We start from the raw sequence: 98,647 nt of genomic DNA on the forward strand, positions 1-98,647 counted from the left end.
GCGCCTCCGGTGCCCACCGCCCGGGCGGCCGCACCCACCGCTGCGACCGCCGTCATGGCACCCGTCGTGGACGTCCCCGCACCGCCCGCCGCCGTCGAGGTCGACGAGGTGCCCGAGCTCGCCGCCGTCGAGCACGGCACCGTACGCCGCCACAGCCGCCGCCCGACGCGGGCGGCCGCACGCCTGAGCGTGCTGGGTGTCCTGGCCGGCATCACCGTCGTGATCCCCGTGAGCCAGGGCGTCGTGGCCGGACCGGTGGCCTTCGGCTCGGACGCGCTCGCGGACTCCACGCTCCCCACCACTGTCTCCGCGCTCGCCGGCGCGTCGCAGGCCGCCCTGCCTCCCACGTCGCTCGCGTCGACCGATGGTGCCCTGCAGGCGCGCGGGCTCGCCGCCGCCAGCCGCACCGAGGAGCGGTCCGCGCTGCCCGGCTGCGACGGATCGGTCCGTGCCGCCGGCCAGAACGGGCTCCTCAAGACCGCCGACCTGTGCACCCTCTGGGACAACCACACGCAGCTGCGCGCGGACGCCGCCGTCTCGATCGCCGAGTTCAACCAGGCGTTCGCCGCCCGGTTCGGTGCCGACCTCTGCCTGAGCTCCGGCTACCGGACCCTCGCGTCGCAGCGGGCCGTCAAGGCGCAGAAGGGTGGCCTCGCGGCCGCCCCGGGCAAGAGCAACCACGGCTGGGGCCTCGCGATCGACCTCTGCCAGGACCAGACCTCGGGCACGAAGTGGCGCTGGATCTCGGAGAACGCCCCGACCTACGGGTGGGTGAACCCGGCGTGGGCGCAGCCGGGCGGCAGCGGGCCGTTCGAGCGCTGGCACTGGGAGTTCGAGAAGGGCGTGCAGGACGACGGGGAGTACTACGACGGCTGACGCCGCCGTCCGGCCCTCAGAGCAGGGCCAGACCCCAGGTGATCGTGTGGCTGGCGCCCGGTGCCAGGTGCACCAGGTCGTCGCCCGTGCGGAAGGCGTCCGCGATGCAGGTCATCGGTTCCGCCGCCACCCCGCGCCGCGCGATGTGCGCGACCGTGTCGCCGGTGCACACCTGCCACGCCTGCGTCGCCGCATCCCCCCACAGCGCCACCGTCCGGCCGTCGGGGCAGCCCAGGCGGATCCACGACAGCCCGTCCGCGTCCCGCAGCACGTCGATCCAGGCGTCGTCGAGGTCGAGGCCCTTGAGCGAGCGCGCGACCCGCAGGTCGTAGTCGCCCTCGACCCGCTCCGTCCCGGTCGGCAGCAGCCGCTGGTCGATCGTGACGTGCCGCGCGGCGTCGATCTGCAGCGTGCAGTCGTCCACCTGCGCGTCCCCGGGTGACAGCCACGGGTGGAAGCCGATCCCGTACGGCGCGGTCGTCGTGCCGAGGTTGGTGCCCTCGGCCGTGACGTGCAGACCGGCGTCGGAGAGCGCGTAGGTCAGGCGGACCCGCACGGGCCACGGGTACCCGTACGTCGGCACGACGACGCTCTGCAGCGTCACCGAGGTCGCGTCGGCCGCCACCGTGTCGAACGGCGTGTGCGCCAGCAGGCCGTGCAGGGCGGTCTGCCGGACGTGCTCGGTCAGCGGGACCTCGTACGTCACGCCCTCGTAGCCGTACTCGCCGTCGCGCAGCCGGTTGGGCCACGGGGCCAGGACCGCCCCCGAGAACGCCGGCGGGATCTCGGTCTCGTCGAACGGCAGGACGACGTCCCGGCCGTCCACGGTGTACGTGCGCAGGCTGGCGCCGACCGCGGCGACGACCGCGTGCTGGCCGCCGAGCTCGAGGACGTGCTGGCGGCCGGTCGGCAGGGGAGTGGTGAGGGTCGTGGACACGCTCACACGCTAGCGGGCCGGACCGACGAGCCTCGGCAGGGCGTCGTGTGTCCGTCACTTCTGTGACAACGCGGGTGGCCCGGCCGTTCGCGGCGCTGACGGTCGGCAACCCTCGCTGGCACCGTGGAGCGAGCACGGCGACCGGCCCGGTGAGCCGCCCGGCGGTTCCCTCTCGCGAGTGAACGGCCGTCCTGTCTGTGGACAGCGTGGTGTGCCATCCCGGTGTCGTCCCCTAGGGTTCCGGCCAGTGCGACCGGACATGACGGATGAACCGGGCACCCGTGACACGGGGAGGGGACGCCGGTGGACGGTGTGGCGATCCTCGAGACGGAGGTCCGTGAGCTCATCCGGCGCCGCGGCCTCGACCCCGTGCGGGACCGACCTGGTGTCGTCGCCCTCGTCACCGACGCGATCGCCGACTACGACGAGCGGTCCGTCATGGGTGCGGTCCCGCCCCTGGTCGACACGGTCGCTGCGCACAAGGCGGTGGTCGACGCCGTCGCCGGCCTCGGTCCGCTGCAGAAGTACCTCGACGACCCGGAGGTCGAGGAGATCTGGATCAACTCGCCGACGCAGGTGTTCGTCGCCCGCCGCGGGGAGGCAGAGCTGACGACGACCATCCTCACGGACGGTCAGGTCCGCGACCTCGTCGAGAAGATGCTCAAGGTCTCCGGCCGGCGGCTCGACCTGTCCAGCCCGTTCGTCGACGCCAGCCTGCCGGGGGGCGAGCGGCTGCACGCGGTGATCCCGGACGTCACGCGGCGGCACTGGTCGGTGAACATCCGCAAGTACGTGGTGCGGGCCACGTCGCTGGACGACCTGGTCGGCCTGGGCACCCTGACCCCGCACGCCGCGGCGTTCCTGCAGGCGGCCGTCCGGGCAGGCCTCAACGTGCTGGTCTCCGGCGGCACCCAGGCAGGCAAGACGACGATGCTCAACGCGCTGGCGGGGGCCATCCCGGCGCGTGAGCGGGTCATCACCTGCGAGGAGGTGTTCGAGCTCCGGCTGACCGCCCGGGACTGGGTGGCGATGCAGTGCCGGCAGCCGAGCCTGGAGGGCACGGGGGAGATCCCGCTGCGCCGCCTGGTCAAGGAGGCGCTGCGCATGCGGCCCAGCCGTCTGTTGGTCGGCGAGGTGCGGGAGGCGGAGGCGCTCGACCTGCTCATCGCGCTGAACGCCGGCGTTCCGGCCATGTGCACGATCCACGCGAACTCTGCCCGGGAGGCGCTGACCAAGCTCTGCACGCTCCCTCTGCTGGCGGGCGAGAACGTGTCGGACCGGTTCGTGGTGCCGACGGTCGCGTCGGCGGTGGACCTCGTCGTGCACCTTGACCTGGACGGGCAGGGGCGGCGGACGGTGCGGGAGGTGGTGGCCGTGCCCGGCCGGGTCGAGCAGGGCGTCGTCGAGACCGCGGACGTCTTCCACACCCGGGACGGCCACCTGGTCCGGGCCGACGGGTACCCGCCGCACCCTGAGCGGTTCGCCCGCACGGGGACCGACCTGGCGGCGCTGCTGCGGGGCCGGGTCTGATGGGGGTGGTGGTCGGTCTCCTGCTCGGGGCCGGTCTCGCGTGCGTCTGGTGGTCGTTCTGGGCGGAGCCGCGAGCCGCGGCCCCTCGCACGGCGGGCTGGCACGCTCGGACGCTGGACGCGCTCGTCCAGGCGGGCGTGACCGGCGTGACCCCCGGAGGCCTCGTGCTGGTCAGCGCGCTGCTCGGCGTGGTGGTCCTGCTCCTCGGCACCGCGCTCACCCGGATCCCGTCGATCGCGCTGTGCTTCGCGGTGTTCGCGGCGATGGCGCCGTGGGCGGTCGTGCGGGGACGGGCGCGGCGCCGGCGGGCGCGGTTGCGGCAGCTGTGGCCCGAGGTGGTCGACCACCTCGGTTCGGGGATCCGGGCCGGTCTCGCGCTGCCGGAGGCGGTCGCGCAGATCGGCGAGCGCGGACCGGTCGAGCTGCGGGAGGCGTTCACCGCCTTCGCGGAGGACTACCGGGCGACCGGGCGGTTCGGCGACTGCCTGGACGCGCTCAAGGCCCGGCTCGCCGACCCCGTGGCCGACCGGATCATCGAGGCGCTGCGCCTCACCCGCGACGTCGGCGGCACCGATCTCGGGCGGCTGCTGCGAACCCTGTCCGCGTTCCTTCGCGAGGACGTGCGCACGCGCGGCGAGCTGGAGGCCCGGCAGAGCTGGACGGTGTACGCGGCGCGGCTCGCCGTCGCCGCTCCGTGGATCGTCCTCGCCCTCCTGGCCACCCGCCCGGAGGCCGCGAGCGCCTACGACACCCCGGCCGGGTTCGCGGTGCTCGTCGTCGGCGGTGCCTGCACGGTGGTCGCCTACCTGGTCATGCTGCGCATCGCCCGCCTGCCCGACGACCCGCGGGTGCTGCGGTGAGCCCGGCGGTCGTGGGTGCGCTGGTCGGACTGCTCGGTGGTCTCGGGCTCGTGGTCGTCACCGTCCGGCTGCGCTCGCGGCGCATCACCCTCGACCAGCGGCTCGCGCCGTACCTGCGGCCGCAGCCGACCTCGTCGGGCCTCCTGCGCGCGCCCACCGTCCGCGGGCCCTTCGCCACGGTCGAGCGGCTCGTCGCTCCCGTCATGGCCGACTCCGTGCGGCTGGTGACGCGGCTCGGGTCGCCCGCCGCCGACCTGCGGCGACGGCTGAGCCGGGCGGGCCGGACCGAGACGGTCGAGCAGTTCCGGGCCGGCCAGGTGGTCTGGGGCGTCCTCGGCCTGGCCGCCGGTCTCGCGCTGGCCCTGCTGCTCGCCGCGACGCGGGGCGCCGGGGTGGTCCCGCTCGCCGTCCTCGTCGCGATCTGTGGCCTGCTCGGCGTCCTCGCCCGCGACTGGGCGCTGACCCACGAGGTGCAGGCGCGGGAGTCCCGGATGCTCACCGAGCTGCCGACGATCGCGGAGCTGCTCGCGCTCGCGGTCGGCGCCGGGGAGGGCGCCGTCGGCGCGCTGGAGCGGGTGGTGCGGACGACGCACGGGGAGCTGACCTCGGAGCTGGCGCGGACGCTCGCGGACGCCCGGGCGGGTGCGCCGCTCACGGTCGCGCTCGACGCGCTGGCGGACCGGACCGGGCTCCCGGCGCTGGCGCGGTTCGCGGAGGGGGTCGCCGTGGCGGTGGAGCGCGGGACGCCGCTGGCCGACGTGCTGCGGGCGCAGGCGCAGGACGTCCGCGAGGAGGGGCGTCGCGCGCTGATGGAGACGGGTGGGCGCAAGGAGGTGCTGATGATGGTCCCGGTGGTCTTCCTGATCCTCCCGGTGACCGTCGTCTTCGCCGTCTTCCCCTCGATGGTGGTCCTGCGGGTCGGACTGTGACGCACGCGGGGAACGGGCACGGCGCCGTGGAGGCGCCCGACGAAGGGAGATCCTATGACGAGCGGTATCGACAGGCAGGTCCTGCGCACGGCGGCCCTGCTGTGGGGTTCGCTGGCGTGGGGCGCGACCGCGTGGAGCGGGGTGCGTCGTCGCGTGCACGGCGGCGACCGCGAGCGTGGGGACGTCCCCGGCTGGGTGCTGGTGACCCTGATGACCGCGGGCCTGGTCACGGCGCTGTGGGTGCTGGCCGGGGACGCGCTGGGCCGGGTCTTCGAGGAGGCGATCGCGAGCGTGACCGGTCCCTGAGCGGGGACGCCGGGTCGGCGATCGTCGACTTCGCGCTGGTCGGGGCCCTGGTCACCGTCCTGTTCGTGGGGGTGCTCCAGCTGACGATCGTGCTGCACGTGCGGAACACGCTGGTCGACTCGGCGGCGGAGGGAGCCCGCTACGGCGCACTGGCGGGACACGAGCCGGCGGACGGCGCGGGTCGGTCGCGCGACCTGATCGCCCAGTCGCTGTCGTCGGCGTACGCGCAGGGCGTGACCGCCGGGCGGACGACTCTCGACGGCCTGGAGGTGGTGGAGGTCCGGGTCGACGCGCCGCTGCCGCTGGTCGGTCTCGTGGGGTCGGCCGGCACGCTGACCGTGCGCGGCCACGCACTGGTCGAGCAGCCGTGAGAGCACCGCAGACGCAGGGCGACGACGGCAGCGCGGTCCTGGAGTTCCTGGCGCTCGCGCTCGTCCTGCTCATCCCGCTGGTCTACCTGGTGCTCACCCTGGCGCGCCTGGAGGCCGCGACGTTCGCCGTCGAGGGAGCGGCCCGCGAGGCTGCGCGCACGTACGTCGTCGCCGACGGGGCGGACGAGGGCGCCGAGCGGGCGATCGCGGCGGTCGGGATCGCGCTGCGGGACCAGGGTTTCGACGACGACCCCGCGCAGGCGCTGACCCTGACCTGCTCGACGTCGCCGTGCCTGGCGCCGGGCAGCGACGTGGCGGCCCGGATCGACGTGCGGGTGCCGCTGCCGTTCGTGCCGATGTTCGTCCGCGACGTCGTCCCGCTCGAGATCCTGGTCAGTGCTGAGCGGGTCGCCCCGGTGGACACCTACCGGACCACCCGATGAGCCGGGACCCGATGGGCCGGGACCCGATGGCCCGCGACCACCGGTGGAGACGGCGCCGGCGGCCGACGGGCGACGACGGGCAGGTGATGATCCTGACCCTCGGGTTCGTCGTCGTCGCGCTGCTGCTGATCACGGTCGTGGTGTCCGCCGCCGGCGTGCACCTGGAGCGCAAACGGCTGCTCGCGCTCGCCGACCTGCTGGCGCTCGAGGCGGCCGACGCGGTCGGCGACGACCGGTACTTCGCCCCGGGCGCCGGCCAGGGTGACCCGGACACGGAGGGGTTGCCGCTCACCGACGCGTCGGTCCGTGCGGCTGTCGACCGTTACCTGCGGGACAACCGCGGCGCGGCCACGGAGTGGGAGGACGTCGCGGTGCTGTCGGCCACCACACCCGACGGCCGATCGGCGCACGTGCACCTCGGCGCGGTGGTGAGGCCCGCGCTGGTCAGCTGGGTGCTGGCGCCGTGGTCCGACGGCATCCCGCTCGAGGCGGAGTCGGTCGCCCGCGGCTCATGAGGAGGCCCGGATCCCGAGCATGAACTCCCCTCCGACCGCGACGGTCGTCCAGTCGGCGGCGGTGCCGACCTGGACCGGGGACCACCGGTCGACGGTCGTGCCGTCCCCGAGCTGACCGGCCCGGTTGCCGCCCCAGGTCCACAGCGTGCCTTCCCCGGAGATCGCCGCGGTGCTCACCCCGCCGAGCTGCACCGCGGTCCACGTCCGGTCGGTCGCGACGCGCTGCGGAACGGACCTGTCGGTCGTCGTGCCGTCCCCGAGCGCGCCGTGGGTGTTGCGCCCCCACGTCCACAGCCCGCCGTCGGCGGTGAGCGCCGCGCTGTGGTCGCCGCCTGCGGCGATTGCGGTGAACACGGTGCCGGGCACGAGCGGGACGGGCGTCGGACGCGTCATGGTCGTGCCGTCACCGACCTCCCCGAACGCGTTCCTGCCCCACGCCCACAGCGATCCGTCGGTGCGCAGGGCCAGCGTGTGGTCGCCCCCGGTCGCGATCGCGGCCCAGTCGCCCTCGCCGACCTGGGTCGGCACGCTGACGTGCTCCTCGGGCGAGCCGGTACCCAGCTGACCGCTGTCGTTGCGGCCCCAGGCCCACACCGTGCCGTCGCTGCGCAGCGCCACGACGTGGTCCGAGCCGAGCGCGACGTCGACCCAACCGGCGCCCGGGACCCGGACCGGTCCGGAGCTGTCCGCGACCGCGCCCCAGAGCCACAGAGTGCCGTTGGCCATGACGCCGGCAGAGGAGACGGCACCGGCCTCGATCTCGGTCCACGTGCGGAGCGACCCGACCTGGCCCGGGTCCACGCCCGGTTCCTCGCTGATCCGGCCGAGCTGGCCGAAGTCCGTCGAGCCCCACGACCACAGGGTCCCGTCGCCGGCCAGGGCGAGGCTGTGCGCACCCCCGGCGGCCACGTCCGTCCACGTGCGCACGGTGGAGGTCACCACGGGTGCGAGGCGGTCGGAGGTCGTCCCGTCGCCGAGCTGGCCGCGCTCGTTGTAGCCCCAGCCGTTGAGACCGGCGCCGGTGGCCCGTGGTTCGGGCAGCACCACCTGCGCGCTGCCGCTGAGGGTGGGCCGGCGGACGTCCGTCGCGCTCACCGTGTGCTGGCCGGGGGTGATCAGGGTCAGACCGTGCGGCAGGGTCAGCGCGACCCGTCCGGCGTGCGTGCGGGTGAAGCGGACTCGGGTGGGCGCCACGCCCGCGCCGGCGGCAGGGTCGGTCGTGCTCAGCGCGACGGTGCCGCGGTAAGAGGTGGCGATGTTGCCCCACGAGTCCCACGCGATGATCTCGATCGGCACAGTCACTCCCGCCACCAGTGGCTCCGGTGGGATCGCCACCGCGAGCTGCGCCGCACGCGCCGGTCGGACGATGACGCCGCGCCCCGTCCCGGTGACGGACGGGTTGCCGAGAACGCTCGTGCTGAAGGTCCAGCTGCCCGCGGCGACGACGGTGACCGTGAAGGTGTGCCGGCCACGGTCGGCGGTGGTGAAGGTGTACGTCTCCGGGAGCCCGGTGTGGCTGGGGGAGCCCTGGCCGACGCTGATCGTGCCGCGGTACGAGGGGACCACCCGGCCCACCGCGTCCCGAGCGGTGACCGTCAGGCGGAACGGCACACCCGCGACCGCGCACGACGGCGTCGTGATCGTAAAGGACGTCACCGGTCCGGCGCTCCGCCCCGGATGGACGGCGGCACCGGCCGTCGCGGCGGTGACGCCGAGGACGAGCAGGACGCCGGCGAGGAGCCGCACCAGTCGGGCGGACGGACGTCGGTCGGGCCGGGGGGATGTCATCGCGCACCTCGATCGCGCGCCGGCCGCGGGACCGTCTCGGGCCGTCCGCTTCGCCCCACGTTGTCCCGGTTCCGTCCTGCGGTCCAGGGCCCAAGGTCCTCGGCGGAGTGCGGACCACGTCCCAGGAGGGCGGCGCCCCAGTGACCCGGTAACCTGGTCGGTTGTGGCCACCACCGACTTTCCCCTCGCTATCCGTGATCTGCGCACCACCCTGGGCACCATCCAGGCGGTGAGCGACCCGAGTGCGCTCGAGGCTAAGGTGGCGCGGCTGTCGGAGCAGGCGTCGGCCCCCGACCTGTGGGACGACCCGGACGCCGCCCAGAAGATCACCAGCGCGCTCTCGGCCACGCAGTCGGAGCTGGACCGGATGAGCAAGCTCGAGGGGCGGATCGACGACCTCGAGACGCTGGTCGAGATGGCCGCCGAGGAGGACGACGAGGACACCCTCGCCGAGGCCGAGGCCGACCTGCTGAAGATCAAGAAGGACCTGGGCGAGCTCGAGGTCCGCACGCTCCTGGCGGGGGAGTACGACCAGCGCGAGGCCGTCGTGACCATCCGGGCGGGCGCCGGGGGCGTCGACGCCGCCGACTTCGCCGAGATGCTGCTGCGCATGTACCTGCGCTGGGCGGAGCGGCACGGCTACCCGACCTCCGTGCTCGACACGTCCTACGCGGAGGAGGCCGGTCTGAAGTCGGCGACCTTCGAGGTGAAGGTGCCGTACGCCTACGGGAACCTGTCGGTCGAGGCCGGCACGCACCGGCTGGTCCGGATCTCGCCGTTCGACAACCAGGGCCGACGCCAGACCAGCTTCGCGGCCGTCGAGGTGATCCCGCTCATCGAGTCGAACGACTCGATCGACATCCCCGAGTCGGAGATCAAGGTCGACGTCTTCCGCTCGTCGGGCCCGGGTGGCCAGTCGGTCAACACCACCGACTCCGCCGTCCGGATGACGCACATCCCGACCGGCATCGTCGTGTCGATGCAGAACGAGAAGTCCCAGATCCAGAACCGCGCCGCCGCGCTGCGCGTGCTGCAGTCCCGCCTGCTCCTGGTCCGCAAGGCCGAGGAGGACGCCAAGAAGAAGGCGATGGCCGGGGACGTCAAGGCCAGCTGGGGCGACCAGATGCGCTCGTACGTGCTGCAGCCGTACCAGATGGTCAAGGACCTGCGCACGGAGCACGAGGTGGGCAACCCTTCGGCGGTGTTCGACGGCGACATCGACGACTTCATCGAGGCCGGGATCCGCTGGCGCCGATCGCTGGACAACGCCTCCGCCTGATTCGCCTGTCTTCGGAGGCCGAAGTGATAGGTCTTAGGTCCTCCGGAAAACGCTCTCAAACCCCCGCAGGACACGGCTTGGTAACGGCGCTTGCGCTTTCCTAGTCTTCAGGTCTTGAATGCAACCGACATGACCGGCAGTACGGACCGGTGAGACCACGTTGTCTCACCCGGGCCGCCGGGGCGCAGACGCCCACGGCGCCGTAGGGCCGGACGGTGCAACGAGAGAGCGGACAACGATGTCATTTGCATGGAAGAAGGCAGCCGTCGGCATCGCCACGGCCGGTCTGGTGATCGGCCTGTCGGCCTGCAGCCAGGAGCGCGACGCGGCCGACGAGCCCACGGGCGCGGCGGCAGCCGAGGACACCCTGATCGGCATCGCGATGCCGACCAAGAGCCTCGAGCGGTGGAACCGTGACGGTGCGCACCTCGAGGAGCTCCTCAAGGAGGCCGGCTACGAGACCACCCTGCAGTACGCCGACAACAAGGTCGACCAGCAGATCACGCAGCTGGAGAACATGATCAACCAGGGCGCCAAGGTCCTCGTGGTCGCCTCGATCGACGGCACGGCGCTCGCGCCGGTCCTGGAGCAGGCCGCGACGAACGACGTCAAGGTCATCGCGTACGACCGCCTGATCAACGACACCGACAACGTCGACTACTACGCGACGTTCGACAACGAGAAGGTCGGCACGCTCCAGGGCGAGTTCATCGTCGAGGCGCTCGACCTCGAGAACGCCGCGGGCCCGTTCAACCTCGAGCCCTTCGCCGGCTCGCCGGACGACAACAACGCGAAGTTCTTCTTCTCGGGCGCGTGGGACATCCTCCTGCCGTACGTCGAGGCCGGGAAGCTCGTCGTCCCCTCGGGCAAGTCGCCCGCGAGCAACGACGACTGGGCCAGCATCGGCATCCAGGGCTGGGGCTCCGACACCGCCCAGGCCGAGATGGAGAACCGCCTGAACTCGTTCTACGGCGGCGGCCAGAAGGTCAACGTCGTCCTCTCCCCGAACGACTCGCTCGCGCTGGGCATCGCCCAGGCGCTCGAGGGTGCGGGCTACGCGCCGGGCGCTGACTACCCGGTGCTGACCGGCCAGGACGCCGACCAGGCGAACGTGCTCAACATGCTGGCCGGCAAGCAGTCCATGTCGGTCTGGAAGGACACCCGCGCGCTGGGTGACCAGGTCGCCAAGATGGTCCAGCAGATCATCGACGGTGACACGGTCGACGTGAACGACGAGGAGACGTACGACAACGGCAACAAGGTCGTCCCGACGTACCTCCTCGACCCGAAGGTCGTCACGCCGGACACCGTGGAGTCGGTGCTCGTCGAGTCCGGCTTCTATGAGGCCGCCGACCTGGGTCTCTGACCCACTCGGAGTGCTGCTGACCGCCGGCCCGTGCCACGCGCACGGGCCGGCGCTCGGCGGCGTCGCCTGACGACAACTTGTGAGGAAGCATGAGTACTGACCACATCCTCGAGATGCGGGACATCACGAAGCGGTTCCCCGGCGTCATCGCGCTGCAGGACGTCAACCTGTCCGTCCGCAGCGGCGAGATCCACGCGATCTGCGGAGAGAACGGCGCCGGCAAGTCCACCCTCATGAAGATCCTGTCGGGCGTCTACCCGCACGGGACGTACGAGGGGGAGATCGTCCTCGCGGGCGAGCCGGTCGAGTTCCGCGGCATCCGCGACTCGGAGCACCACGGTGTCGTCATCATCCACCAGGAGCTCGCACTGAGCCCGTTCCTGTCGATCGCCGAGAACATCTTCCTCGGCAACGAGCAGGCGGGGCGGGGTGTCATCGACTGGAACAAGACCAACTCGGAGGCCGCCAAGCTCCTCGCCCGCGTGGGCCTGGACGAGCGCCCGGACACCAAGATCGTCGACCTCGGCGTCGGCAAGCAGCAGCTCGTGGAGATCGCCAAGGCGCTCTCCAAGGAGGTGCGCCTGCTCATCCTCGACGAGCCCACAGCGGCCCTGAACGACGAGGACAGCGCACACCTGCTCGGCCTGATCCGCAGCCTCAAGGGCCACGGGATCACGTCGATCATCATCAGCCACAAGCTCAACGAGATCGAGGCGATCGCCGACACGACGACGATCATCCGTGACGGCAAGACGATCGAGACCCTCGACATGCACGGGGACGACGCCGTCAGCGAGGAGCGGATCATCCGCGGGATGGTCGGCCGCTCGCTCGACAACCGGTTCCCGGACCACGTCCCCACGATCGGCGAGGAGGTGCTCCGGATCGAGGAATGGACGGTGCACCACCCGATCGACCAGGCGCGCAAGGTGGTCGACAACGCGTCGCTCGACGTGCGCCGCGGGGAGATCGTCGGCATCGCCGGTCTCATGGGCGCAGGCCGGACGGAGCTCGCCATGAGCCTGTTCGGACGCAGCTACGGCGCACGGATCAGCGGTCGGGTCTTCAAGGACGGCAAGCAGGTCGAGCTCCGCAACGTCGGTGCGGCCATCCGGCACGGCATCGCGTACGCGACGGAGGACCGCAAGCGGTTCGGTCTGAACCTCATCGACACCATCCAGCACAACGTGTCGGCGTCCGCGCTCGGCAAGCTGGCGCGCTGGGGCGTCGTCGACCGGACCGCCGAGGAGAAGGTCGCCGAGCAGTACCGACGCGACCTCAACATCAAGACGCCGACGGTCGCCGCCCTGGTGGGCAAGCTGTCCGGCGGCAACCAGCAGAAGGTCGTGCTGAGCAAGTGGATCTACGCCGATCCTGACGTGCTCATCCTCGACGAACCCACCCGCGGCATCGACGTGGGCGCCAAGTACGAGATCTACACGATCATCAACCGGCTGGCGGATGCGGGGAAGGGCGTCATCGTCATCTCCTCCGAGCTGCCGGAGCTGATCGGGATCTGCGACCGCATCTACGCGCTCAGCCAGGGCCGCGTGACGGGCCAGGTCGCCCGCGCCGACGCCACGCAGGAGCGCCTCATGCAGTACATGACCATGGAGAAGGACGTGACCCCCCGATGACTACCGACCTCAACCCCGCCCCGGCGGCTCCCCCCGGAGCGTCGGCCCGCGTCTCGCTCTCCCAGCGGATGGCAGGCCTCGGCGGCAACGCGCGCCAGTACGGCATCTTCGGTGCCCTCGTCGTGATCGTGCTGCTGTTCCAGGTGCTGACCGACGGCAAGCTCCTGCTCGCCAACAACGTCGCGGCCCTGTTCCAGCAGAACGCCTACGTGATGATCCTGGCCATCGGCATGGTCATGGTGATCGTCGCCGGGCACATCGACCTGTCGGTCGGCTCGGTCGTCGCGTTCGTCGGTGGCATCGTCGCCGTGAGCATGCGCGACCTGGGGCTGCCCTGGATCGTGGCAATCCTGCTCGGCCTCGCGGTCGGCGCCGTCGTCGGTGCGTGGCAGGGCTTCTGGGTCGCGTACGTCGGGATCCCGGCGTTCATCGTGACGCTGGCCGGCATGCTCATCTTCCGCGGCCTCGCGCTCGTCATCGTCGGCGAGACCGTCGCTGGCCTGCCGTCCCAGTTCATCGCGATCTCCAAGGGCTCGCTGCCGAACTTCCTCGGCTACTCGAGCAACATGGACGTCGTCACGCTGCTCATCGGTGCGCTCGCCATCGCGGCGATCGCGATCTCGCAGATCCGTGCGCGCACCTCGCTGCGCAAGCACGAGCTGTACGTCGAGCCGATGGGCCTGTTCATCACCAAGCTCGCGCTCGTCGCCATCGGGGTCGGCATCCTCACGGTGATCCTGTCGTTCTCCGCGGGCGGCACGCCGATCGTGCTCGTCGTCATCGGCGTGCTCGTCGTGGCGTACACGTTCCTCATGGGCCGCACGGTCTTCGGCCGGCACATCTACGCCATCGGTGGCAACCGCCTGGCGGCGAGCCTGTCGGGCGTGAACACCCGCAAGGTCGACTTCTGGATCTTCGTCAACATGGGCGTGCTCGCCGGTGCGGCCGCGGTCGTCACCACGGCCCGTGCGGGCGCCGCCATCGCGTCTGCTGGGTCCAACTTCGAGCTGGACGCCATCGCCGCGTGCTTCATCGGCGGCGCGGCGGTCACGGGCGGCATCGGCCGGATCTCGGGCGCCATCGTCGGTGCGCTCATCATGGGCGTGCTCAACATGGGCCTGTCGATCCTGTCGGTCGACCCGTCGTGGCAGATGGCGATCAAGGGCCTCGTGCTCCTCTTCGCCGTGGCGTTCGACCTGATCAACAAGCGCCGGGCAGGGACGCACTAGCAAGGCGATGACCTCATGGATGACGAGTTGCACTAGGTTCGCACGGTGAGCAGGCGAGCACCCGCAGCCGGCTCACAGTCGTCCCTGCGCGACGCGAACCGCAACCTCGTCGTCGAGACGGTCAAGCGGTACGGCGGGCTCACCCAGGTCGAGCTCGCCGAGGCGACAGGTCTGTCGCAGGCGACGGTGTCGACGATCGTCCGGGAGCTCCTGGCTGCCGGCGTCGTCGACACCGCCACCACCACCCGCAGCGGGCGGCGTGCCCAGATGGTCACGCTCGCCCGCCGCGTGGGTCTGGCGGCCGGCGTGCAGATCGGGCACCGGCACCTGCGCCTGGTGCTCGGCGACTTCAGCCACCAGGTCATCGCGGAGCAGACCCTCCCGCTGCCGGCCGACCACCGGGTCGACACGAGCCTGGACCGGGTGGCGCTGCTGGTGGTGGACCTGGTCGAGCGGGTGGGGGCCTCGCTCGACGACGTCGTCGGCCTCGGTGTCGGGCTCCCCGCACCGGTCGACGCCTCCACGGGCATGGTCTCGGTCAGCGGCATCATGCCCGGCTGGGACACCGTGCACATCGGCCAGGTCCTCTCCAAGCGGCTCGGCCGGCCGGTCTACGTGGACAACGACGCCAACCTCGGCGCGATCGCGGAGAGCACGCTCGGTGCGGCGCGGCAGTACAGCGACAGCGTGTTCGTGCGCGCGTCCTACGGCACGGGCGCCGGCATCGTCATCAACGGCTCGGTCCACCGCGGTGTCGCCGGCACCGCGGGCGAGATCGGCCACGTGCAGGTCGCGTTCCCCGGCGAGCTGTGCCGCTGCGGCAACCACGGTTGCCTCGACACGGTCGTCGGCGCCTCCGCCCTCATCGACCGGCTCCGCGTGAGCGCCGGGCCGTTGGCCCTGCGCGACGTGGTGCAGCGTGCGATCGACGGCGACCAGCGCTGCGCCGACGTGGTGGCGGAGGCCGGCGCGATGATCGGGATGGTCGTCGCTGGGCTGGGCGTCGCGGTCAACCCGCAGCTGGTCGTCGTGGGCGGCGAGCTCGCGGAGACCGGGGACCTCCTGCTGCGCCCGTTGCGCGAGGCGGTCCGCCGGCGCGTGCTGCTCAACCAGATCGCCCCGCTCGAGGTCGTCCCGGCCTCGCTGGGCTCCCGGGCCGAGGTCATCGGCGCCCTCGTGCTCGCCCTGCAGTCCACCGCGCTGCCGCTGCGGGTCGAGGACGACGCCGCGCCGGTCGTGATCGGGGCGACGCCATGACGCTCTCTTGGCTGGACATGGTGGAAGATTCACTGCACGAGTCACGTGCCCAACGGGGAGCAGGTGAGTGGCGATGAGCACGGCCCACGACATGCCACTGCTGTCGCTCAGGGGTCTGGGCAAGCGCTTCGGTGCCGTGGAGGCGTTGGTCGACGTCGACCTCGACGTCTACGCGCACGAGGTCGTGGCGCTCGTCGGGGACAACGGCGCCGGGAAGTCGACGGTCGCCAAGATGATCTCGGGCGTGCTCACCCCGGACACGGGGCTCATCGAGATCGCCGGGGAGACCGTCACCATCCCGTCGCCGATCGCGGCGCACGCGCTCGGCATCGCGACGGTGTTCCAGGAGCTCGCGCTGGCCGACAACCTCGACGTCACCTCGAACCTGTTCCTGGGGCGCGAGCTGCACCGCGGTCGGGTCCGCGACGACGAGACGATGGAGCAGATCGCCCGCAAGGTGCTGCGCGACCTGAACAGCCGCATCCCGTCGGTGAAGTCGCCGCTGTCCACCCTGTCCAAGGGTCAGCGCCAGTCCGTCGCCATCGCGCGCACCCTCATCGGCAATCCCCGGCTCGTCGTGCTGGACGAGCCGACGGCCGCGCTGTCCGTGTCGCAGACGGCCGAGGTGCTCACCCACATCGAGCGGCTGCGCGACCTCGGGCTCGGCGTGGTGCTCATCAGCCACAACATGAACGACGTCCGCGCGGTGTCGGACCGGATCATCGTGCTCCGGCACGGGCGCAACAACGGGGAGTTCGACGCGGCCACGGTCAGCCACGAGGCGATCCTGGCCGCGATCACGGGCGCACCGCCCACCCGGGAGCCGGACCCGCGGGCGTTCCTGCCGACCCCGCACTGACGGGCGTTTCGTCCGACCTGTCCGCTCAGGGGGAGGGTTCACAGGTTCCGCGCGGCGTGTCACCGCGCGGGTAAGGGTGCGCGGCTGCTTAGTCTCGACGAGGCCAGCAGCAGTTCCCGCCTGTCCCCGAGCCCTGGCCGGCGATATGTCGTGATTCGTTTCGAGAACGTCACCAAGGTCTACGCGCGCGGCGCCCGACCGGCGCTGGACCGCGTGTCCCTGGATGTCGAACGGGGAGAGTTCGTCTTCCTCGTCGGCGCCTCCGGCTCCGGCAAGTCCACGTTCCTGCGCCTCGTGCTGCGCGAGGAGCGGGCATCTGCCGGCCGCGTCTTCGTCGCGGGCAAGGAGCTGGGCACGCTGTCGTCGTGGAAGGTGCCGACGCTGCGCCGCCAGATCGGCGCCGTGTTCCAGGACTTCCGCCTGCTGCCCAACAAGACGGTGTTCGAGAACGTGGCGTTCGCGCTGCAGGTCATCGGCAAGCCGCGCCACCACATCCTCACCACCGTGCCGGACACGCTCGAGATGGTCGGCCTGGCCGGCAAGGAGAAGCGTCGCCCGCACGAGCTGTCCGGTGGCGAGCAGCAGCGCGTGGCCATCGCGCGCGCGTTCGTCAACCGCCCGAACATCCTGCTGTGCGACGAGCCCACGGGAAACCTGGACCCGACGACGTCCCTGGGGATCATGCGCCTGCTCGACCGCATCAACCGCACCGGCACCACGGTGGTCATGGCCACGCACGACGACGAGATCGTGGACCAGATGCGCAAGCGCGTCATCGAGCTGTCGACCGGTGAGATGGTGCGCGACCAGTCGCGCGGCGTCTACGGATCGGACCGCTGATGCGCCTCCAGTTCATCCTGTCCGAGATCGGCCTAGGTCTTCGTCGCAACCTGTCGATGACGATCTCCGTCATCCTGGTCACGTTCGTGTCGCTGACGTTCGTCGGCGCCGCCGCCCTCCTGCAGACGCAGATCGGCAAGATGAAGGACGACTGGTACGACAAGGTCGAGGTCTCCGTCTTCCTGTGCCCGCAGAACTCCAGCGCCCCCACGTGTGCCAGCGGCGAGGTCACCGACGACCAGAAGGCGGACATCCAGGCGGCGCTCGCGTCGCCGGAGGTCAAGCCGTTCGTCGAGAAGATCTACACGGAGACCAAGCAGGAGGCGTTCGCGGCGTTCCAGAAGCAGTTCAAGGACCAGTTCTGGGCGTCGGCGGCCACCGAGAACGACATGAACTCCTCCTACCGGATCAAGCTCACCGACCCTGAGCAGTACTCGGTGGTCGCGGAGGTGATCTCCGGCCGGCCCGGCGTCGAGGAGGTCAAGGACCAGCAGCGGCTGTTCGACCGGCTCTTCGAGGTGCTCAACAACGCCACGCTGCTGGCCAGCGGGCTCGCGGCGGTGATGCTGCTGGCGGCCATCCTGCTCATCACCACGACCATCCGGCTGTCCGCGCTGAGCCGCCGCCGGGAGACCGGGATCATGCGGCTGGTCGGGGCGTCGACCCTGTTCATCCAGCTGCCGTTCATGCTCGAGGGCGCCATCGCGGCGACCATCGGTGCGCTGCTGGCGGTCGGCGCGCTCTACCTGGGCGTCGGCCACCTCATCGACGACTGGCTGGGGGAGACCGCCAGCTGGATCCCGTACGTCAGCACCTCGGACGTCATCACCATCGCCCCGGTGCTCATCGGCGTCGCGATCCTGCTGGCCGCCATCTCCTCGCTGGTCACCTTGAGCCGCTACACGAAGGTGTGACGATGGTGCGCCTGCGGATGCCCGCGTTCCTCGCCGTGCTGGTCCTGGTGATGACCGCGCTGCTCAGCGCGCCCGCCCACGCCGACGAGATCGACGACCGGCGCCGGGCGGCGGAGGCACGCGAGGCGGCGGTCGCCAAGGCGCGCGACGACACCGAGGCCGCGATGGAGGGCGTCGACGCCAACCTCCAGGCGATCGCGCTGCAGCTGGCGGACACGCAGGGCAAGATCCCCGCGGCGCAGGCCCAGCTCGACGCGGCCAAGGCTGCGCTGGACAAGGCGCAGCGCGAGGCCGCCATCATCGCGGCGCGGCTGGTGGACGCGCAGGACCAGCAGGCGCAGATCACGACGACCATCACGCAGGACGCCGAGCACGCCCGGCTGATGCGCGCCGCGATCGGGCAGATGGCCCGCGAGGCGTACAAGGGCGGCGGGGGTGTCACCAGCGTCGACGTCATCCTGGACTCGCAGAGCACCGACGACTTCGTGCAGCGCTACGGCCTGCTGGCCACCGCGCTGCGCACCCAGGCGCAGATCCTCGACCAGCTCCGGGCCGCCGAGTCGGCCAACCGCAACGCCGAGGTGCGCCTGGCGGCGGTGAAGGACAAGATCACCGAGCTCAAGGCCGAGGCCGACCAGAAGGTGGTCGAGGCGGACGCCGCGAAGGCCGCCGCCGCGGCTGCCAAGGCGGCGCTGGACGACCTGCTCGCGCAGCAGGTCCAGCAGCAGGCGTCGCTCGACGCCCAGCGAGCCGCGCTCGCCGCGCAGCTGGCCCAGGCGGAGGCGGAGGCCGCGGCGATCCAGGCGGAGCTCCAGGCGGCCATCGCCGCCCAGCGGGCACGGGACGCCGCCGCGGGGAAGAAGCCCACGGCGCCCGGGGCGATCGGCAACGGGCTGTTCGGGAACCCGACCAGCGTGGACCCGATGTACGTCACCTCCGAGTTCGGCATGCGGTTCCACCCGACGCTGCACTACACGCGCCTGCACGCCGGCATCGACCTGCGGACGTTCTGCAACACCCCGATCTACGCCGGCCGCGCCGGCACGGTCACGTGGGCCAAGTCGCGGTTCGGCTTCGGCAACCAGGTGATGATCGACAGCGGGACCGTCAACGGCAACGCCCTGTCGGCGTCCTACAACCACCTCACCAGCTTCGCGGTCAGCTCCGGGCAGTCCGTCGAGCGGGGCCAGCTGATCGGGTGGTCGGGCAACACCGGGACGTCGGCGGCCTGCCACCTGCACTTCGAGGTCTACGTGAACGGCGAGACGACGAACCCCCGCCCGCTCCTCGGTCTCTGAAAGCGCTGGCTGTGGGCGGGTAGTCTCGTCCCGCACCATCCGCACACCAGCAGGAACGAGGTTCGACCCACCGTGGCCAAGGAGATCGGGCGCAAGGTCGTCGCCTCGAACCGCAAGGCCCGGCACGACTACGTCATCGAGGACGTGTTCGAGGCCGGCCTGGTGCTCAACGGCACCGAGGTCAAGGCGCTGCGCATGGGCCGGGCGTCGCTGGTCGACGGCTGGTGCGAGGTGACCAACGGCGAGCTGTGGCTCGAGGGCGTGCACATCCCCGAGTACTCCCAGGGCACCTGGACCAACCACGCCCCCCGCCGCAAGCGCAAGCTGCTGCTGCACCGCACGGAGATCGACCGGCTGGAGTCCCGCACGCGAGAGAAGGGTCAGACGATCATCCCGCTGTCCCTGTACTTCCTGGACGGGCGCGCCAAGGTGGAGATCGCGCTGGCGCGCGGCAAGCGCGAGTGGGACAAGCGCCAGGCGCTGCGTGAGCGTCAGGACAACCTCGAGGCCACCCGGGCCATCCGCCAGAAGCGCGACCTGTGAGGGCCCTGCGCGCTGTGCTGCTGGCGCTGGGCCTCGTCGTCGCCCTCACCGCGGCTGCTCCGGACCAGACCAGCGGCCGCGAGATCACGCGCTACGACGTCACCGCGGTCCTGGCCGCCGACGGCACCATGCGGGTGACCCTGGACTTCGACTTCGACTTCGGTGACGACCCCGGCCACGGGCCGTACCTCACGCTGCCGACGCGGGTCTCCTACGACGAGACGCTGGACCGCGCGTTCCGGTACACGGACATCTCGGCGTCGTCGTCGACCGATGCTCCCGACGACGTGAACCAGGAGTCCACGACCGACGCCCTGATCCTGCGCATCGGCGACGAGGACATCGACGACGTCTCCGGCGTGCACAGGTACCGGATCGACTACACGGCCGACGGGCTGCTCAACCCCGCCAACGCCCAGCACTCGGGCGACGAGCTGTACTGGAACGTCATCGGCTCCGGCTGGGAGATCCCGCTGGGCGACCTGTCCGTGAGCGTGGAGGGACCGGCCGCCGTCGAGGGCGCCGCCTGCTTCGCCGGGCCGCACAGGTCCACGTCGCCGTGCACGTCCTCGACGTTCTCGGGTGCGACCTCGACCTTCACGCAGGACCTGGTGCCGGTGGACGACGAGTTCTCCACGGTCACCGGCTGGCCCGCCGGGACGTTCCCCGGGGTCGAGCCGATCCTCGTCGAGAAGCCCGACCCGCTGGCGCCCGTCCGGCCGACGTCGGTGTTCGGCGGCGTCGCGCTCCTGGTGCTCGTCGGCGGCGCGGTGCTGGCCGCGGTGCGCGTGCGGCGCGTGGGCCGGGACAGGGCGTACCTCGGGCTCACCCCGGGGCTGCGGCCGGCCGACAACCAGCCCGGCGCGGCGACCGGCTTCCGCGACCGCCGGCAGGTGGTCTCCGTGCAGTTCCAGCCGCCCGCGGACGTGCGGCCGGGGGAGATGGGCACGCTCGTCGACGAGAAGGCCGACCCCGTCGACGTCACCGCCACCCTGGTCGACCTCGCCGTGCGGGGGTACCTGCGCATCGAGGAGGTTCCCCGGTCCAACCCGAAGAAGAAGGCCAAGGACTGGACCCTCGTGCAGGTCAGGGACGCCGACTCCGCGCTCCTGCCGTACGAGTCGACCCTGCTCAAGGCGGTCTTCACCTCGTCGTCCTCCGTGAAGCTCTCGGACCTGAAGACCACCTTCGCGGCGTCGATGGCCGAGGTGCAGAACGGCCTGTACGACCACGTCACCGAGAAGGGCTGGTTCCGGGGCAACCCCAAGTCGGTGCGCTCGGCGTGGCTCGGCGCCGGGATCGTGCTCGCCGTCCTCGGGGTCATCCTCACGTTCGTGGCGTTCGCCGCCGGGGCGTCCGTGGACGGCGTCGCGCTGGTGCCCATGGCGCTGGTGCTCGTCGGCATCCTCGTGGCGATCCTCGGCAACGCCGCACCCGCCCGCACCGAGGACGGCACCGCGGTGCTGGCCCAGTCCCTCGGGTTCCGCCGCTACCTGGCCACTGCGGAGGCCAACCAGCTGCGGTTCGAGGAGGGGCAGGACATCTTCAGCCGGTACCTGCCCTACGCGATCGTGTTCGGGCTGGCCGACCGCTGGGCGCGCGTGTTCTCCGAGCTCGCCGCGCAGGGCCGCGCCCTCGAGCAGCCCGGCTGGTACGTCGGCGGCTACTACCCGGGCGCCAACATCTTCTGGGCTACCGCGTTCGCGTCCTCCATGGACCGGTTCACCTCCGTGGCCACCGAGTCGATCTCCGCACCCACGCCCGGGACCTCCGGCGGGTCGGGGTTCAGCGGCGGCGGGTTCTCCGGCGGTGGCGTCGGCGGCGGTGGTGGCGGGGGCTGGTAAGACTGGTGTCCATGACGCTGCCGGTGGTGCCGCCCGTGGACCCCATGCTCTCCAAGTCGGCCGCCTCGATCCCGCCGGGCAAGCTGTACGAGCCCAAGTGGGACGGGTTCCGGGCCATCGTGTTCCGCGACGGCGACTCCGTGGAGATCGGCTCGCGGAACACCAAGCCGATGCAGCGGTACTTCCCGGAGATCGTCGAGGCCGTCCTGGAGTACCTGCCTTCGCGATGCGTCGTGGACGGGGAGATCATCGTGCCGTCGTCGGTCCACTCCGGGCTGGACTTCGAGGCGCTGCTGCAGCGGGTGCACCCCGCGGAGTCCCGAGTGCGGCTGCTGTCGGTGGAGACGCCGGCGCTGCTGGTCCTGTTCGACGTGCTCGCTCTGGGCGACGACGACCTGACGGGCCTGCCGTTCTCGGAGCGCCGGTCGGTGCTGTCGTCACTCGTGAAGCCGGGTGGACCGATCTCGATCACCGCGCAGACCGACGCGCTCGACGTGGCGACGCAGTGGTTCTCCCAGTTCGAGGGTGCCGGGCTGGACGGGGTCGTCGCCAAGGACCCTGCGGGGGTGTACGAGCCCGGCAAGCGGACGATGCTGAAGATCAAGCACGAGCGCACCGTCGACTGCGTGGTGGCGGGCTATCGGCCGCACAAGTCGGGTCCGGATGCCGTGGGGTCGCTGCTGCTCGGCCTGTACAACGACTCCGGTGTCTTGGCCTCCGTCGGGGTGGCCGCGTCGTTCCCGATGGCGCGGCGTCGCGAGCTGGTCACCGAGCTCGCGCCCCTGGTGGTGCCGCTGGAGGGGCACCCGTGGGACTACTCGGCCTCCGGTCGCACGCCACGGGAGGCGGAGGGCAGCCGCTGGTCTGCCGGCAAGGACCTGTCGTTCGTGCCGCTGGAGCCGTCGCTGGTGGTGGAGGTCGCGTACGACCACATGGAGGGCGACCGGTTCCGGCACACCGCGCAGTTCCGCCGCTGGCGCCCGGACCGGGACCCGTCGTCGTGCACGTACGAGCAGCTGGAGGAGCCGGTGTCCTACTCGCTCAAGGACGTGCTCGAGACCCGCTGACGGTCCACAGGCTGCGCACGGGTGGGCTCCAGCGCACTCCCGGGTGCGGGGCGTTCTCTGTTCCTTGTCGACGCCCCACCCTGGGGCCGGCAGGGAGGTCAGAGTCATGGACGAGCAGCAGGTTGCCGATTCCGCCGTCGAGTCCCCGTCGGGTGGTGTGGCCGTCGCGACGAAGCCGGTCGTCCGCCGTCGCCTGGCGGTCGGGGCGGCGGGCGGTGCGCTCGCCCTCGGGCTGCTGGCCGGCGGGGTGAGCGGCGGACTGATCACGGCGGCGCGGGCGTCGGCGGAGACGGACACCGCAGCGGCGTCGACGGCCTTCACGCCGCCGACCAACGAAGAGCAAGTGCCGTCGTTCGTCCCGCCGTCGTGGGGCTCCGGTCAGCAGCAGCAGCCGTCGACCTCGACCCAGTCCACCGCCACCGCGGCGAGCGCGGACCAGCAGGTCGGCGTCGTGACGATCACCACGACGCTCGGCTACCAGGACGCCTCGGCGGCCGGGACCGGGATGGTCCTGACGTCCGACGGGCTGGTGCTCACCAACAACCACGTGATCGAGGGCTCCACCGCGATCGAGGTGACCATCGAGTCGACCGGGGCGGTGTACCAGGCCGTCGTCGTGGGCACCGACGCCTCCTCGGACGTGGCCCTGCTCCAGCTGCAGGACGCGTCGGGCCTCGCGACGGTCAGTCTCGACGACGACGGCGGTGTGGGGGCCGGCGACGCCGTCACGGCGGTCGGCAACGCGGAGGGCGGGGGAGACCTGCTGGCCGCGGTCGGCTCGGTCACGGCACTCGAGCAGACCATGACCGCGTCCACCGAGACGCTGTCCGGGCTCATCGAGTTCTCCGCAGCCGTGGTGCCGGGCGACTCCGGCGGCCCCGTGCTCGACGACGAGGGCGAGGTGATCGGCATGACGACCGCCGCATCGAGCGGGACGGTCGACACGGTGGCGTACGCGATCGACATCGAGGACGCCCTGGTCATCGCGAACCAGATCCAGTCCGGGATCGCCTCCGACACCGTGACCATCGGGTACCCGGCGTTCCTCGGGATCGTGCTGGGATCCGGCTCGTCGATCACCGGTGTGCTGGAGGGGACACCCGCGGCAGCGGTCGGTCTCGTGGCCGGTGACGTGATCACCGCAGTGGACGGGGTCTCCGTGTCGTCGCTCGCCGACCTGCTGGACAGCTACTCGCCCGGAGACACCGTGACCCTGACCTGGACAGTCGCCGCCACCGGGGAGTCCACCTCCGCCCCGGTCACGCTGATCGCCGGGCCGGCGGAATGAGGACGACCAGCGTGCCGTTGAGAGGTACGCTGGGCGCGCTAGCTTCGGCTGGTGCTTGAAAACTGAACATGGGGGTGATCGGTTTCGACGGTGATCGTCGAACCAGGAGAAGCGGGTCGAGGACGCACGGTTATCTCGTCAACGCTCCGTGCAAACCAATAGGTGCCAATACAAACCGCACCGACTTCGCCCTCGCCGCCTGAGCGAGTCCCGAAGTCCGTTGGCCTGAGTACGCTCTCGACTCAGTAACCAGCGTCATCTAGAGAGCCACTGCTGGTAATCCTCGTCAGTGGGGTTGCCGGGACTCTTAGCTGACTGGGCCCGTCCACGGCTTGCCTGTGTGACCGTGGGGGCCGAGAAAATCACAGCGGGCTGCACCCGGAGAATCCCTGGTACTGCGTCACCGGACGCGGGTTCGATTCCCGCCACCTCCACCCATCTGACCTGCGGAAACGCTGGCCTTGTTGACCAGAAGTAGCCGTCCGTTGACACGGATGGCTATTTTTGTGTCTGTGGCGAGCATCCGTGAGCGCCGGCGCAGCGATGGCACGAGGGCCTTCGCCGTATTGTGGCGCGACCCGGATACCGGACGCCAGACCTCGCTCACCTATGACGACCTCCGTGACGCGACCGTGGCCCGCCAGCTGATCGAGGCGGCCGGCGGACATGCAGCCGAGGCGGCTCGAATCGCCGAAGGAATTCGCAAGACCGGACCGTCGGTCGATGACGTGATCTCCGAGCACATCGACCTGCTGACGTCGGTCGGGCCGGACACGCGCAAGCACTATCGAGGGCAGCTCGAGGCGCACATCAGCCCAACGCTCGGGCCGTACCCGGTCGCCGCGCTCACCTACCGGCATATCGCCGGTTGGGTGCGCGAGATGGAGGAGAAGGGGCTCGCACCCAAGACGATCGCCAACGTGCACGGACTGTTCTCCGCGGCGATGTCGACGGCCGTGCGACTCGGGTACCGCGAGGACAACCCGTGCGCCGGTGTCGAGCTGCCCAAGTCACAGGCGACTCACGACGAGATGACCGTGCTAACGCGCGACGAGTTCGCGTTGCTGTTGTCGAAGGTGTCACCGTTCTATCGGCCGCTGGTCATCACGCTCGTGGCGACAGGGCTGCGGTGGGGCGAGGCGACTGCGCTTACTGTCAGCGACCTCGACCTGACCGCAACTCCACCGACCTTGCGCGTGACGAAGGCGTGGAAGCGAGATGCCAATCGGCGCTGGTACGTCGGCCCGCCGAAGACTCGACGCGCACGACGGACCGTGGCCTTGCCCGACGACCTCGTGGCCGTTCTCGCGCCACAGGTGGCCGATAAGGCGCCAGGTGCGCTCGTGTTCACCAACACCGTCGGGTCGCAGCTGTCGTCGTCGCGGTTCTGGACCCAGACGTGGACGCCCGCGCTCGACGCCGCCGCCAACCCGCTGCTCGCCGACGGGACGCCCGACCTCGAGGCGCCATGCCTGACGAAGCGGCCGCGCGTGCACGACCTGCGGCACACGCACGCGTCCTGGATGATCGCAGCCGGCGTCGACCTGTTCGTGCTGCAGCGGCGCCTCGGGCACGAGTCGATCCACACGACGACCGAGACCTACGCGCATCTGATGCCAGACCAGCAAGCCGCAGCCGCGGCCGCGGCGGGCAGGGCTATGGCGGGACTGATGGGATCGATGACGGGGGAGTGATGGGCGGTGATATTTGCGCGAAGTGTAGTCCTTGAGGCTACACTTTGAGCAGAATCGCGGAGGAGGCTGAGCGTGATGAACGACAGGCGAGTGGTTGAGACGCGCCTCGCCGTGCGCCCGATGCGGACCGTGAGACCGGCCGATCTCGAACAGCACTTCGTCAATCCGCGGGCCGTCCTGCGAGACCGCGCCGCGAAGGGCGAGGTGCACAAGGTTGCGTACGGAACGTACGTCGCCGTGCCGGACGACGCGCACGACCAGGTGCGGTGGAGGCCAGGGCTAGAGGCGGCCGCTGCCGCCGTGGCCACGGCAATCTTCGGTGACCGCGCCGCAGCACTGATGGGCATGACCGCCGCCCGGCTGCTCGGGGCAGCCCCTCGTGCCCGCGGTCACGCCACGGTGGCCGCCCCGCGACGCCATCGCGACGTGCCGTTGACCGACCGTCGCGATGCGGTGATCCACTTTGTCCAGCGCGACCTCGATGCTCTCGACCTCCAGCCGATAGCGACAGAGCTCGGAGTCGCCATGGTGACGACGCCCGAGCAGACCCTCGTCGACCTTGCCCGTGATCGCACCATCAACGACGCCGATCGGCACGCCACGATGCTGACGCTTGGGCGGGCCGCCGATTGGGACCGGATCGAGGAGCTTGCGGCCGCGCAACGCGGTCGAACTGTGACCGAGCCGGTCCTGGGGCGTGTCAGGCGTGAGGTCGAACGGTGACCGAAGCGGCCATCTACGACGTTGCTGAGCGATTCGGCGTCGACCTGGACCAGGTGCGGCGGGACCACGTCATCTCGCACATCCTCGCGTCCATCTCGCGGCGAGCCCAGGATCGCTTCATCTTCTACGGCGGGACTGCGCTCTCGCGCACATGGTTGCCTGACGCGCGGTTGAGCGAGGACGTCGACCTGATGGTGATTGGCCGACGGCGGGACGGTGCCGACGCGCTCGCTCGAGCGATCGACGCTGACATCGCACGGCCATTCCTGGGTGCGAGCTGGTCGAAGGACCCACGTGACGCGCGGGACGCCGAAGACGTCACCTTGACCACCGGCACGGGTGCGGTGATCAAGTTCCAACTCGTTGACACGGCGGGTCGTCCTCCCTGGCCGACCGTGCGGCAGCCGATCCTGCAGCGCTACCCGGACGCTCAGCCGGCCACGCTGGTGGTGCCCACTCCGGATGCAGCCGTCGCGATGAAGATGTCCGCCTGGTTCGATCGGCGTGCGGAGCGCGACCTCTTCGATCTCTGGGCGATGGCCACCCGCGGTCTCATCACGCCTGGCGCCCTCGCGCTCTATCGCCAGTACGGCCCGTCGTCGCGGCCGCCGTCGCCCTCCGTATTCCAGCCAGCACCGAGCGAGACCGCGTGGCGCGCGTCGCTCGGCCACCAGACACTGCTCGACGTGACTGCGGCTGATGCCGCCGAGGTCGTTGCGGCGGCCTGGACATCGCTCGGCGCGGACCTATAGCGGGACGTCTCTGCGCTACACGGTGGCGACCATTGTCCCGACGTCACTAGACAGAACGATCACACCTCCCGATCGGCAACAGTGCTCGGGCCACGTGCCCACGCTGACTTGGTCAGGCGACGGGGAACGCCGCAGCGAGAGCGCCGTGGATCGCGCCGACGCGGGCTCCGTCGATCGGCCCTGGGCTGACTAGCCGCTCGGCGGCCTTCTTGGGCCAGAGGACGTCTACGCCCTCGATGACGAACGAGCCACCGAACAGCGGCCAGTCCGCCTCGACGAAGCAGAGCAAGCCGTGAACGGGAGTGTCGTCGAAACCGGCGTTGTCGAGCGCGGCGCGCACGAGACCGACCTGCTTGTGAACGCCGTCGACGAGCTTGGTGCAGTCGCGCGATCCGACCGTGAGCTTCGACGTGCGAGGGCGAAGGATGCCACCCTCGACCCGCAAGGTCGGGCGCCCCTTGTACCGCTTGGCGTCGATCACGAACACGCCCGACGGGCCGATCGCGATGTGATCGATGTTCGCCTTGGTCCGCGGAATGCGACGGTCGTGCAGCGTGAGGACGCCGTGCTCGACGAGGGTGTTCAGACGCCCGCCGAGCAGTTCCTCGCCTCGAGCGCCGCGCGCCCACGCGGCCGTGCTCTGAGGCTCGTCGGACAGCGCGAGGATCAGGCCGCCCATGCGGGGGTGAGCCTCGCGGATCCGTGTCTCGCGCTTGGACTTGCGTCGCTCGTACTCGCGCTGGGCGGAGCTTCCGGCGGCGCCGATCGCGACCTCGGCGGGCGGCTCGGGAGTCTCCAGGTTGGTGACTACCACCGTCTCCGACCCAGCGGGCTGGCCCGCGCTCGCACACGTCACGCAGGCGACAGTCTTCGTGGCGCGGTCGTAGACGGCTGTCACCCCCGCTGCGAGAGCCGCGCCGCAGACACGGCACGTTCCGGCGTACCGCAGGCGCATCGTCTTCGTCGCGCCGGCGGTCGCGTCGATGGGTGTCGCCATGCTCAGTTCATCGGCTCGGGGCTCGCTCGGCTGGAGCCGCGCTCTCAGTACAGCTGCGCGTCCCCCTGGACGTGTGGCCGACGCTGGTGAGCGCGGATGGACTTCACGGTCGCTCCGAGCGCTCCGAGGTCGACCGATGCCTCCACCGACGGCTCGTCGTCGGGCTGCCGGCCCTCCACCGTCACTAGCCGCACGAGGGCGTCGACGTGCTCCGGCAAGAAACGGATCTTGCCGCGGCCGAAGAGCAGGTGCGGGATGCGCCCCCGCCGCGCCTGCTCGCGGACCCACCAGGGGGACGCTCCAAGGGCCTCCGCAACCTCCTCGGGCGTCAGGGTCGTGTACTGGGTAGCCATGGCGCTGCCCCTCTCGTCGGGTTCCTCAAGGCATGCTCTCCGTGCGGTCCGTTTGGTGGGCTGGCGGCCGAATCTGTGGACGAGGCGGTCGGCTCACCGGTGATGTGGACGCTGTGCTCGGCATAGCGCTGGCGTGCGCCCTGCCGAGTGATCCCGAGATGGCGACCGATCTCGTCCCAGCTCGCGCCACACTCGCGAGCTCGCTCGACTTCGTGCTCGATGGCGACGTCGATGCGGCGAAGGATCTTTCGGGCGCGCCGGCGCCGTGCAACGAGTTGGAGGATCTCGGTCGGGTCGTAATGCGGGGGCTCGATGTACGGACGGGTGGGCGGGTCGGAAGGCAGCGGTCGGAAGTCTGCCGGCGAGGTTTGGACGGAATACTGCACGCCGACGGCGGGCCGCGCGACGGCTGGGCGGGCGTCGGCGACGGCTTCCTCGACGAGCCGGATACGGTCGGCGATGTCGGGCGGCAGCACGTAATCAGGCTCGTGACCGACGATCCCGAACGCGGCTCCGGGCTCGTCGATCGGCACCCCATCGGCGCGGGCTGTCCTGCGCACGCGTCGGGCTCGGCGCTGACTTCCCATCTCGCCTCCCCGATCTCGAAAGCAGGTATGCGCTGTCGGCCTCAAGATGCGTCGTCGGCAGTCGGCAGCGGCGTGTCTCGACCTATCCCGGGGGCGGTGATCAACCGCCTCCCGCAAGTAGGTGCGCCAATGGCCGCGTAACACGCGACCCATGTCGCCAAGCTCTTGGCCGGCTCCACCGCCTGAGGTCCAGGCCGCGCGCCTCTGAGGAGCCGTGCGCCGGTGTCCGATCGAGAGTCCGGCAGGCGAGGGCGACCCGACTCTTCTTTCACTGCGTGACAACTGCAGTAGTCAGCTCGCTTTGGTGCCGGTGCGGTTGTCGAGATGCGCGGTCGAACTCGCAAGGCCGTCGTCCTGGCGAGCGGGTAGCCCGGGGCCGGGGTTCGCAGCGCTGATGATTGCCCGGTGGTCGAGCAGCTCATCGAGGATCGGGTACGAAGCCGCACGCTGAGGTGGCGTGGGCGATCGATCACAGAGGTTGGAGCCGGACCTCTAGGACGTCATCGTCGCGACCGGCGCGTGTGCTCAGCGAAGGCAAGAAGGGGCCATGACACCTCTGGCACCTCTGAAAAGGTGATCGTGTCCCGGAGGGCTTCCGGGACCCGCGGCGCCGTCGGGATGGCCCGACTTCTGGCTGCCCACCGAGGGTGTGGCTCACTTAGGGTGGATGCCTCCCAGCGGCGTTCCTCGGGGTGGTGGTGACGCTCGATAGAGGGCTGGGACTTGTCCCAAGAGGTGCTTGCGCTCCACCATCCCCACGCGGATGACCAAGACGTGGAGGTGCGTCATGTTCATGGGGATCGACACTCACAAGGACACGCTGGCGGTCGCGGTGTGTGACGGCCGCGGGCAGCTGGTCGAGTGGCTCGAGGTGGTCAACGACAACCGAGGTTTCGTCCGGCTGACTGCTCTGCTTGCTCGCCGGCCGGTGGTGCGCGTTGGGATCGAAGGATCGGGCCACTTCGGGCGTGCTGTCGCAGCGCATCTATCGACGGCAGGAGTAGACGTGCGTGAGGTGCCGACCACCATGACCTCACGCGAACGCGGTGCCCGCCCGGGGCAGGGCAAGACCGACGAGGTCGACGCCTTGGCGATCGCCCGGATCACCGCACGAGATCCCGGGCTGCCCGAAGTTCGGCTCAAGGTGGGCGTCGCAGCCGACCTGCGAGCACTGCTCGACTATCGCGAAGACCTGATCGTCGAGCACTACAGCCTCGCCAACCAGGTGCATTCCGAGCTCGTCGGACTGATCCCCGGCTATCACCTGACCCACCCGCATCTCAAGACGACAGCGCAGGTCAACGCGATGCTCACGCTCATCGGCGACGACGAACGCATCCGATCCGGACTGACCCGCAGGCGACTGGTGCGGGTGCTAGCGCTGATCGCCGAGACACGCGCCGTGACCACCCAGATCGCTGCCCTGGTCGCCGGGCACGCCGACGCGGTCAACGCGATCTACGGCGTCGGCCCGGTCGTCGCGGCCCGGTTCCTGGCCGAGATCGTCGACATCCACCGCTACCCCAACCGCGACACGTTCGCCTCGGCCAACGGGACCGCGCCCTTACCTGCCTCCTCGGGGCGCACAGTGCGGCATCGGCTCAACCGGGGCGGCAATCGTCAGCTCAACCGCGCGCTCTACACGATCGCGTTGACTCAGATCCGCGCCGATACCGAAGGCCGGACCTACTACGACCGCAAACGCGCCGAGGGCAAGACCAGCCGCGAGGCCATCCGTTGCCTCAAGCGCCGGCTCTCGGACCAGGTCTTCAAAGCAATGCGCGTCGATGCGGCCGTTGAGATGCGGTCCGCTGACGCGGCCTAGGCGTAGCTCGGCGGGGCAGGGACCTCGACCATGTGGTCCAAAGTCGTCGAAGCGGCTCCGGCCAGCATTCCCATCGTGTGCTGGAGGAGATGCCACAGCGGCTCCATCCCGCCGTTGGCCAGCAGATCGCGCACGGATTCCACGTCGTCGGTCAGTTGCCCCGCGGTCGGCGAAGGCGGTTCGGTGGAGAGATCGAACTGCTCGCGAACGAACAAGGTCCAGTAGAAGTCCGCGTCAACGATCACCGTCGGTCCGTGAACCTCCTCGAGCGCACCGATCACTGTCGCAAGAGCCGACTTCAGCTCGTCCACTGAGATCTCGAGCCTGCTGCTCGCTGACTGGTCGGCGTCCATCCTCCGATGATGGCCCACAAGCGGCCTGAAGCCCTGCAGCGATGGACATAGAGGCCCACCAAGCGCAACCTGAGTTGTCGAGACACTCCGATGCCACAGGCATCACAGCCGCCCGCTGCCAGCGGTGACACGGACACGAGGGCGGAGGCCGGATCACCGGCGCCGTCAATACACGGCGTCGGCCCGGAGCTGCAAGATGTGAACGGCTACATGATCGAGCGCAGGGAGCGATGCTCGTCCCAGTGTTTGGAAAGCCAGTCAATTTGCGGATCCTTGAGACTCAAGGTGAGCGTTTCGTCGTGGAGCCGTGCGTATTGGGGATATCGCGCCAGACTAGGTGCTACGTCGATGCGGAGGGTGGACGGCTGCACTGCAAGCAGCCCATCGTCGAACAGTCGGTGGATGTCGCGCCGCAGCATCAGGCCGCCGTGCTCAAAATGAGTACCCAGCTGGGCGTAGCTGTACAAGTGTCCTGCCTCGAGTACGCGCGTGGGAGCGCCCCCCGTGAAGGCGCACGTGCTTCCCTGGGTTGCTAAGAGGTGGTCGCGAAACTGCTGTTGTCCTCGACGCACCCGGACGAGCGCTTGACCGAACCCTTGGGGTAGCTCCACGATCGGGCTGGTGCCCAGCGGCCAGCTGAGGTCTAGGCGTGCGGACACGCGGCCGACTGCATGACCAGCGCCCTTCGTTAAGAGCGCGTCGCAAAAGGCGCCCCAGTCGAGCGGCCGCATCGCATTGAATTCGCCCGCATTTACCGCCAGAGATCGGATCTCAGTCTGGTCGAGCGTCCCGTCGAGCGACGTCCACGCCGCGTCGTACCGCGCTCTGTACTGCATCACATCAACGACGTCGGAGCGTGGCATCTCGAACTTGTGGTGGCATTTCATGCACCGGTACCGCGGCGAGGCCGTCTTCCGCGAACTGATGCGGGTCGTGCCACAGCTCGGGCAACGCTTGAGCAGCTTCGGGCCATGCGAGGCCTCGATCTCCTCAATGACCGATACGCCCAGCAGGCGCTGCTTGTTCCACACAGCGACGGCATCGCCGACGCCGAGGTTCTTGTGGTTCGGTACGTTGCTATCCCAGGAGTAGTACGCGTCGACCTGATCGTCGTAACCGGAGTTGCCGCCATGCCCACGGTCATCGCCTGCGGCCATGAGTAGCCATGCTCGCAACGCTCCACTCTGCATACGCAGCAGCTTTGCACGTCGATCGGCTAGGTTCCCGGTGCTGTTGCGGTTGCAGGTGTACGCGCCGGATCCAGTGAAGGCTCGGTTCGCTGAACTGATCGTCTCCCGACGGGGTTGCGACGGGATTGGTCTGCTCGTACTGGGCGGCTGGGATGTGGCCGAGTCCGCAGGTGCAGGTGCCAGTCGACATGCTCCTGGGTCGCGATCTCGAACGGGTCTACGACTCTCCGGGCCTCTGCGGCGGATCTACTCGGTGTTGAACGGCCCGATCGAGAACACGGCCCTCGCAATGTCGTAGGCGTCTCCGATCGCGACAGCGCCCTAACGAAGGCCGGTCGCGCTCAGCGCTCTGCATCGGCAATGGTGCGACCGATGGCGGCGGCAAGCGGAATCGGCACGGCGTTGCCGATCTGTCGAGCGATAGCGACCTTCGACCCGACCCACCGATACGAGCGAGGGAACCCCTGCAGAAGAGCAGCCTCGTAGTGGGTGATTGCCCGGTTCGCCACGGGATGGATGTATCGCCCCTTCTCGGGCTTAAAGAACTCCGTCCTCACGGTCACTGACGGCCGGTCCCAGTGCATGCGTCCCATGACGTCCGCGGAACCACTGGTGTGCTTGCGCCAGCAGTCTGCGAGCAACTCGTTGGGCAAGGAAAAGCGATTGCCTCCGGGCGGGATGGACCGGAAGCGCTGGATCGACTCAGACGTATATCTGCGTCCCAGATGAAGTTCGGTCGTTCGGAAGACTCCGGGGAGGTCACGCCCGGCGAATCGCACTGAACGCTCAGGCAGGTCGATCGCGTCCCACTCCTGAGCGACCCCTCGGAATGCCTGTCGCACCGTGCGATGGGCTCCCTCGTGGTCCGCCGTCGGGAAGCCCGGAGACGCCAGGTCCCTGTGGTGGCCGATCAGCACCGCACGCTTCCGGGCCTGGAACGCCCCGTAGTCGGCGGCGTTCAGGACTCGTGCCTCGAACGCGTAGTCCGCCAAAATGCCACCCGGTTCGACGGCTTCGACGAAACGGCCGTATTGCGGTGACCGGGCGAAGGCCGCCACGTTCTCGACGACGAAGTAGCGAGGCCGGGCACGCACGATCGTCTTGGCGTACTCCTCCCACAGGGAGTTCCGGTCGTCCTCAACGTCCTGCTTGCCGAGAGTCGAAAAGCCCTGGCAGGGAGGGCCGCCGACCACGACGTCGACCTGAGGGACCTCGGCGGTCCGCAACCATTCCTGGATCGGCCCGACGTAGACGTTGGTGCTCCGGTGATTCTGCTTGTACGTCGCGGCAGCCGCCACGTCCATCTCGACCGCCTGTACCGACCTGAAGACTCCGAGCGTGTCCAACCCGGCCGTCAACCCACCGGCGCCCGCGAAGAGATCCAACACCCGGAGGATCGGTGCGTTGCGTGCAGGCGCTTGATCCAAGATGGTCACGAGGAAGACGCTAGCCGGCAGCGCCCACATTGATGTGCTGGCGCGCCGGCGGGAGTTGGCCGGACCCAGGGTGAGGCGGGTGACCCGTAGTGCGGAAGGCCCAGGCGGTCGTCACCCGTTCGCCGGTGCCACTGGACGAAGCCGTGTCGCGTCGGATGGCGCGACAGGCTCGTCGTGACACCGCCCCGGAGATGCACCTGCGCCAGGCTCTCCACGCCGCGGGGCTACGGTTCCGAGTCGATCATCCGCTCCCCGGGATGCCGCGCCGCCGGGCCGATGTGTTGCTGCCCAAGGCACGGATCGCCGTGTTCGTCGACGGATGCTTCTGGCATGCATGCCCGCTACACGCAACTAGCCCGACGACGAACGGCGACTGGTGGCGGGCGAAGCTCGAGCGGAACGTCGAGCGTGATCGCGAGACGGATGCGTACCTCGTCGACTCGGGGTGGACTGTTCTGCGGTACTGGGAGCACGCCGATATGAACGCTGCTGCGCAGGAGGTGGTCGGGGAATGGCGAAAGGCGCGTTCGCCAGCACCCAGTAGGCAGCGGCCGCGGTCTCCAGAATGAGCAGAGGACAATTCGCCCACCTCGCATGCGGCGACGCATCGCGACGGTTGTGTGGGACAAGCGAGCACCGTCCCGACGCTAGTCTCGGATCGTGACCGCCAGCGACGTGAGCATCTCGAATCATCCGATGTATGTGGTCTTCGCCGAGTGGGCGAAGAAGCACGGCCTCGACGCAGCGGTCACCCGATTCGGTTCGTCGATGGCCGAGGTCGACCAATTCGCTGGGCAGTGGCAGAGCGACCTGAAGAAGGTCGAGCAGGGTGGCCCGCCGATCATCACGGCCGGCAAGAACGAGTGGTACTCGGGGCCGACGGAAGCCAGTCGGTTCTGGAGTCCGCTCCGGGCCTACTTCGAAGCAGAGAACTGGCCCGCGGCTCGCGTGGACGGTGTCGATCGTGCTTCGACCATGGTGGTCGCTCACACGCCACCGCCATCGAAGGTCAGGTTCGACGGTAAGGGTCTCGTCGTCGGTTACGTCCAGAGTGGGAAGACCACCAACTTCACATCGGTCATTGCGAAGATGGCCGACGAGGAGTACTCGATGGTCATCGTGCTCTCGGGCATTCACAACGGCCTGCGCAAGCAGACACAGGAGCGCTTGAACCAGCAGCTGCGCGACCTCAACCTGGACCACTGGCTGCCTTTGACGGACGAGGACAAGGATTTCCAGATCCCGACAGTCCCTCCCTCGGCGTATCTCACGGCAGAGGGCAAGGTCGTGCTCGCCGTGGTCAAGAAGAATCCGGTCGTGCTCCGCCGGCTCAAGAAGTGGTTGGAGAGCGAACACGCCGGTCACGCACTGCAGTCCGCCCGCGTGTTGATCATCGACGACGAAGCAGACCAAGCATCGGTCGCAACCGCCCGCATCAATCCCCTGATCCGCGGGCTCTTGGCGCTCATGCCGCGCTCGATCTACATCGGCTACACCGCGACGCCGTTTGCGAACGTGTTCATCAATCCGGCAGATGGCGACCTGTACCCCAAGGACTTCATCCTGAATCTGCCCTTGCCGGAGGGCTACTTCGGGCCCGAATTGGTGTTCGGAAGGGACGACGTCGACGGAGATGACGTCGACGGCCTGGACATGGTTCGCCGTATTCCGGACCAGGCCGTCGGCCTGCTCCGACCGCTGAAGCAGGCAGATGCCGACTCTTTCGTTCCCACGTTCACCCCCGAGGTGGTCGACGCGGTGCGCTGGTTCTGGCTTGCGACCGCGGCGCGCCGGGTTCGGGGAGACGCCGGACACTCGACGATGTTGATCCACACCTCGGTGAAGACGCAGGTTCACCGCTCATTCCTCGCACCTCTGGGTGAGATCCGGGATGACACACTGCGTCGGCTGAAGTCCGGGGATCCGGTCCTGCTGGACGAACTCAAGAGACAGTGGGAGATGGAGTCGGCTCGCGTGCCCGCCTCACAGTGGCAACGGGCGACCGATTCGTTCGAGGACGTCGCAGGCCAGTTGAGCGCGGTCGTCGCATCCACCGAGGTCCTCATGGACAACTTCCGGAGCGAGAGGCGCCTGGACTACAGCGGCGCACCTGTGGTCGCCATCGCAGTCGGTGGCAACACGCTGTCTCGCGGGCTCACGCTCGAGGGTCTCGTCGTGAGCCTGTTCGTGAGGGGTGCAACGGCGTACGACACCCTCCTGCAGATGGGCAGATGGTTCGGATACCGCACGGGCTACGAAGACCTCCCGCGGATCTGGACGACGTTGGAGTTGGAGCTGGGCTTCCGCCACCTGGCTCAGGTCGAGCACGAGATGCGCGCGGACATCGACCTCTACCAGTCGCAGAACGCGACCCCGAGCGACGTCGCCGTGCGTATCAGGACCCACCCGTCACTCCGGATCACGGCGAAGATGGGGGCGGCCGAACCTGCAGAGGTCTCCTACGCGGGTCGTCGGGTTCAGACCCGATTCTTCGCCCACCTGGACGAGGATTGGCTGCAGGGCAACCTCGACGCTGCGGGGCGACTGCTCACAGCGGCCAAGCGAGCCGGCGGAAACGATGACCGCCTCTTCCGAGGTGTTCCGGTCGCTGCGGTCCAAGCGTTCCTCGCCGAGTACCAGGTCCACGAGGACTCGCCCGACATGGACCCGAAGATGATCCACAAGTACATCGCCCAACAGCTCAGCGCAGACCCTCCCCAGCTGACCGAATGGAACATCGCCGTGGTCGAGGGCACGGGCGCTGGGGTTCAGGTGGGCCCGGTCCAGGTCAAGGCGTCAATTCGTTCACGCCTGAAGAGTGGCAGAGCCGACCGCGCCGACATCAAGACTCTGATGAGCAAGTCGGACATCGCTCTCGATATGGATCTCAGCACCAAAGAGGCGAGAGGTCTCACGGAGTTGCAGCTCAAGCAGCGTCGCAGGGACGACCCTTTGGTTTCTGACAAGGGCCTACTCGTGCTCTACGCAATCGACCCGCTTAGTGAGCCCGAAAGCACGCACGCGAAGCTGTCCCGCGAAAACCTCGGGGCCGTCGGTCCGGTCATCGGCGTCGGCGTCATGTTTCCTGGTACGCCCGACGGCGCCTCGAAGATCAAGGCATCCCACGTCGCGGTGCCGGAGTACCTGCTCGGGGAGGTCGAGGTCGAGAATCTCGACGAAGCTCTCGAGCAGGACCACGAGGGCGAAGATTCATGAGTACCACACTCGCCCGCCTCAATTCCGCGTGGGGCGTCCTGGAGCGACCCACCGGCACGAGCTTCAACACGTTCCCGCTCTCGGTCGACGGGGGTCCGGACATCCGCGCCGCGATCGATCAGGACGGATTCCGTCACCTGTTGATCGCCGGGAGTGAGCAGAGTGAGATCGAACGTTCGTTCGGGGTGCTGTCCGTTGATTACGGCCCGCTGATCTTCAGCGGCGTCACGCGGTCCTACCTCGACATCTGCTGCACCGAGCCGACGCTGAACGTCGAGTTTCAGGAGGTCGCCAGCGACATCCTCGACGCCGTGGACGGCAACGTGGAGCCCATGACCGAGGCCCTTGTGGTGATCGATCGCTGGCGCCGGCTGCTTCGAGCCAGCGGACTCGGGAGCATGCGGGAGAACGAGCGAATCGGACTGTTCGCCGAACTCCGCACGCTGATCGCTCTCAACTCTCGGGGGAACGCCGTGCCAGCTTCGGCGTGGACCGGGCCGCTTCGCCAGCCTCACGACTTCGAGCTGGCCGACCGGTGTCTGGAGGTCAAGGCACTTGGTGCCGATTCGGCGTCCATCCGCGTCCATGGAATTGAGCAGCTGGACCGGCACGACGGCAGGCCACTCGATCTCCTCCTGGCCACGGTGGTGCCCGACCCCGAGGGCGAGACGATCCCGGACCTGGTCACGAAGCTCGGAGGCCTGGTCGAGAAGAACGAACTCTTCGAGCGCCTCAATCGCGCCCGGGTCAATCTCGCCGACCCGGTACTCACATCGAGTCCGTACACGATGGTTTCCCTCTTCATCGTCCACGTCACGAGCGGCACCCCGCGCCTCGTTGCAGAGACCCTCGTCGGCAGTGCTCTGCCCGTCGGCGTGGGCCGCGTCAACTACGAGGTGGAGGTCGGCGAACTTCTTGCCGCCGCGCGTCCCGTATCCCTGGGCGACCCGCTCTCGTGGTGGACCGAATGAGCAACCCACAGTGGTGGTCCCAGCAGTTCGCGGCCGAGGGTGGCGCCGCCGCCGAGGGCATCTCCAAGCAACTCGGACGACCACCGATCGACCCTCTCACCATCCTGGTCCGCGAATCCGCGCAGAACAGTTGGGATGCTCGGCTGCCGGGATCGGTCGTGGACTACACCGTCACGATTAGGACCCTCGGCGACGACGCTTCGATCTGGGCCGAGCATCTCTTGCCCGGGCCGAAGGGCGGTCAGCGCGACACAGGATTGCGCGACGCTTTGGCGCGCGGTTCACAGCTCTTGATCATCAGCGACCGCGGGACCCGAGGCCTGGGTGGCCCTCTGCGCGCGAATCAACGGGCACCGGAGGGGGTTGTCCCCAACTTCGTGCAGTTTCTCCGCAATGTGGGTGAGCCCAGTGACCAGGAGTACGGCGGCGGAACGTATGGGTTCGGCAAAGGCATCCTGTATGGCGTCTCGAACGCACACGCCATCGTCGTCGACACGCACTGTGACGACAGCGGCGCCGACGATCGGCGATTGATGGGGGCGTCGCTCGCCCACAGCTTCTACGAGGGCGACACGCGCTACACCGGACGGCACTGGTGGGGCGACTGCACTGACGACATCCCCGACCCTGTGGTCGGCACTGACGCGGCGGAGTTGTCCCGCATGCTCGGGTTACCGGGATTCGATGACGGACGTACCGGGACGGACATCGTCATACTTGGCGCGGATCTCGGGGCCGAGGGCGACGAGGCTGGCGACGACACGCCGCGCACGCCTCTGGAGGCGGGCGAGTTCCTTGCATCGTCCATTTTGTGGCACCTCTGGCCCAAGGCCGGCTCGTCAACACGTCCCGAGGGGATGCGGTTTCGAGTTGCGGTCAACGGACAAGACGTGCCTGTGCCGAGCCCCTCGTCCGTTCCAGAACTGCAGAGTTTCGTCCGCGCCCTGGACCGGATCCACGAAGGTGACTCTCGTCCGTACGCGCGGAAGACGGCTCCGTTGTTGGCTGGTCACATCAACATCCAGCCCTGCCCGGCGGTCCCTTCTTTCGCCCGTGACCCTGGTCGTGTCGTCCGATCGGCTGCGTCGATCAGGGAGTCGTATCGGCACGTCGCACGAATGCGGACCGCCGAACTGGTCGTGGACTACTTCGAGGGGCCCGAACACCCCGACCCGCTGCTCGGATATGCCGGCGTGTTCCTTGCTTCACATGAGGCGGACTCGGACTTTGCCGCGAGTGAGCCCCCCACTCATGATGACTGGGTCGAGCGGGGCCTGGTGGGGCGCCAACGCGGTGTCGTCCGCGACAGTAGGGCGTTCATCAGGAGTGCTGTCGGCGCCTACCTGCCCGACTCGGTAGGCCCGGGCGTCGCTCTCGCGGGCTTGGGCCAGTTCTCTGCACAACTCGCCGGTCTGTCCACGACCTCCGGACTGGGTGTCGGCGGAGTCGCGCGAGTTGGCCCGGCCGATCCGGCTGTCCCGGGCAAGGCGGAGGGCAGCGGAGAGGGGACTGCATCGGGCGCGACTAGCCGCCCAGCTTCCGGTCGCCGCCAGTCTCGCCGAGCTTCAATCATCGAAGGGCCTGCGGTCAGGCTGCAGGGGGATCGGCCGATGGTCGTCGCCCATGTCTCCGTGCCGCCTGCGCCGGGCGCCCGTCGCCTCACGATCACGCCCCAAGTCGTTCTAGAAGGTGGAGGACGCGAGTCGGATCCCCCCTCCGGCGCCTCCGCACTCCAGATCGTTGGGTGGTGGCAGCTCGATCACGACGTCTGGGCATCGACCGGTTCCTCGCTGACGGTCGCCCCGTCGACGTCGGAACGTGTGTTCGGCTTCGCCATGCACTACGCGCCCGACGTCACTGTCCGCTTCGACCTGGCTTCGGAGGATCTGTGAGACGCGAGGCGAAGCCGTATCTAGTGCCGGCTGTCGACGCGATGACTCTCGGCCAATGGGAGCGGTACGACGGCGACTCCTGGGTGTTGTTGGGTGAACACGTCGAGGGCTGGGACCCCGAGACCAGCCTCGTAGTCCGTCGAGTGATCGACGCCGATTGGAACGGCGCCCGGCAACAAGCCGGCCTCCCGGCCGACTTCCCTCTGGCGATCACAGCGGGGTGGTCGAGTTCGACCTCCCAGATGAGGGTCCAGATCTCAGCCGCGCCCGTTCCGGCGGCCGGTCGACTCATTGTGGAAGGGACGATCCCTGGAAACCGCGCCGGCGGTGCGCTCGAACTGACGACGACGCTCACAACTGCCGCCGACTGGCCGACTGCACCGATCGGAGTCGCGCGGCGCGTCGGGTCGATGTTCTTCACGGATTCTGTGCGAGTCACTCTGGAAGGGTCCGGAAGCCTCTTTCCGGTCGCCGTCGTCGACTTTGCGCACACGCGCTTCGACCCGGACTCGAGCTGGCATCTCACAGCTCCGCTCGACCTCGGTGCGCCCTTCTCGGGCACGTTTCTCCTGTCCATCAACAAGCGGGACACGGAGCTTGTGGACGCGATCACGGCCCCGAAGCCGACGGCAACTCAAAGGTTGCTCGCGCAGGAAATCCACCATCAGGTCGCCATGATGATGCTCGAACTAGCGCTCGAGGCCGAGCAGCACGACGAGCTGCTGAGCGTGGACTGGCCTGCGGAGTCAGCCGGTGATGTTCTCAAGTACCTGCGCCAGAGTGCCGGCGATGCACCGCCGAGAGAGCCCTCCGAGCGACGCGCGTGGCTCTCCGGAGCAGCACGTCGTGGAGCGAACGGGAGGGCATTCAGATGACCGTCCTCTGGCCGAGGCTCAGGATCCAGGACGCACGCGACCTCTTTGACGAACTCGAGGCCGGAAGCCTTCCGACGCCGAGCGCCCATCACCCCCAGCAGACCTACGCTCAAATCGGTGGGCGGGTGAACGAGTCCACCATCGTTGCGCTGCACGGCAAGTTGGCGGCGGCAGCATCCCCATTCGGGTTTCCCTCGCAACCACCCTCCGACGGGGTGGAGTTTGACCGGGCAGTGACACCGATTCTTCATGGGGCGATAGACATCAGTTGGGCGGAAGCCGCGAGCCGCGAGGTGTGGCATTTCGTCGCTCTCGTCGCACTCGCAGATCTGACCGAGTGGCGTTGGAGCGACCAACGCAGTCGCAACGTCGAGCGGTGGATCGCTAGCGACATGACTCGGCATACCTGGGGGCGTCTATGGTGGCGCACGGCCGCCTTCGAACAGGCGCCAGAGTTGCTCGGTGCGCTCTCAGAGAGCGATCTCAACCAACTGCTCGAGCGCAGGGTCATCGGCGGCAATCCCCTACTTCTGGCAGCGATGGCTAAGTCCGTTCTTGCTGCGCCGGATCGCGGAGTGCCTCATCGCGAGGTTATTCGCGACAGCACCAAGCGCCTGCGCCGGGCGTTGTCGTTTATCGACGACCTCGCTCTGACGCCCGCTCAGGTCCAAGCGTTGACCGATCGTCTAGTCTACGAAGCACTCGAAGGCCTCACGGCAAACGGCTGACGAACCGTCGGACGTCGCTCGCACCACCTGGGCCTCGTCGTTGACCACGTCAACGGATCGACTCAAGAATCGCTGATGGCGTCGAGATCGGGTCCGCGAACCTGCAGATCACGAGTCCGTCGGTGTACGCCGAGGCGCACCGAAGCGCCTTCGATTCCCGCCACCTCTCGCAGAGCCAAGGCTTTGACCGATAAGCTCTCTCGCCATCGTGCAGCGGCAACCACGGAGCCACGGGCGCGGAGCGCATTCCCTGCCCCAAAGCGACGGCGAAGGTGCCCGCACAAGCAGGTCGGAAGGGAAGCCGGGCCCCATGAACCTCACCAGCAGCAGTCCCGCGGCACCGCCGTCAGCGGCGACGTCCGCAGGATCCGCACCTGCCCGAGGTCCCCGCCGAGCGGGTCGTCGAACGAGCCGTTCGGCTCGGGCAGCACCTCGACGGCGAGCGCGCTGATCGGCAGGTCGAGCGGCAGACCGGCGGCGTCCAGGGCGTCCTTGACCTCGGCGCCGGACCAGGCCGTCTCGCCCTCGACCATCAGCGGTGAGCTCGCCACGCGGGGCCGGCGGCGGGGTGTGCGCAGGCGGCGCAGGTCGAGCTGGACGTTGCGGCGGGTGCTGGCGTCGGCCTGGACCACCCGGGCGTACAGGACCACCCACAGCTCGGTGTTCGGCTGGACCGGTTGGACGCGGCGCAGCCCGAGGTAGGGCGTCGCGAAGGGTGCCCTGGCGCGGATGGCGCCGTCGGGGGTGGCAGCCACGGAGCAGGGCAGCTCGGGGGCGGGGTGCTGGACGCCCTCGAGCACGAGGGACTCGCCGAACCGGCCTTGGGCAGTGGACCAGAGGGGGTTGGTGGCGGGGCCGCGGTCGTGCCCGACGCGGATCTCGTAGGTGAAGAACGCGAAGAGCTCGGGGGAGCCGGGGTCGGTGTCCGGGGGGAGCGGCACGAGGAAGTGCCGGTCGCTGGTCGGGCTCGGCTCGAGGCGCTGCATGGTGGACAGGCCGGCGAGGTCCTGCACCTGGCCGGGGGTGATGACCCGGGCGAGCTCCGGGTCGAGCGGAGTGGCAGGGAGCACGACGGGGTCGGCGACCGGCTCGGCGCCGGGCAGCAGCATCGGGTCGGGGGTGCTGGTCATGGCGCGGACGAAGTAGGCGTCGCGGGGGTCGCGCAGTGGCTCGGCGAGCTCGAGCCACAGGCGCTTGGTGCGTGAGTCGGTGCTCGCGTAGTCGGCGTCGTGGCCGTACGCCGTGAGTGCGATGCCGGCGGCCACGACCCGCGGCGCCTGGGCGGGCGGGGTGACGATGGGCAGGCGCGAGTCGGTGACCTGCTCGACCGTCGAGCCGCCCTCCAGGTGCAGGGTGGCGCGGTAGGTGACGGCGAGCTCGTACGGGAGGCCGTCCGGGCCGAGCCGCGGGGGGAGGGCGTCGAGGAACACGAAGCGGGTGTGCGAGCGGTCCGGGCGGATGATCGCCTGCCGGTTCACCGACGTCATGAGCTCGATGCTGCCGACGACGGCCTGCTCGACGGGTGCGCCGACGGCGTCGGGCAGCGCGACCGTGCGCGTCACGACCAGGGTGGGCGAGCCGGTGCCGCGCCACGTCCAGTCGCGGTCGAGCACCACCTGCACGGCGTTGACCCACTGCCCGGCGAGCTCGGCCGGGTCCGCCAGCTCTACGCTGGACGCGTCCGGGGCGGCGTGGTGCGTGAGGCCGGCGCAGCCGAACGCGACGCGCTCGCCCGCCTGGCCGACCAGCATGGGTCCCTCGGCGACGAGGTCGAGGGCGGAGGCGAGCCGCGCCAGCAGGATCGGCGAGGGGTCGTTCTGCGCGACCAGGGTCCGCACCGCTGCGGACCTGCCGTCAGGGTCGGGCTGCAGGAAGACCGAGCGCAGGGCGTCCGACGGGGGCAGGGGGCGCAGGGCGTCGAGCTCGGCGGCCGCGGTGGCGACGGCGTGCAGGTCGATGGTCTCGAGCATCCCGACCCGGGCCTCGTCGCTGCCGAAGTAGGTGAGGTCGGCGCGGCCGAGCGCGCGGATCTCGAGGCGCACGTCGCGGGCCGTGGGGACCAGCACGGGTCCGGTCACGGTGCCCTCGGCGCCCAGCTGCGCGGTGAGGTCGACGTCGCGGTAGTCCGGGGTGTCCCGCCACTCGAGCGCGAGGTCCAGGGGCGCGGTGGGGTCGGCGGGGAACGGGCGCGTGGTGCGGTACCACTCGACCATGCCGTCCTCGTCGCCCTGCGGGTCGAACCGCGGTGGGCGCACGAGCACGCGGATCTCGAGGGCGGCGGTGTCGGGGTCGTGGATCGTCGGCGCCTGCGCGGTGGCGGGTGCGGCGTCGTTCAGCGCGATCTGCGCGAGCAGTGCCACGCGGGCCGGTTCGCCGGCGGCCAGCACGGCCTCGGGGAAGCCGATCCGCGGGCGGCGGACCGTGACGGTGGGTGTGCGACCGGCCGGGGCTGCGCCGACGGCGTCGACCTCGACGCGGCCGGGCGCGCGGTGCCGGCGCACGTGCAGGAGCGTGGTGGGCGCCTCGCCGGTGCGCACCGGGTCGTCGGCCGCGGCCGGTCCGCCTCCCGTGGTGTCGGCCAGGCGCACGCGGAACTCGTACCGGCGGCCGTAGCGCAGCGGGACGGCGTCGGCGCCGATCGGGACCGCCGACTCCGGGCGGGCGACGGGGACGTCCATGAGCCGCTGGTCGTCCACGGTCTCGACGACGAGCGAGCCACCGCGCCACGCCGCGAACCAGGCCGGGAGCCACAGCTGCCCGCTGTGCGCGGTGGGGGCGACCTCCGTCCAGCGCTCCTCGACGTCCACGCCGAGGTCCACGCCGAGGTCAAGCGGCGCGCTGACCTGCGACAGCGAGGTCCACGCCGCGCCGCCCTCGAGGCGCACGTCCACCCGGTACCCGAGGATGCCGCGCGGTGCGAGCACCGGGTCCTCGCCGTCCGGGGGTGCGCCGAGCGCGCGGTTCTGGCCCTCGAGGATGTCCTCGTCGTCCCAGCCCAGCTGCACGCCGGTGTCCCGGGCGATGCGCGCGCCCGTGCCGTCCTCGTCGAGGACGTCCGCGGAGACGGGCTGCCGCGCGTGCACGACCTTGGAGAACCCGTCGTCGAAGCGGACCGCCTCGACGAACACCTTGTCGAAGCTGCCCAGCGCGGCGGCCGCCGTCGCGTCGTCCGAGACGGGGAACACCACCGGCGTGAACACGGGGCGGTCGGCGGCCACGGGCAGCTCGGGGATCCTCGTCGCGAAGGAACGCACGAAGCCGGGCGTCGCGGCCTGCGCGGCGAAGTCGCTCGCGGGCGCGAGGTCCACCCACAGCCAGCCGCCGTTCTCCAGCCGGGGCGAGGCGTCGAGCGTGACGGTCAGCGGGACCACCAGCCCCAGTGCCTCGGCCAGCCGCGGGCGGCGCATGGCGAACGCGAGCGCCTCGCCCCAGCCGATCACGGTGGCGGGGGCCGGCGGCTCCGGGTCAGGCGGGCAGCTCATCAGGCAGTGGTAGCTGTCGTCGATCACGGCGAGCGCCGTGCGGGGCCGCACGAACGGCAGCGCGTGGCGGTAGCTGCGCGGCAGGTACTTGCGCACCTGCGTCGTCAGGTCGCGCTCCTGCGGCGCGAACGTGTCGGCGGCGGGGGAGTCGGGGATCTCGAGTGCCGCCTGCAGCGCGACGAGGATCGCGCGCGCGTCCGGGTGGTGCAGCGTCGCGGGTCCGCCGGCCGGGTCGGGGAGCGTCGCGACCTGGTCGACGAGGGTGCGCTGCGGCAGGGCGTCGACCGTGTCGGAGATCGACACGGCGAACGCGAGCCCGGCGTCGGCGAACGCGGGCACGCCCGGCGGGGCGGGGACGATCGGCTCCAGCGGGTTGCCCGTCGGCACCACGAGCACCCGGAGCGACAGGGTGCGCGCGGCGGGGTCCCAGCGCTGCAGGTACGGGACCAGCGTGAGCTTGTTCGGCGTGGCCATGACGTGCTCCCTAGAGAGTCGCTGTGTCCGTGACCTGGTAGGTCGCGTTGATGGAGAAGATGAGGAACAGGTCGACCTGGACCTTGACCGAGCCGCCGTAGTCGCACTTGGTGGTGCCCGCGTCGTCGTAGACGAGGCCCTTGAGCTCCGCGCGGATCTTGACCTTGACGATCACCAGGTCGACGCCGGCCTCGAACGCGACGAGCCCGCCGTACTTGGTCTGGTTGGCGATGGCGTCGTACTCGAGGACGAACCCGATGCCGAGGAACGCGTACGCGCTGAACGGGCCGATCTTCCCCTCGACGCCGATCCCGACGAACGCCAGGAGCGCGAGCTTCTCCGCGGTGACGGTCCCGGAGACCGACGTGATGCTGAAGGTGATCTTCCCCGTGATGGTCAGGTAGGCCGCGGCCGCGCCGACGGAGAACAGCGGGACCTTGCCCTCGAGCTCCGCGCCGAACGCCGCCGACGCCTTGACGCCCCCGCTCGCCAGGTCGATGCCGGTGCTCTGCGTGACCGACAGGGTGAGCTTGACGCCGCTGCCCGCCGGGAACACCGCCGTCGTCGGGGGCACCGTCGTCTTGGCGGAGATCTCGACCTTGAGCTCGTGCTTGGCGTTGGTGGCGCCCAGGTCGATCGGTCCCTGCGACCCGCGTGCCCCGAAGATCGGGATGTAGCGCAGGATCTCCTCGATCTCGGGGAGCAGCAGCGACGTCATCTCGGCGATCTGCGGGCGCTGGTCGGTCGAGCCGACGACGCGCATCTCGGAGCCGGTGATCTGCTCGAGCCCGGCGATGTCCGACCACAGGCGCAGGCCGGTGAACTCGGCCTCCCACCGGTCTGCCTGCAGGTCCAGGCGCAGCGTCGCGGTGTCGTAGAACAGCGTGGTCCCGTGCCCGGTCGCCCCGCCGAGGCGCAGCGGGGTGGGGTGGGCGACGACGGTCACCGGCGACGAGAGCGCGAGCCCCCCGCCCGGGACGACGTCGAGATGCCGTGATCCCGGTGCGATCTCGATCGTGTTCTGCGGCGGCGGGTAGGCGCCCTTGGACGTCGACCGGGCGAAGACGTCGGCGAGGGCCGGACTGGCTCCGCTCTCCACCTTGGGTCCGGCACCGGTGGCGACGAACGGCCGGGGGAAGAGGAACGCGTGCGTCGGGGTGCTCTGCAGCAGCGCGTAGTCGTGCGCGGGAGCCGTCGGGGTGAGCAGGTCGGCGGCGTCGGCGAGCCGGTAGTCGCCGGGCGTGCCCGCGAGCGGCGGCACGGTGTAGACGGTCCGGTCGCCCGGCAGGTACTCCACGGGGTACCGCCGGACCAGCGGCGTGCCGCGGCTCTCGGCGACGGGTTCGGCCTCGCCACCGCCGGGCGGCACGTTGGCCACCGGGCGGACGACGACGGACCACGCCCCCGTGGTCGGCAGGGACGGTGCGCCACGTACCGTCGCGACGAAGAGCGGGTCGGCCCCGTCCATGGCGAGACCCACCTCGAGCCGCTGCACCCGGAACGGCAGGCCGCTGCCGCCGAGGTCGAGCGCCACGTCGACCGGGCCGCCGACCGGTCCCTGCGTCTCCAGGAGACCCTGCAGGGCCGCCGGCGGAGCGGGTTCGCCGTTGGGCGTCGTCTGCAGGTAGCCGAGGATGCCGGTGGCGCCGGTGCGGCCGGGCACGCCCTCCAGCGCGACGGACGCGTCGAAGTAGTACGGGACCAGCGTCGCGCCCGCGTGCGTCACCACCGAGCCGGGTGCCGGGCGGATGGTGCGGACGTCGAACAGGCCGCGGAAGACGCCGGCGTCGAAGCGGTAGGGCGCGACGACGATGTCGTTGACCGTCTCGTCGAAGTACCGGTAGTCGAACAGCCCGGGCGTGAAGGCCTGCCAGCCGCTGTCCCGCCGGATCACCCCGCCACCCGGCCGGCGCTCGATCGTCACCGAGCGGGTCACGCGGATGCCCCACGGGTGCAGGACGCTGTTGACCTTGATGACCTCGAGCGCGGTGCGTCCGACCATGAACCGGAACTGCACCTTGGCGGCCTCGGCGAACGCGGCGAAGGGGTTGTTCCAGTCGCTGAAGCTGGACCCGCCGTAGCCGGAGATGTCGATGCGCGTCACGGGGACGCGAGGGTTGGCGTCCATGTCGTTGTTGAACACGGTCTCGACGCTGCCGGCGGGCTGCAGGGTCTCGCCCAGCACCGACAGGCCCAGCGGCGTGCCGGTCGCCAGGTCGACGCCGTTGAGCAGCTGACGCGTGCGGCCGTCGAACATCGGCGAGATCCCGCCGTCGTCGTCGCGCCCGCCCTCGGCACGTGCCGTGATCTGCAGGCCGCCCGTCGACGCGTGCTCGGGGAACTGCGGGCGGGTCAGGTCGTACAGGTCGGCCTTGCGGTCCGGCGCGTCCCACGGCTGCACCTGGACGGCGGCGACCAGCCCGAACGGGAACGTGGTCCGCATGCCGACGGCCACCCCGTCCCGGAACGCGGCGAGCGTCCCCCGGACGGCATCGCCGGGGATGACGGGGGCCAGCCGCTGCGACCGGGCGCCGAGCACCGTGGCGCCGCCGTCGTGCGCCGACGCCAGCGGGGTGGGGAACCAGCCCATCGTCATGATGTCCTGGTCGGCGTCCAGGGTCCGAACCGGCTCCCACTGGACCTGGGGCAGCGCCACCACGCGCATCTGGCCGACCTCGGCCTGGACGTCCAGCCCCGAGACCGGGAAGTCCGGGGCCGCCGCGGCGCGCCCGCCCCCGCCGGGCACCGCGACCCCCAGCAGGTCCTGGTGCGTGGAGACGTCGAGCAGCAGGACGCCGGGGGTGGGCCCGACGATCTCCCGCAGGTAGCCGTCGACGACGGCCAGGCTCTTCTTGTTGGCGGCCTGGGCCTCCTCGACCCTCTGGCCGCGGGTCTCCTGCTCCGCCGCCTGCGCCGCCCGCCACACCGCGCCCTCGCGCTTGCCGAACGTGAGCGCGTCCTGCTCGGCCTGGGTCGGTCCCACGTCGGGGTCGCGGTCGTCGGTCCGCACGGGGCGCGGCTCCCCGTCCGAGGCCTCGCGGGGGCCGAGCCCGAGCCCGGCGCCGAGCCGTCCCTCGAACGACACGACCGCGTTCGAGGGGTCGGTCCACGTCACCACGGCGACGAGCACCGAGTGAGGCGCCCCGTCGGTCGGGCGGGGGCGCAGGGTCGTGTTGCTCACGTACGGGTCCGGCAGGATCGGCGCCCACGCGCGCACCCCGAGGGCGACCTGGGCGGACCCGGCGTCGAGGCGGTGGGGGTCCAGGTCCGGACCCGGCACGGGACCGGCGAGCGTTCCGCGCGCGACGACGAACGACGGCGGGGCGACCCACACGAGCGCGTTGCGCAGCGCCAGCTGCTCGGTGCCCTGACCGGGCGCCGGCGGAATGACGGCGAGCGCCGCGGTGACAGGGCCGCCGTCGGCGGGGCGCTGCAGGAGCACGGCTCCGGCGCCCGGCGGCGTCTCGATCGGCTCGCCGCGCGTGGTCACGGGACGGTCGAGCGCGACGTCGGCGTCGCCGCGGACCAGCAGCAGGTCGCCGTCGACCACGTCACAGCGGTGCACGAAGGTGAACGTCTGGGCGTTCGTCTGCCGCCACGGCAGGCGCTTGGTGCTCCCGCCGGCGATGGTCCACAGGTCGTAGGTGTGCGTCACGGGCGGGTCGAGCGGCGCGACGGCGTCGGCGGACACGGTGACCCCGCGTTCGGTCACGATCACCCATGCCGGGTCGAGCAGGTGCGGTCGCGGGTCGGGGACGTACCAGCGCGCGGTCATGCCGGTGACGCGCAGTGCCCAGTGGGCACCGTGGGCGGCGTCGCCGAGGACGGTGGGGTCGGAGGTCGCGACGACCGGCAGAGCGAGGCCGGCGGCCTGGATGTGTGCGGGACCGCCGAGCTCCACCACGCCGTCGCCCTGGGGATCGAGTCCCGTGGGTGCGACGGCGTATCCGAGCACGACCGTCCACGACGCGGGGATGAACGTCCATGTCCCGTCGGAGGGACCGAGGTCGAACGCCTGGCCCCAGAGCTCCACCCGGCCCGGGGCGCCCTCCGCCGAGGCAGGTCCGAACGTCAGGGCGAGGGTCTCCGGCACGTCGACGACAGCACCCGGGTCATGCGCACCGGCCGGTGCCGCGGTCTCCGCGAGCTCGAGCGTGACCGACCCCTCGAGCGGCCCGCCCAGCTGCACCACGCCCTCGGTCAAGGTGGTCGGCACCGCGATCCGCAGGGTCCCGCCCGTGACGACGACGCCCACGAACGACTGGCCAGGAAGGGAGCCGTCCACCAGGTCGCCGCGCACCCACACCGTGCCGGCCCCGAGAGCGACCGTCGTGATCGCGCCGCGCGTCCGGGGCGGTTTCGCCTGCGTCAGGACGAGCGCCGGAAGCGGCTGCCCGGCCTCGCGGACCTCCGTGCGGCGCACGAGCGCGAAGACGTCGATCCACACGTCGAGCCCGCCGTGGGCCGGGAACGGACCGAGGCGCTCGGACGCGGCCAGGCCGCTCAGCTTGCTGGTGAGCCGACCGGTGAACAGCGCCTCGCGGTCGTCGCGCCGCTCGAGCACGGCGTGCTCGGCACCGTCGGAGGGTCGAACCAGGTCACGCAGCCGCTGTGCGTGCGGAGCGGCCGCCGCTCCGGGGGCCAGGTCCCCCGTAAGCGGGCCGAGGTCCGTGAGGTCGACGAGCGGCCTGGCGCTGGGGCGGAAGGGACCGGCGGGATCCGACATGGTGGCCTCCTGGGCCGGGCACGGTCAGCACGTGGCGTTCAGAGCGGCGGGTCTAGCCCCGGGGGGCAGGCGCCGCGACCGACGCGTGCCGTGCTCGAGGAGCAGCGGCTGTGCGTCGCGCATGTCAGGAAAGAGCGGCCAGCCGGGACTGAGATACGCCGCAGGCCCGGAGGTCGTCCACAGATGTGGCCGATACGCGACCATCCGGCGCCCGGTTTCGGTAGGTTTCCCGCCATGCATCCGGGCGACGACACCTTCCAGAAGCGCGCGATCACGCGGGCCGCCGTCGTCGCCGTAGCGGTGCTGCTGTGGCTGACCGCCTGCACCGGGTCGACCCCGACGACGCCGACCGCCACCGGGGCCGGCACCGAGTCGGGCGTGCCGACGCCCACGCCGAGCCCGACGCAGACGGTCGACCTGACCGTGCCGCCGGTGCGGCCGGAGGCGATGGCGACGCCCAGCGCGGACGGGGCGGCTGCGGCGGCGACGTACTTCACGAAACTGCATGCCTACGCGTATGCGACCACGGACTTGGCAGCGTGGAAGGCCATGTCCGAGCCGGACTGCCAGTTCTGCACGAATGTCATCGATGGCGTCAATGCGATGGTCGTCGCGGATGAGTCGGACAGGACCGCCGAAATGATCGTGTCCAGCGCCTTCGGGACTGAGATCGACCCCGGCGTGTCCTACTCCGCCACGCTGCTCGTGAGCCAGGCGGCTTCGCAGCGACTGGACCGGGACGGCAATGTCATCAGAACTGATGAGGGTGGCGATTTCGAGCTGTACTTCGCCCTTGCGTGGCGCGATGGCTGGTTCGTGCGAGAGGTCGACACCGAGCAACTTAACGCTGGTCCGACACCGTGAAGTGGGCGGCGGTGGTGGTCGCTGGATTGCTTCTGCTTGACCCGACGGCGCCGCCGCTAACGCCGCCCCTCACCTCTGGCTTGGCCTCCAGCGCCAGGGTGACGGACGACGACTCGGCGGTTCTCGTTAATCTGACGGAGTCCGAAGCGCGAGCTGCCGCGGCGACTGCCGTCGCTGCCGAAGAGCGGTTGATCGAGTACCAGCGTGCGCCGATGTGCAACACCTCCTCTGCCACTCCCACGACCCCGCTCAACGGTCCGTGCCCGGAGGCGCAAGGGGACGCGGGGGTGAACGACTGCGGCGGCGACGTGCCCCTGCAACCGATGTGGGCGCACCAGCGGGCGAGTCTCGACACGGACGTCTGGGGCCCCTGGTACCAGGTCGACGCCGGCGGCTGCCCCGCCGACGTCCTCCCGGTCTTCACCGCGGAGGACTTCCGCCGCCTCCCGCTCGCGCCACCGACCCTGCACGTGCAGCCCGACCGCGGCTGGGTGCTGGTCAACAAGGAGACGATCGTCACCACGGAACGCACGGAGCAGACGTTCCGCACCGAGCTGCTCGGCCACGGGATCGACGTCGTCGCCACCCCGGACACGTTCACGTACGACTTCGGCGACGGCTCCCAGGACCTGGTCACTCAGAGCCCCGGGCACTCGTACCCCGACCACGACACGTTCCACGTCTACGACGAGCTCGGCGCCGTCCAGATCGCCCTCACGACCACGTGGAAGGGCCGGTACCGGATCGACGGCACCACCCAGTGGCGCGACGTCGTCGGCACCGCCGAGACCTCGGCCACCAGCGCACCGTTCACCGTCGAGGAACGCCGCTCGCATCTCGTCTCTGGGCTGTGCACCGACATCCCCACCCCTGAGGACTGCGACGGCCAAGACGGCGGTTAGCCTCGGGGGCGTGGACGCGGCGGCAGGGCTGGACGAGATCGACGTGCTCGCCGACCTGCGGCGCTACCCCGACCTCGAGGCGCCGAACCTGCACGCGGTCGACGCGAGCGACCGGCTGATCCTCGACGAGGCCGCGTCGGCACTGGCGGGAGCGACGGACGTCGTCGTGGTCGGCGACCACCACGGCGCGCTCACGCTCGGGGCCATCACGAGGCACAACCTGTCCGGTGTCCGCACGCACCAGGACCGCCTGCTCGGCGAACGGGCGCTCCAGGCCAACGCCGAGCGGCTCGGCGTGAGCGGGTTCACGCAGCTCGGACAAGGACGGGAACTCGTCACGGGCGCCCGGGTGGTGCTCCTCCAGCTGCCGCGGTCGCTCGACGCTCTCGACGAGATCGCAGGACTGATCGCCGCCCACGCCGACCCGGCGGTGCTCGTCGTCGCGGGCGGCCGGCTCAAGCACATGACGACCGCGATGAACGACGTCCTGGGTCGCCACTTCGTCAGCGTCCAGGCGCACCTGGCGCGGCAGAAGTCGCGGGTGCTCGTGGCGTCCCAGCCGCGTCGAGGAACGCATGAGGCGCGCTGGCCGGAACGACGGGAGCACCCGGACCTCGGCCTCACGGTCTGCGCGCACGGCGGCGCCTTCGCCGGCACGGGGATCGACATCGGCACCCGCGCCCTTCTCGCACACCTCGACGCGATGCCGCGGGACGCCGCCACGGCGGTCGACCTCGGCTGCGGCACCGGCGTGCTGGCCGTCGCGCTCGCACGGGCGAGGCCGGGGCTGACCGTCACGGCGACCGACGAGTCGGCCGCCGCGGTGGCCTCCGCCCGAGCAACGGTCGAGGCGAACGGAGTGGAGGGCCGCGTGGTCGTCGTGCGCGCGGACGGTGCCGGCCCGGTCGACGAGGCGAGCGTCGATCTCGTGGTGCTCAATCCGCCCTTCCACGTCGGCGCGGCCGTGCATGCCGGGGTGGCGCAGACGCTCTTCGCCGAGGCCGCGCGCGTGCTCAAGGACGGCGGCGAGCTGTGGGCGGTGTGGAACTCGCACCTGCGGTACCGGTCGACACTGGAGCGCGTCGTGGGGCCGACGCGGCAGGTCAGCCGCGACCCGAAGTTCACGGTCACGGTGTCCACCCGCGGGTAGCGATCCAGAAAACAGCGCGCGGCAGAAACCGGACGTACTGTCGACCGAATGAACCGCCCCACCACGGTCGGCGAGCTCCGCGCCTCCGGGCACGTGTACCGGCCGATCCGCGACGAGCTCCGCACCAATCTCCTGGCCGCCCTGAAGGACGGACGCGACCCCTGGCCCGGCATCCACGGGTTCGACGACACCGTCGTCCCCCAGCTCGAGCGCGCCCTCATCGCCGGCCACGACATCGTCCTGCTGGGCGAGCGCGGCCAGGGCAAGACGCGGCTCCTGCGCACCCTGGCCGGACTGCTCGACGAGTGGTCCCCGGTGATCGAGGGGTCGGAGATCGGCGAGCACCCGTTCGAGCCGATCACGGTCGCGAGCAGGCGCAGGGCAGCCGAACAGGGCGACGATCTCCCGATCACCTGGCGGCACCGCGACGAGCGGTACGTGGAGAAGCTGGCCACCCCGGACACGAGCGTCGCGGACCTCATCGGCGACGTCGACCCCATGAAGGTGGCCGAGGGACGCGCGCTCGGTGACCCGGAGACCATCCACTTCGGGCTCGTCCCGCGCGGGCACCGGGGGATCGTCGCCATCAACGAGCTGCCCGACCTGGCCGAGCGCATCCAGGTCGCGATGCTCAACGTGATGGAGGAGCGGGACATCCAGATCCGCGGCTACGTGCTGCGGCTGCCGCTGGACGTCCTGGTGGTGGCCACCGCCAACCCGGAGGACTACACCAACCGCGGGCGGATCATCACACCGCTGAAGGACCGGTTCGGGGCCGAGATCCGGACGCACTACCCGACCGAGCTCGCCGACGAGGTCGCGGTCATCCGGCAGGAGGCTCTGCTCCACGCGGACGTGCCGGACCACCTGATCGAGATCCTCGCGCGGTTCACGCGGGCGCTGCGGGGGTCGAGCGCGGTGGACCAGCGCAGCGGGGTGAGCGCCCGGTTCGCCATCGCGGGCGCGGAGACCGTCGCCGCGTCGGCCCTGCACCGTGCCGCGCGGCAGGGCGAGGACCACGCGGTCGCCCGGCCCGTCGACCTGGAGACCGCGGTCGACGTGCTCGCGGGGAAGATCGAGTTCGAGTCGGGGGAGGAGGGGCGTGAGGACGAGATCCTCGACCACCTGCTGCGCACCGCCACGGCGGAGACCGTCCGTGCGCACCTGCGGGGCATCGACCTCGGCCTTCTGGTCGACGCGATCCAGGGTGGCGCCATGGTGACCACGGGTGAGCAGGTCACCGCGCGGGACGTGCTGGCAGGGCTGCCGGCGCTCGGCGAGTCCGAGCTGTACGACGACATCTGCGCGCGGCTCCACGCCACGAACGACGGGGAGCGGGCTGCCGCCATCGAGCTCGCCCTGGAGGGTCTGTACCTGTCCCGCCGGATCAGCAAGGAGTCCGGAGGCGGCGAGACGATCTATGGCTAGACCCCACCGCCGCCTCGCGAGGTACACGACCTACACGGACGGGCCGGACCCGCTCGCGCCCCCGGTCGACCTGGCCGAGGCGCTGGACGCCATCGGCCAGGACGTCATGGCGGGCTACTCGCCCGAGCGCGCGCTGCGCGAGTTCCTGCGGCGTGGCGGTCGGAGCCAGACAGGTCTGGACGAGCTGGCGCGGCGGGTCGCCGAGCGGCGCAGGGCGCTGACGCGGGAGAACAACCTCGACGGCACGCTGCAGCAGGTCAAGGAGCTGCTCGATCGGGCCGTGCTGGCCGAGCGCAAGCAGCTGGCGCGCGACGTCGACCTGGACGAGGGCGACCGCGCGCTGGCGCAGCTGCAGCTGGACAACCTCCCGTCCTCGCCCGCGGCCGCCGTGGACGAGCTCAACGGGTACGACTGGCAGAGCAGCGAGGCGCGGGCGGAGTTCGAGAAGATCAAGGATCTGCTCGGCCGGGAGGTGCTGGACCAGCGCTTCGCGGGGATGAAGCAGGCGCTCCAGAACGCGACGGACGCCGACCGGGCCGCCCTGAACGAGATGCTCGCGGACCTCAACGGCCTGCTCGAGGCGCGCAAGCAGAACGCGGACACCCAGGAGCAGTTCGACGACTTCATGGCCAAGCACGGGGAGTACTTCCCGGAGGATCCCCAGAACCTCGACGAGCTCCTCGACGCCCTCGCCCAGCGGGCCGCCGCGGCGCAGCGGATGCGGAACTCGATGACGCAGGAGCAGCGCGACGAGCTCGACGCGCTCGCGCAGCAGGCGTTCGGCTCGTCCGAGGTGGTCGACCAGCTGAGCCAGCTCGACCAGAGCCTGCGCGCCCTGCGGCCCGGTGAGGACTGGGGCGGCTCCGAGCGGATGGGCGGCGAGAACGGGCTTGGGCTCGGCGACGGTACGGGCGTGTTCCAGGACCTCGCCGACCTGGACGCCCTGGCCGACCAGCTCGCGCAGTCCTACGAGGGCTCCCGGCTGGACGACGTCGACCTCGACAAGCTCGCGCGCCAGCTCGGCAACGACGCGGTCGTCGACGCCCGCACCCTGCAGCGGCTGGAGAAGGCGCTGAGCGAGGGCACCCTGCGGCGCGGCTCGGACGGCCAGCTCGCGTTGACGCCGAAGGCCATGCGGCAGCTGGGGAAGTCGGTCCTCAAGGCCGTGGCCGACACCATGTCCGGCCGCACCGGTGGCCACGAGGTCCGTCGGTCCGGTGCCGCCGGGGAGCCGTCGGGATCCACCCGCCCGTGGGTGTTCGGCGACACCGAGCCGTGGGACGTGAGCCGCACCCTGACCAACGCGCTGGCCCGCGGGTCCCGGACGATCCAGGTCGACGACGTGGAGATCCAGGAGACCGAGGCGCGGACCCAGGCGTGCGTGGCGCTGCTCGTCGACACCTCGTTCTCGATGGCGATGGAGGGCCGGTGGGTGCCGATGAAGCGCACGGCGCTGGCGCTCCACACCCTGGTCACCAGCCGGTTCCGCGGGGACGACCTGCAGCTCATCGGCTTCGGCCGGACCGCGGGCGTCATGCAGGTCGAGGAGCTGGTCGGCCTCGAGGAGAAGTGGGAGAAGGGCACCAACCTGCACCACGCGCTCCTGCTGGCCAACCGCCACTTCCGCAAGCACCCGAGCGCCCAGCCCGTGCTCCTGATCGTCACGGACGGTGAGCCGACGTCCCACCTGGAGTCCAGCGGCGAGGTGTTCTTCGCCTACCCGCCGAACCCGGTCACGATCGCGCTGGCGGTGCGCGAGCTCGACGGCTCGGCACGCCTGGGCGCGCGCACGACGTTCTTCCGCCTCGGCGACGACCCGGGGCTGGCGCGCTTCGTGGACGCGATGGCGAAGCGGGCGGGCGGCACGGTCGTCGCACCCGAGACGGACGACCTGGGCGCCGCGGTCCTCGGGTCCTACCTGAGCTCGCGCCGCAACGGCGCCTTCGGCGGCTGGGGCCGCGACGAGGAGTGGTGAGCGCCCCTCAGCCGACCGAGGCGGCAAGCTCCTCCAGGTATCGAACGAGTGAATCTGCCTCGTCGATCACGGTCTCGCACGAGGAGGCGGCACCGGAGCCGTCGTCGGAGGTCCAGGCGTAACGCACCGAGGTGCCGTCCGAGTCGGCCGCGCACCCCGTGGCCGTGGCGCTCTCGGTGCCGATCCCCGTGCTCGCGACGGCGTCGCGCAAGGCCTCGAGCTCCGCGTCGGACAGCGTGCCGGAGGCGTCGTCGGACTCGGACGACGAGTACGTCCAGTCGCCGTCCTCCTCGACGACGAGGTCCGACGCGCACGGCCCGCTCGCGCACAGCCCGCCCCACGTGTGTCGTTCTGCGTGGATTAGGCCGATTGGGGCAGAGGGTTGCGCGGGGGTGGTGGCGCAGGCACTCTGTGCCGCGACCATCGCGGCAAGTCCCAGACCTGCGAGAACGCGACGCGTGTACCCGGTAAGGATGCCCACGATGCCATTAGCTCCTGTCGTCTCACGTCCACGCGCCCTCGCGGGCCTCATCCTGGCACCACTGACGGCTGCGGTGACGGTGTTGACCGCACTGCCCGCGAGCGCGGTGGTGCTGGGGGAGATCGAGTCGCCGGGACCGCTGGAGCGCATCGCCGTCTCCGCCGACCTCAACTGCGACGTGCGGTACGTCGGGGACACGTCCCCGGAGTTCTACGCCGGCATCGCCTGCGGCACGTTCGTCGCGGTCGGCGGGGAGCTGTACGGGCCCGCGAACGTCCCGGCCGGCGGAGGCGCGTCGCCTCGGACCAGCTTCACCACGCTCTCGCAGGTCGGTCCGGTGGGGGCCGGCACCGTGGCGGACCCGTTCCGGGTCACCACCAGCGTCGAGCTCGGCTCGTCGGGCATCCGGCTGACCGAGGTCGACAGCTACGTGGCCGGCAAGCAGAGCTACACCACCCGGATCACCCTGGTGAACGGGTCGGGCTCGGACACCGAGGCGATCGTCTACCGCGCCGGTGACTGCTACGTGGAGAACTCCGACAACGGCTACGGCGCGGTCGACGAGGGCGCCGTGTCCTGCGTCTCGCAGAGCGGCCGCGTCGCCAAGTGGATCCCCGTCACCGGGGGCTCGGCCTTCTACGAGGCGGGCTACAACGAGGTCTGGGCCGGGATCGGCGCGCAGACCATGTTCCCGAACACGGTGCGCGCGACCGAGTTCATCGACAACGGCGCGGGCCTGAGCTGGAGCGTCCCCTTGCCCGACTCGGAGTCCGCCGACGTCGTGCACCTGACCGCCTTCTCCGACGACGAGACGGAGGACGACGCGGACGGCGACGGCCTGCTCGACGAGTGGGAGCGGAGCGGGATCGACGTCGACGGCGACGGCTCTCCGGAGGTCGACCTGCCCGCGATGGGGGCGTCGCCCGACCACAAGGACCTGTTCGTCGAGGCCGACTGGATGGCGCGGGACCGCAGCTGCTTCCTGTGGTGGTGCTCCGGTGGTGAGTCGTTCGCCCCGCAGCAGGGGGCGATCGACGACGTCGTCGCCTCGATGGGGCGCGCATCCGTCGACAACCCCGACGGCACCACCGGGATCCGGCTGCACGTCGACGCCGGTCCGGACTCGATCATGAACCCGGTGACGGGGACGACGTGGGGGAGCCGCTCCCGGGCGGGGTCCGTCGGGCTCGTCGAGAGCCTCGGCTCCAACGGGGCCAGCGGCTACGACTGGAGCGCGTTCAACGACCTCAAGGCCGACCACTTCGAGCCGGCCCGCGCCGACGCGTTCCACTACGCGATCTTCGCGGACACGTACGCCGGCTCGGGCAGCTCCGGCATCGCCCAGGTGTCGAACGACCCGTGGGAGGGCGACTCGTTCCTCGTCACCGACGGTGACCCGAGCTGGGGCGGTGGCTTCAGCCGCCGGCAGGAGGCCGGCACGCTGATGCACGAGTTCGGGCACACGCTCGGGCTGCGCCACGGCGGCGGCGACCACGTCAACTTCAAGCCGAACTACCTGAGCATCATGAGCTACCAGTGGCAGATGGGCCGTCGCACCCTCGACTACTCCCGCTCGCAGCTGCTGGCTCTCGACGAGGCGGCGCTGGACGAGACGGTGGGCATGCCCGGGGCCGTCGGGCGGTACGCGTGGACGTGCGCGACGGGCGGCAACCAGGAGGCCTTCGGCGCCGTCGAGACCGACTGGAACTGCGACGGTGTCATCGCCGAGGAGCCCGTCTCCAGCAGCATCGACCCCGATCCCGCGCTCGACCTGCTGACCGGGTACGACGACTGGGAGAACCTGGTCTACGACGGCGGTGCGGTCGGTGCGTTCGGCATCGGTGACCTGCGCGACCAGGACCCGCCGCTGCAGTTCACGGACCTGTACGAGCCGACCTACGACGAGCTGCGGGCGATCGACGCCGTCGCGGCGCCCGGCGACGGGACCCTGGCAGTCCATGGTCCGTACGTGCTGCTGCCCGGCGTGGTGGGGCAGGCCCTGCGGCTCGACGTGACCAACGTCGGCGCGGTCGCGGCGCCGTACGCGGTGGCGACGACGGGGGTGGCCGGACTGCCGGCACGCACCGACGTCGACGCCGTCCCCGCCTACTCGACCGCGTCGGTCGAGGTGCCGGTCGACGGGAGCCGTCTGCTCCCCGGCAGCTACCGGCTGACGGTGCGGCTCAGCCCCGCCGCCGCCGAGGACGACCTGGCGACCACCGTCGTCGACGTCCTGGTGCCCGACCTGACCGACCCGGCGGTGCTCGCGGAGGCGGAGCAGATCCGTGCCGCGTTCGCGACCCCGCAGCCCGGGATCGACGAGGTGGACCGGCTGGCGGCCCTGCAGAGCCTGGGTGCCGCGCTGCACGTGCCGGCGACGGTGACCGTCCGCTCGGGCGACGGTCAGTCGGCCGCCGCGGGCACGGCGTTCGACGCACCGTCGGTGCTCGTGCTCGACGCGACCGGGATGCCGGTGGTCAACGAGCAGGTGCAGTTCGCCGTGACGTCCGGGTCGGCCTCGTTCGCCACCGGTGCCACGTCGACGGTCGTGACCGACGCCGACGGTGTCGCGGTGTCCGGTGCCCTGACGGCCGGTGCGGTGCCGGGGACCGTGCAGGTGACTGCCACCGCACGGGCGGTCTCCGCGGCGCTGACCCTGCAGGTGACGGCCGCACAGGCCTCTCCGGCGGAGGTCGCCGTCCGGATCCAGGCGCCCGCGTCGGCGGCCCGGGGTGTCACGTTCCCCGTCCGGGTGACGGTCACCAACTCGGGCGGCACCGCCGCCACGAACGCCGTCACCCGCGTCACGATCCCGCGCAGCGCCGACGTCGTCGGCCCGCTTGGGGCACGGGCGACGGGGGCGAACTGGGTGATCACGACGGGCTCCCTCGCAGCGGGTCAGTCCGTGACCTACACGTTCCAGGTGACCAAGGGCTCGAACGGGACCCTGCCGATCCAGGCGACGTTCTCCCACCTGCTCGCAGGCGAGACGATCGAGGCGAGCGACTCCGTGCAGGTGGAGAAGTAGGCGGCGGCGCTCAGAAGAACGGCCACGGGAACGCCGGCATCGCGCCGGCGGGCCCGGGGAAGACGCCTCGTCGCAGGAGCCGGTCGCAGCGGGCGGCGATCGCGGTCAGCTCGTCGTCGGTCAGCAGCTCGGCCAGATCCTGACCGAGGTCGCCGTCGAGCTGCCCGCGCACGCGCTGCACGCCCGCCGCCTCGTCGGGACGCAGCGGCTCGCCCTGCCACCCCCACAGGACCGTGCGCAGCTTGTGCTCGACGTGGAAGCTCACCCCGTGGTCCACGCCGTAGCGGTGGCCCTGGGGCGTCGGGAGGATGTGGCCGCCCTTGCGGTCGGCGTTGTTGACGACGACGTCGAGGACGGCCATCCGGCGCAGCGCGGCGGAGTCCTCGTGGATCAGGGTCAACGGCCGGCCGTCGTCGTCGATCCCGTCGAAGACCTCCCGCCACCCCTGCGGTGGGACCGCCCGCGCCGGGACGACGTCGACGGGGTCCTGCGCGGGATCCGGCTCCTGCCACAGCTGCACCATCCCCGGACCCAGCGGACCCTCGCGCAGCCAGGTGACCGGGACGACGTCCCAGCCGAACGCCTCCGAGACCAGGTAGGCCGCCACCTCGCGGTTCGCCAGGGTGCCGTCCGGGAAGTCCCACAGCGGCTTCTCCCCGGCGACGGGCTTGTACACGACCTGGACCTCGCCGATCGACCCGAGGAACGTGGCGTTCGAGGCGACCGTGATGCGCCCGACGAGCTCGAGCTCGCCGCCGAGAAGCTCGGTCACAACGTGTCGGTCGCGCCGCACACGTGGCCGTCGTCGTCGATCGGCTGACCGCACAGCGGGCACAGCGGCCGGCCTGACCGCACCACCTGGCGGGTGCGCTGGACGAACGCCCGCGCGGTGCCGACGGGCATCCGGACCAGGAGCATCTCGTCGGCGTCGGGCTCGGCGTCCTGCTCGCCGTCGGGCGCATCGTCCGGGAACGCCTCGACGACCACCTGTGCGGTCGCGGGGTCCCAGCCCAGGCGCATCAGGCCGGCGCGGAACTGCTCCTCGACGGGCTGGTCCAGGGGGTCGTTGTCGACGAGCTCCGCGGGCGTCTCGGCCGGGACGCTGAACCGGTTGCCCTCGTCGGCCATCAGGGCGTCCAGGATCTCGTCGATCTTGTCGGCGAGCAGGGCCGACTGCTGCTTCTCCAGCGCGACGCTCGTGCTCCGGGCGCCGTCGCGGACCTGCAGGTAGAAGGTGCGGGAGCCGGGGCTGCCGACGGTGCCGACGATGACGCGGTCGGGCCAGTCGAACTGGTGCACAAGGGCGGGCATGGGGCCCAGTTTAGGAGTGCGGAGCCGATCCCGGCCCGGCGCCGCCACCCACCGGGGCGTCGCCGGCCGGGCCGGCGGCGCGCAGCCAGGAGAGGTCACCCGAGTCGGTGTTGGTGGCCACCACGTCGGGTCGCGCGCTCCCGTACCGCACGATCGACACCGATCCGGGGCCGGCGCTGAGGCGCTGGAAGAGGTCGAGGTGCATGCCGAGGGCGTCGGCGAGGACGGACTTCACGATGTCGCCGTGCGTGACCGCCACCCACACCGCACCGGCGCCGTGCTCCCCCTCGAGCGCCGCGTCGTGCCGCCGGATCGCCGCCACCGACCGGGCCTGCATCGCCGACAGCGACTCGCCGCCCGGGAACACCGCGGCGGACGGCTGCGTCTGCACCACCGACCACAGCGACTCCTGCGCGAGCTCCTTGAGCGGTCGCCCCTGCCACTGGCCGTAGTCGCACTCGGTGAGGGCGGACTCGAGCTCCGGACGCAGCGCGTGGTGCTCCGCGATGATCTCCGCCGTCTGGCGGCACCGCACCAGGGGGCTGGACACGATCGCGACCAGCGGCACGACGGCGAGGCGTTGCGCGGTCCGTGCGGCCTGGCTGCGACCGACGTCGTCGAGCCGGACCCCCGCGGTGCGGCCGGCCAAGATCCCCTCGGCGTTCGCGGTGGTACGACCGTGCCGGACGAGGATGACGGTGGCCATGCCCTGGAGCCTAGGCAGGAACGCACATCACCGGGCCGGACCCGCCACGTGACAGGATCGATATCGTTATCGACCCCGCCCCGTGGAGGAGACGCCGATGTCGCCCGACCAGCTCACGTTCGACAACCCCGTGGAGCGCCACGCGCACATCAAGCCCCACGCCTCGTGGCAGCCGCTGCCCGGCCTGGACGCAGAGCTCGACCCGAAGGCGGACCACGGCGAGACCAGCTATCGCGGGACCGGTCGCCTGCCGGGCCGCAGGGCGCTGATCACCGGCGGTGACTCGGGCATCGGCGCGGCGGTCGCCATCGCGTTCGCGCGCGAGGGTGCGGACGTGGCGCTCAGCTACCTGCCGGAGGAGCAGGTGGATGCCGAGGCCATCGCGTCTCTCGTGCGGGCGGAGGGACGGAAGGTGGTCCTGCTGCCCGGCGACATCCGCGACCGGGAGTTCTGCCGGACGATGGTCGCCGACGCCGTCGAGGGGCTGGGCGGGCTGGACGTCCTGGTGAACAACGCGGCGCACCAGGTGTACCACCAGAGCTTCGACGAGCTGGACGAGGCCGACCTGGACCGCACCATCCAGACCAACCTGTATGCGATGTTCTGGATCACCCGCGACGCGCTGCCGCACCTGGGCCCGGGCGCGACGATCATCAACAGCACCTCGGTCCAGGGCTACAACCCGTCGCCGATGATCATCAACTACGCGTCGACCAAGTTCGCCATCATCGGGTTCACCAAGGCGCTCGCCGCCGACCTGGCGCCCCGCGGCATCCGGGTCAACGCCGTCGCCCCGGGACCGGTGTGGACGCCGCTGCAGGTCTCCGACGGGCAGCCGACCGAGAAGCTGGACGGGTTCGGGGAGTCGTCCTGGCTCGGCCGGACCAGCCAGCCGGTCGAGCAGGCGCCGGCGTACGTGTTCCTCGCGTCGCCGGAGTCCAGCTTCGTGGTGGGCGAGGTCATCAACGTCAACGGCGGGGCGAACGTGCCCTGACGCGCGCGGCTCCGTCCGGCGTTCTGCCGCGGAGTAGCCTTGCCGGACGTCGACAACTCATCCGCCGGCTGCCGGTGCGGGCGCCCGGACGGATGGCGAACAGGGGTCCGCCGTGAGGCTTGGCGCGGGCATGAACGAGCGCGACCGGTCCCAGCTGCAGGCCGGGACTGCGCCTGTGCTCCTTCTGGGCGAGGTCGTCGAGTACGCGACGAAGGTGGGCAGGAACCGCGTCGTCGTGGTGACGCAGTGGCGTCTCCTGCAGCTGACGGTCGCGGGCTCCGTCGTGCACGACCGTGACAGCGCAGACTGCCGCCACGTCCGCTGGGCCGGCGCCCGCCTGTTCGTCTGGGACCCGGCAGGCGAGGTCGACCTCGGGTTCCTGGCCGACCCGAGCGACGGCCCGGACCTGCATGCCGCCCTCGTCTGGCTCGGCCAGCAGCCTGCACCCCACGACGCCCGCGCTGCGTTCGCCAGGGCACGGGCGGAGGAGGCCGCCGCTGCGCAGGACCGGCTCGACGCGGCCGCGGGAGCGGCGACGGAGGCCGCAGCCGCGACGATGGCGGCTAAGGACGCGAGGCGTGCCGACGACGATGCGGAGAAGCAGGCGTCGATCGTGGCGAAGGACGCGAAGCGCGCCGACAAGGTTGCGGAGAAGCAGGCTCGTGCTGCTGCGACGCCGGTCACCGTCCCGGGCCGCGACGGCGCGGAGTTCCCGCCGAGGTCCGCCGAGCTCCAGGCAGACGTGATCGACTACCTCGATCGCGCTCGACGCAGCGCGCGCACGGACATCCTCGCCGAGGAGAACGCGATCTGGAACGCGTACAACGTGGCGAGCAGCGCGGGCCTCGTGCGCGGCCGCGGGATCCGCGTGGATCGATGCCGAGGTGGCCGCGCTCGAGCGCGCTCAGGAGATCCGCATCGGCTCCGACCTCGTCGGCGTGGTCTCCCGGTGGCCCATGCCCGACAAGCTGTACGTCTTCACCGACCGGGTCCGGATCGGCAAGAAGGTGCACGTCCTCGACCAGCACGTCCAGGCGATGGTGGAGATCGACGGCCAGGTGTTCGAGCGCAGCCGCCCGACCATGACGCGCATGGCTCTCCTGTCGCCCCTGCCCGGATCCGCTCTCCTGCCCGGCCTGGCGATGCAGAAGACCACCACGAGCGACAAGCGCAGCGCCAGCTTCATCCTCGTGCACCCCGAGTGGACCGAGACGGTCGCGCTCGACCCGGCGAAGGCGGACAAGGCCAGACCCGTCGCCCACCGGATCAATGCGATCGCCGCCGGGCTGGCCAGTGCGGGGTCGCCCGAGAAGGCGGACGTCGCAGCACCGCAGTCGCCGAGCACGATGGGCACGCTGCACGCCGAGCTGGAGCGCGTCGCCCAGATGAAGGAGGCCGGCCTGATCTCTGACGAGGAGGCCTCGGCCTTGCGATCCCGCCTGCTCGGCCAGGACTAGCTCCTCGAGGCAGCCGGAAACGGGGTACACCTGCCTCCGGAGTGCGCGCGGATCGCACCCGCCGGGCTCAGCTGACAGCCGCGCGTCCGTGAGCGGGATCGAGCACCTCGGCGGCGCGCCTCATGACGGCCGCGACCTGCAGTCGCACCACCGGCCGACGCACCCGGCGGGGCGGCTCGAGCAGCTCCGGGGCATCGGGCATCGCCGAGTGCTGCAGGTTCCAGGTGGCCCGTGCTCCGATGAACGCCAGTCCTTCGATCATGATGACCTCCGCTACCGGTGAACGGTGTTATACCGGTAGCCTACGTCTGCGCTACCATCAAAACAAGATATGACGGAAGCGGAGGTGGAGGACGTGGAGAAGCTGCCCGAGCTGGTCGGCGGGGCCGTGTGCCTGGACGTCGCGAACTCGGTCGACGGGCGGGTGCTCGAGGTCCCGGTCGACTACCTCGGCACCTACGCCGACCTGGTCGACTGGCTCGAGCGTGCGGGCGGTCTGTCCTCGGTGGAGTCGGCGGCACTCCTTGCCGTCGCGGGCGCCGAGCCCGAGGCGGCCGCCGACGAGCTCGCGCGCGCCCGTGCTCTTCGCGAGGCCGTCTTTGACCTCTTCCACGGGCGAGCGGTGGGTGGCGCACCCGACGCGACGGCAGTCCAGCGGGCGTACACCGACGCGCTGCGGCACGCCCGGCTCGAGCCGGGTGACGGGGGGCTGGGGTGGGCGTGGGAGCTCGACCTGCGCCTTCCGCGCTGGCGGATCGCGCAGTCGGCGATCGAGCTCGCGACCAGTCCCTCGCTCGGCCGGGTCAAGGCGTGCGCGTCGCAGGACGGCTGCCAGTACCTGTTCGTCGACACCTCGAAGAACGGCAGCCGCCGGTGGTGCAGCATGACGGACTGCGGCAACCAGGCGAAGTCGCGGCGACTGACGGAACGCCGGCGTGCGGGACGGGTCTGAGCCTGGACCGGCAACTTCCCGACGCAGTGTTGGTAAGATACCGACACCGTGTCGATAAGGACCGGGCACCTGTCCGAAAGGTCTGTCGTGTTTCTTGCCCTACGTGAGCTCGCGTTCGCGCGCGTCCGGTTCGGCCTGATGGCCGCCGTCGTCGCGCTCATCTCGGTGCTGATGGTCATGCTGTCCGGCCTGTCGTCCGGTCTCGTCGTCGACGGCGTCTCCGGCCTCCTGCGCAGCCCCCTGGAGTCCGTGGCATTCGCCGACGGCGTCAAGACCGACTCCGCGTTCACCCGCTCCGAGGTGACGACCGCGCAGCGCGACGCGTGGGCGGCCCAGGACGAGGTCGCGGACGCGGAGCTGCTCGGCACGTCGATCGTCAACGCCAAGAACGAGGACGGCAGCGCGATCGACCTCACCCTGTTCGGCGTCGAGCCGGGCGGGTTCGTCGCCCCGGTCGCGGGGCAGGGCCGCGAGATCGCCGGGGACGGGGAGATCGTCGTGAGCGTCTCGGCGCAGGACGAGGGCGTCGAGCTGGGTGACGTCATCACGCTCGACCGCCTGGGCACCGCGCTCGAGGTCGTCGGCTTCACCGTGGACCAGCGGACGTTCGGGCACGTCGACATCGCGTTCCTGTCGCTGCGCACCTGGCAGGAGGTGCACGCCGGGGTCATGCCGGGCGAGGTGCCCGAGCCCGAGGCCTACGACGTCGCGAGCGTCGTCGCGCTGCGCGGCGTCGACGGCGCACCGGCGGAGACCTCCGTCGCGGGGACGTCGGCGCGCTCGATCGAGGAGGCGTTCGACTCCTCGCCCGGCTACACCGCCGAGCTGATGACCATGCAGCTCATCCAGGTGTTCCTGTACGCCATCGCGGCACTGGTCGTCGGTGCGTTCTTCACCCTGTGGACCGTGCAGCGCACCCGTGAGCTCGCCGTGATGCGGGCCATCGGCGCCTCGACGCGGTTCCTGCTCACCGACGGTGTCCTGCAGGCCGCGATCATGCTCGTGGGCTCCGTGACCGCGGGCGTGGGCATCGGTCTCGGCTTCGGGGCGCTGCTCGACGGCACCGGCATGCCGTTCGCCCTGGAGCTCGGCCCGATCCTCGGCGGAGCAGGGCTGCTGCTCGGGCTCGGCCTGATCGGTGCCGCCGTCGCCACCGCCCGTATCGCCTCCGTCGACCCCGTGACCGCGCTGGGAGAGAACCGATGACCACGACCACCACCACCCGGGTCGGCACGGGCCTGAGCCTGACCGGCGTCACCCTGACCTTCGGCGACGGCGACGAGCAGGTCGCCGCCCTGGACGGCGTCGACCTGGCCGTCGCGCCGGGCGAGCTCGTCGCGATCGTGGGCCCCTCCGGCGCCGGGAAGTCGAGCCTGCTCGCCGTGGCGGGCGGACTCGCGCAGCCCACCACCGGATCGGTCGTCGTCGACGGGATCGAGCTGACCGGGCTCTCGTCGCGCGCTCTGGCGACGTTCCGCCGCGACCATGTCGGCTTCGTGTTCCAGTCGGGCAACCTCGTCCCCGCGCTCACCGCGATCGACCAGCTGCGCCTCGTCGAGAAGATCACGGGCCGGCGGGCCGCCACGCCCCCGGAGGCCCTGCTCGACGCGGTCGGCATGGCCGGGCACGCCCACCGGCGCCCGGGGCGGCTGTCCGGCGGAGAGCGCCAGCGCGTCGGCCTCGCGCGGGCCCTCGTGGCGTCGCCGTCGGTGCTGCTGGTGGACGAGCCCACCGCGGCGCTCGACCGGCGGCGCAGCCACGAGATCGTCGAGCTGCTGGCTCGTCAGACGCACGAGTTCTCCGTCGCCACCGTGATGGTCACGCACGACCACGACGTGCTCGAGCACTGCGACCGCGTGCTGGAGATGGTGGACGGGACGCTCCGCGCGCTCTGAGCCGTGCGTAGCTGCGGGGGTGTCGAAATAGGGTGACCACGGGTCGCGGCAGGTGTCGTCGCCCGTGACCGAGGAAGGACTCCATGCCCCGGATCGACGCCCCCACCGTCGCCGAGCACCGCGCCGAGCGCGAGCGCGCGCTGATCTCCGCCGCCCACACCCTGCTGAGGGCGGAGCCCGACCGCATCCCCACGCTCGCGGAGGTCGGCGAGCTGACCGGCCTGTCCCGGTCCAGCGTCTACCAGTACTACACGTCGCGCGAGGACCTCCTGTCCGCCGTCGTCCGGGAAGCGTTCCCGCGCTGGCAGGAGCGCCTGGACACCGCGATCGACGCGGCGGCCGACCCGCGCGGCCGCATCCTCGCGTTCGTCCGGGCCAACCTCGAGCTGGTGGCGGACGGCGAGCACGCGCTCGCGCGCACGCTCGCGATGGTCGCCCCGTCCGAGGACCTGGCGCGCAGGTCGCGCGAGTTCCACGACCGGCTGCTGGTGCCCCTCGTGGACGCCCTCACCGAGCTCGGCGTCCCCGACCCGGAGACCACGAGCGAGCTGGTCAACGCGCTGGTGCACGCCGCCTCGCGTCGGGTCGAGCAGAGCGGGGACCTCGAGCGCGCCTACGCCGCCACGGAGGCGCTGCTCGAGCCGTACCTGCGCGGATAGGTCGTCAGGCGGGGTCCCGCCAGAGCAGCAGGGCCTCGCCCTGCCCACCACCGCCGCACAGGGCGACGGCGGCCCGGCCGGACCCGCGACGCGCCAGCTCGGCCGCCGCATGACCGGCCAACCGCGCCCCGGACGCCCCGATCGGGTGCCCCAGCGCGATCGCCCCGCCGTGGAGGTTCGTCTGCTCCAGCGGGTAGGCCAGGTCGCCGAGCGACTGCACCACGACCGACCCGAAGGCCTCGTTGATCTCGAGGAAGTCGACGGTGGACAGGTCCCAGCCGCCGCGTGCGAGTGCCGCGACGATCGCCGCCGACGGCTGCGAGTGCAGGGAGCTGTCCGGCCCGGCCACCTGGCCCGACGCCCCCACGCGGGCCAGCCACGAGTCGGCCACCTCCCGCGCCGCGACAACCACGGCTGCTGCCCCGTCGGTCAGCGGTGACGCGTTGCCCGCCGTGATGGTCCCGTCCGCCGAGAAGGCCGGGCGCAGGGCACCCAGAGACTCCAGCGACGTGTCCGGCCGGATGCCCTCGTCGGTCGAGACGACCACGGGGTCGCCACGCCGCTGGGGGACCTCGACCGGCACGATCTCTTCGGCGAACACGCCGGTCGACGCCGCCTCGTACGCCCGCCGGTGGCTCTCGACCGCGACCGCGTCCTGCGCCTCGCGCGGGATGGACAGGGCCTTGTTCCCGCGCTCGGTCGAGGCCCCCATGGACTCCCGGTCGAACGCGTCGGTCAGCCCGTCGAACGCGAGGGAGTCCACGGCCTGGATGTCCCCGTACGTCCACCCGCGGCGTGAGCCGGGCAGCAGGTGCGGCGCCTGGCTCATCGACTCCTGACCGCCGGCCACCACCACGTCGGCCTCGCCCAGCCGGATCATCCGGGCGGCGTCGATGATCGCGGTCAGCCCGCTGAGGCAGACCTTGTTGATCGTGGTCGCGGGCACGGTCCACGGGATGCCTGCCTTGACGGCGGCCTGCCGGGCGGGGTTCTGGCCGGCGCCGGCCTGGACGACCTGGCCCATGAGGACCGCGTCCACGGACGACGGGTCAAGCCCGGCCCGCGACAGCGCGCCCCCGATGGCCACCGCACCCAGGGACGCGGCGGACAGGGACGACAGAGCGCCGTTCAGCCGGGCCATCGGCGTCCGCGCGAACGACACGATCACGACCTCACGCTCGGTCATGAGAGCACCACCTCCAGCGTGACCTGCGGCGTCGCCGCGAGGACCTCGTCGACGGAGACGCCCGGCGCGCACTCGCGCAGCACCAGGCCCTCCGGTGTCACATCGATGACCGCCAGGTCGGTGATGATCCGGTCCACCACGCCGACCCCGGTCAGCGGCAGCGTGCACTCCGGGAGGATCTTCGCCGTCCCGTCCCGTGCCACGTGCTCCATCAGCACCACGATCCGGCGCGCCCCGTGCACCAGGTCCATCGCGCCGCCCATGCCCTTGACCATCTTCGCGGGGATCATCCAGTTGGCGATGTCCCCGTTCACCGAGACCTGCATCGCGCCGAGGATGGCGACGTCGACCTTCCCGCCGCGGATCATCGCGAAGCTCGTGGCCGAGTCGAAGTACGACGCCCCCGGGGCGATCGTGATCGTCTCCTTGCCGGCGTTGATGAGGTCGGGGTCGACGGCGTCGTCGGACGGGTACGGGCCCACGCCGAGCACCCCGTTCTCCGACTGCAGGACCACCTCGACGCCGGGTGGGACGAACCCCGGCACCAGCGTCGGCAGCCCGATCCCGAGGTTCACGTACGACCCGTCGGTCAGCTCCAGGGCCGCCCGTGCGGCCATCTGCTCGCGCGTGAGGCTCATGAGACCGTCCTCCGCTCGATCCGCTTGTCGGCGGCCTCGGCGGGTGACAGCGGCACCACGCGGTCGACGAAGATGCCCGGCAGGTGGATCGCGTCCGGGTCCAGGGAGCCGACCGGGACGAGCTCCTCGACCTCCGCGATCGTCACCGCGCCGGCGGCGGCACACAGCGGGTTGAAGTTCCGGGCCGACGCGTGGAAGACCAGGTTCCCGTGCCGGTCGCCGCGCAGGGCGCGCACGAGGGCGAAGTCCGCGGTGATCGCCTCCTCGCGCACGAACTCGTGCTCGACCCCGCGGACCGTGAACGTCTCGACGGGCTTCGGCGGTGACTCGACGAGCACCGAACCGTCGGGGGAGTACCGCCACGGCAGCCCTCCGGAGGCCACCAGCGTGCCCACCCCGGTCCGCGTGTAGAACGCGGCGATCCCGCTCCCACCAGCACGAAGACGCTCCGCCAGGGTGCCCTGCGGGGTGAGCTCCACCTCGAGCTCGCCGGCCAGGTACTGCCGCGCGAACTCCTTGTTCTCGCCCACGTACGAGGCGACGATCCGCCGGATTCGACCGGCCTGGAGCAGCAGGCCGAGGCCCCAGTCGTCGACGCCGCAGTTGTTGCTGACCACCTCCAGGTCCTGGACGCCGGAGTCGAGCAGAGCGTGGATCAGCACGCTCGGGATACCGCACAAGCCGAACCCACCGACCGCGAGGGTCGCCCCGTCGGGGATGTCGGCTACCGCCTCGACGGCGGACTGGACGACCTTGTCCATCGTTGCCTCCTGTCGACGAGGTCATTGTGCGCCGACTCCTCGACACTCGCGCCAGCCCTGGGCACAACGTCCCTTGCGGACCTACCCTGGCGGGACATCAGGCAATGGGGCCTAGCTTCACAAGAGCGACGGCTCCGCCACCAGACGGAGCGAAACATGTTGCGTGCAGATGTGTCCCCCAGCCGTGCCCTGCCCACCCATCAGCAGGCCGAGGCTCTCCAGCTCGTCACGCCCGAGGGCGTCCGTCGCGCAGACCCGGTCTATGACCCGTGGATCGCCGACGTCGACGACGAGCAGCTGGTCGCCCTGTACGAGGACATGGTCGTCGTGCGCCGGTTCGACACCGAGGCCGTGGCTCTGCAGCGGCAGGGGCAGCTGGGGCTGTGGCCGCCGCTGCTCGGCCAGGAGGCCGCGCAGATCGGCTCCGCCCGCGCCCTGCGCACCGACGACTTCGTGTTCACCAGCTACCGCGAGAACGGCGTCGCGTACTGCCGGGGCGCCCAGCCGACGGACCTCGTGCGCGTCTGGCGGGGCACCGCCCTGGCCGGCTGGGACCCGCGGTCGATCGGCATGGCCACGCCGCAGGTGATGATCGGCTCGCAGACCCTGCACGCCACCGGGTACGCGCTCGGGTGCGTCAAGGACGGCGTGGACTCGGCCGTCGTCGCGTACTTCGGGGACGGCGCCACCAGCAAGGGGGACCTGCACGAGGCGATGGTGTTCGCCGCGTCGTTCCACGCCCCCGTGGTGTTCCTCTGCCAGAACAACCAGTGGGCCATCTCCGAGCCGGTCGGCCTGCAGGCGCAGCGCCCGATCGCCGACCGGGCGGCGGGCTACGGCATCCCGGCGATCCGGGTCGACGGCAACGACGTGCTCGCCGTCCTCGCCGCGACGCGCGTCGCCCTGGACCGGGCGCGCCGCGACGGGGGGCCGACGTTCCTCGAGGCTGTGACCTACCGGATGGGCCCGCACACCACGTCCGACGACCCCACCCGGTACGTGGACCCCGACGACAGGGCGCGCTGGGCGGCCAAGGACCCGATCGCCCGGCTCGAGCGGCTGCTGCACGCGCGCGACGCGCTGTCCGAGGAGCGCACCGCCGAGATCAAGGAGAAGGCCGAGGCGTTCGCCGCGGCGATGCGCAGCGGCTGCTACGGCCTGGACGTCCCCGAGCCGTTGAGCGTGTTCGACCACGTCTACGTCGACCCCACGCCCGAGCTCGCACGCCAGCGCAGCCAGCACGCGGCCTACCTCGCCATGTACGACGGGGAGGCGTGATGTCGACGATGACCCTCGCCGCCGCGCTGAACAGCGGACTGCGGCACGCGCTCGACGACGACCCGACGGTGGTGCTGCTCGGCGAGGACATCGGCACGCTCGGCGGCGTGTTCCGCGTGACCGACGGGCTGCAGCGCGACTTCGGCGCCGACCGTGTCATGGACACCCCGCTGGCCGAGGCCGGGATCATGGGCGTCGCCGTCGGGCTCGCCTACCGGGGGTACCGGCCGGTGGTGGAGATCCAGTTCGACGGGTTCGTGTACCCCGCCGTCGACCAGCTGGTCACCCAGGTGGCCCGCATCCACTACCGGACCGCGGGAGCGGTCCGCATGCCCATCACCGTGCGGATCCCGTACGGCGGTGGCATCGGTGCGGTCGAGCACCACTCCGAGTCGCCCGAGGCCTACTTCACGCACACCCCGGGCCTGCGCGTGGTCACCTGCGCCAGCCCGCAGGACGCCCACACGATGCTCCGCCAGGCGGTCGCGTGCGACGACCCGGTCGTGTTCTTCGAGCCGAAGCGCCGGTACTGGGTCAAGGGCGAGGTCGAGGAGTCGATGGCCGACGCCCCGCCGTTCGACCGCGCCCGCGTCGTCGTCGAGGGCGCTGACGTCACGCTGGCCACCTACGGCCCGCTGGTCATGACCGCCCGGGACGCCGCGCTCGCCGCCCACGACGAGGGGCTCTCGATCGAGGTGGTCGACCTGCGGTCCCTGTCGCCGCTCGACCTCGACACGCTCGAGGCGTCGGTGCGCAGGACCGGCCGGCTCGTGGTCAGCCACGAGGCCCAGGGCAGCGGTGGTCTCGGTGCCGAGATCGTCGCGAGCATCACCGACCGCTGCTTCGACGCCCTCAAGGCCGCACCCGTGCGGGTGACCGGCTTCGACACCCCGTACCCGGCCGCGAAGGTCGAGGAGCACTTCCTGCCGGACCTGGACCGGATGCTCGACGCCGTCGACCGCGTGCTGGGCAGAGCGCACTCCCTGACCGGATGGAGGGCGTCATGACCACGATCCAGACCGTGACGCTCCCGGACCTGGGGGAGGGGCTCACCGAGTCGGACCTGGTGGAGTGGACCGTCGCGGTGGGTGACACCGTGGAGCTCAACCAGGTGGTGGCCGAGGTGGAGACCGCCAAGGCGCTGGTCCAGCTCCCGTCGCCGTACGCGGGCGTGGTGGCGGAGCTGCTGGTCGAGCCCGGGGCGACCGTGCCCGTGGGGGCGGCGCTGCTGACGATCGCGGTGGAGCAGCCGGCGACGGCCGACGCAGATGCCTCGCCGGGGCCGACGACGGAGGCACCGAGCACTGCCGCGGCCGACGCCGCGACACCGACCGGGGCGCAACCCGCCGCGCCCGAGCGGACCGCGGTGCTCGTCGGGTACGGCCCGCTGGTGGGCTCGTCGGACCGGCCGAAGCGGCGCGCGAGGTCGGCCGGCTGGGTAGCAGCGCACGCCGCCGCCGACGAGGCGGGGCTCGCGCTCGCGGGCCGTCGCATCGGGCCGAAGGTGCTCCCGCCGGTGCGCAAGCTGGCGCACGACCTCGGGGTGGACCTCAACAAGATGGAGGGCTCCGGCGCCGACGGCATGATCACGCGCGAGGACGTCCTGCGGGCGGTCTCGGCCGCCGAGGTCAGGCCGGACGCGCGGCGACCCTCCGCGCTGTCCGCGGCCCACCGGCCCGGTCGCGTGACGCCCGCGGCGCCCCAGGAGCACGAGCCGTCGCGCGAGACGAGGACCCCGATCGCCGGCGTGCGCAAGCAGACCGCGGCGGCCATGGTGGCCAGCGCGTTCACCGCCCCGCACGCGTCGACCTCGCTGACCGTCGACGTCACCCCGACCCTGGACCTGCTGGTCGACCTGCAGCAGGACCGCGCGTTCGAGGGCCACCGCCTCACCATCCTCACGCTGGTGGCCAAGGCGGTGACCCTGGCGCTCGGTCGCAACCCGTCGCTCAACGCCCACTGGGACGAGGCGGCCGCGGAGATCGTCCAGTACGGCTACGTCAACCTGGGCATCGCCGCGGCGACCCCGCGCGGTCTGCTGGTGCCGAGCATCAAGGACGCCGACCGGCTGCGGCTGCCCGAGCTGGCCGACGCGATCGGTGCCCTGACCGAGGCCGCCCGAGCCGGCACGACGACCCCCGCCGACCTGGCCGGCGGGACGATCACGATCACCAACATCGGGGTGTTCGGCGTCGACACCGGCACGCCGATCCTGGTGCCGGGGCAGGCGGCGATCCTGGCGACGGGCGCGATCCGGCGCCGGCCGTGGGAGCACCAGGACCAGCTGGCGCTGCGCAGCGTCATGACCCTGTGCCTGTCGTTCGACCACCGGCTGGTGGACGGCGCAGAGGCCGCGAGGTTCCTGGCGGACGTGGGCGCGGTCCTGGCACGCCCTGCCTCGGTGCTGGCGCTGGTGTAGCGAGCGGTCAGCTCGTCACTTCGCGCCGAGCTCGTCTGTTGCAGCTGACGAGCTCGACGCGGAGTGACGAGCTCGGCCGCGCCCGGCGGTCAGGCGTCGAGGCGGCGGTAGAAGGACAGGAGCGCCTCGGCCAGGGCGTCCGGGGCTTCCAGGGCGACGAGGTGGCCGACGCCGGTCACGGTCGCCGTGGTGACGTCCGCGGCGACCTGCCGCATCGTCGCGCTGGTGACGGGCCCGCTGCCCCCGTCGACGGCGAGCACCGGCACCGTCAGGTGGTGCTCGCCTGCGAGCCGACGGATCTCGTCGCCCTCCGCGAGCATCGAGCCGTAGATGCCCGTCGTGCCACGCAGTCCGTCGGGCCGGGCGTAGACGCGGGTGAGCTCGTCCACGTCCCGGTCGTCGATCGCCCCCGGGGTGCCGTTCATGGCGGGGAACGCGAAGCCGGTGAGGAACTCGCGCTCGCGCCCGGCGAGCAGCATCTCGGGGATGCCGGGTGCCCCGAGGAACCCGACGTGCCACGCGCCGCCGTGCGCCACGTCGGCGAGCGCCTCCAGCCCGAAGCCCGGCAGGGCGGTCTCGATCGCGGTGTAGCTGCGCAGCACCTCGGGGTGCTCGGCGGCGAGGCGGAAGGTGGTGGTCCCGCTGATGTCCTGGCCGGTCAGGTGGACGGGCCCGAGGCCGAGGTGGGCGAGCAGCCGGCGCAGGGTCTCGGCGAACGACGTGCTGGTGTACTCGCCGGGACCCGTGCCGGAGTCGCCGAACCCGGGCAGGTCGACGGCGACGACGCGGTGCTCCGCGGCGAGCAGGGGGATGAGCTTGTGGAACGCCCACCACGACTCGGGAAAGCCGTGCACGAGCAGGAGCGGCGTGCCCGCGTCGCCGGCGGTGACGTAGTGGAGCTCGACGCCGTCGAGGGTGGCGCGGTGGTGGGTCACCTCGGGGATGGTGGCGATGGCGGTCATGGGGGTCGCTCCTCTGATTTCAGACAACCTGGTTGCGACAACTGTAGAAACCTGGTTGTCGATTAGTCAACCAGGTTGTCCTATCCTGGGGTGATGTCCCGCTCCGGTGCCGACCTCGCCCTGCTGCTCCTCGAGGGGTTCCGGTCGCTCGCCGACGCCGGTAGCGCCGAGCTGGCCGAGCGCGGGTACCCGAGGATCCGGCCGATCCACGACTTCACCCTTCGCTCGATCGTCGCCGGCGCCGACACGACGGCGGAGCTGGCGCGGGAGCTCGGCATCTCGAAGCAGGCCGTGTCGAAGACGGTCGCCGTCCTGGAGTCCGAGGGCTACGTCGCCACCGGGACCGACGCGCGCGACGGTCGCCGCCGGGTCTACTCCGTGACCGACCGCGGTCACGCGCTGCTGCGCACGGGGTTGCAGGTGTTCGACGAGCTCCGCGGCCGGTGGGCGGAGCGCATCGGCGCCGAGCAGCTGGAGCGCCTGGAGGATGCGCTCGCGGACCTGGGTATCCGCACGCCGACCCACCACGACGCGCCGGGCTGGCTCAGCGGGTCGGCGCTCGAGTAGCGGGTCCGGTCAGCGCCGCCAGGGCCATCTCCTCCAGCAGGGCGCGGGTCCGGGTGGGGGTGACCGAGCGGGCGCTGTGCGGGGTCGAGTTGAGCAGGCCGAACGTCGCCTGGGCGCGCAGGCGCAGCTCCGCGCGGTCGGTGGCCGGGCTGAGGCGGGCGAGCACATCGACCCACAGCTCGACGTAGCGGCGCTGCAGGTCACGGACCGCCTCGCGGTCCTGCGGCGCGAGGGCCGCCAGGCTGCGGTCCTGCACGCGGATGACGTCCGGGTCCCGCAGGGCGAAGTCGACGTGGAACCGGATCAGGCGCCGCAGCGCGGTCGCGGCGTCGGCGGAGGTCTCCACGACTGCCCGACCGCCGTCGAGCAGCCCCTCGCTGACCCCGACCAGCAGCGCGGCCAGCACGGCCTGCTTGCTGGGGAAGTGCCGGTAGACCGCCGGTCCGCTGACGCCGACCGAGGAGCCCAGGTCCTCGATGGACACCCCGTCGAACCCGTGGCCGGCGAAGAGCCGCGCCGCCTCGGACAGCAGCGCGTCGCGGCGCTCCGCCTTCGCGCGGACGCGGGCGGTGGTCGGGGCGTCGGGCATCGGCGCGCACTCCTGTCGTGGACAACGGCGTGATCGCAGACTAGCCTCATTTCAGTTAGCGATCACTAACTCAAGTGTTCTCCCACCACCCCCGCGGAGACAGCGTCGATGGAGATGCTCAGCACGGCGGCCGACCCCGCCGCGGACTCGTTCGCGGCGAACGACGCGGCTCAGCGCGCCCTCGTCGGCGACCTGCGGGACGCCCTGCGGACTGCGGCGCTCGGCGGACCGGAGCGGTCGAGGGAGCGGCACGTCGCGCGCGGGAAGCTGCTGCCCCGGGAGCGGATCGACGTGCTGCTCGACGACGGCAGCCCGTTCCTCGAGGTCGCACCCCTGGCCGCCCACGAGCTCTACGACGGGGACGCCCCGGGCGCCGGGGTGATCGCGGGGATCGGCCTGGTGCACGGCCGGCACGTCATGGTCCTGTCCAACGACGCGACCGTGAAGGGCGGCACCTACTACCCGCTCACGGTGAAGAAGCACCTGCGCGCGCAGGAGATCGCGCGGGAGAACCGGCTGCCCTGCCTCTACCTGGTCGACTCCGGCGGCGCCTTCCTGCCGATGCAGGACGAGGTCTTCCCGGACCGCGACCACTTCGGTCGGATCTTCTTCAACCAGGCGCGGATGTCCGCCGCGGGCATCCCGCAGGTCGCCTGCGTGATGGGCTCGTGCACCGCGGGGGGCGCCTACGTGCCGGCCATGAGCGACGAGACCGTGATCGTGCGCGGGCAGGGGACGATCTTCCTGGGCGGCCCGCCGCTGGTGAGGGCGGCCACCGGTGAGGTGGTCAGCGCGGAGGACCTCGGCGGCGGGGAGCTCCACTCGCGGACCTCCGGGGTCACCGACCACCTGGCGGAGAACGACGCGCACGCGCTGCAGATCGTGCGGGACATCGTCGCGACCCTGCCCGTGCCGCGGCAGACCGCGTGGGAGGTGCACGAGAGCCGACCGCCGAAGGTCGACGAGGGCCAGCTGTACGGCGTCGTCCCCACCGACCTGCAGACCGCGTACGACGTGCACGAGGTGATCGCGCGCCTGGTCGACGGCAGCGAGCTGCACGAGTTCAAGCGGGAGTACGGCACCACGCTGGTCACCGGGTTCGCGCGGCTGCACGGGCACCCGGTGGGGATCGTCGCCAACAACGGGGTGCTGTTCAGCGAGTCGGCGGTCAAGGGCGCGCACTTCGTCGAGCTGTGCGACCAGCGCGGGATCCCCCTGGTGTTCCTGCAGAACATCTCGGGGTTCATGGTCGGCAGGGACTACGAGGCCGGGGGCATCGCGAAGCACGGCGCCAAGATGGTGACCGCGGTGGCGACCACCCGCGTGCCCAAGCTGACCGTGGTGATCGGCGGCTCGTTCGGGGCCGGCAACTACTCCATGTGCGGGCGGGCGTACGGCCCGCGGTTCCTGTGGATGTGGCCCGCGAGCCGGATCTCGGTGATGGGCGGCGCGCAGGCGTCGTCCGTGCTGGCCACCGTGCGTCGCGAGCAGCTGGGCGACGAGTGGTCCACCGCGGACGAGGAGGCGTTCAAGGCCCCGCTGCGCGCGCAGTACGAGACGCAGGGCAGCCCGTACTACTCGACCGCGCGGCTGTGGGACGACGGGATCATCGACCCCGCGGACACGCGCCGGATCCTCGGCATGGCCCTCGACGTGTGCGCAGGCGTCCCCCTCGGCGAGCCCCGCTTCGGGCTCTTCCGGATGTGAGCGCCGTGTTCGGGACCGTGCTGGTGGCCAACCGGGGGGAGATCGCCTGCCGGATCATCGGCACGCTGCAGCGCCTCGGGATCCGCTCGGTCGCGGTGTTCACCGACGCCGACCGCTCCGCGCTGCACGTGCAGCGAGCCGATCTGGCCGTCCGCCTCGAGTCCTACCTGTCGGTCGAGGCGATGGTCGCGGCGGCGAGGGCCACGGGGTCCGAGGCCCTCCACCCCGGCTACGGGTTCCTCTCGGAGAACGCAGACCTGGCGCGGGCGTGCGAGGCGGCCGGCGTGGTGTTCGTCGGCCCCGGGGTCAAGGCCCTGGAGCTCATGGGCGACAAGATCCGCGCGAAGGAGCACGTCTCGGCGGCCGGCGTGCCGGTCATCCCCGGCTCGTCGTCGACCAGCGCGGACGACGCCGAGCGCGTCGGCTACCCGCTGCTGGTGAAGCCGTCCGCGGGCGGGGGCGGCAAGGGGATGACGGTCGTCGAGCGTCCGCAGGACCTGGCCGATGCCCTCGTCGGCGCCCGCCGGGTGGCCGCGGCGGCCTTCGGGGACGACACGCTGCTGCTCGAGCGCCTCGTCCGGGTCCCGCGGCACATCGAGGTGCAGCTGCTCGCCGACACCGCGGGGAACGTCGTCCACCTGGGCGAGCGCGAGTGCTCCCTGCAGCGTCGGCACCAGAAGGTGGTCGAGGAGGCGCCGTCGCCGCTCCTGGACGCCGCGACCCGGGAGAGGATCGGTGCCGCCGCCTGCGAGGTCGCCCGCAGCGTGGGCTACGTCGGGGCCGGGACGGTGGAGTTCCTGGTGTCCGACGAGGCGCCGACGGAGTTCTTCTTCATGGAGATGAACACCCGGCTGCAGGTGGAGCACCCCGTGACCGAGCTGGTCACCGGGCTGGACCTGGTGGAGTGGCAGCTGCGGGTCGCCGCGGGGGAGCCGTTGGCCGTGCGGCAGGCCGAGGTGCGCCTGACCGGTCACGCCATCGAGGCGCGCGTGTACGCCGAGGACCCGGTGCGCGAGTTCCTGCCCAGCACCGGGACCGTGCGGGTGCTCGACGAGCCGGCTGGCGAGGGGATCCGCGTCGACAGCTCCCTGTACGCCGGGCTGGAGATCGGGTCCGCGTACGACCCGATGCTCGCCAAGGTGATCGCCTGGGGGCCGGACCGCGCCACGGCGGTCGTGCGGCTGGACCGTGCGCTGGCGGGCACGACGATCCTCGGTGTCCGCACGAACCTCACGTTCCTGCGGCAGGTGCTGGCCGATCCCGACGTGCGCGCGGGCCGCCTGGACACCGGTCTGCTCGGCCGCCTGACGCCCCGGGCGGACGTCGCCCCGGTCATCGCCGCGGTCCTCGCCCGGCACCCCGCACCGAGCGGCCCCTGGGGGTCGGACGGCTGGCGGCTGGGAGAGGCGCGCCCGGTGCGCTACGAGGTCGGCGACGTCGAGGTGGCGGTACTCGGTCCGCCGGGCGACGCGACCGTGACCGTCGGCGACGACGAGCCCGTCCACGCCTCTCTGGAGTGGACCGGGCCCGACGCGGTGGAGCTCGAGGTCGCGGGCGTGGTGCACCCGCTGCGCCTCGTCGCGGACGGCCCGGTCACCTGGGCCGGCACCTCGGAGCTGCGCTTCCGCAGCCGGGTCGAACGGCTCGCCGACGAGCTCGCGGCGCTCACCCGCGGCACCGGGCCCGCCGACCCGGAGGTGCGGTCGCCGATGCCCGGCATCGTCGTCTCGGTCGACGTGCGCACCGGCGACCGGGTGGTCGCGCGGCAGAACCTCCTCACCATCGAGGCGATGAAGATGGAGCACCGGGTTGTCGCGCCGAGCGACGGCATCGTCACCCTCACGGTCCGACCGACCGACCGGGTGGCACTCGACCACGTGGTGGCCACCATCACCGGCCACCCCGACGAAGGGATCCCGGCATGACCTACGACCTCACCCCCGAGCAGCAGAAGCTCCGCGACGAGGTGCGGGATTTCGCCGACACCGTCGTCGCGCCCGCCGCCTACGAGTACGACACGAAGCGGGAGCTGCCCTACCAGATCCTCGCCCAGATGGGGGAGATGGGGCTGTTCGGTCTGCCGTTCCCCGTCGAGTACGGCGGGCAGGGGCGCGACTACGTGGACCTGTGCCTGGCGGTCGAGCAGCTGGCGCGCGTGGACCAGTCGATCGCGGTGACGCTCGAGGCCGGGGTGGGTCTGGGCGCGATGCCGGTGTGGCGCAGCGGGACCGAGGCGCAGAAGCGGGAGTGGATCCCGACGCTCGCGCGGGGCGAGGCGCTCGCGGCCTTCGGGCTGACGGAGGCCGACGCCGGCTCCGACGCCGCCGGCACCAAGACGTCCGCGCGCGTCGAGGACGGCGAGTGGGTGATCGACGGGACCAAGCAGTTCATCACCAACTCCGGCTCGAAGATCACGCGGCTCGTCACGATCACCTCGGTGACGGGCGAGAGCGTGCGCGCGGACGGCTCGGTGAAGAAGGAGCTCACCGCGATCCTGGTGCCCAGCGACACCCCCGGCCTCACCGTGCTGCCCGCGTACGACAAGGTCGGCTGGCATACCTCCGACACCCACCCGCTGCGGTTCGAGGACGTCCGCGTGCCGGAGGCCAACCTGCTGGGCGAGCGGGGGCGCGGGTTCGCGCAGTTCATCCAGACGCTCGACGAGGGCCGGGTCGCGTTCGCCGCCCTGTGCACCGGGGCGGCGCAGGGGTGCCTGGAGGAGGCCATGCGGTATGCCAAGAGCCGCAACGTGTTCGGCCACCCGATCGGCGACAACCAGCACATCGCGTTCACCATCGCCCGCATGGAGGCCCGGGTGCACTCGGCACGGCTCGCCTGGCTCGACGCCGCCCACCGGCTGGTGGCCGGGCAGCCGTTCAAGCTGGAGGCCAGCCTGGCCAAGCTCATCGGCAGCGAGGCGGCGATGGACAACGCGCGCGACGCCACGCAGATCTTCGGCGGGTACGGCGTGATGAACGAGAACCCCGTCGCCCGGCACTACCGCGACTCGAAGATCCTGGAGATCGGGGAGGGGACGACGCAGGTGCAGCTGATGGTGATCGCGCGGGAGCTGGGTTTCTCCGGGGCGCCGCGGTGACGCGGGAGGTGGAGCAGCGCGGGCTGTTCTACGAGGAGCTCGAGCTGGACGTGCGGTACGTGCACCGGCCCGGACGCACGATGACCGAGGCGGACAACGTCCTGTTCTCCACGCTGACCATGAACCCGCAGGCGCTGCACCTCGATGCGGCCTGGTCCGCGGAGCAGCCGTTCGGGCAGCGGCTGGTGAACTCGATGATGACGCTGGCCGTGCTCGTGGGCAGCTCGGTGGCGCAGCTGACCCAGGGGACCATCGTGGCCAACCTCGGGTTCACCGACGTCCGGTTCCCGCACCCGCTGTTCCACGGGGACACGCTCTACTCGTCGACCCTGGTCACGGACAAGCGACTCTCGGCGTCGCGCCCCGGAGAGGGTGTGGTCACGCTGGAGCACACGGGCCGCAACCAGGACGACGTCGTCGTCGCCGTCGCCACGCGCACGGTCCTGTTCCGGTGCACGCCATGAGGGGCCCCGCGCTCCTGTTCTGCCCGGCCGACCGGCCCGAGCGGTACGAGAAGGCGGCGGCCCGGGCGGACTCCGTGGTCCTCGACCTGGAGGACGCCGTCGCTCCCCGCGCCAAGGTGGCAGCCCGGTCGATGCTGGCGGCCAGCGCGCTGGACCCCGACCGGACCATCGTCCGGGTGAACCCCGCACCCGACCTCGACGACGACCTGCACGCCCTGGCGCAGACGGCCTACCGCACGGTGATGCTGGCCAAGACGTCGTCCCCGCAGGACGTCCGCGCGCTCGCGGGCTACGAGGTGATCGCCCTGATCGAGACGGCGGCCGGGGTGGTGAACGTGGCGTCGATCGCCGCCGAGCCGAACGTCGTCGGGCTCATGTGGGGGGCCGAGGACCTGGTCGCGTCCCTGGGCGGCACGTCCAGCCGAGGGCCGAACGGCGCCTACCGGGACGTCGCCGTGCACGCGCGGTCGGCGGTGCTGCTGGCGGCAGGCGCCTTCGGGAAGGCCGCGATCGACGCGGTGCACCTGGACATCGCCGACGTCGACGGGCTGGCGGCGGAGGCGGTCGATGCCGCCGCCCTCGGCTTCGCCGCGACCGCGTGCATCCACCCGTCGCAGGTGCCCGTGGTCCGCGACGCGTACCGGCCGTCGGAGGCGGAGGTCGAGCGCGCGCGCGCTCTGCTGGCGGCGGCCGCGGGGGAGCGTGGGGCCTTTCGGTGGGAGGGGAAGCAGGTCGACGGTCCGGTGCTCAAGCACGCGGAGGAGCTGCTGCGCCGGGCACGGCTCTAGGCGGGATTCCCACGGCCAGAGGCACGGTGGTACGTTCGTCCCATGAGTGGGACGTACTCCACGGTGATGGGAGATCGAGGCCGGCTGGTGGTGCCCGCCGAGCTGCGCATGCACCTAGGCCTGGAGGAGGGCGCGGCCGTGATCCTGGTCGAGGCCCCCGGCGGCGTCGTCCTGATGACGCGTGACCAGGCTCGCGCATCGATCGCACGGCAGCTGGCGGGCGTCGACCTGGTGACGCAGCTGATGCTGGACCGCAGGCAGGACGCCGCACGGGAGGACCGCGGGTGACGGCCGTCCTCGACGCGTCGGCCCTGCTCGCGTTCCTGCAGGGGGAGGCCGGCTCCGCGGTCGTGGAGGCGCAGCTCGAGGCTGGCGCGCAGTGCTCTGCCGTCAACTGGTCGGAGGTCATCCAGAAGCTGCGCGCGCACGGCGTCGACTGGGGTGTCGCTCACGCGGTGCTCAGCAGCTACGGCCTGAAGGTCGTGGACGCGACCGCGCAGGACGCCGAGTGGGCAGCGCAGCGCTGGCGGTCGGGAGAGGGGCTGTCGATCGCGGACCGCTTCTGCCTCGCGCTCGGTGCGCGCAGCGGCGACGTGGTGCTCACGGCTGACGCGGCGTGGGGCACGTCGGACGGCGTCCTGCAGATCCGCTGACGTGCCGCCGGCCGAGGACGAGGCGGGCGTCCTCAGGTCCAGAAGCCTCGAGGCATCGGGGCGAGCCGCACGGAGCCCAGCGGCCTCGTGGTCCACCGCACACGGGTGGCGACGATGCCCTCGTCCGGGTCGAGGAGGCACACCCGGGTGGTGGCGCCCCGGCAGACAGCGACGAGGAGCCGGTGCTCGTCGGCCCAGCCGAGTGCACGGGGCCGGCCGCTGGAGTTGACCTCGGCGACGCGAGAGCCCAGCGCCGGGACCGGCCGCGACGCCCCGGAGCGAACGTCGAGGATGCGCGGCACGTCGTCGTCGCCGACGACGAGCAGCTGGAGACCCTCCGGATCCCAGGACACCGATCCGAGCAGCACGGCGGGCACCTGGGTGTGCGCACCGGTGGACACGTCGACGACCAGTGCCGCTCGCTCGAGGGTGCCGCGGGCGGTGAAGATCAAGATGGACAAGGCCACCGTGGTGCCGTCCGGTGACCACTGGACCACCGAGCTCTCACCGATCGGCTGCAGAGCCCCGCGCAGCTCGAGCATCGTGCGAGGGGGGTCGACCGAGAAGCCCGCGATCGTCAGCGAGACGCGGAACTCGCTCACGACAGGCCGCACCCCGGGTCGCCAGGTCGGCCACCAGCTCTGCACGACCGCGACGGATGCTCCGTCCGGAGAGGGCGCGTAGTACACCGACGCATCGTTGCCCTGGACCGCGTCGAAGCTCGCCCGTTCCTCCCGCCCTGTCGCACAGTCGTACCGGTAGACGCCGAGGATCCAGCGTCGCTGGATCAGCGGCAGGTCCGCCGAGCCGCCGTCGTAGCGTGCGCGCTCGAACACCATCGAGGTGCCACCGGGCGCCAGGACGGGCAGGAACGGACCGGTCGAGTCGTCGAGCACGGCGAACGGCGAGAGTCGCCCCGACTCCGGGAGCCAACCGCACGCCAGCTGGTACGGATCCGTCAGCAACGGAACGGGACCGTCCACCGGACCGGCCAGGGGATCGTCCACGAATGTCGCGGCCCACCGCGGCGTCGGGCTGGGTCGTGTCCTCATCGTCCGGCGACTCTACCGATCGCTGCGCGACCACCCGGCGGCCCGTGGAAGAGGATCCGGGACCAAGGGACCTGGTGCCATCCTCGTCCGTGAGCAGGCTGGAGGTGGGCAGGCCAGGGCGTCGTCCAGGTCACCAGGCTCGCAGGCGCGCTGCCCGGCCCACGGAGGCAGCCATGGTGGGCAGCATCAACCCCGTCCGGGTCGAGGACGACTCCACGCGGCACACCCCGCACCGGCGTCTGCGGACGCGTCTGCGCCCCTGGCTCCCCCTGGCCGGGGTCCTCGCGCTGGCAGCCGGGTCGGGTCTGGTCACCGGTCAGATCGCCCCGCTGGGGCCGGTGACCACGGTCGGCGCCCTGGCGGTGATGGCGACCGGCGCGTTGCTCGGTCTGGTCGGAGGTCGGGTGGCGCGCTCCGCCTGGGTGGTGATCGCGGTCGCGGTGGTGCACGTGGGTGCGATCGAGATCGCCCGCAGCGACGTGCTGCTGCCGACCGTGCACGACGTACGGATCGACTCGATGTGGGGGTGGCTCGCCCTGGTCCTCGGACGCGGCGTGCACGCGGCGCTGCTGGTCCTGCCGATGATCCTCGGAGCCCGGGTGGGCGCCGGCGTGCGAGGTCGTGCGGGCACGGCTGTCGCCGGCGTGCTCACCCTCGGCCTCGCGGTGGTGGTCGCGCTGCCCGCCTCCACCCCGCCGGTGCGCGACGCCGACGGCGACGTGGTCCCCGGAAGCGTCGCCACGCTCGACACGGTGCCCCTCGGGGGTGACCCGCACACCGTCATGGTGCGGGCGGCCGACCCGGACGCCCCGGTGCTGCTCTACCTCTCGGGGGGTCCGGGACAGTCGGACCTCGCGCTGAGCCGTGTGCTGTCGGAGCCCTGGGTCGACGACGTCGTCTTCGCCACGTACGACCAGCGCGGCAACGGGACCTCCTACGCCGCGCTCCTGCCGACCGAGGAGGCCACGCTCGACCGCGCGGTCACCGACGTCATCGAGCTCACCGACTACCTCCGGACCCGGTTCGGCGAGGACCGGGTCATCCTCATGGGCGAGTCGTGGGGCACCATCCTCGGCGTGCTGGCGGTGCAGCAGCGCCCGGACCTCTTCCACGCCTACCTCGGCAGCGGGCAGATGGTCGACGTGACGGAGACCGACCGGCGGATCTACCGAGACCTCGTCGACTACGCGGACCGGACCGGCGACGGCTCGGTGGCTGCGCTGACCGAGCGGATCGGCCCGCCGCCCTACGCCGACATCCCCTGGGCCAACGCCGACGTCATGCTGGCGTACGAGTACCTCTACGGTCCGTACACGCCGTCCGCGGGCTACCTCGAGCGAGGCCGCGCCTCAGGGCTGGACCAGTTCGGCGTGCGGGGCGTCGAGTACACATGGGTCGACAAGGTCGACGTGCTCCGCGGGCTCATGGACACGTTCGCGGTGATGTACCCGCAGATCCAGGGCCTCGACCTGCGCCGGGACGTCCCGCGTCTGGAGGTCCCCGTGTTCGTGCTGGACGGCGCGGCGGAGCTGGACGGTCGCCGCGAGCTCGCCCTGCAGTGGTACGCCGCGCTGGAGGCGCCGACCAAGCAGCTCGTCACGTTCGACGGCGCCGCGCACGCCGTCGCCTTCGAGCAGGCCGACGCCGTCGAGCGACTGCTGGTCGAGGAGGTCCTGCCGCTCGTCGGCGACCGGTGAGATCGTCGTCCGATGGCGACGCACGAGCCGCTCCCGCCCTTCGCCGCATGGAGGTTCGTCGACGCGGTCGACGGGTTCGAGGTGGCCTACCTCGAACCCGGCCGGCTGCGCGGGCACACGACCGCGGTCGAGGACGGGCGTCCCCACGCGGTGTCCTACGAGATCACCCTCGACGACCGGTGGCGCACCCGCACGGTCCAGGTCACGTCCGACACCGTGGCCGGCCTGCGCAGCACCGTCCTGCGCTCGGACGGGGACGGCGGCTGGACGGTGGACGGCGTCCGCGCGCCGCACCTCGACGGGCTCGTCGACGTCGACCTCGAGGCGTCCGCGTGCACCAACACGCTGCCCGTCCACCGGCTGGCGATGCCGGTGGGCGAGGTGGTCACCGCCGCGGCCGTCTACGTGCAGGCGTCGGACCTCGTGGTGCGCCGCCTGGACCAGACGTACCGACGGCTCGACGGGCACCGCTTCGGGTACACCTCCGAGGGCGGGTTCGCGGCCGTGCTGGCCTACGACGACGCCGGGCTGGTGGTCGACTACCCGGGGATCGCCGTCCGGTTCGCGTGACGGGCGGCAGGAGGGCCGCGGGATACTGTCGCGCAGTGAGCTCCGCGCGACCGCCCATGGGCTGGAACAGCTGGGACTGCTACGGCACCACGGTCACCGAGGCGGAGGTGCTGGCCAACGCGGAGTTCCTGGCCGAGCACCTGCTCCCGTCCGGCTGGGACACCGTCGTGGTCGACATCGACTGGTCCGACCCGACCGCGCGGTCGCACGGCTACAACCCGAGCGCCCCGCTGGAGCTGGACGGGCACGGCCGGCTGCAGCCCGATCCCGGTCGGTTCCCCAGCGCAGCCGGCGGCGCGGGCTTCGGGCCGCTCGCCGCGCGGGTGCACGCCCTGGGTCTGCGGTTCGGCATCCACACGATGCGCGGCATCCCTCGGCTGGCGGTCGAGCGGGACACGCCGGTCCTCGGCGGCCGCGGGGCGACCGCGTCGGAGGTCGCCGACGCGACGAACGTGTGCGAGTGGAACCCCGACATGCTCGGGCTCGACCACATCCACCCCGCGGCCCAGGCGTACTACGACTCGACCCTGGAGCTGTACGCCGGGTGGGGCGTCGACTTCGTCAAGGCCGACGACATGCTCTGGCCGTACCAGGCCGCGGACATCGAGGCCTACGCGCGCGCGATCGAACGGAGCGGCCGGGCTATCGAGCTGAGCCTCTCACCCGGACGTGACCTGTCCCTGACGCGCCTGGACCACCTGCGCGAGCACGCCACGATGTGGCGCATCTGTGACGACCTGTGGGACCGGTGGGAGGACGTCGAGGCCAACTTCGCCCGGTTCGCGCGCTGGGCGCCGTTCGCGGGGGAGCAGGGGTGGCCCGACGGCGACATGCTCCCGCTCGGCCGGATCGGGCTGCGCGCCGAGCGCGGGGAGCCCCGCGACGACCGGTTGACCCCGGCCGAGCGGATCTCGCTCCTGACGCTCTGGGTGGTCGCCCGGTCCCCGCTCATGGTCGGCGGCGACCTGCCGTCGTCGGACCCCGCCACCATCGCCCTGCTCACCCACCCCGACGTGCTCGCCGTGCACGCGGCGTCGACCGGCAACCGTGAGGTGTTCCGGGAGGGACCGCTGGTGCTCTGGGCGGCGCAGGGTCCGGCGGGAGAGCGGTACGCGGCGGCGTTCAACCTCGACACCGAGCCGCTGGCGGTCGCGCTCGACGCGGCCGACCTTGACCTCCCGCTGGACGCCGAGGTCCGCGAGCTGTGGACGGGCGATCCTGTGCGCACCAGCCGGGTCGACGTGCAGAGCGACGCGGCGCGGGGTGTCGCACCGGGGAGCACCGCGCTGCACCTGCTGCTGGAGCCGCACGGTGCCGTCCTGCTCCGGAGCGTCCCGGGTCGATGAACGCCGGTCCCTCCTCTCGAGATGCGGGGTCACCCGAACGGTCGAACGATGGTCCGCACGGGGGACGCCCCGGCCATCGTCAAGGTGAACAACGAGGTTCGACCGAGGGACGGCAGAAGATGCTCAGCTCACGACGCACATGGGTAGGGGTCGGCAGCGTGGTGGTCGTCGCCGCAGGGCTGGCGGCCAGCGGGGTGGCAGGCGGTGGTGACGACGTCGAGCGCTGGCGCGGTGGCGACCGCGCCGTCGCGAAGAACGTGATCTTCATGGTGGGTGACGGCCTGAGCCTGGCCGCACGCGACGCGACGCGGCTGGCGACCGTCGGTCAGGGCGGCCAGCTCGCCATGGACAGCCTGCGGTACGCGGGCTGGACGCACACGGAGTCGGCCGACCCGGAGGACGCGGTGACCGACTCGGCCGCGGGCGCGACCGCGTTCGCCGCGGGCGTCAGGACGTACAACGGCGCGGTGTCGGTCGACGTCGACGGCAACCCTGTCAAGACGCTCCTGGAGCACGCGAAGGACCTGCGCAAGGCGACCGGTCTGGTGACGACCGCCCAGGTCACGGACGCGACGCCGGCGGCGTTCGGCTCCCACGTGCCCGACCGCGGGGCCCAGACCGAGATCGCCCGGCAGTTCATCGAGGTCACGCAGCCGGACGTGATCCTCGGCGGCGGGGAGGACTGGTGGTACCCGGAGGGTGACCCGGGCGCCTACCCGGACGACCCCGCGGACCCGCGGCCCGAGGTGAGCAAGAGCACGATCGGCAACCTGGTCGACCGCGCGGAGGCAGCCGGCTACGACTACGTGAGCACTCCCGACGAGCTGGCGGCGAGCACCTCGAAGAAGCTGCTCGGCCTGTTCGCCAACGAGGAGATGTTCGAGCAGTTCCCCGAGGGCCAGGGCGACGAGTACGCGCCGGTGGTGCCCCTGACGGACATGACGGCCAAGGCGCTCGACGTGCTCAGGCACGACCGCCACGGATTCTTCCTCGTGGTCGAGGAGGAGGCCATCGACGAGATGGCCCATGCCAACAACGCCGAGCTGACCCTCGAGGCCGGCCGGGCGCTCGACGCCACGGTCGCGCTGGTCAAGGAGTTCGCGGCGAGCCACCCCGGCACGCTGATCGTCGTGGTCGGTGACCACGAGACCGGCGGGCTGGCCATCGAGAACGTCGACGCGGCGGACGAGTCGGGCGACACCGCAAGCACCGTGCCGGGCGTGGTGCAGAGCCTCGAGGACGGGCCGTTCCCGATCGCGAACAGCGACCTGGAGTTCACGGTCGACTGGACGACCGGTGGGCACACGGGTGCGTCCACACCGCTGACCGCCGAGGGTCCGCGGGCGGACCGGCTGGCCCGTGCGCAGGACAACACCGACGTGTTCACGGTCGTCCTGGACGCGATGCGCGGGCGCCGGTGACGCGAGCCTGGCAGCCGCCCCGGAGGGGCGGCTGCCAGGCGTCCGCGGTCAGGACCGGAGGAACTCGAGCAGGTCGGCGTTGATGGTCGCCGCCTCGGTGGTGGGCATGCCGTGCGGGAAGCCTGCGTACGTCTTCAGGGTGCCGTTCTGCAGCAGCTCCGCGGAGAGGGGGGCCGAGTCGGCGTACGGGACCACCTGGTCGTCGTCCCCGTGCATCACCAGGACCGGGACGGTGATCGCCCTCAGGTCCTCGGTGAAGTCCGTCTGGGAGAACGCAACGATGCCGTCGTAGTGCGCCTTGGCGCCGCCCATCATCCCCTGGCGCCACCAGTTCTCGATGATCGCCTCCGACGGCTCCCGGCCCGGCCGGTTGTACCCGTAGAACGCGGTGGACGGCAGCTCGCGGTAGAAGTTCGACCGGTTGGTGGCCACCTGCTCCTGCAGCCCGTCGAACACGCTCTTCGGCAGGCCGCCGGGGTTGGCGTCGGTCTGGAGCATGAGCGGCGGCACCGCGCTGATCAGCACGGCCTTGGCGACGCGGCTCTCGCCGTGGCGCGCGATGTAGTGGACGACCTCGCCGCCGCCGGTCGAGTGGCCGATGTGGACGGCGTCGTGCAGGTCCAGGTGCTCGGTCAGGGCCGCCAGGTCGTCGGCGTAGTGGTCCATGTCGTGACCGTCGGCGGTCTGCGTGGAGCGCCCGTGGCCGCGGCGGTCGTGGGCGATCACGCGGTAGCCGTGCTGCAGGAAGAACAGGAGCTGGGTGTCCCAGTCGTCGGCGGACAGGGGCCAGCCGTGGCTGAAGACCAGGGGTTGGCCCGATCCCCAGTCCTTGTAGAAGATCTCCGTGCCGTCGGACGTCGTGATCGTGCCCATGTGACCCTCCGGGAGTTCGGAAACGGTCATCCGAGACTAAGCGGGCACGGACGCGCTGCCTACGCTCAGCCGGCGGAGACCCGCTGCCGCGCGAGCTCCACGACCCGGCCGGCGTTGAGGGTCCAGCCGACCCCGAACACCCGTGGGCTGATGAGGTGGTCCCCCTTCGGGTCCCACATGCGCTCCTTGAACCGGGCGAACGTCGGCAGCCGGAAGTCGTAGGGCACGAAGCCGACCACCTTGCCGTTCCACGTGCGTTCGTCCTCGGGCGTGCGCAGCTCCTTGACGACGGCGGCGACCGCGAGCGCCACGGTCAGCAGCCGGACCAGCTTCTGCAGGTCGAAGCCGGCGTGTTCCTTGTCGTGCTCGGTCATCGTGACTCCTCGGTGGGTGCGTGCTCGGTGCCCAGCACCTCGCGCAGCCTCGTCGCGAAGGCCTCGGGCTGCCCCGGCATGCCGAACTCGTCGCCGAGGAAGCCGCCGTGGTTGCTGGGGAAGACGGCCAGCTCCAGGCCGAGCTCGTCGGCGAGCGCGGCCGAGCTGCGCCAGGTGAGCGTGCCCGTGCTCTCGATGCCGGCGGCGACCACCACGCGCGTCGGCGCGGCGGTCAGCGCGGGCACGTCCGGCTGGTAGGAGGTGACGGCGTTGGAGACGCCGGAGAGCAAGGGGTCGGCGCGCCCGCCGTCGTCGGTGGACGGCAGCCCGAACGCGGAAGGGTCGGGCAGCTCCGAGCCGAAGTCGTCCGTGAGCTCGCCCTGCCAGGACGTGAGCGCGATGAAGGCCGCCATCCCGGCGCCCCACCCGCTGCGGTGGTACGCGTCCTGCACCCGCTTCTCTGCCGCGAACGCCTGCTGCGCGTCGGGCAGCACGCCCAGCAGTGGCGGCTCGTGCGCGACGAACGTGCGGACGTCGTCCGGGTGGGTGGTCACCAGGTGCAGGCCGGTGACGGCGCCGCCGCTGCTGCCCAGGAGGTCGACCGTCCCCCCGAGCTCGCCGATCAGCCGGTGCAGGTCCTCCGCCTGCTGCTGCGGGGTGTTCGTCGTCTCCCCGTCGGTCCGCGTGCTGCGGCCGAGGCCACGCGGGTCGTAGGTGACCACGGTCCGGTCCGGGAAGAAGGACGCGAGCGTCCCGAAGCCGGACGCGTCCATGGGCTGGCCGATCAGCAGGAGCGGCGGGGTCCCGTCCGCGGTCGGGAGCGGACCGCGCACGTCGTAGACCAGGGTCGCTCCGGGCACGTCCAGGGTCTCGGTCGTCATGGTGCTCCTCGGGAGGTGGACGCGGGGTCCTGCCAGTATCGGCGCCCGAGCGGGTCGCGGTCGAGGGTCAGGGCAGCAGGAGACGCACCGCCTGGGTGGTGGCGCCGCTGCTCAGCGACCAGGTGCCGTCGTCGGTCGGGGTCAGCGTCCACGTGGCGCAGCCGCTGCGGACCAGCCGCAGGTCGGCGGCCAGGCACCCGCCCGAGCCGTGGCGCCCGCCGGTGTCGGCCGACCGGACCGTGTATCCGGCGGTCCCCGCGACGGCGTCGAAGAGCCAGGTCTGGCACGCGCGCTCGTGGCGCTCCTGGAACGTCGCCGTCCCGGTGCGGCACCGCGCGGTGCCGAGCGTCTCCGTCTGGCTCGTGGGGCTGGCGAGCAGCACCGCCCCGACGGGCTCGAACCGGACCTGCTGGTCGGCGCTGCCGGTCGGGGAGCTGATCGCGACGTTGCTGCCGGCGACCGGTCCGCCCTGCACGGTCCACACCCGGTTGCCGGGCAGGATGCTGGCGATCGTCGTCCACCCGTCGCCGGCCGCGGTGAGGCTCCACCGCTGGCAGTCGTTGTTCGGCAGGAACCCGAGCCAGCCCCACTGCGCCACGTTGCCGCCGTCGACGTTGGTGCAGGCGGCCACCTCGGCCACGTTGTTGCTGAACCGGTTGAGGATCCGGGTGCCGGTGCCCCGGTCGGACAGCTGCCACTGCTGGCACGCGTTGTCGAGGTCGGTCCAGAGGGCGATGTTGGCACCCTCGTAACCGCAGCCCGCGTTCTCGACGACCGCGGTGCCGCCGCGCGGCACGATCTGCACGTACGCGTCCCCGTGCCCGATCGAGCGGCTCGGGTTGATCGGGTCGCTGAGCACGGGCCAGCCGTCGCGGCCCCAGGTCAGGGTCCGCACGTTCAGGCGGGGAGCCCCCCCGTCGGTCGCGTCGTAGTAGTGGCTGACGAAGTACCCGGTGCGGCCGTTCCTGTCCATCAGCAGGTCACCGCCGCCCGCACCGACGAACTCGTTGTAGCCGCGCAGGACCTCGGTGCCGCCCTTGCCGTCCAGCAGCGGCACCCCGTCGGCGTCCATGTACGGCCCGGTCAGGCTGGCCGAGCGGCCGACCATGGTCCGGTAGTCGCTCTCGACGCTGCGGCAGCAGTAGTCCCACGAGACGAACAGGTAGTAGTAGCCGTCGTGCCACGCGATGGCCGGGTTCTCCTCGGCGTTGGGCGGGAACTGGCGGCGGGCGATCGCGACCGGCTCCGCACCGGGGGCGGGCGTGCCGGTCGCGGCGTCGAGCGGGACCAGGTGGATGCCGGAGAAGAACGAGCCGAACGACAACCAGGTCGCGCCCTCCTGGTCGGTGACGACGTTCGGGTCGATCGCGTTGAACGTGTCGACGCCCGGCTCCGACCGGATCACGAGCCCCTGGTCCTCCCACTGCGGGTTCGCCAGAGACGGTGAGGTGAGCAGGCCGATCACGGAGTTGTTGGTGCCGAACTGCGAGACCGCGTAGTACAGGCGCCACTCCGTGCCGGACCAGCTGAGGTCGGGCGCCCAGGCGTCGCGCGGGGCCTCCGCCACGCCGAGCTCCTCGAGCACCCAGGCGGGCAGCTCGGTGAGCACCGGCCCCAGCTCCTCCCAGTGCACCAGGTCCCGCGAGCGCTTCATCGGCAGGTACGTGTCGTCGAACGCGGCGTCGCCGGTGATGGCGACGTAGTACCAGCCCTTCTCCTTGACCATCGTCGGGTCGTGCGCGATGGGGTCGACGGGCCGTTCGGCGGTCGGGGGCGCCGGCGGGGTCGCGGTGGCGGCCGACGCCGGGACCACCAGGCCGAGCAGGCTCGCGATCGTCAGCAGGACCAGCCAGAGGGGAGTGCGCTTCATCGGGACGACCTCGTCTTCCACGTCGTTGTGGGTCTTCGCTGAGCTCATCCTGACATTGCTTTACAACGATGTACATCGCGTCCGGATTGTGAGCACTGTCTCTTCTCCACGCGGAAGACCTCCGGGCAACGCCCGTGTTGCGAACGGAGGCTGCAGATCGCCGGCCACCGTCCCTGGAAAGGCCTCCCGTTGTCCGACACTGTCACGCAGCCGAAGCGCCGGCTGCGGCTCCCGTCCTTCTCCGTGCAGGTCCTGCTCGGCCTCGGCCTCGGCATCCTGCTCGGGTGGCTCGCCCTGCAGCTGGGCCCGACCGCCGGTGGCGAGCCGAACTGGCTGACCACCACCCTTGACACCATCGGCGCCTCGTTCGTCACGCTCCTGAAGGCGATCGTGCCGCCGCTGGTCTTCCTCGCCATCGTCGCCTCGATCGCGAACCTCCAGCAGGTCACCAACGCCGCGCGGCTCGCCTGGCAGACCCTGCTCTGGTTCGCCATCACCGCCGCGATCTCGGTGGCCATCGGCATCGGGCTGGGTCTGGTGTTCCAGCCGGGCACCCGCTCGACGCTCAGCCCGGAGGCCGGCAGCGAGGTGGGCACCACGGGCAGCTGGCTCGACTTCCTCAACGGCCTGATCCCCAGCAACTTCCTCGGGCTCGGGGCCAGCACGCAGGCGGCCGACGACGGCACGCTCACCACCGGCATCTCGTTCAACGTGCTGCAGATCGTGGTCCTCGCGATCGTCGTCGGCGTCGCGGCCCTGCGCAGCGGCACGGCCGCCCAGCCGTTCCTCACCTTCGCGCGCTCCGCGCTCGCGGTCGTGCAGAAGATCCTCTGGTGGGTCATCCGCCTCGCCCCGCTGGGCACCCTCGGGCTCATCGGCCGGGCCGTGGCGTCGTACGGCTGGGACCTGCTGGCGCCGCTCGCGACGTTCGCCGCCGCCGTCTACGTGGGCCTCGCGCTCGTGCTCTTCGTCGTCTACCCCGTGATGCTGCGGACCAACGGGCTCGGCATCGGCGGCTTCTTCCGCGGCGCCTGGCCGGCGATCGAGCTCGCGTTCGTGTCGCGGTCCTCCGTCGGCACGCTGCCCGTCACGCAGCGCGTCGTCGAGCGGAACCTCGGGGTGCCTCGCTCCTACGCCTCGTTCGCGGTGCCGCTGGCGGCGACCACCAAGATGGACGGCTGCGCGTCGATCTACCCCGCGATCTCGGCGATCTTCGTCGCGCAGCTCTTCGGCATCGACCTCTCGGTCACCGACTACCTGCTGATCGCGTTCGTGTCCGTGGTCGGCTCGGCGGCCACCGCCGGTCTGACCGGTGCGGTCGTCATGCTCACGCTCACCCTGTCCACGCTCGGGCTGCCGCTGGCCGGTGTCGGCCTGCTGCTGGCGATCGACCCGATCCTCGACATGGGCCGCACGGCCGTGAACGTGGCCGGACAGGCGCTGGTGCCGACGATCGTGGCCAAGCGCGAGGGGATCCTCGACGAGGCGCAGTACGCGTCGGCGTCCGCGGAGGACCTCTTCTCGGACGACGAGCCGGCGACGGCCGATCAGCGGGAGCCCGTCGAGGTCGCCTGACGCGCCCCGGCGCCGACCCGCAGCATGTTCAGGGTCACCAGCTGGTCGGCGGCGCCGCCCCAGTCGACCGCCTCGACGTTGCTGCCGCTGGACCCCGGCGGCCGCCACCACCGCCGCGCGGCGGTCCAGCGGCCGTCGGGTCTCCTGCGGGCGGCGAGCAGGCGGCGCACACGAGCGGTCCGCACGTCCTGGCCGTGACCCGCGCGGCCGAGCACGACCAGGGCCTGCAGCGCGTCGTAGTGCCAGAACGGCGGGACGTGCGGCTCGAGGAACGACGAGTGGATCGATTCTCCGGTGGTCCGTCGGAAGGCGACCTCGTGCGCGAGCAGCAGCTCGGCGGCGGCGTCGGCCGCTCGGCGCGAACGCGGGTCCCCGGTCGCGTCCGCGTGCTCGGCGAGGCCCCACAGGGGTGGCAGCGTCTCGTGGAACGACGAGTGGCTCGCCGCGGGGTGCTTGTCGCAGTTCCACCCCCCGTCGGGCCACTGCCACGTGAGCAGGTGCTCGACCAGGGTGCGCACCCGGGGGTCGGTGTGCAGCCCGAGCCGGCACGCGACCGCGACGGCGTTGCCCTCCTGCGAGGCGCAGCGGCGCGCCCGGCCGTCGATGACGGGCACCTGGGCGAGCCTGCGCGGCTGCGCCCAGCAGTCGAGGACCTCGTCGGCGAGCGCCAGGGCAGGGCCGTGCACCGCCGGGACGCCCAGCTCGACCAGCGACACGAGCCGCCAGTGCGCGCCGGTCCACTTACTGTACGGATGAGCACGGCGGGCGTCCGCGGGCCGGGGCTCGGCCAGCAGGCCCCGGACGAGCGGGCTGGCGAGCGCGCCGTCCAGGTCCACGTCCTCACCCAGCAGGTCGCGGCGGGCCAGCCGCGCGATCGCCGGGTCGCCGTCGCGGAGCAGCCACTGCAGCCCCGGGTCGTCGGCTGCCCGCACTACGCACCGACCCGTCGGTCGATCGCCCGCAGCAGGTCGGCCAGGTTGCGCAGGGGCACGTCCACCCGCAACGCGCCCACTGCGCTCATGGTCGCCAGTATGCCCGCGGAGCCACCGCGCAGGCAGGGGCGTGACAGCGCCCCGGTTCGGAACGCCTGGGTGAGCGCCGGCGTCGGCTGGCACGAGCACCACGAGGACGTCGCGGTCGGCTGCGACGCGTCCTACCGGCCGGGCTACCACGCGCAGTCGATCGAGCACGCCCTGATGCCGGGGTGTGCGGTGCCGCACCTCACTCGAGCAGCGGCACCGCGATCCCCTCGCCCCGGCGCAGCAGGCTGGCGCGCATCACCGCCTGCGTCCCGAAGCGCACGCCGATCGCGTCGACCGCCTGGTCGAGCCCGCCGTGGTCGGGGTGGTCGAGGGGGAGGGCGAGCTGCACGAACTCGTCGGACGACAGGCCGGTCAGCGCGACGCCGACGAGCGTGATGCCGCGCTCGCGGATCAGGGGACCGGCGGCGACCAGGAGGGCCAGGGCCGCGGCCGCGATGTCCTCGGAGGAGTCGGTCCCGGCGGCGAGCGACCGCGACCGCGTCGCCTTGGTGTAGTCCTCGAACCGCAGACGCAGGACGACGGTCCGGGCGATCCGGTCCGCCTTGCGCATCCGGCGGCAGACGCGGTCGACGAGGCCCAGGAGCGACGCCCGGACGTGCTCAGGATCGTGCGGTCCGTGCCCGAGGGCGCGCTGCGCGCCGATGGAGCCGCGCGACTGCCGCACCACCACGCGGGCGGGCGTCAGGCCGTGCACGACCGCGTACAGGTGGCTGCCGGCCGCGGGACCCAGGCTGCCGGTCAGCACCGAGCGGGGGAGCGCGGCGACGTCGCCGGCGGTGAACAGTCCGTACGCGTGCAGCTTGGTCGCCGTGACCTCGCCGACGCCCCAGAGCAGCTCGACCGGGAGCGGGTGCAGGAACGACTCCTCGTCGGCGGGGAGGACCAGCAGCAGCCCGTCCGGCTTGGCCACCCGGGACGCCACCTTGGCCAGGAACGGTGTCCGGGCCACGCCGACGGTGATGGGCAGCCCGACGACGTCGCGGACCTGCGCGCGCAGTCGCGCCGCGATGTCGACCGGGGCCACGTCGATCCGGTGCAGGCCGGCCACGTCGAGGAACGCCTCGTCGATCGAGACGCCCTGGACCATCGGCGTCGTCTGCCGGAAGAGCTCGAACACGGCCCTGCTGGCCTCGACGTAGGCGTCGAAGCGCGGCCGGACCGTGATGAGGTCCGGGCACAGCGCGCGCGCCTGCCGACCGCCCATCGCCGTCTTCACTCCCCGGCGCTTGGCCTCGTACGAGCACGCCAGCACCACGCCACCGCCGACCGCGACCGGGCGGTTGCGCAGGCGCGGGTCGTCGCGCTGCTCGACCGAGGCGTAGAACGCGTCGAGGTCGGCATGCAGGATGGTGGAGCGCACGAACACATGTTCGAACGTACCTCTGACACTAGGGTGCCGTCATGCACCGGATCCTGCTGCGCGAGGTCATCATCGACGCCCCGGCGGGGGACATCGACGCGGTCACGGCCTTCTGGTCGGGCGCGCTCGCGGCGACGCCGCACCCGGTCCCGGGCGAGCCGTTCGTCGCGCTGCGGGACGCGTCCTCGCTGCCGCACGTCGCGACGCAGGACATCGGGGACGACGACGTACCTCGGTTCCACCTCGACATCGAGACGGACGACCTCGAGGCCGAGATCGCGCGGCTGGAGGGCCTCGGCGCGACCGTGCGGGCGCGCTACGACGACTACGCCGTCATGGCCGACCCGGTCGGGCTGCTGTTCTGCCTGCTGCCGCCGGTCTCCGAGGAGTTCGCGACGCGCGCGAAGATGGTCTGAGCGCCGTTCAGTCGTAGAACGGGGGCAGGAGGTCCGAGGCGTCGTCCGTGCGGTCGACCACGACGGTCCCGCACTCCTTCGTCTGCTCGCGTTCTGCTGCCAGTCGCCACCACGGTGCGTTCACGTCATCGATCGTCCTCCTGAGTCCGTCTCGGCATGTGGGACGTAGGGCCTGTCAGTCCCAGAGGTACGCCGGACGCAGCTCGGCGACGCTGCCCGGTCCGGCGAACTGGGCGGCGATCTCCTCCGCCCGCTCCCGTGATGCGCAGTCCAGCAGGAAGAACCCCGCCAGGTGCTCCTGGGTCTCCGCGTAGGGGCCCTCGCTGGCCAGCGACGTCCCGCTGCGCCAGCGGTGCACGGTCGCCGACGCCGGGTCGGCCAGCGCCTCTGCGGTGACGAGCTCGCCGCTGGCCGAGATCTCGGCGAGCAGGGTGTCGAAGTCCCGGTCCATCGCCTCGTGCTCGGTGGCGGACAGGGCGCGGCCCTCGTCGGTGAACCGTGACGTCGGGTGCGCCCACGGCTTGGCGTCGGCGTGGATGAGGATCAGGTACTTCACGGTGACCTCCTGGTCGGGCGGGTGCTGTCGGGGGGATGACGCGCACGGGTTCAGGTTCTCGACACGTCCTGGTCGAACCCGTGGTGCAGGTCGCCGCACTCGACCTCCGCGACGCCGTGCTCCACCAGGTAGCCGCGGGCGCCGCGGTCGCCGTGCAGCGTCTGGGCGAGCGGCGCCCAGTGCTCGGCGCCGATGAGCACCGGGTGACCCGGCCTCCCGCCGTAGACCGCCTGCCGCAGCGGTCCCGGGGCGTCGAGCAGCCTGCGGACCACGCCGACCGGGGTGTCGGGCAGGTCGACGAGCGTCACGACGACCGCGTCGCCCGCGGCGTGGGCGAGCCCGGCGCGCAGCGACTCGCCGATCCCGTCGGCCCAGCGCTCGGCGACGACCGCGGTGATGCGCGCGTCGTCGGGCACGAGGGCGCGGGCCTCGTCGGCGGCGGCCCCCAGGAC

The 98,647-nt window shown here is 71.4% G+C and carries 89 protein-coding genes and 1 other RNA gene; 61 read left to right on the forward strand and 29 right to left on the reverse strand.

What is annotated here, in order from left to right; all coding sequences use genetic code 11:
- Positions 1-876, forward strand: an 876-nt coding sequence (locus tag RYN42_RS02590; protein WP_315093464.1) for a M15 family metallopeptidase, incomplete at its 5' end; no start/stop codon positions are given.
- A 16-nt stretch (positions 877-892) separates the two neighbouring features.
- Here the strand turns inward: RYN42_RS02590 and RYN42_RS02595 are convergent.
- Positions 893-1,813 (reverse strand): aldose 1-epimerase family protein, encoded by a 921-nt coding sequence (locus tag RYN42_RS02595; RefSeq protein ID WP_315093465.1) that lies wholly within the window; start codon positions 1,811-1,813, stop codon positions 893-895.
- A 303-nt stretch (positions 1,814-2,116) separates the two neighbouring features.
- Here RYN42_RS02595 and RYN42_RS02600 point away from each other — a divergent pair, with 303 nt between their 5' ends.
- The 7 genes from RYN42_RS02600 to RYN42_RS02630 all read left to right on the forward strand — a co-directional run bounded on the left by RYN42_RS02600 (position 2,117) and on the right by RYN42_RS02630 (position 6,767).
- A complete protein-coding gene (locus RYN42_RS02600) occupies positions 2,117-3,343 on the forward strand; it encodes an ATPase, T2SS/T4P/T4SS family (RefSeq protein ID WP_315093467.1) in 1,227 nt (408 codons plus the stop codon).
- A complete protein-coding gene (locus RYN42_RS02605; protein WP_315093469.1) occupies positions 3,343-4,203 on the forward strand; it encodes a type II secretion system F family protein in 861 nt (286 codons plus the stop codon). The genes RYN42_RS02600 and RYN42_RS02605 overlap by 1 nt, the downstream gene beginning before the upstream one ends.
- A complete protein-coding gene (locus tag RYN42_RS02610; RefSeq protein WP_315093471.1) occupies positions 4,200-5,132 on the forward strand; it encodes a type II secretion system F family protein in 933 nt (310 codons plus the stop codon). Before RYN42_RS02605 ends, RYN42_RS02610 begins: the two co-directional genes overlap by 4 nt.
- Before the next feature lie 54 nt (positions 5,133-5,186).
- Positions 5,187-5,438 (forward strand): hypothetical protein, encoded by a 252-nt coding sequence (locus RYN42_RS02615; protein WP_315093472.1) that lies wholly within the window; start codon positions 5,187-5,189, stop codon positions 5,436-5,438.
- A gap of 65 nt (positions 5,439-5,503) precedes the next feature.
- The gene (locus RYN42_RS02620) at positions 5,504-5,809 is read left to right on the forward strand and encodes a pilus assembly protein (protein WP_399552378.1); all 306 of its coding nucleotides are present in this window, start codon (positions 5,504-5,506) and stop codon (positions 5,807-5,809) included.
- On the forward strand, positions 5,806-6,252 hold the full coding sequence (locus tag RYN42_RS02625; RefSeq protein ID WP_315093473.1) for a pilus assembly protein: 447 nt from the start codon (positions 5,806-5,808) through the stop codon (positions 6,250-6,252). The genes RYN42_RS02620 and RYN42_RS02625 overlap by 4 nt, the downstream gene beginning before the upstream one ends.
- Entirely contained in the window at positions 6,249-6,767 is a 519-nt protein-coding gene (locus RYN42_RS02630) for a pilus assembly protein TadG-related protein (RefSeq protein ID WP_315093475.1), read from the forward strand. Before RYN42_RS02625 ends, RYN42_RS02630 begins: the two co-directional genes overlap by 4 nt.
- Here RYN42_RS02630 and RYN42_RS02635 read toward each other — a convergent pair.
- Positions 6,762-8,555, reverse strand: coding sequence for a hypothetical protein (locus RYN42_RS02635; protein ID WP_315093477.1), 1,794 nt, complete (start codon positions 8,553-8,555; stop codon positions 6,762-6,764). The two genes, RYN42_RS02630 and RYN42_RS02635, sit on opposite strands and share 6 nt — an antisense overlap.
- A gap of 163 nt (positions 8,556-8,718) precedes the next feature.
- Here RYN42_RS02635 and prfB point away from each other — a divergent pair, with 163 nt between their 5' ends.
- From prfB to RYN42_RS02720, 17 genes are all read left to right on the forward strand, one after another.
- Positions 8,719-9,834, forward strand: a complete 1,116-nt coding sequence (gene prfB / locus RYN42_RS02640; RefSeq protein WP_315093478.1) for a peptide chain release factor 2 — start codon at positions 8,719-8,721, stop codon at positions 9,832-9,834.
- A gap of 238 nt (positions 9,835-10,072) precedes the next feature.
- Positions 10,073-11,200 (forward strand): multiple monosaccharide ABC transporter substrate-binding protein, encoded by a 1,128-nt coding sequence (gene chvE / locus RYN42_RS02645; RefSeq protein WP_315093479.1) that lies wholly within the window; start codon positions 10,073-10,075, stop codon positions 11,198-11,200.
- Positions 11,201-11,289: 89 nt separating this feature from the next.
- Positions 11,290-12,837 carry a multiple monosaccharide ABC transporter ATP-binding protein gene (gene mmsA, locus RYN42_RS02650; protein ID WP_315093481.1) on the forward strand — a complete coding sequence of 516 codons (1,548 nt, stop codon included), beginning with the start codon at positions 11,290-11,292 and terminating at the stop codon, positions 12,835-12,837.
- The gene (gene mmsB, locus RYN42_RS02655) at positions 12,834-14,066 is read left to right on the forward strand and encodes a multiple monosaccharide ABC transporter permease (RefSeq protein ID WP_315093483.1); all 1,233 of its coding nucleotides are present in this window, start codon (positions 12,834-12,836) and stop codon (positions 14,064-14,066) included. Before mmsA ends, mmsB begins: the two co-directional genes overlap by 4 nt.
- 45 nt (positions 14,067-14,111) lie before the next feature.
- Positions 14,112-15,323, forward strand: a complete 1,212-nt coding sequence (locus tag RYN42_RS02660; RefSeq protein ID WP_315093486.1) for an ROK family transcriptional regulator — start codon at positions 14,112-14,114, stop codon at positions 15,321-15,323.
- A 73-nt stretch (positions 15,324-15,396) separates the two neighbouring features.
- Positions 15,397-16,182, forward strand: a complete 786-nt coding sequence (locus RYN42_RS02665; protein ID WP_315093488.1) for an ATP-binding cassette domain-containing protein — start codon at positions 15,397-15,399, stop codon at positions 16,180-16,182.
- Between the two features lie 150 nt (positions 16,183-16,332).
- Positions 16,333-17,022: a cell division ATP-binding protein FtsE gene (gene ftsE / locus RYN42_RS02670; protein WP_315093489.1), complete on the forward strand. Its 690-nt coding sequence runs from the start codon at positions 16,333-16,335 to the stop codon at positions 17,020-17,022.
- A complete protein-coding gene (gene ftsX, locus RYN42_RS02675) occupies positions 17,022-17,936 on the forward strand; it encodes a permease-like cell division protein FtsX (RefSeq protein WP_315093491.1) in 915 nt (304 codons plus the stop codon). Before ftsE ends, ftsX begins: the two co-directional genes overlap by 1 nt.
- 2 nt (positions 17,937-17,938) lie before the next feature.
- Positions 17,939-19,234, forward strand: a complete 1,296-nt coding sequence (locus tag RYN42_RS02680) for a peptidoglycan DD-metalloendopeptidase family protein (protein WP_315093493.1) — start codon at positions 17,939-17,941, stop codon at positions 19,232-19,234.
- Positions 19,235-19,306: 72 nt separating this feature from the next.
- Positions 19,307-19,777: an SsrA-binding protein SmpB gene (gene smpB, locus RYN42_RS02685; protein WP_315093495.1), complete on the forward strand. Its 471-nt coding sequence runs from the start codon at positions 19,307-19,309 to the stop codon at positions 19,775-19,777.
- Entirely contained in the window at positions 19,774-21,621 is a 1,848-nt protein-coding gene (locus RYN42_RS02690; protein WP_315093497.1) for a DUF2207 domain-containing protein, read from the forward strand. Before smpB ends, RYN42_RS02690 begins: the two co-directional genes overlap by 4 nt.
- 11 nt (positions 21,622-21,632) lie before the next feature.
- Positions 21,633-22,688: an ATP-dependent DNA ligase gene (locus RYN42_RS02695; RefSeq protein ID WP_315093498.1), complete on the forward strand. Its 1,056-nt coding sequence runs from the start codon at positions 21,633-21,635 to the stop codon at positions 22,686-22,688.
- A 106-nt stretch (positions 22,689-22,794) separates the two neighbouring features.
- Positions 22,795-23,976 carry a trypsin-like peptidase domain-containing protein gene (locus RYN42_RS02700; RefSeq protein ID WP_315093500.1) on the forward strand — a complete coding sequence of 394 codons (1,182 nt, stop codon included), beginning with the start codon at positions 22,795-22,797 and terminating at the stop codon, positions 23,974-23,976.
- A 70-nt stretch (positions 23,977-24,046) separates the two neighbouring features.
- Positions 24,047-24,413, forward strand: a transfer-messenger RNA (tmRNA) gene (gene ssrA / locus RYN42_RS02705).
- Positions 24,414-24,488: 75 nt separating this feature from the next.
- Positions 24,489-25,670, forward strand: a complete 1,182-nt coding sequence (locus RYN42_RS02710; RefSeq protein ID WP_315093502.1) for a site-specific integrase — start codon at positions 24,489-24,491, stop codon at positions 25,668-25,670.
- 75 nt (positions 25,671-25,745) lie between these two features.
- Positions 25,746-26,393 carry a type IV toxin-antitoxin system AbiEi family antitoxin gene (locus tag RYN42_RS02715; protein ID WP_315093603.1) on the forward strand — a complete coding sequence of 216 codons (648 nt, stop codon included), beginning with the start codon at positions 25,746-25,748 and terminating at the stop codon, positions 26,391-26,393.
- Positions 26,390-27,145 (forward strand): nucleotidyl transferase AbiEii/AbiGii toxin family protein, encoded by a 756-nt coding sequence (locus RYN42_RS02720; RefSeq protein WP_315093504.1) that lies wholly within the window; start codon positions 26,390-26,392, stop codon positions 27,143-27,145. Before RYN42_RS02715 ends, RYN42_RS02720 begins: the two co-directional genes overlap by 4 nt.
- Before the next feature lie 112 nt (positions 27,146-27,257).
- Here the strand turns inward: RYN42_RS02720 and RYN42_RS02725 are convergent, their stop codons facing one another.
- The 3 genes from RYN42_RS02725 to RYN42_RS02735 form a co-directional block, all read right to left on the reverse strand.
- The gene (locus tag RYN42_RS02725; RefSeq protein ID WP_315093506.1) at positions 27,258-28,100 is read right to left on the reverse strand and encodes a nuclease-related domain-containing protein; all 843 of its coding nucleotides are present in this window, start codon (positions 28,098-28,100) and stop codon (positions 27,258-27,260) included.
- A gap of 86 nt (positions 28,101-28,186) precedes the next feature.
- Positions 28,187-28,495 carry a helix-turn-helix domain-containing protein gene (locus RYN42_RS02730; protein ID WP_315093508.1) on the reverse strand — a complete coding sequence of 103 codons (309 nt, stop codon included), beginning with the start codon at positions 28,493-28,495 and terminating at the stop codon, positions 28,187-28,189.
- Positions 28,471-29,028, reverse strand: coding sequence for a hypothetical protein (locus RYN42_RS02735; RefSeq protein WP_315093509.1), 558 nt, complete (start codon positions 29,026-29,028; stop codon positions 28,471-28,473). The genes RYN42_RS02730 and RYN42_RS02735 overlap by 25 nt, the downstream gene beginning before the upstream one ends.
- 841 nt (positions 29,029-29,869) lie before the next feature.
- Here RYN42_RS02735 and RYN42_RS02740 point away from each other — a divergent pair.
- Positions 29,870-30,907: an IS110 family transposase gene (locus RYN42_RS02740; protein WP_315093510.1), complete on the forward strand. Its 1,038-nt coding sequence runs from the start codon at positions 29,870-29,872 to the stop codon at positions 30,905-30,907.
- On the opposite strand, the gene RYN42_RS02745 is transcribed toward RYN42_RS02740, so the two are convergent.
- The 3 genes from RYN42_RS02745 to RYN42_RS02755 form a co-directional block, all read right to left on the reverse strand.
- Positions 30,904-31,260 (reverse strand): hypothetical protein, encoded by a 357-nt coding sequence (locus tag RYN42_RS02745; protein WP_315093512.1) that lies wholly within the window; start codon positions 31,258-31,260, stop codon positions 30,904-30,906. The genes RYN42_RS02740 and RYN42_RS02745 overlap by 4 nt on opposite strands.
- Before the next feature lie 206 nt (positions 31,261-31,466).
- Complete coding sequence (locus RYN42_RS02750) at positions 31,467-32,417, reverse strand: HNH endonuclease signature motif containing protein (protein ID WP_315093513.1); 951 nt, start codon at positions 32,415-32,417, stop codon at positions 31,467-31,469.
- Between the two features lie 374 nt (positions 32,418-32,791).
- Entirely contained in the window at positions 32,792-33,886 is a 1,095-nt protein-coding gene (locus RYN42_RS02755) for a DNA cytosine methyltransferase (protein WP_315093514.1), read from the reverse strand.
- 143 nt (positions 33,887-34,029) lie between these two features.
- Between RYN42_RS02755 and RYN42_RS02760 the strand changes: the two genes are divergently transcribed.
- The 6 genes from RYN42_RS02760 to RYN42_RS02785 all read left to right on the forward strand — a co-directional run bounded on the left by RYN42_RS02760 (position 34,030) and on the right by RYN42_RS02785 (position 41,568).
- Positions 34,030-34,455 carry a very short patch repair endonuclease gene (locus RYN42_RS02760; RefSeq protein WP_315093604.1) on the forward strand — a complete coding sequence of 142 codons (426 nt, stop codon included), beginning with the start codon at positions 34,030-34,032 and terminating at the stop codon, positions 34,453-34,455.
- 91 nt (positions 34,456-34,546) lie between these two features.
- Positions 34,547-37,102 carry a Z1 domain-containing protein gene (locus tag RYN42_RS02765; protein ID WP_315093516.1) on the forward strand — a complete coding sequence of 852 codons (2,556 nt, stop codon included), beginning with the start codon at positions 34,547-34,549 and terminating at the stop codon, positions 37,100-37,102.
- Positions 37,099-38,073: a PD-(D/E)XK motif protein gene (locus tag RYN42_RS02770; protein WP_315093517.1), complete on the forward strand. Its 975-nt coding sequence runs from the start codon at positions 37,099-37,101 to the stop codon at positions 38,071-38,073. The genes RYN42_RS02765 and RYN42_RS02770 overlap by 4 nt, the downstream gene beginning before the upstream one ends.
- Entirely contained in the window at positions 38,070-39,965 is a 1,896-nt protein-coding gene (locus RYN42_RS02775) for a hypothetical protein (protein ID WP_315093519.1), read from the forward strand. The genes RYN42_RS02770 and RYN42_RS02775 overlap by 4 nt, the downstream gene beginning before the upstream one ends.
- A complete protein-coding gene (locus tag RYN42_RS02780) occupies positions 39,962-40,840 on the forward strand; it encodes a hypothetical protein (RefSeq protein ID WP_315093521.1) in 879 nt (292 codons plus the stop codon). The genes RYN42_RS02775 and RYN42_RS02780 overlap by 4 nt, the downstream gene beginning before the upstream one ends.
- Positions 40,837-41,568 (forward strand): DUF6339 family protein, encoded by a 732-nt coding sequence (locus RYN42_RS02785; RefSeq protein ID WP_315093523.1) that lies wholly within the window; start codon positions 40,837-40,839, stop codon positions 41,566-41,568. Before RYN42_RS02780 ends, RYN42_RS02785 begins: the two co-directional genes overlap by 4 nt.
- A 317-nt stretch (positions 41,569-41,885) precedes the next feature.
- Here the strand turns inward: RYN42_RS02785 and RYN42_RS02790 are convergent, their stop codons facing one another.
- Complete coding sequence (locus RYN42_RS02790; RefSeq protein ID WP_315093525.1) at positions 41,886-45,524, reverse strand: hypothetical protein; 3,639 nt, start codon at positions 45,522-45,524, stop codon at positions 41,886-41,888.
- Between the two features lie 10 nt (positions 45,525-45,534).
- Positions 45,535-50,250 (reverse strand): hypothetical protein, encoded by a 4,716-nt coding sequence (locus tag RYN42_RS02795; RefSeq protein WP_315093527.1) that lies wholly within the window; start codon positions 50,248-50,250, stop codon positions 45,535-45,537.
- Positions 50,251-50,484: 234 nt separating this feature from the next.
- Between RYN42_RS02795 and RYN42_RS02800 the strand changes: the two genes are divergently transcribed.
- The 5 genes from RYN42_RS02800 to RYN42_RS02820 all read left to right on the forward strand — a co-directional run bounded on the left by RYN42_RS02800 (position 50,485) and on the right by RYN42_RS02820 (position 56,569).
- The gene (locus tag RYN42_RS02800) at positions 50,485-51,114 is read left to right on the forward strand and encodes a DUF6318 family protein (protein WP_315093528.1); all 630 of its coding nucleotides are present in this window, start codon (positions 50,485-50,487) and stop codon (positions 51,112-51,114) included.
- 287 nt (positions 51,115-51,401) lie between these two features.
- On the forward strand, positions 51,402-52,016 hold the full coding sequence (locus RYN42_RS02805; protein ID WP_315093530.1) for a hypothetical protein: 615 nt from the start codon (positions 51,402-51,404) through the stop codon (positions 52,014-52,016).
- Between the two features lie 10 nt (positions 52,017-52,026).
- Positions 52,027-53,166 carry a methyltransferase gene (locus RYN42_RS02810; protein WP_315093532.1) on the forward strand — a complete coding sequence of 380 codons (1,140 nt, stop codon included), beginning with the start codon at positions 52,027-52,029 and terminating at the stop codon, positions 53,164-53,166.
- Between the two features lie 48 nt (positions 53,167-53,214).
- A complete protein-coding gene (locus RYN42_RS02815; protein ID WP_315093534.1) occupies positions 53,215-54,594 on the forward strand; it encodes an ATP-binding protein in 1,380 nt (459 codons plus the stop codon).
- The gene (locus RYN42_RS02820; RefSeq protein ID WP_315093536.1) at positions 54,587-56,569 is read left to right on the forward strand and encodes a VWA domain-containing protein; all 1,983 of its coding nucleotides are present in this window, start codon (positions 54,587-54,589) and stop codon (positions 56,567-56,569) included. Before RYN42_RS02815 ends, RYN42_RS02820 begins: the two co-directional genes overlap by 8 nt.
- A gap of 7 nt (positions 56,570-56,576) precedes the next feature.
- Here the strand turns inward: RYN42_RS02820 and RYN42_RS02825 are convergent, their stop codons facing one another.
- The gene (locus RYN42_RS02825; RefSeq protein WP_315093537.1) at positions 56,577-57,050 is read right to left on the reverse strand and encodes a hypothetical protein; all 474 of its coding nucleotides are present in this window, start codon (positions 57,048-57,050) and stop codon (positions 56,577-56,579) included.
- A gap of 82 nt (positions 57,051-57,132) precedes the next feature.
- Between RYN42_RS02825 and RYN42_RS02830 the strand changes: the two genes are divergently transcribed.
- Positions 57,133-60,078, forward strand: a complete 2,946-nt coding sequence (locus RYN42_RS02830) for a hypothetical protein (protein WP_315093538.1) — start codon at positions 57,133-57,135, stop codon at positions 60,076-60,078.
- A 10-nt stretch (positions 60,079-60,088) separates the two neighbouring features.
- Here RYN42_RS02830 and RYN42_RS02835 read toward each other — a convergent pair whose 3' ends face one another.
- Genes RYN42_RS02835 through RYN42_RS02845 form a run of 3 tightly spaced genes read right to left on the reverse strand, consistent with a single transcriptional unit; the run spans position 60,089 to position 62,095 of the window.
- Positions 60,089-60,850: an SCO1664 family protein gene (locus RYN42_RS02835; RefSeq protein ID WP_315093539.1), complete on the reverse strand. Its 762-nt coding sequence runs from the start codon at positions 60,848-60,850 to the stop codon at positions 60,089-60,091.
- On the reverse strand, positions 60,847-61,389 hold the full coding sequence (locus RYN42_RS02840) for a DUF3090 domain-containing protein (RefSeq protein ID WP_315093541.1): 543 nt from the start codon (positions 61,387-61,389) through the stop codon (positions 60,847-60,849). Before RYN42_RS02840 ends, RYN42_RS02835 begins: the two co-directional genes overlap by 4 nt.
- A 10-nt stretch (positions 61,390-61,399) precedes the next feature.
- Positions 61,400-62,095, reverse strand: a complete 696-nt coding sequence (locus tag RYN42_RS02845; protein ID WP_315093543.1) for a histidine phosphatase family protein — start codon at positions 62,093-62,095, stop codon at positions 61,400-61,402.
- Positions 62,096-62,192: 97 nt separating this feature from the next.
- On the opposite strand from RYN42_RS02845, the gene RYN42_RS02850 reads away from it, so the two are divergent.
- Positions 62,193-63,089 carry an SDR family oxidoreductase gene (locus RYN42_RS02850; protein ID WP_315093545.1) on the forward strand — a complete coding sequence of 299 codons (897 nt, stop codon included), beginning with the start codon at positions 62,193-62,195 and terminating at the stop codon, positions 63,087-63,089.
- A gap of 884 nt (positions 63,090-63,973) precedes the next feature.
- Complete coding sequence (locus RYN42_RS02855) at positions 63,974-64,546, forward strand: hypothetical protein (RefSeq protein ID WP_315093547.1); 573 nt, start codon at positions 63,974-63,976, stop codon at positions 64,544-64,546.
- A 67-nt stretch (positions 64,547-64,613) separates the two neighbouring features.
- Here RYN42_RS02855 and RYN42_RS02860 read toward each other — a convergent pair whose 3' ends face one another.
- Positions 64,614-64,808 carry a hypothetical protein gene (locus tag RYN42_RS02860; RefSeq protein WP_315093549.1) on the reverse strand — a complete coding sequence of 65 codons (195 nt, stop codon included), beginning with the start codon at positions 64,806-64,808 and terminating at the stop codon, positions 64,614-64,616.
- Positions 64,809-64,877: 69 nt separating this feature from the next.
- Between RYN42_RS02860 and RYN42_RS02865 the strand changes: the two genes are divergently transcribed.
- The 4 genes from RYN42_RS02865 (at position 64,878) to RYN42_RS02880 (ending at position 68,052) form a co-directional block, all read left to right on the forward strand.
- Entirely contained in the window at positions 64,878-65,498 is a 621-nt protein-coding gene (locus tag RYN42_RS02865; protein WP_315093551.1) for an ABATE domain-containing protein, read from the forward strand.
- A gap of 87 nt (positions 65,499-65,585) precedes the next feature.
- Positions 65,586-66,704 carry an ABC transporter permease gene (locus RYN42_RS02870; RefSeq protein WP_315093553.1) on the forward strand — a complete coding sequence of 373 codons (1,119 nt, stop codon included), beginning with the start codon at positions 65,586-65,588 and terminating at the stop codon, positions 66,702-66,704.
- Complete coding sequence (locus RYN42_RS02875; protein ID WP_315093554.1) at positions 66,701-67,393, forward strand: ABC transporter ATP-binding protein; 693 nt, start codon at positions 66,701-66,703, stop codon at positions 67,391-67,393. Before RYN42_RS02870 ends, RYN42_RS02875 begins: the two co-directional genes overlap by 4 nt.
- An 83-nt stretch (positions 67,394-67,476) precedes the next feature.
- On the forward strand, positions 67,477-68,052 hold the full coding sequence (locus tag RYN42_RS02880; protein ID WP_315093555.1) for a TetR/AcrR family transcriptional regulator: 576 nt from the start codon (positions 67,477-67,479) through the stop codon (positions 68,050-68,052).
- Positions 68,053-68,056: 4 nt separating this feature from the next.
- Here the strand turns inward: RYN42_RS02880 and RYN42_RS02885 are convergent, their stop codons facing one another.
- Genes RYN42_RS02885 through RYN42_RS02895 form a run of 3 tightly spaced genes read right to left on the reverse strand, consistent with a single transcriptional unit; the run spans position 68,057 to position 70,637 of the window.
- A complete protein-coding gene (locus RYN42_RS02885) occupies positions 68,057-69,238 on the reverse strand; it encodes an acetyl-CoA C-acetyltransferase (RefSeq protein ID WP_315093556.1) in 1,182 nt (393 codons plus the stop codon).
- Positions 69,235-69,876 carry a CoA transferase subunit B gene (locus RYN42_RS02890; protein ID WP_315093558.1) on the reverse strand — a complete coding sequence of 214 codons (642 nt, stop codon included), beginning with the start codon at positions 69,874-69,876 and terminating at the stop codon, positions 69,235-69,237. The genes RYN42_RS02885 and RYN42_RS02890 overlap by 4 nt, the downstream gene beginning before the upstream one ends.
- On the reverse strand, positions 69,873-70,637 hold the full coding sequence (locus tag RYN42_RS02895) for a CoA transferase subunit A (RefSeq protein ID WP_315093559.1): 765 nt from the start codon (positions 70,635-70,637) through the stop codon (positions 69,873-69,875). Before RYN42_RS02895 ends, RYN42_RS02890 begins: the two co-directional genes overlap by 4 nt.
- Positions 70,638-70,793: 156 nt before the next feature.
- On the opposite strand from RYN42_RS02895, the gene pdhA reads away from it, so the two are divergent.
- The 3 genes from pdhA to RYN42_RS02910 are packed head-to-tail and all read left to right on the forward strand — an operon-like array spanning position 70,794 to position 74,334.
- Positions 70,794-71,915 carry a pyruvate dehydrogenase (acetyl-transferring) E1 component subunit alpha gene (pdhA, locus tag RYN42_RS02900; protein ID WP_315093560.1) on the forward strand — a complete coding sequence of 374 codons (1,122 nt, stop codon included), beginning with the start codon at positions 70,794-70,796 and terminating at the stop codon, positions 71,913-71,915.
- Positions 71,915-72,922 (forward strand): alpha-ketoacid dehydrogenase subunit beta, encoded by a 1,008-nt coding sequence (locus RYN42_RS02905; protein ID WP_315093561.1) that lies wholly within the window; start codon positions 71,915-71,917, stop codon positions 72,920-72,922. Before pdhA ends, RYN42_RS02905 begins: the two co-directional genes overlap by 1 nt.
- Positions 72,919-74,334 carry a dihydrolipoamide acetyltransferase family protein gene (locus RYN42_RS02910; protein ID WP_315093563.1) on the forward strand — a complete coding sequence of 472 codons (1,416 nt, stop codon included), beginning with the start codon at positions 72,919-72,921 and terminating at the stop codon, positions 74,332-74,334. The genes RYN42_RS02905 and RYN42_RS02910 overlap by 4 nt, the downstream gene beginning before the upstream one ends.
- Before the next feature lie 89 nt (positions 74,335-74,423).
- On the opposite strand, the gene RYN42_RS02915 is transcribed toward RYN42_RS02910, so the two are convergent.
- Positions 74,424-75,296: an alpha/beta hydrolase gene (locus RYN42_RS02915; protein ID WP_315093565.1), complete on the reverse strand. Its 873-nt coding sequence runs from the start codon at positions 75,294-75,296 to the stop codon at positions 74,424-74,426.
- A 93-nt stretch (positions 75,297-75,389) separates the two neighbouring features.
- Here RYN42_RS02915 and RYN42_RS02920 point away from each other — a divergent pair, with 93 nt between their 5' ends.
- On the forward strand, positions 75,390-75,863 hold the full coding sequence (locus tag RYN42_RS02920) for a MarR family winged helix-turn-helix transcriptional regulator (RefSeq protein ID WP_315093566.1): 474 nt from the start codon (positions 75,390-75,392) through the stop codon (positions 75,861-75,863).
- On the opposite strand, the gene RYN42_RS02925 is transcribed toward RYN42_RS02920, so the two are convergent.
- A complete protein-coding gene (locus RYN42_RS02925; protein WP_315093568.1) occupies positions 75,841-76,452 on the reverse strand; it encodes a TetR/AcrR family transcriptional regulator in 612 nt (203 codons plus the stop codon). The two genes, RYN42_RS02920 and RYN42_RS02925, sit on opposite strands and share 23 nt — an antisense overlap.
- Positions 76,453-76,560: 108 nt before the next feature.
- On the opposite strand from RYN42_RS02925, the gene RYN42_RS02930 reads away from it, so the two are divergent.
- The 7 genes from RYN42_RS02930 to RYN42_RS02960 are packed head-to-tail and all read left to right on the forward strand — an operon-like array spanning position 76,561 to position 83,161.
- Positions 76,561-78,159, forward strand: a complete 1,599-nt coding sequence (locus RYN42_RS02930; protein WP_315093569.1) for a carboxyl transferase domain-containing protein — start codon at positions 76,561-76,563, stop codon at positions 78,157-78,159.
- On the forward strand, positions 78,156-80,084 hold the full coding sequence (locus tag RYN42_RS02935; RefSeq protein ID WP_399552380.1) for a biotin carboxylase N-terminal domain-containing protein: 1,929 nt from the start codon (positions 78,156-78,158) through the stop codon (positions 80,082-80,084). The genes RYN42_RS02930 and RYN42_RS02935 overlap by 4 nt, the downstream gene beginning before the upstream one ends.
- Positions 80,081-81,256, forward strand: coding sequence for an acyl-CoA dehydrogenase family protein (locus RYN42_RS02940; RefSeq protein WP_315093570.1), 1,176 nt, complete (start codon positions 80,081-80,083; stop codon positions 81,254-81,256). The genes RYN42_RS02935 and RYN42_RS02940 overlap by 4 nt, the downstream gene beginning before the upstream one ends.
- Entirely contained in the window at positions 81,253-81,720 is a 468-nt protein-coding gene (locus RYN42_RS02945) for a MaoC family dehydratase (RefSeq protein WP_315093572.1), read from the forward strand. Before RYN42_RS02940 ends, RYN42_RS02945 begins: the two co-directional genes overlap by 4 nt.
- Entirely contained in the window at positions 81,717-82,508 is a 792-nt protein-coding gene (locus tag RYN42_RS02950) for a CoA ester lyase (RefSeq protein ID WP_315093573.1), read from the forward strand. Before RYN42_RS02945 ends, RYN42_RS02950 begins: the two co-directional genes overlap by 4 nt.
- 42 nt (positions 82,509-82,550) lie before the next feature.
- The gene (locus RYN42_RS02955) at positions 82,551-82,796 is read left to right on the forward strand and encodes an AbrB/MazE/SpoVT family DNA-binding domain-containing protein (protein WP_315093574.1); all 246 of its coding nucleotides are present in this window, start codon (positions 82,551-82,553) and stop codon (positions 82,794-82,796) included.
- Positions 82,793-83,161 carry a type II toxin-antitoxin system VapC family toxin gene (locus RYN42_RS02960; protein ID WP_315093575.1) on the forward strand — a complete coding sequence of 123 codons (369 nt, stop codon included), beginning with the start codon at positions 82,793-82,795 and terminating at the stop codon, positions 83,159-83,161. Before RYN42_RS02955 ends, RYN42_RS02960 begins: the two co-directional genes overlap by 4 nt.
- A 32-nt stretch (positions 83,162-83,193) precedes the next feature.
- Here RYN42_RS02960 and RYN42_RS02965 read toward each other — a convergent pair whose 3' ends face one another.
- Complete coding sequence (locus tag RYN42_RS02965; RefSeq protein WP_315093576.1) at positions 83,194-84,213, reverse strand: hypothetical protein; 1,020 nt, start codon at positions 84,211-84,213, stop codon at positions 83,194-83,196.
- Between the two features lie 173 nt (positions 84,214-84,386).
- Between RYN42_RS02965 and RYN42_RS02970 the strand changes: the two genes are divergently transcribed.
- From RYN42_RS02970 to RYN42_RS02985, 4 genes are all read left to right on the forward strand, one after another.
- On the forward strand, positions 84,387-85,910 hold the full coding sequence (locus RYN42_RS02970; RefSeq protein WP_315093577.1) for an alpha/beta hydrolase: 1,524 nt from the start codon (positions 84,387-84,389) through the stop codon (positions 85,908-85,910).
- Between the two features lie 12 nt (positions 85,911-85,922).
- Entirely contained in the window at positions 85,923-86,480 is a 558-nt protein-coding gene (locus RYN42_RS02975; RefSeq protein WP_315093579.1) for a putative glycolipid-binding domain-containing protein, read from the forward strand.
- Positions 86,481-86,536: 56 nt separating this feature from the next.
- On the forward strand, positions 86,537-87,826 hold the full coding sequence (locus tag RYN42_RS02980) for a glycoside hydrolase family 27 protein (RefSeq protein WP_315093605.1): 1,290 nt from the start codon (positions 86,537-86,539) through the stop codon (positions 87,824-87,826).
- A 158-nt stretch (positions 87,827-87,984) separates the two neighbouring features.
- The gene (locus tag RYN42_RS02985; RefSeq protein WP_315093581.1) at positions 87,985-89,247 is read left to right on the forward strand and encodes an alkaline phosphatase; all 1,263 of its coding nucleotides are present in this window, start codon (positions 87,985-87,987) and stop codon (positions 89,245-89,247) included.
- Positions 89,248-89,295: 48 nt separating this feature from the next.
- Here the strand turns inward: RYN42_RS02985 and RYN42_RS02990 are convergent, their stop codons facing one another.
- The 4 genes from RYN42_RS02990 to RYN42_RS03005 all read right to left on the reverse strand — a co-directional run bounded on the left by RYN42_RS02990 (position 89,296) and on the right by RYN42_RS03005 (position 93,245).
- Entirely contained in the window at positions 89,296-90,120 is an 825-nt protein-coding gene (locus RYN42_RS02990) for an alpha/beta hydrolase (protein ID WP_315093583.1), read from the reverse strand.
- Between the two features lie 65 nt (positions 90,121-90,185).
- Complete coding sequence (locus RYN42_RS02995) at positions 90,186-90,494, reverse strand: DUF5808 domain-containing protein (protein WP_315093585.1); 309 nt, start codon at positions 90,492-90,494, stop codon at positions 90,186-90,188.
- Positions 90,491-91,375, reverse strand: coding sequence for an alpha/beta hydrolase (locus RYN42_RS03000; RefSeq protein WP_315093586.1), 885 nt, complete (start codon positions 91,373-91,375; stop codon positions 90,491-90,493). Before RYN42_RS03000 ends, RYN42_RS02995 begins: the two co-directional genes overlap by 4 nt.
- Positions 91,376-91,442: 67 nt before the next feature.
- Complete coding sequence (locus RYN42_RS03005) at positions 91,443-93,245, reverse strand: family 43 glycosylhydrolase (protein WP_315093588.1); 1,803 nt, start codon at positions 93,243-93,245, stop codon at positions 91,443-91,445.
- A gap of 189 nt (positions 93,246-93,434) precedes the next feature.
- Here RYN42_RS03005 and RYN42_RS03010 point away from each other — a divergent pair, with 189 nt between their 5' ends.
- Positions 93,435-94,820, forward strand: a complete 1,386-nt coding sequence (locus RYN42_RS03010; protein ID WP_315093591.1) for a dicarboxylate/amino acid:cation symporter — start codon at positions 93,435-93,437, stop codon at positions 94,818-94,820.
- Here the strand turns inward: RYN42_RS03010 and RYN42_RS03015 are convergent.
- The gene (locus tag RYN42_RS03015; RefSeq protein WP_315093592.1) at positions 94,793-95,752 is read right to left on the reverse strand and encodes a hypothetical protein; all 960 of its coding nucleotides are present in this window, start codon (positions 95,750-95,752) and stop codon (positions 94,793-94,795) included. The genes RYN42_RS03010 and RYN42_RS03015 overlap by 28 nt on opposite strands.
- 289 nt (positions 95,753-96,041) lie before the next feature.
- Positions 96,042-97,223 carry a DNA polymerase IV gene (gene dinB, locus RYN42_RS03020; protein WP_399552381.1) on the reverse strand — a complete coding sequence of 394 codons (1,182 nt, stop codon included), beginning with the start codon at positions 97,221-97,223 and terminating at the stop codon, positions 96,042-96,044.
- Between the two features lie 41 nt (positions 97,224-97,264).
- Between dinB and RYN42_RS03025 the strand changes: the two genes are divergently transcribed.
- Positions 97,265-97,639, forward strand: a complete 375-nt coding sequence (locus RYN42_RS03025) for a VOC family protein (RefSeq protein WP_315093595.1) — start codon at positions 97,265-97,267, stop codon at positions 97,637-97,639.
- 175 nt (positions 97,640-97,814) lie between these two features.
- Here RYN42_RS03025 and RYN42_RS03030 read toward each other — a convergent pair whose 3' ends face one another.
- Both RYN42_RS03030 and RYN42_RS03035 read right to left on the reverse strand, forming a co-directional pair.
- Complete coding sequence (locus tag RYN42_RS03030) at positions 97,815-98,195, reverse strand: YciI family protein (protein WP_315093597.1); 381 nt, start codon at positions 98,193-98,195, stop codon at positions 97,815-97,817.
- A 50-nt stretch (positions 98,196-98,245) separates the two neighbouring features.
- The coding region (locus RYN42_RS03035; protein ID WP_315093599.1) for an NTP transferase domain-containing protein at positions 98,246-98,647 on the reverse strand (402 nt) is incomplete at its 5' end.

The organism is uncultured Cellulomonas sp. (assembly GCF_963527515.1).
In the GTDB taxonomy this organism is placed as follows: domain Bacteria; phylum Actinomycetota; class Actinomycetes; order Actinomycetales; family Cellulomonadaceae; genus Cellulomonas.

What these genes read in the sequence shown, in the direction of transcription:
- ftsX (WP_315093491.1), top strand. Translation starts at nt 17,022, where the DNA reads ATGCGCCTCCAGTTCATCCTGTCCGAGATCGGCCTAGGTCTTCGTCGC.
- RYN42_RS02920 (WP_315093566.1), top strand. Translation starts at nt 75,390, where the DNA reads ATGTCCCGCTCCGGTGCCGACCTCGCCCTGCTGCTCCTCGAGGGGTTC.
- RYN42_RS02930 (WP_315093569.1), top strand. Translation starts at nt 76,561, where the DNA reads ATGGAGATGCTCAGCACGGCGGCCGACCCCGCCGCGGACTCGTTCGCG.
- RYN42_RS02865 (WP_315093551.1), top strand. Translation starts at nt 64,878, where the DNA reads ATGACGGAAGCGGAGGTGGAGGACGTGGAGAAGCTGCCCGAGCTGGTC.
- RYN42_RS02980 (WP_315093605.1), top strand. Translation starts at nt 86,537, where the DNA reads ATGGGCTGGAACAGCTGGGACTGCTACGGCACCACGGTCACCGAGGCG.
- RYN42_RS02790 (WP_315093525.1), bottom strand. Translation starts at nt 45,524, where the DNA reads ATGGCCACGCCGAACAAGCTCACGCTGGTCCCGTACCTGCAGCGCTGG.
- RYN42_RS02795 (WP_315093527.1), bottom strand. Translation starts at nt 50,250, where the DNA reads ATGTCGGATCCCGCCGGTCCCTTCCGCCCCAGCGCCAGGCCGCTCGTC.
- RYN42_RS02800 (WP_315093528.1), top strand. Translation starts at nt 50,485, where the DNA reads ATGCATCCGGGCGACGACACCTTCCAGAAGCGCGCGATCACGCGGGCC.
- RYN42_RS02845 (WP_315093543.1), bottom strand. Translation starts at nt 62,095, where the DNA reads ATGGCCACCGTCATCCTCGTCCGGCACGGTCGTACCACCGCGAACGCC.
- RYN42_RS02740 (WP_315093510.1), top strand. Translation starts at nt 29,870, where the DNA reads ATGTTCATGGGGATCGACACTCACAAGGACACGCTGGCGGTCGCGGTG.
- pdhA (WP_315093560.1), top strand. Translation starts at nt 70,794, where the DNA reads ATGTTGCGTGCAGATGTGTCCCCCAGCCGTGCCCTGCCCACCCATCAG.
- chvE (WP_315093479.1), top strand. Translation starts at nt 10,073, where the DNA reads ATGTCATTTGCATGGAAGAAGGCAGCCGTCGGCATCGCCACGGCCGGT.
- mmsA (WP_315093481.1), top strand. Translation starts at nt 11,290, where the DNA reads ATGAGTACTGACCACATCCTCGAGATGCGGGACATCACGAAGCGGTTC.
- RYN42_RS02630 (WP_315093475.1), top strand. Translation starts at nt 6,249, where the DNA reads ATGAGCCGGGACCCGATGGGCCGGGACCCGATGGCCCGCGACCACCGG.
- RYN42_RS02680 (WP_315093493.1), top strand. Translation starts at nt 17,939, where the DNA reads ATGGTGCGCCTGCGGATGCCCGCGTTCCTCGCCGTGCTGGTCCTGGTG.
- mmsB (WP_315093483.1), top strand. Translation starts at nt 12,834, where the DNA reads ATGACTACCGACCTCAACCCCGCCCCGGCGGCTCCCCCCGGAGCGTCG.
- RYN42_RS02850 (WP_315093545.1), top strand. Translation starts at nt 62,193, where the DNA reads ATGTCGCCCGACCAGCTCACGTTCGACAACCCCGTGGAGCGCCACGCG.
- RYN42_RS02890 (WP_315093558.1), bottom strand. Translation starts at nt 69,876, where the DNA reads ATGAGCCTCACGCGCGAGCAGATGGCCGCACGGGCGGCCCTGGAGCTG.
- RYN42_RS02730 (WP_315093508.1), bottom strand. Translation starts at nt 28,495, where the DNA reads ATGGCTACCCAGTACACGACCCTGACGCCCGAGGAGGTTGCGGAGGCC.
- RYN42_RS02665 (WP_315093488.1), top strand. Translation starts at nt 15,397, where the DNA reads ATGAGCACGGCCCACGACATGCCACTGCTGTCGCTCAGGGGTCTGGGC.
- RYN42_RS02775 (WP_315093519.1), top strand. Translation starts at nt 38,070, where the DNA reads ATGAGCAACCCACAGTGGTGGTCCCAGCAGTTCGCGGCCGAGGGTGGC.
- RYN42_RS02995 (WP_315093585.1), bottom strand. Translation starts at nt 90,494, where the DNA reads ATGACCGAGCACGACAAGGAACACGCCGGCTTCGACCTGCAGAAGCTG.
- RYN42_RS03000 (WP_315093586.1), bottom strand. Translation starts at nt 91,375, where the DNA reads ATGACGACCGAGACCCTGGACGTGCCCGGAGCGACCCTGGTCTACGAC.
- RYN42_RS02875 (WP_315093554.1), top strand. Translation starts at nt 66,701, where the DNA reads ATGACCACGACCACCACCACCCGGGTCGGCACGGGCCTGAGCCTGACC.
- RYN42_RS02915 (WP_315093565.1), bottom strand. Translation starts at nt 75,296, where the DNA reads ATGACCGCCATCGCCACCATCCCCGAGGTGACCCACCACCGCGCCACC.
- RYN42_RS02970 (WP_315093577.1), top strand. Translation starts at nt 84,387, where the DNA reads ATGGTGGGCAGCATCAACCCCGTCCGGGTCGAGGACGACTCCACGCGG.
- RYN42_RS02885 (WP_315093556.1), bottom strand. Translation starts at nt 69,238, where the DNA reads ATGACCGAGCGTGAGGTCGTGATCGTGTCGTTCGCGCGGACGCCGATG.
- RYN42_RS02770 (WP_315093517.1), top strand. Translation starts at nt 37,099, where the DNA reads ATGAGTACCACACTCGCCCGCCTCAATTCCGCGTGGGGCGTCCTGGAG.
- RYN42_RS02975 (WP_315093579.1), top strand. Translation starts at nt 85,923, where the DNA reads ATGGCGACGCACGAGCCGCTCCCGCCCTTCGCCGCATGGAGGTTCGTC.
- RYN42_RS02695 (WP_315093498.1), top strand. Translation starts at nt 21,633, where the DNA reads ATGACGCTGCCGGTGGTGCCGCCCGTGGACCCCATGCTCTCCAAGTCG.
- RYN42_RS02700 (WP_315093500.1), top strand. Translation starts at nt 22,795, where the DNA reads ATGGACGAGCAGCAGGTTGCCGATTCCGCCGTCGAGTCCCCGTCGGGT.
- RYN42_RS02635 (WP_315093477.1), bottom strand. Translation starts at nt 8,555, where the DNA reads ATGACATCCCCCCGGCCCGACCGACGTCCGTCCGCCCGACTGGTGCGG.
- RYN42_RS02910 (WP_315093563.1), top strand. Translation starts at nt 72,919, where the DNA reads ATGACCACGATCCAGACCGTGACGCTCCCGGACCTGGGGGAGGGGCTC.
- RYN42_RS02785 (WP_315093523.1), top strand. Translation starts at nt 40,837, where the DNA reads ATGACCGTCCTCTGGCCGAGGCTCAGGATCCAGGACGCACGCGACCTC.
- RYN42_RS02750 (WP_315093513.1), bottom strand. Translation starts at nt 32,417, where the DNA reads ATGGCCGCAGGCGATGACCGTGGGCATGGCGGCAACTCCGGTTACGAC.
- RYN42_RS03005 (WP_315093588.1), bottom strand. Translation starts at nt 93,245, where the DNA reads ATGAAGCGCACTCCCCTCTGGCTGGTCCTGCTGACGATCGCGAGCCTG.
- RYN42_RS02815 (WP_315093534.1), top strand. Translation starts at nt 53,215, where the DNA reads ATGAACCGCCCCACCACGGTCGGCGAGCTCCGCGCCTCCGGGCACGTG.
- RYN42_RS02860 (WP_315093549.1), bottom strand. Translation starts at nt 64,808, where the DNA reads ATGATCGAAGGACTGGCGTTCATCGGAGCACGGGCCACCTGGAACCTG.
- RYN42_RS02880 (WP_315093555.1), top strand. Translation starts at nt 67,477, where the DNA reads ATGCCCCGGATCGACGCCCCCACCGTCGCCGAGCACCGCGCCGAGCGC.
- RYN42_RS02605 (WP_315093469.1), top strand. Translation starts at nt 3,343, where the DNA reads ATGGGGGTGGTGGTCGGTCTCCTGCTCGGGGCCGGTCTCGCGTGCGTC.
- RYN42_RS02950 (WP_315093573.1), top strand. Translation starts at nt 81,717, where the DNA reads ATGAGGGGCCCCGCGCTCCTGTTCTGCCCGGCCGACCGGCCCGAGCGG.
- RYN42_RS02990 (WP_315093583.1), bottom strand. Translation starts at nt 90,120, where the DNA reads ATGGGCACGATCACGACGTCCGACGGCACGGAGATCTTCTACAAGGAC.
- RYN42_RS02955 (WP_315093574.1), top strand. Translation starts at nt 82,551, where the DNA reads ATGAGTGGGACGTACTCCACGGTGATGGGAGATCGAGGCCGGCTGGTG.
- RYN42_RS02965 (WP_315093576.1), bottom strand. Translation starts at nt 84,213, where the DNA reads ATGAGGACACGACCCAGCCCGACGCCGCGGTGGGCCGCGACATTCGTG.
- RYN42_RS02725 (WP_315093506.1), bottom strand. Translation starts at nt 28,100, where the DNA reads ATGCGCCTGCGGTACGCCGGAACGTGCCGTGTCTGCGGCGCGGCTCTC.
- RYN42_RS02745 (WP_315093512.1), bottom strand. Translation starts at nt 31,260, where the DNA reads ATGGACGCCGACCAGTCAGCGAGCAGCAGGCTCGAGATCTCAGTGGAC.
- RYN42_RS02925 (WP_315093568.1), bottom strand. Translation starts at nt 76,452, where the DNA reads ATGCCCGACGCCCCGACCACCGCCCGCGTCCGCGCGAAGGCGGAGCGC.
- RYN42_RS02895 (WP_315093559.1), bottom strand. Translation starts at nt 70,637, where the DNA reads ATGGACAAGGTCGTCCAGTCCGCCGTCGAGGCGGTAGCCGACATCCCC.
- RYN42_RS02820 (WP_315093536.1), top strand. Translation starts at nt 54,587, where the DNA reads ATGGCTAGACCCCACCGCCGCCTCGCGAGGTACACGACCTACACGGAC.
- RYN42_RS02905 (WP_315093561.1), top strand. Translation starts at nt 71,915, where the DNA reads ATGTCGACGATGACCCTCGCCGCCGCGCTGAACAGCGGACTGCGGCAC.
- RYN42_RS02715 (WP_315093603.1), top strand. Translation starts at nt 25,746, where the DNA reads ATGAACGACAGGCGAGTGGTTGAGACGCGCCTCGCCGTGCGCCCGATG.
- RYN42_RS02940 (WP_315093570.1), top strand. Translation starts at nt 80,081, where the DNA reads ATGACCTACGACCTCACCCCCGAGCAGCAGAAGCTCCGCGACGAGGTG.
- RYN42_RS02840 (WP_315093541.1), bottom strand. Translation starts at nt 61,389, where the DNA reads ATGCCCGCCCTTGTGCACCAGTTCGACTGGCCCGACCGCGTCATCGTC.
- RYN42_RS03025 (WP_315093595.1), top strand. Translation starts at nt 97,265, where the DNA reads ATGCACCGGATCCTGCTGCGCGAGGTCATCATCGACGCCCCGGCGGGG.
- RYN42_RS02615 (WP_315093472.1), top strand. Translation starts at nt 5,187, where the DNA reads ATGACGAGCGGTATCGACAGGCAGGTCCTGCGCACGGCGGCCCTGCTG.